The sequence below is a fragment of the Variovorax sp. LG9.2 genome (assembly GCF_035018885.1).
In the GTDB taxonomy this organism is placed as follows: Bacteria; Pseudomonadota; Gammaproteobacteria; order Burkholderiales; family Burkholderiaceae_C; genus Variovorax.
The window spans coordinates 115,165-229,363 of record NZ_JASJXB010000003.1 but is presented as its reverse complement, the minus strand read 5'-3'; the positions used below and the strand labels follow the sequence as shown (position 1 = coordinate 229,363).

107 protein-coding genes and 2 tRNA genes (1 of these 109 cut by a window edge) are annotated in these 114,199 nt (G+C 64.4%); 47 read left to right on the top strand and 62 right to left on the bottom strand.

Features of this window, described 5'->3' with window-relative positions; translation table 11 throughout:
- The 16 genes from QN413_RS04615 to QN413_RS04540 all read right to left on the bottom strand — a co-directional run.
- A protein-coding gene (locus QN413_RS04615; RefSeq protein WP_323495463.1) for a DUF3857 domain-containing transglutaminase family protein crosses the window boundary here: on the bottom strand, positions 1-245 show its 5' end (the start). 1,630 nt of this gene lie to the left of the window's left edge; 245 of the gene's 1,875 nt are visible here — the first part of the coding sequence; its start codon is at positions 243-245; the stop codon falls past the left edge of the window.
- A gap of 296 nt (positions 246-541) precedes the next feature.
- Positions 542-2,734 (bottom strand): aldehyde oxidoreductase molybdenum-binding subunit PaoC, encoded by a 2,193-nt coding sequence (paoC, locus tag QN413_RS04610; protein ID WP_323495462.1) that lies wholly within the window; start codon positions 2,732-2,734, stop codon positions 542-544.
- Between the two features lie 4 nt (positions 2,735-2,738).
- Complete coding sequence (locus tag QN413_RS04605) at positions 2,739-3,683, bottom strand: xanthine dehydrogenase family protein subunit M (protein ID WP_323495461.1); 945 nt, start codon at positions 3,681-3,683, stop codon at positions 2,739-2,741.
- Entirely contained in the window at positions 3,680-4,339 is a 660-nt protein-coding gene (paoA, locus tag QN413_RS04600; protein WP_323495460.1) for an aldehyde dehydrogenase iron-sulfur subunit PaoA, read from the bottom strand. The genes QN413_RS04605 and paoA overlap by 4 nt, the downstream gene beginning before the upstream one ends.
- A gap of 32 nt (positions 4,340-4,371) precedes the next feature.
- Positions 4,372-4,560, bottom strand: coding sequence for a hypothetical protein (locus QN413_RS04595; RefSeq protein ID WP_323495459.1), 189 nt, complete (start codon positions 4,558-4,560; stop codon positions 4,372-4,374).
- A gap of 184 nt (positions 4,561-4,744) precedes the next feature.
- Positions 4,745-4,837, bottom strand: a tRNA-Sec gene (locus tag QN413_RS04590).
- Positions 4,838-4,861: 24 nt separating this feature from the next.
- Positions 4,862-6,871, bottom strand: a complete 2,010-nt coding sequence (gene selB / locus QN413_RS04585) for a selenocysteine-specific translation elongation factor (protein WP_323495458.1) — start codon at positions 6,869-6,871, stop codon at positions 4,862-4,864.
- A gap of 16 nt (positions 6,872-6,887) precedes the next feature.
- A complete protein-coding gene (locus QN413_RS04580) occupies positions 6,888-8,084 on the bottom strand; it encodes a ferritin-like domain-containing protein (protein ID WP_323495457.1) in 1,197 nt (398 codons plus the stop codon).
- The gene (locus QN413_RS04575; protein ID WP_323495456.1) at positions 8,050-8,913 is read right to left on the bottom strand and encodes a phosphate/phosphite/phosphonate ABC transporter substrate-binding protein; all 864 of its coding nucleotides are present in this window, start codon (positions 8,911-8,913) and stop codon (positions 8,050-8,052) included. The genes QN413_RS04580 and QN413_RS04575 overlap by 35 nt, the downstream gene beginning before the upstream one ends.
- 29 nt (positions 8,914-8,942) lie before the next feature.
- A complete protein-coding gene (locus tag QN413_RS04570) occupies positions 8,943-10,070 on the bottom strand; it encodes an acyl-CoA dehydrogenase family protein (RefSeq protein ID WP_323495455.1) in 1,128 nt (375 codons plus the stop codon).
- A 25-nt stretch (positions 10,071-10,095) separates the two neighbouring features.
- Positions 10,096-11,556 carry an L-seryl-tRNA(Sec) selenium transferase gene (gene selA, locus QN413_RS04565; RefSeq protein WP_323495454.1) on the bottom strand — a complete coding sequence of 487 codons (1,461 nt, stop codon included), beginning with the start codon at positions 11,554-11,556 and terminating at the stop codon, positions 10,096-10,098.
- The gene (fdhE, locus tag QN413_RS04560) at positions 11,556-12,605 is read right to left on the bottom strand and encodes a formate dehydrogenase accessory protein FdhE (RefSeq protein WP_323495453.1); all 1,050 of its coding nucleotides are present in this window, start codon (positions 12,603-12,605) and stop codon (positions 11,556-11,558) included. Before fdhE ends, selA begins: the two co-directional genes overlap by 1 nt.
- 13 nt (positions 12,606-12,618) lie before the next feature.
- Complete coding sequence (locus QN413_RS04555; protein WP_323495452.1) at positions 12,619-13,248, bottom strand: formate dehydrogenase subunit gamma; 630 nt, start codon at positions 13,246-13,248, stop codon at positions 12,619-12,621.
- Positions 13,249-13,258: 10 nt separating this feature from the next.
- Complete coding sequence (fdxH, locus tag QN413_RS04550; RefSeq protein ID WP_323495451.1) at positions 13,259-14,260, bottom strand: formate dehydrogenase subunit beta; 1,002 nt, start codon at positions 14,258-14,260, stop codon at positions 13,259-13,261.
- A gap of 3 nt (positions 14,261-14,263) precedes the next feature.
- Positions 14,264-17,338, bottom strand: a complete 3,075-nt coding sequence (gene fdnG / locus QN413_RS04545; RefSeq protein ID WP_323495450.1) for a formate dehydrogenase-N subunit alpha — start codon at positions 17,336-17,338, stop codon at positions 14,264-14,266.
- A 93-nt stretch (positions 17,339-17,431) separates the two neighbouring features.
- The gene (locus QN413_RS04540; protein ID WP_323495449.1) at positions 17,432-17,743 is read right to left on the bottom strand and encodes a hypothetical protein; all 312 of its coding nucleotides are present in this window, start codon (positions 17,741-17,743) and stop codon (positions 17,432-17,434) included.
- Positions 17,744-17,846: 103 nt separating this feature from the next.
- Between QN413_RS04540 and QN413_RS04535 the strand changes: the two genes are divergently transcribed.
- Genes QN413_RS04535 through QN413_RS04525 form a run of 3 tightly spaced genes read left to right on the top strand, consistent with a single transcriptional unit; the run spans position 17,847 to position 22,097 of the window.
- Positions 17,847-20,363, top strand: coding sequence for an ABC transporter permease (locus QN413_RS04535; RefSeq protein WP_323495448.1), 2,517 nt, complete (start codon positions 17,847-17,849; stop codon positions 20,361-20,363).
- Between the two features lie 43 nt (positions 20,364-20,406).
- Entirely contained in the window at positions 20,407-20,832 is a 426-nt protein-coding gene (locus QN413_RS04530) for a group II truncated hemoglobin (protein WP_323495447.1), read from the top strand.
- A 32-nt stretch (positions 20,833-20,864) separates the two neighbouring features.
- Positions 20,865-22,097 carry an NAD(P)/FAD-dependent oxidoreductase gene (locus QN413_RS04525; protein WP_323495562.1) on the top strand — a complete coding sequence of 411 codons (1,233 nt, stop codon included), beginning with the start codon at positions 20,865-20,867 and terminating at the stop codon, positions 22,095-22,097.
- Positions 22,098-22,117: 20 nt separating this feature from the next.
- Here QN413_RS04525 and QN413_RS04520 read toward each other — a convergent pair whose 3' ends face one another.
- A complete protein-coding gene (locus QN413_RS04520; protein ID WP_323495446.1) occupies positions 22,118-22,798 on the bottom strand; it encodes a Smr/MutS family protein in 681 nt (226 codons plus the stop codon).
- Positions 22,798-23,475 (bottom strand): RadC family protein, encoded by a 678-nt coding sequence (gene radC, locus QN413_RS04515; protein ID WP_323495445.1) that lies wholly within the window; start codon positions 23,473-23,475, stop codon positions 22,798-22,800. The genes QN413_RS04520 and radC overlap by 1 nt, the downstream gene beginning before the upstream one ends.
- Positions 23,476-23,570: 95 nt before the next feature.
- On the opposite strand from radC, the gene QN413_RS04510 reads away from it, so the two are divergent.
- From QN413_RS04510 to shkS, 6 genes are all read left to right on the top strand, one after another.
- Positions 23,571-24,053 (top strand): FKBP-type peptidyl-prolyl cis-trans isomerase, encoded by a 483-nt coding sequence (locus tag QN413_RS04510; RefSeq protein ID WP_323495561.1) that lies wholly within the window; start codon positions 23,571-23,573, stop codon positions 24,051-24,053.
- A gap of 5 nt (positions 24,054-24,058) precedes the next feature.
- On the top strand, positions 24,059-25,024 hold the full coding sequence (gene ispH, locus QN413_RS04505) for a 4-hydroxy-3-methylbut-2-enyl diphosphate reductase (RefSeq protein WP_323495560.1): 966 nt from the start codon (positions 24,059-24,061) through the stop codon (positions 25,022-25,024).
- A gap of 11 nt (positions 25,025-25,035) precedes the next feature.
- Entirely contained in the window at positions 25,036-25,983 is a 948-nt protein-coding gene (locus tag QN413_RS04500; RefSeq protein ID WP_323495559.1) for a threonine/serine dehydratase, read from the top strand.
- Positions 25,984-26,035: 52 nt separating this feature from the next.
- Positions 26,036-27,379: a serine--tRNA ligase gene (serS, locus tag QN413_RS04495; RefSeq protein ID WP_323495444.1), complete on the top strand. Its 1,344-nt coding sequence runs from the start codon at positions 26,036-26,038 to the stop codon at positions 27,377-27,379.
- Positions 27,380-27,394: 15 nt separating this feature from the next.
- Positions 27,395-27,482, top strand: a tRNA-Ser gene (locus QN413_RS04490).
- Between the two features lie 273 nt (positions 27,483-27,755).
- On the top strand, positions 27,756-29,192 hold the full coding sequence (gene shkS, locus QN413_RS04485) for a surface-behavior sensor histidine kinase ShkS (protein WP_323495443.1): 1,437 nt from the start codon (positions 27,756-27,758) through the stop codon (positions 29,190-29,192).
- Positions 29,193-29,243: 51 nt separating this feature from the next.
- Here the strand turns inward: shkS and QN413_RS04480 are convergent, their stop codons facing one another.
- From QN413_RS04480 to QN413_RS04445, 8 genes are all read right to left on the bottom strand, one after another.
- Positions 29,244-29,840, bottom strand: coding sequence for a LuxR C-terminal-related transcriptional regulator (locus QN413_RS04480; RefSeq protein ID WP_187054667.1), 597 nt, complete (start codon positions 29,838-29,840; stop codon positions 29,244-29,246).
- Between the two features lie 68 nt (positions 29,841-29,908).
- Entirely contained in the window at positions 29,909-31,252 is a 1,344-nt protein-coding gene (locus tag QN413_RS04475; protein ID WP_323495442.1) for a tryptophan--tRNA ligase, read from the bottom strand.
- Between the two features lie 17 nt (positions 31,253-31,269).
- The gene (locus QN413_RS04470; protein ID WP_323495441.1) at positions 31,270-31,941 is read right to left on the bottom strand and encodes a site-2 protease family protein; all 672 of its coding nucleotides are present in this window, start codon (positions 31,939-31,941) and stop codon (positions 31,270-31,272) included.
- Between the two features lie 57 nt (positions 31,942-31,998).
- On the bottom strand, positions 31,999-32,634 hold the full coding sequence (locus tag QN413_RS04465; protein ID WP_187054670.1) for an L-threonylcarbamoyladenylate synthase: 636 nt from the start codon (positions 32,632-32,634) through the stop codon (positions 31,999-32,001).
- 59 nt (positions 32,635-32,693) lie between these two features.
- Complete coding sequence (locus QN413_RS04460) at positions 32,694-33,551, bottom strand: DMT family transporter (RefSeq protein WP_323495558.1); 858 nt, start codon at positions 33,549-33,551, stop codon at positions 32,694-32,696.
- Between the two features lie 68 nt (positions 33,552-33,619).
- Entirely contained in the window at positions 33,620-34,474 is an 855-nt protein-coding gene (locus tag QN413_RS04455) for a 3',5'-nucleoside bisphosphate phosphatase (RefSeq protein ID WP_323495440.1), read from the bottom strand.
- A 55-nt stretch (positions 34,475-34,529) separates the two neighbouring features.
- The gene (locus QN413_RS04450; protein ID WP_323495439.1) at positions 34,530-35,591 is read right to left on the bottom strand and encodes a transporter; all 1,062 of its coding nucleotides are present in this window, start codon (positions 35,589-35,591) and stop codon (positions 34,530-34,532) included.
- Entirely contained in the window at positions 35,588-37,228 is a 1,641-nt protein-coding gene (locus QN413_RS04445) for an inorganic phosphate transporter (RefSeq protein WP_323495438.1), read from the bottom strand. The genes QN413_RS04450 and QN413_RS04445 overlap by 4 nt, the downstream gene beginning before the upstream one ends.
- Positions 37,229-37,337: 109 nt before the next feature.
- Here QN413_RS04445 and QN413_RS04440 point away from each other — a divergent pair, with 109 nt between their 5' ends.
- The 19 genes from QN413_RS04440 to QN413_RS04350 all read left to right on the top strand — a co-directional run bounded on the left by QN413_RS04440 (position 37,338) and on the right by QN413_RS04350 (position 56,760).
- Complete coding sequence (locus QN413_RS04440; RefSeq protein WP_323495437.1) at positions 37,338-38,336, top strand: tripartite tricarboxylate transporter substrate binding protein; 999 nt, start codon at positions 37,338-37,340, stop codon at positions 38,334-38,336.
- Between the two features lie 7 nt (positions 38,337-38,343).
- Entirely contained in the window at positions 38,344-38,745 is a 402-nt protein-coding gene (locus tag QN413_RS04435; RefSeq protein ID WP_323495436.1) for a hypothetical protein, read from the top strand.
- A 15-nt stretch (positions 38,746-38,760) separates the two neighbouring features.
- Positions 38,761-39,747, top strand: coding sequence for a D-2-hydroxyacid dehydrogenase family protein (locus QN413_RS04430; RefSeq protein ID WP_323495435.1), 987 nt, complete (start codon positions 38,761-38,763; stop codon positions 39,745-39,747).
- Positions 39,748-39,777: 30 nt separating this feature from the next.
- On the top strand, positions 39,778-40,860 hold the full coding sequence (locus tag QN413_RS04425; protein ID WP_323495434.1) for a PHB depolymerase family esterase: 1,083 nt from the start codon (positions 39,778-39,780) through the stop codon (positions 40,858-40,860).
- Between the two features lie 109 nt (positions 40,861-40,969).
- Entirely contained in the window at positions 40,970-42,238 is a 1,269-nt protein-coding gene (urtA, locus tag QN413_RS04420) for an urea ABC transporter substrate-binding protein (RefSeq protein ID WP_323495433.1), read from the top strand.
- A gap of 127 nt (positions 42,239-42,365) precedes the next feature.
- Positions 42,366-43,928, top strand: a complete 1,563-nt coding sequence (gene urtB, locus QN413_RS04415; RefSeq protein ID WP_323495557.1) for an urea ABC transporter permease subunit UrtB — start codon at positions 42,366-42,368, stop codon at positions 43,926-43,928.
- The gene (gene urtC, locus QN413_RS04410; protein ID WP_323495432.1) at positions 43,925-45,103 is read left to right on the top strand and encodes an urea ABC transporter permease subunit UrtC; all 1,179 of its coding nucleotides are present in this window, start codon (positions 43,925-43,927) and stop codon (positions 45,101-45,103) included. Before urtB ends, urtC begins: the two co-directional genes overlap by 4 nt.
- A complete protein-coding gene (gene urtD / locus QN413_RS04405; RefSeq protein WP_323495431.1) occupies positions 45,100-45,975 on the top strand; it encodes an urea ABC transporter ATP-binding protein UrtD in 876 nt (291 codons plus the stop codon). The genes urtC and urtD overlap by 4 nt, the downstream gene beginning before the upstream one ends.
- 13 nt (positions 45,976-45,988) lie before the next feature.
- The gene (urtE, locus tag QN413_RS04400; RefSeq protein WP_323495430.1) at positions 45,989-46,681 is read left to right on the top strand and encodes an urea ABC transporter ATP-binding subunit UrtE; all 693 of its coding nucleotides are present in this window, start codon (positions 45,989-45,991) and stop codon (positions 46,679-46,681) included.
- A 122-nt stretch (positions 46,682-46,803) separates the two neighbouring features.
- Positions 46,804-48,018, top strand: coding sequence for an MFS transporter (locus QN413_RS04395; protein ID WP_323495556.1), 1,215 nt, complete (start codon positions 46,804-46,806; stop codon positions 48,016-48,018).
- Positions 48,019-48,180: 162 nt separating this feature from the next.
- Positions 48,181-49,083, top strand: a complete 903-nt coding sequence (locus tag QN413_RS04390) for a prohibitin family protein (protein WP_323495429.1) — start codon at positions 48,181-48,183, stop codon at positions 49,081-49,083.
- Between the two features lie 55 nt (positions 49,084-49,138).
- Positions 49,139-50,149: an aldo/keto reductase gene (locus tag QN413_RS04385; protein ID WP_323495428.1), complete on the top strand. Its 1,011-nt coding sequence runs from the start codon at positions 49,139-49,141 to the stop codon at positions 50,147-50,149.
- Positions 50,150-50,231: 82 nt separating this feature from the next.
- Positions 50,232-50,840, top strand: a complete 609-nt coding sequence (locus QN413_RS04380) for a chemotaxis protein CheB (RefSeq protein WP_323495427.1) — start codon at positions 50,232-50,234, stop codon at positions 50,838-50,840.
- Positions 50,841-51,189: 349 nt separating this feature from the next.
- Positions 51,190-51,873, top strand: a complete 684-nt coding sequence (locus tag QN413_RS04375; protein ID WP_323495426.1) for an SDR family oxidoreductase — start codon at positions 51,190-51,192, stop codon at positions 51,871-51,873.
- Positions 51,874-52,056: 183 nt separating this feature from the next.
- The gene (locus tag QN413_RS04370; protein WP_323495425.1) at positions 52,057-53,097 is read left to right on the top strand and encodes a VTT domain-containing protein; all 1,041 of its coding nucleotides are present in this window, start codon (positions 52,057-52,059) and stop codon (positions 53,095-53,097) included.
- A gap of 21 nt (positions 53,098-53,118) precedes the next feature.
- Positions 53,119-54,363 (top strand): MFS transporter, encoded by a 1,245-nt coding sequence (locus QN413_RS04365; protein WP_323495424.1) that lies wholly within the window; start codon positions 53,119-53,121, stop codon positions 54,361-54,363.
- Positions 54,364-54,390: 27 nt separating this feature from the next.
- Entirely contained in the window at positions 54,391-54,714 is a 324-nt protein-coding gene (locus QN413_RS04360; RefSeq protein WP_323495423.1) for a hypothetical protein, read from the top strand.
- A 67-nt stretch (positions 54,715-54,781) separates the two neighbouring features.
- Positions 54,782-56,038, top strand: coding sequence for a helix-turn-helix domain-containing protein (locus tag QN413_RS04355; protein WP_323495422.1), 1,257 nt, complete (start codon positions 54,782-54,784; stop codon positions 56,036-56,038).
- A 47-nt stretch (positions 56,039-56,085) separates the two neighbouring features.
- On the top strand, positions 56,086-56,760 hold the full coding sequence (locus tag QN413_RS04350) for a hypothetical protein (RefSeq protein ID WP_323495421.1): 675 nt from the start codon (positions 56,086-56,088) through the stop codon (positions 56,758-56,760).
- Positions 56,761-56,791: 31 nt separating this feature from the next.
- Here QN413_RS04350 and QN413_RS04345 read toward each other — a convergent pair whose 3' ends face one another.
- Positions 56,792-58,354: a long-chain fatty acid--CoA ligase gene (locus QN413_RS04345; RefSeq protein ID WP_323495420.1), complete on the bottom strand. Its 1,563-nt coding sequence runs from the start codon at positions 58,352-58,354 to the stop codon at positions 56,792-56,794.
- 98 nt (positions 58,355-58,452) lie between these two features.
- On the opposite strand from QN413_RS04345, the gene QN413_RS04340 reads away from it, so the two are divergent.
- The gene (locus QN413_RS04340) at positions 58,453-59,067 is read left to right on the top strand and encodes a DUF938 domain-containing protein (RefSeq protein ID WP_323495419.1); all 615 of its coding nucleotides are present in this window, start codon (positions 58,453-58,455) and stop codon (positions 59,065-59,067) included.
- 28 nt (positions 59,068-59,095) lie between these two features.
- Positions 59,096-59,317, top strand: coding sequence for a hypothetical protein (locus tag QN413_RS04335; RefSeq protein WP_323495418.1), 222 nt, complete (start codon positions 59,096-59,098; stop codon positions 59,315-59,317).
- A gap of 19 nt (positions 59,318-59,336) precedes the next feature.
- Here the strand turns inward: QN413_RS04335 and katG are convergent, their stop codons facing one another.
- From katG to QN413_RS04315, 4 genes are all read right to left on the bottom strand, one after another.
- On the bottom strand, positions 59,337-61,583 hold the full coding sequence (gene katG, locus QN413_RS04330; protein WP_323495417.1) for a catalase/peroxidase HPI: 2,247 nt from the start codon (positions 61,581-61,583) through the stop codon (positions 59,337-59,339).
- A 74-nt stretch (positions 61,584-61,657) separates the two neighbouring features.
- Positions 61,658-62,665 carry a succinylglutamate desuccinylase/aspartoacylase domain-containing protein gene (locus QN413_RS04325; RefSeq protein ID WP_323495416.1) on the bottom strand — a complete coding sequence of 336 codons (1,008 nt, stop codon included), beginning with the start codon at positions 62,663-62,665 and terminating at the stop codon, positions 61,658-61,660.
- Between the two features lie 69 nt (positions 62,666-62,734).
- Positions 62,735-63,292 (bottom strand): hypothetical protein, encoded by a 558-nt coding sequence (locus tag QN413_RS04320; RefSeq protein WP_323495415.1) that lies wholly within the window; start codon positions 63,290-63,292, stop codon positions 62,735-62,737.
- Positions 63,289-64,257: a DUF3829 domain-containing protein gene (locus QN413_RS04315; protein WP_323495414.1), complete on the bottom strand. Its 969-nt coding sequence runs from the start codon at positions 64,255-64,257 to the stop codon at positions 63,289-63,291. Before QN413_RS04315 ends, QN413_RS04320 begins: the two co-directional genes overlap by 4 nt.
- A gap of 155 nt (positions 64,258-64,412) precedes the next feature.
- Between QN413_RS04315 and QN413_RS04310 the strand changes: the two genes are divergently transcribed.
- On the top strand, positions 64,413-65,177 hold the full coding sequence (locus tag QN413_RS04310) for a hypothetical protein (protein ID WP_323495413.1): 765 nt from the start codon (positions 64,413-64,415) through the stop codon (positions 65,175-65,177).
- Between the two features lie 77 nt (positions 65,178-65,254).
- Here QN413_RS04310 and QN413_RS04305 read toward each other — a convergent pair whose 3' ends face one another.
- Positions 65,255-66,085, bottom strand: coding sequence for an urease accessory protein UreD (locus QN413_RS04305; RefSeq protein ID WP_323495412.1), 831 nt, complete (start codon positions 66,083-66,085; stop codon positions 65,255-65,257).
- 28 nt (positions 66,086-66,113) lie between these two features.
- Complete coding sequence (locus tag QN413_RS04300) at positions 66,114-66,629, bottom strand: nucleoside deaminase (protein WP_323495411.1); 516 nt, start codon at positions 66,627-66,629, stop codon at positions 66,114-66,116.
- A 153-nt stretch (positions 66,630-66,782) separates the two neighbouring features.
- On the opposite strand from QN413_RS04300, the gene QN413_RS04295 reads away from it, so the two are divergent.
- Together QN413_RS04295 and QN413_RS04290 are read left to right on the top strand one after the other, a co-directional pair.
- Complete coding sequence (locus QN413_RS04295) at positions 66,783-67,391, top strand: sulfite oxidase-like oxidoreductase (protein ID WP_323495410.1); 609 nt, start codon at positions 66,783-66,785, stop codon at positions 67,389-67,391.
- Positions 67,391-68,146 (top strand): ferredoxin reductase, encoded by a 756-nt coding sequence (locus QN413_RS04290; protein ID WP_323495409.1) that lies wholly within the window; start codon positions 67,391-67,393, stop codon positions 68,144-68,146. The genes QN413_RS04295 and QN413_RS04290 overlap by 1 nt, the downstream gene beginning before the upstream one ends.
- Before the next feature lie 18 nt (positions 68,147-68,164).
- Here QN413_RS04290 and QN413_RS04285 read toward each other — a convergent pair whose 3' ends face one another.
- From QN413_RS04285 to gcl, 8 genes are all read right to left on the bottom strand, one after another.
- On the bottom strand, positions 68,165-68,659 hold the full coding sequence (locus QN413_RS04285; RefSeq protein ID WP_323495408.1) for a nucleoside deaminase: 495 nt from the start codon (positions 68,657-68,659) through the stop codon (positions 68,165-68,167).
- A gap of 18 nt (positions 68,660-68,677) precedes the next feature.
- Positions 68,678-69,448, bottom strand: a complete 771-nt coding sequence (locus QN413_RS04280; protein WP_323495555.1) for an ABC transporter permease — start codon at positions 69,446-69,448, stop codon at positions 68,678-68,680.
- Positions 69,448-70,332, bottom strand: a complete 885-nt coding sequence (locus tag QN413_RS04275; protein WP_416352133.1) for an ABC transporter ATP-binding protein — start codon at positions 70,330-70,332, stop codon at positions 69,448-69,450. The genes QN413_RS04280 and QN413_RS04275 overlap by 1 nt, the downstream gene beginning before the upstream one ends.
- Complete coding sequence (locus QN413_RS04270) at positions 70,329-71,357, bottom strand: ABC transporter substrate-binding protein (RefSeq protein WP_323495407.1); 1,029 nt, start codon at positions 71,355-71,357, stop codon at positions 70,329-70,331. Before QN413_RS04270 ends, QN413_RS04275 begins: the two co-directional genes overlap by 4 nt.
- A 93-nt stretch (positions 71,358-71,450) precedes the next feature.
- Complete coding sequence (locus tag QN413_RS04265) at positions 71,451-73,751, bottom strand: NADP-dependent malic enzyme (RefSeq protein WP_323495406.1); 2,301 nt, start codon at positions 73,749-73,751, stop codon at positions 71,451-71,453.
- 99 nt (positions 73,752-73,850) lie between these two features.
- Entirely contained in the window at positions 73,851-75,185 is a 1,335-nt protein-coding gene (locus QN413_RS04260) for a cytosine deaminase (protein ID WP_323495405.1), read from the bottom strand.
- An 83-nt stretch (positions 75,186-75,268) separates the two neighbouring features.
- Entirely contained in the window at positions 75,269-76,105 is an 837-nt protein-coding gene (locus QN413_RS04255) for a 2-hydroxy-3-oxopropionate reductase (RefSeq protein ID WP_323495404.1), read from the bottom strand.
- 11 nt (positions 76,106-76,116) lie between these two features.
- The gene (gcl, locus tag QN413_RS04250) at positions 76,117-77,910 is read right to left on the bottom strand and encodes a glyoxylate carboligase (protein WP_323495403.1); all 1,794 of its coding nucleotides are present in this window, start codon (positions 77,908-77,910) and stop codon (positions 76,117-76,119) included.
- A gap of 119 nt (positions 77,911-78,029) precedes the next feature.
- On the opposite strand from gcl, the gene QN413_RS04245 reads away from it, so the two are divergent.
- Complete coding sequence (locus tag QN413_RS04245) at positions 78,030-78,941, top strand: LysR family transcriptional regulator (RefSeq protein WP_323495402.1); 912 nt, start codon at positions 78,030-78,032, stop codon at positions 78,939-78,941.
- Positions 78,942-79,266: 325 nt separating this feature from the next.
- Here QN413_RS04245 and QN413_RS04240 read toward each other — a convergent pair whose 3' ends face one another.
- Together QN413_RS04240 and QN413_RS04235 are read right to left on the bottom strand one after the other, a co-directional pair.
- Complete coding sequence (locus QN413_RS04240) at positions 79,267-79,491, bottom strand: hypothetical protein (RefSeq protein WP_323495401.1); 225 nt, start codon at positions 79,489-79,491, stop codon at positions 79,267-79,269.
- Between the two features lie 113 nt (positions 79,492-79,604).
- The gene (locus QN413_RS04235) at positions 79,605-80,678 is read right to left on the bottom strand and encodes an AI-2E family transporter (protein ID WP_323495400.1); all 1,074 of its coding nucleotides are present in this window, start codon (positions 80,676-80,678) and stop codon (positions 79,605-79,607) included.
- Between the two features lie 179 nt (positions 80,679-80,857).
- Between QN413_RS04235 and QN413_RS04230 the strand changes: the two genes are divergently transcribed.
- Positions 80,858-81,670: a fumarylacetoacetate hydrolase family protein gene (locus tag QN413_RS04230; RefSeq protein ID WP_323495399.1), complete on the top strand. Its 813-nt coding sequence runs from the start codon at positions 80,858-80,860 to the stop codon at positions 81,668-81,670.
- Positions 81,671-81,681: 11 nt separating this feature from the next.
- Here the strand turns inward: QN413_RS04230 and QN413_RS04225 are convergent, their stop codons facing one another.
- The gene (locus QN413_RS04225) at positions 81,682-83,181 is read right to left on the bottom strand and encodes a nucleobase:cation symporter-2 family protein (protein ID WP_323495398.1); all 1,500 of its coding nucleotides are present in this window, start codon (positions 83,179-83,181) and stop codon (positions 81,682-81,684) included.
- 248 nt (positions 83,182-83,429) lie between these two features.
- Between QN413_RS04225 and QN413_RS04220 the strand changes: the two genes are divergently transcribed.
- Positions 83,430-83,747 carry a DUF3606 domain-containing protein gene (locus QN413_RS04220; protein ID WP_323495397.1) on the top strand — a complete coding sequence of 106 codons (318 nt, stop codon included), beginning with the start codon at positions 83,430-83,432 and terminating at the stop codon, positions 83,745-83,747.
- A 43-nt stretch (positions 83,748-83,790) separates the two neighbouring features.
- Here the strand turns inward: QN413_RS04220 and QN413_RS04215 are convergent, their stop codons facing one another.
- From QN413_RS04215 to QN413_RS04195, 5 genes are all read right to left on the bottom strand, one after another.
- Positions 83,791-85,389, bottom strand: a complete 1,599-nt coding sequence (locus QN413_RS04215; protein WP_323495396.1) for a phospholipase D family protein — start codon at positions 85,387-85,389, stop codon at positions 83,791-83,793.
- A gap of 75 nt (positions 85,390-85,464) precedes the next feature.
- Positions 85,465-86,697 carry a M20 family metallopeptidase gene (locus QN413_RS04210; protein ID WP_323495395.1) on the bottom strand — a complete coding sequence of 411 codons (1,233 nt, stop codon included), beginning with the start codon at positions 86,695-86,697 and terminating at the stop codon, positions 85,465-85,467.
- A 14-nt stretch (positions 86,698-86,711) separates the two neighbouring features.
- The gene (uraD, locus tag QN413_RS04205) at positions 86,712-88,490 is read right to left on the bottom strand and encodes a 2-oxo-4-hydroxy-4-carboxy-5-ureidoimidazoline decarboxylase (protein WP_323495394.1); all 1,779 of its coding nucleotides are present in this window, start codon (positions 88,488-88,490) and stop codon (positions 86,712-86,714) included.
- Between the two features lies 1 nt (position 88,491).
- Complete coding sequence (gene puuE, locus QN413_RS04200; protein WP_323495553.1) at positions 88,492-89,409, bottom strand: allantoinase PuuE; 918 nt, start codon at positions 89,407-89,409, stop codon at positions 88,492-88,494.
- Positions 89,410-89,524: 115 nt separating this feature from the next.
- On the bottom strand, positions 89,525-90,205 hold the full coding sequence (locus QN413_RS04195; RefSeq protein WP_416352132.1) for a GntR family transcriptional regulator: 681 nt from the start codon (positions 90,203-90,205) through the stop codon (positions 89,525-89,527).
- Positions 90,206-90,285: 80 nt separating this feature from the next.
- Here QN413_RS04195 and uraH point away from each other — a divergent pair, with 80 nt between their 5' ends.
- Positions 90,286-90,636 carry a hydroxyisourate hydrolase gene (gene uraH / locus QN413_RS04190; protein WP_323495393.1) on the top strand — a complete coding sequence of 117 codons (351 nt, stop codon included), beginning with the start codon at positions 90,286-90,288 and terminating at the stop codon, positions 90,634-90,636.
- Positions 90,637-90,663: 27 nt separating this feature from the next.
- Here uraH and QN413_RS04185 read toward each other — a convergent pair whose 3' ends face one another.
- Positions 90,664-91,158 (bottom strand): hypothetical protein, encoded by a 495-nt coding sequence (locus QN413_RS04185; RefSeq protein ID WP_323495551.1) that lies wholly within the window; start codon positions 91,156-91,158, stop codon positions 90,664-90,666.
- 140 nt (positions 91,159-91,298) lie between these two features.
- On the opposite strand from QN413_RS04185, the gene xdhC reads away from it, so the two are divergent.
- Together xdhC and QN413_RS04175 are read left to right on the top strand one after the other, a co-directional pair.
- Positions 91,299-92,105 (top strand): xanthine dehydrogenase accessory protein XdhC, encoded by an 807-nt coding sequence (gene xdhC, locus QN413_RS04180; protein ID WP_323495392.1) that lies wholly within the window; start codon positions 91,299-91,301, stop codon positions 92,103-92,105.
- A gap of 185 nt (positions 92,106-92,290) precedes the next feature.
- Positions 92,291-93,496: a urate hydroxylase PuuD gene (locus QN413_RS04175; protein ID WP_323495391.1), complete on the top strand. Its 1,206-nt coding sequence runs from the start codon at positions 92,291-92,293 to the stop codon at positions 93,494-93,496.
- 111 nt (positions 93,497-93,607) lie between these two features.
- Here the strand turns inward: QN413_RS04175 and QN413_RS04170 are convergent, their stop codons facing one another.
- From QN413_RS04170 to QN413_RS04135, 8 genes are all read right to left on the bottom strand, one after another.
- Entirely contained in the window at positions 93,608-95,137 is a 1,530-nt protein-coding gene (locus tag QN413_RS04170) for a malonyl-CoA synthase (protein WP_323495389.1), read from the bottom strand.
- A gap of 23 nt (positions 95,138-95,160) precedes the next feature.
- The gene (locus tag QN413_RS04165) at positions 95,161-96,522 is read right to left on the bottom strand and encodes a TRAP transporter large permease (protein WP_323495388.1); all 1,362 of its coding nucleotides are present in this window, start codon (positions 96,520-96,522) and stop codon (positions 95,161-95,163) included.
- Positions 96,519-97,115 (bottom strand): TRAP transporter small permease, encoded by a 597-nt coding sequence (locus QN413_RS04160; protein ID WP_416352131.1) that lies wholly within the window; start codon positions 97,113-97,115, stop codon positions 96,519-96,521. The genes QN413_RS04165 and QN413_RS04160 overlap by 4 nt, the downstream gene beginning before the upstream one ends.
- Positions 97,112-98,137, bottom strand: a complete 1,026-nt coding sequence (gene dctP, locus QN413_RS04155; RefSeq protein WP_416352130.1) for a TRAP transporter substrate-binding protein DctP — start codon at positions 98,135-98,137, stop codon at positions 97,112-97,114. The genes QN413_RS04160 and dctP overlap by 4 nt, the downstream gene beginning before the upstream one ends.
- 40 nt (positions 98,138-98,177) lie before the next feature.
- A complete protein-coding gene (locus QN413_RS04150) occupies positions 98,178-99,629 on the bottom strand; it encodes a malonyl-CoA decarboxylase (RefSeq protein WP_323495387.1) in 1,452 nt (483 codons plus the stop codon).
- Positions 99,626-100,294 (bottom strand): GntR family transcriptional regulator, encoded by a 669-nt coding sequence (locus tag QN413_RS04145; RefSeq protein WP_323495386.1) that lies wholly within the window; start codon positions 100,292-100,294, stop codon positions 99,626-99,628. The genes QN413_RS04150 and QN413_RS04145 overlap by 4 nt, the downstream gene beginning before the upstream one ends.
- 204 nt (positions 100,295-100,498) lie before the next feature.
- The gene (locus QN413_RS04140) at positions 100,499-100,747 is read right to left on the bottom strand and encodes a hypothetical protein (RefSeq protein ID WP_323495385.1); all 249 of its coding nucleotides are present in this window, start codon (positions 100,745-100,747) and stop codon (positions 100,499-100,501) included.
- Between the two features lie 225 nt (positions 100,748-100,972).
- The gene (locus tag QN413_RS04135; protein WP_323495384.1) at positions 100,973-101,689 is read right to left on the bottom strand and encodes a GntR family transcriptional regulator; all 717 of its coding nucleotides are present in this window, start codon (positions 101,687-101,689) and stop codon (positions 100,973-100,975) included.
- A gap of 21 nt (positions 101,690-101,710) precedes the next feature.
- Between QN413_RS04135 and QN413_RS04130 the strand changes: the two genes are divergently transcribed.
- From QN413_RS04130 to QN413_RS04115, 4 genes are all read left to right on the top strand, one after another.
- Entirely contained in the window at positions 101,711-102,517 is an 807-nt protein-coding gene (locus QN413_RS04130) for an enoyl-CoA hydratase/isomerase family protein (RefSeq protein WP_416352129.1), read from the top strand.
- Between the two features lie 75 nt (positions 102,518-102,592).
- Positions 102,593-103,978: an MFS transporter gene (locus tag QN413_RS04125; RefSeq protein ID WP_323495383.1), complete on the top strand. Its 1,386-nt coding sequence runs from the start codon at positions 102,593-102,595 to the stop codon at positions 103,976-103,978.
- 36 nt (positions 103,979-104,014) lie between these two features.
- Complete coding sequence (locus tag QN413_RS04120; RefSeq protein ID WP_323495382.1) at positions 104,015-105,520, top strand: aldehyde dehydrogenase; 1,506 nt, start codon at positions 104,015-104,017, stop codon at positions 105,518-105,520.
- 34 nt (positions 105,521-105,554) lie between these two features.
- Positions 105,555-105,749 (top strand): hypothetical protein, encoded by a 195-nt coding sequence (locus QN413_RS04115; RefSeq protein ID WP_323495381.1) that lies wholly within the window; start codon positions 105,555-105,557, stop codon positions 105,747-105,749.
- Positions 105,750-105,986: 237 nt separating this feature from the next.
- Here the strand turns inward: QN413_RS04115 and QN413_RS04110 are convergent, their stop codons facing one another.
- The gene (locus QN413_RS04110; RefSeq protein WP_323495380.1) at positions 105,987-107,384 is read right to left on the bottom strand and encodes an 8-oxoguanine deaminase; all 1,398 of its coding nucleotides are present in this window, start codon (positions 107,382-107,384) and stop codon (positions 105,987-105,989) included.
- Between the two features lie 33 nt (positions 107,385-107,417).
- Between QN413_RS04110 and QN413_RS04105 the strand changes: the two genes are divergently transcribed.
- From QN413_RS04105 to QN413_RS04090, 4 genes are all read left to right on the top strand, one after another.
- A complete protein-coding gene (locus QN413_RS04105; RefSeq protein ID WP_323495379.1) occupies positions 107,418-108,764 on the top strand; it encodes a glycerate kinase in 1,347 nt (448 codons plus the stop codon).
- Positions 108,761-109,252, top strand: a complete 492-nt coding sequence (locus QN413_RS04100) for a low molecular weight protein-tyrosine-phosphatase (RefSeq protein ID WP_187050900.1) — start codon at positions 108,761-108,763, stop codon at positions 109,250-109,252. Before QN413_RS04105 ends, QN413_RS04100 begins: the two co-directional genes overlap by 4 nt.
- A 98-nt stretch (positions 109,253-109,350) precedes the next feature.
- On the top strand, positions 109,351-110,172 hold the full coding sequence (locus QN413_RS04095) for a class I SAM-dependent methyltransferase (RefSeq protein WP_323495378.1): 822 nt from the start codon (positions 109,351-109,353) through the stop codon (positions 110,170-110,172).
- Between the two features lie 126 nt (positions 110,173-110,298).
- Positions 110,299-111,336, top strand: a complete 1,038-nt coding sequence (locus tag QN413_RS04090) for a VWA domain-containing protein (RefSeq protein WP_323495377.1) — start codon at positions 110,299-110,301, stop codon at positions 111,334-111,336.
- A gap of 31 nt (positions 111,337-111,367) precedes the next feature.
- Here QN413_RS04090 and QN413_RS04085 read toward each other — a convergent pair whose 3' ends face one another.
- From QN413_RS04085 to QN413_RS04075, 3 genes are read right to left on the bottom strand one after another with little or no spacing between them, the layout of a single operon-like run.
- Positions 111,368-112,039 (bottom strand): DUF1345 domain-containing protein, encoded by a 672-nt coding sequence (locus tag QN413_RS04085; RefSeq protein ID WP_323495376.1) that lies wholly within the window; start codon positions 112,037-112,039, stop codon positions 111,368-111,370.
- On the bottom strand, positions 112,036-113,454 hold the full coding sequence (locus tag QN413_RS04080) for a sensor histidine kinase (RefSeq protein ID WP_323495375.1): 1,419 nt from the start codon (positions 113,452-113,454) through the stop codon (positions 112,036-112,038). Before QN413_RS04080 ends, QN413_RS04085 begins: the two co-directional genes overlap by 4 nt.
- Entirely contained in the window at positions 113,451-114,134 is a 684-nt protein-coding gene (locus QN413_RS04075; protein WP_323495374.1) for a response regulator transcription factor, read from the bottom strand. Before QN413_RS04075 ends, QN413_RS04080 begins: the two co-directional genes overlap by 4 nt.
- Between the last annotated feature and the right edge of the window lie 65 nt (positions 114,135-114,199).

Here is a 114,199-nt window from a genome sequence, read left to right as displayed (position 1 = left end):
GCGCTGTACGACTGCGAGATTTGCGCGACTTCGCGCACGCCGGCATCGTTGAGCACCACTCGGATCGAGTCGATTTCCTTGACGAAGCGGCCGTCGCGTTCGACGATGTAGTCGACATGGCGCCGCTCGTAGGCAATGCCGGGCGTGAAGCCGGTCTCCGCACTTGATGCAGCCGGCAACGCTGACTGCGCGACGGCGTGGTGAGAATCCACCAGCAAAGCAAGAACCATCCAGTAGCGGATCATTTTTTTCTCCCTGTGCGTTTTCTGCTGGCTTGGGCGGTGAGGCCTTGGCTGTGCGGCGCAGTTTAGTTTGCGCGGCGAAAGATGCAACAGGAGGTGTGCTGCGCGCAGTTCCAGTCAAACGACTCCAACCGCACGCGAAAGATACCTGTGATTGCCGCGGTAGTCGGCAAAGGCCGGCGTCTTGTCGTCGACCATTTCGAGAAAGCCGCGCGGCCCGCCGCGGTGCTGAACGTAGGATCAGCCGGTTGTTGACACCGTGGCTATGTAGAAACTGTTTTGCGACCGGCGTTTAGACGTTACGCCAACGACCGGATGATCTTGTCCAGCGTCAGCGGATAGTCCCGCACCCGCACGCCACAGGCGTTGTAGACCGCGTTGGCGATGGCCGCCGCGCTGCCGCACAAGCCCAGCTCACCGACGCCCTTGGCCTTCATCGGCGACGATTTGTCGTCCACCTCGTCGAGGAAGAACACGTCCTGCTTCGGCACGTCGGCGTGCACCGGCACGTGGTACTCGGCCAGGTCGTGATTGACGAAGTAGCCATAACGCGTGTCGACGACCAGCTCCTCCATCAGCGCTGCGCCGAGTCCCATAGTCATCGCGCCGATCACCTGGCTGCGGGCCGTCTTCGGGTTGAGGATGCGGCCGGCCGCGAAGGCGCCGCTCATGCGCCGCACGCGCACTTCGCCAGTGGCCGCATCGACGCCGACTTCGGCAAAGTGAGCGCCGAAGGTGGCCTGCGCGTAGGTCTTGGTCAGGTCGCCAAACTCGATGCCGTCTTCCACGGTGATGCCTTGCCGGCCCGCCAATTCGGCCAGTGTGAAGCTGCGGCTGCCCGAGATGATCTGGCCTTCGTCGAAGCGCGCGTCGCCGGCCATCAGGCCGGCTTTGCGGGCGATGGCTTCGCGCAGTTTCATGCACGCCGCGTAGACGCCCGCCGTCGAGCTGTTGCCGCCCCATTGCCCGCCCGACCCGGACGACACCGGAAAGTCCGAGTCGCCCAGCCGCACCACCACCTGTTCGAGCGGGACGCCGAGCAGCTCCGCCGCAGTCTGCGCAATGACCGTGTAGCTGCCGGTGCCGATGTCCGTCATGTCGGTCGAGATCGTGACCACTCCCTTGCCGTCCAGCGACGCGCGCGCCGCCGAGTTCATGGTCATGTTGCCGCGGAACGCGCTGGCCATGCCCATGCCGACCAGCCATCGGCCGTCGCGCACCTGGCCCGGCGTGGCACGCCGTTGCTCCCAGCCGAAGCGCTGCGACCCGATGCGCAGGCAGCCAATGAGGTCGCGGTGCGAGAACGCACGGCCGGGCTTCTCGGGATCGACCTGGGTGTCGTTCGCGATGCGCAGCGCCACCGGGTCCATCTTCAGGCGCTCCGCCAGCTCGTCCATGGCGATTTCGAGCGCCATCAATCCAGGCGCCTCGCCAGGTGCGCGCATTGCGTTGCCTTCGGGCAAATCGAGCGTGGCGAGACGGTGGGATGTGATGCGGTTGTCAGCCGCGTAGAGTTGGCGCGTCTGCATCGCGGCGGTTTCGGGCTGACCGCCGGGCAGGTCACCGGACCAGCTCTCGTGCGAGATCGCGACCAGCTTGCCGTCGTTACCGGCGCCCAGCTGGATGCGCTGGATCGTCGCGGGGCGATGGGTCGTGTTGTTGGGAATTTGCGGACGCGCGAGCGCCACCTTGACCGGTCGGCCGGCCACGCGTGCCGCCAGCGCCGCCATGACGACGTCGCTGCGAATCCACAGCTTGGAGCCGAAGCCGCCACCGACATAGCTCGACACGACACGGACGTCCGCCGGCTGCAGGCCGAGCACTTCCGCCAAGTCGCGCCTCGCCCAGGCGATCATCTGATTCGAGGTCCACACCGTGAGCTTGCCCTCCTGCCAAGACGCGATGCTGGCGAACGGCTCCATCGCCGAGTGGCTCTGGTTGGGCGTGGTGTAAGTCTGGTCGACCTTCACGGGGGCGTTCGCGAAGGCCTCGGCGAAATTGCCGACGGCAGTGTCCGGCGGGTCGTCCATCTTCGGCTTCACGGCCGAGGCACGTTCTTTGGCCAGGTCGAAGCGGCCTTCGAGACGGTCGTACTCGACCACGATGAGCTGCGTGGCCGCTCTGGCCTGCTCGAACGTCGAGGCCACCACGATGGCCACCGCCTGATCGAAGTGATCGATCTCGGGCCCCGCCATCAGTTTGGCGGTGATGGCCTTGGCCTTGTTGACCTTGCCGGCGTTCTCATGGGTGACCACGGCGATCACGCCGGGTGCCGCGCGCGCGGCGCTGGTGTCGAGGCGCCGAATGCGCCCCTTGGCGATGGCAGCACCGAGGATGACGCCGTAAGCCTGGTTGGGCACCACGTCGTGCCGCTCATAGGCGTAGGGCGCGGTGCCGGTGGTTTTCAGTGGGCCGTCGATACGGTCGTACGGTTTACCGACCACCTTGAGACGGTCGATCGGATTGCGGGTCGCGGGTTGATCGAACTTCATGATTTCAACTCCTCGCTTCCGCCAGCACCGAAGCCAGCGTGCGTTCCACCAGCAGCGGCTTGAACGCGTTGTGTTCACTGGTGCGTGCGCCTGCGAGCGTGACGCGCGCAATCGACGCAGCATCGGCCTGCGACTCCGCTGCCTCGACGCGCCACGGCTTGGGTGCCAGACCGCCATAGGCGAAGCGCCCCCGCCCATCGGGCTGGACCACCGCCGCCACCGAGATCAGCGCAAACGCATACGACGCGCGATCGCGCACCTTGCGGTAAATGTGCTTGCCGCCCAACGGCGCCGGCAGCGTTACTGAGGTGATCATTTCGTCGCGCGCGAGGGTGTTTTCGACCTGTGGCGTGGTGCCGGGCAGGCGATAGAAATCGGCGATCGAAATCGCGCGTCGCGTGCCGTCGGCCAGCACCGTTTCCACCGAGGCGTCGAGCAGGCGCATGGCGACTGCCATGTCGCTCGGATGCGTTGCGATGCACTGGTCGCTGGTCGACAAGATCGCCAGGTTGCGATCGAAGCCGCCTATCGCAGAGCAGCCAGAGCCCGGCTGGCGCTTGTTGCAAGGCTTGGTCGTGTCGTAGAAATAGGGGCAGCGCGTGCGTTGCAGCAGGTTGCCTGCGGTCGTCGCCTTGTTGCGCAACTGGCCCGAGGCGCCTGACATCAAAGCGCGACTGAGCACGGCGTAGTCGGCACGCACGCGCGGGTGTGCAGCAAGGTCGGTGTTGCGTACGAGCGCGCCGATACGCAACCCGCCGCCTTGCATGTCTTCGACCTGGCCCAGGTTCAGGCGGTTGATGTCGATGAGGTGCGTCGGAGTTTCGATCTGCAGCTTCATCAGGTCGAGCAGGTTGGTGCCGCCTGCAATGAGCCTGGCGCCGGGCGTATTGGCCAGCGACGCGGCCGCACCGGCGGGCGTCGAGGCCCGCTCGAAAGTGAACTGCTTCATGCGGCGTCTCCGGCGACTTCCTGGATGGCGTCGAGGATGTTGGCGTAGGCGCCACAGCGGCAGATGTTGCCGCTCATGCGCTCGCGTATTTCTTCCGGCGTGGCCCGTTGAATGGCGCTGATGTCGACGCTCACGTGGCTCGGTATGCCGGCCTTGATTTCCTGCAGCGTGCCGACTGCAGAGCAGATCTGGCCCGGCGTGCAGTAGCCGCACTGGAAGCCGTCGTGCTTGATGAAAGCAGCCTGCATCGGGTGCAGCTTGCCGGGCGTTCCCAACCCTTCAATCGTTGTGATCTCGTCGCCGTCGTGCAGCGCGGCCAGCGTGAGGCAACTGTTGATGCGCCGACCATTGACCAGCACAGTGCAGGCACCGCATTGACCGTGGTCGCATCCTTTTTTGGAGCCGGTGAGATGGAGGTGTTCTCGCAGCGTGTCCAGCAAGGTGGTGCGGGTGTCGAGGTCGAGGGCGTGGCTCTGGCCGTTGACTTTGAGTTCGATGGGCATCATGGGCAGGGGTCCCGCGCCTTTGGGTGCAGATGTTTCGACCGTTTGCGCACGGCTTGCCGCAATGGGCAGCACTGCGCCAGCGGCAGTGGCCATGCCGCTCGCGAGTACGTCACGCCTGCGGACTTCGTAAGAGTCTGGTTGTATCGACATCGTGGGTTTGACGGATGGTTACCGGTCTGGTCTCAAGGCGCCTCTTCGGGCGCCTGGTGGGGAATGACGTCTTCGGGGCTGGGCGAGTTCTGTCCGCCTTCGGACTTCACGGTGCCCTCTTCGAGGTGCAGCTCAGCAATCTTTTCCTGGGCCTCGTGTCTCGCTTGCTCAAGCAGCGATTCGTTATCGAGCGCGTCGGGGGACGGTGATGTTGCAGTCATGGGGATTCCTTGCGTGGGGCAGGCAACTAGGTGCCCGAGGTATGGAAGTTGGAAGCGTTGCCGACCTTTTCGTCAGAACGATCCAAAACACCTTGCCTCGGCACCGCGCCGTGCCGCGTCGGACTTGACGCCGAGCACTGGTGCTCCGGCAACAGGAGACGCTACCGTCTCGCTGGACCGAGGGCGGAAGGGAGAGGGAGTCGAACCCTCCCGGCGACGCGTGGCGCCACCCACCGGGTTTGAAGCCCGGCCGCCCCACCAGGGACGATTCCCTTCCATGTCTTGTTGCTCATGGAACGATTCATGTCGACGACGACGACGACGCAGCAGGCTTGCTGCTGCCCGACGCACCGAACATCACGGTATCGGGCCGCAGCAAATGCACATCCTTGACGCGTCGCGTATAGCCGACGCGGTCGAAAAATTCGAGCAGCTGTATCGCGCGCTTGCGACCGAGGCCGGTCGCGTCTCTGAAGCTTGCGGCTTGCAGCCCCTCCGGTAACGCGAGGCAGTCGCGTGCCAGTGCGGCCAGCCGCTCGATGGTCGCCGCTGGATAGTACAAGTCCTTGACCACCTGGAATGTCAGACCGCGCCGCGCCAGGCTGGCGAGGGTTTGGCGCACGACCGCATCCGATGCGCCGCAGCCTTTGGCGAGGTCGCGCACCCAGGCGGGATCGAAGCCGCCGTCTGCAAGCACGGGCAACAGCTTTTGGCCCAGCCGCTCTTCGGTGGCGCTGAGCACGGCCGCATGCGCGGGCAGATGCAGCCAGTGGCCGCTGCGTGCCAATGCGCCGTGGTCGAGCAGCGCTTCGATGGCGTGCAGCCACAACGCATCGCCGGTGCGTGGTGCGGCAAGTCGCTTGAGGCGGCGCGGGTCGGGGCCGACCTCTTCGGGCGATGTGGCGTGGAATTCTGCGAGGCGGTCGGTGATGCGCTGTTGCAGCGCAGCGAAGTGCGTGCCGGCGATGAGTGAGCCGGTGTTCAGAGCGCTTGCAGTCGATGCGCCGGCCAGCCGCACGGCATCGGCTGGCAACGGCAACGCCACATCTGGCTGCAGCGCGAGCGCACGCGTCACGCGGTCTGCATCGATGCCGAGTGGGGCGCTGGCGAGGAGCGCCGCCACGAGCGCGGCGCGCTCGTCCAGCGCCCACGCTGCCAGCGCGTGCAGGCGCTCCGGCGTTCGTCGATAGCGCACGGGCGCAAAGGGATCGAGCACGCGCACGCCTGCGATGGTTCGCACTGCGGATGCGTCGCGCAGCACGCCGCGGTCGCCGTGCCATGCGGTCATCGGTTCGCGCAGCACGAGTTGCGCGAGCGCGGTGTCGCCGGGTGCCAGCACATCGCGGTCGAGCAATGCGACCGAAGCCATCACGTCGCTGGTGCCGAGGTGCGTGTGCACGGTCGTGCCGGAGCGCAGTGCGTGCGCCTCGCCGGGCCACAACGTGAGCTGCACGTCGATGCGATCGGTGCTCAGCGCGATGCCGGGCGCGCACACCCACTGGCCGCGATGGACCTCTTCTTTGGCAACGCCGGCCAGCGCGAGGGCGCAACGCTGACCGACATGCGCGGACTCGGCTTGCTCGTTCTGCGCGTGGATGCCGCGCACGCGCACCTTGCGCTCGCCGGGGACGAGGATGAGTTCGTCGCCTATGTTTACCCGGCCTGCCATGACGGAGCCGGTGACGACGGTGCCAACGCCGGGGAGGGTGAAGGAGCGGTCTACTGCGAGGCGGAAGGCTTGGGCATCGTTGGATGCTTGCCCCCATTCCTGCCTTCGCCCGGGAAGGGAAGGAGCAAGACGGACTGCCTCCGCGACCAGGTGGTTGCGCAGGGCATCTATGCCTTCGCCGGTCGTTGCCGACAGCGCGAAGCCCGGCGCGCCTGCGAGCGAGGTGTCGGCGAGCAGGGCATCGATGTCGGCGCGCACCTGTGCCACGCGCACGTCGCGTTCGGCGGCATCGATGCGATCGATCTTCGTGATGACGACAGTCCCTCGTTGCAGGCCGAGCAACGCGACCACGGCCAGGTGCTCGCGCGTTTGCGGCATCACGCCGTCGTCGGCCGCCACCACCAGCAAGGCGTGGTCGACGCCGGTGGCGCCGGCCAGCATGGTGTGCAGCAGGCGCTCGTGGCCAGGCACGTCGACGAAGCCCAGGGACACGTCATCGGCAGTGCGCAGGTACGCGTAGCCCAGCTCGATAGAGATGCCGCGCCGCTTCTCTTCCGGCAGCCGGTCGGTGTCGACACCGGTGAGCGCGCGGACCAGCGTCGTCTTGCCGTGGTCGATGTGACCTGCGGTGCCGATGATCATGACGCGCGCCTGGCCATCACATGAAGTTGCGCGTGTGCATGTCAGCCAGGCGATCTGCTTCTGCACGCTCGAAGCCCAACCGCCCGAGCCGCGCACGCCGGCCGGCAGACATCTCGCGCTTGAGTTGCTGCACCGCCTCGTGCCCGCGCGCGATGGCCGGCACCGTGAGCTCGCCGGCGGCCAGCAGCACCAGCGCATCGAACACTTCTTCGTTCAGGCCTGCGGTATTGGCAAGCGCGTCGTAGCGCTGCTCGATCGCATTGCGCAAACGGAGCTGGTAGTCGGGCTCCTCGGCCAGCCGGTACTCCAAGTGCGCCATGCCGAAGGCCACGTGCCGCGCCTCGTCGCGCGCCGCCAGCCGGGCGATCTGCCGCGTCACCGGATCGGGCGCGTGCACATGCAGGAAGTTCAGCAGGTTGATGAAGCTGCCTTCACCGAGCACCGACAGCAGGAAGGTCGCGATCGAGAAATCCGGCGCCTCGAAGAGCGACTGCAAGCTGGCCTGGCCGCCCGCGGTCGACAACCCAGGCTTGCCGCCGCGCAAGGCCACGCGGCGCGTGAACACTTCGATGTGGCGCGCCTCGTCGGCGCACTGCAGCGCCAGCAGTTGCAGCACTTCGCGGTAGTGCGGATGGATCTGGCCGAGGTGCCGCGCCGGCACCAGCAGCGCGGCGTTCTCGTTTTCGATCAGGTACGTCATGACCTGCACCACGGCTGCTTCGACGGGGGGCGGCAGGTCGAACGGTGCGTCCCAATCGACGGCAGTGGCCGGATCCCATTGCGCTGCGGCGGCTTGCGCGTAGAGCGCGCCGGCGGTCTCTGCCCACAGCTCGTTGCGGCGATGCAGCGTGAAGGCGAAGGGCGGGCTACCGGCCTCGACCGTGGCTCCGCGTGCGGCCAGACCCCAGCCAGCGAGGGCGTCTTCGGCCGGCGCGTCGCTCGCAGACTGCGCGCCATGCCAGCGCCCTTCGGCGTGCGATGCGCGTGTCAACAGCGCCTGCGTTGCGCCGGACTCGCCCTTGTCGAAGCGCACGCCGTGCCCTTGCTGCCGGCACCATGCTTCCAGGTGAATGTCCCACGCCGGCGCCGTGCCTTGCACACGCAGTTCGCCGCTCGCAGGCACCTCGGCCAGCGCACGGCGGATGAGCAGCAGGGCGCCTTGTTCGAGCCCGAGCGACTCAATATCGATAGTCGGTGTTGAGGATGCGGCCATCTTGGCTGTAGAACTTTTCGTTGTCGACGGCGCGTTCGAGTTGTGCGTAGCCAGTGGTGCGGCCGGTGCGCCATTCGCGCAGGCCTTCGAGTTCGAGCAGCGGGCGCACCAGCGGATCGTCCCAGCGCATCGACAGCAGCAGCGTCACGAAGTGTTCGATCTGGCGTTCCGGCGCGCCGGGGCTGGTCGTGAAGTTGCAATGGTCGAAGGGCGCGGTGCTCGCGATGATGCGTGTGCTGCCGGCGGGCAGCGTGCCGTCGAGGCCGAAGGCCAGGTGGTTACCCGCGATGAGGCAGCACGCATCGACCTCGTGGGCCATCAACGCGCGTGCCGCATCCCGTTCGCCGCCGATGTGGTCGCCATGCTTGCCCCCGAGCACGTCGAAGATCCTGAGCGTGAAATCGTCGCGCTGGATCAGGCCTTCTTCGGTCCGCAGATGGTCCAGTGGAATGAGCGTGGCCTGGGGTGAATCGAGCGCGCCTGCGCCGATCGTCTTGTCGCGCAGGTCGGATGCTTTCTCGATGTCGCTGTCGGCGCGCACGACGATCACCGAGCGCAGGTCGATGTCGGTGTCGCGCATCGCGACCGACTTCACCTGCAGCCCCCTGCTGCGCGCGATGCGGTCGGCCCGCACCCACGCGAGCGGCGAGTTCCACGCGAGGTGGATCGAGCCATCGAACTGCGCCTCGACCTGTCGTTCGTAGTTCGAATACAGCACGTAGTCGAAGGGCAGGCCGTGCGCGATGAAGAAGGCCTTGAAGCCTTCCCAGATGGTGACGACCTTGGGCGCATAGGCGACTGCGCCCATCACCAGAGTTTGTTCTGACATGCGGTGTTCTTTCAGTAATTGGTCGATGTTCAGAACAGCGGCAGGCCGGTGATGGCCTTGCCGATGAAGTCGTACAGCACGTCGGATGTCGGCGCCATCACGCTCGATGCGCGTGCATCGCGGAACAGGCGTTCGATGCCGGCTTCCTTGCGAAAGGCGGCGCCACCGCACACGCGCATCGCGATGTCGGTCACTTCGAGCGCGGTCTCGGCGGCAGCGGCCTTGACTTCGAGCACGCGCAGCATGGTGTCGGCGCGGCCGGCACCGATGGCGGCCACCGTGTCGTCCAGCAGCGCCTGCGCCATGTCGGTCTTGATGCGGCCGCGTGCCAGGTAGGCGCGGATGGTCGGCAGGTCGGCCAGCGAGCTGTCGAGATGCAGGTGGCGCGTCTGGCTCACATGGCCGATGGCGCGCGACATGGCGCCTTCCATCAGGCCGACGGAGCACGCCGCGGCGAGCGAGGTGAACCACGGCAGCACGACGCCCATCATGGTGTCGAAACCCTTGCCGTCTTCGCCCAACTGATCGGTCGCCGCGACGCGGACGCCCTCGGCGGTGACAGGCGTCGAGGCGTTGCCGCGCAAGCCGAGTCCGTCGAACTTGAAGGGCTGGCTCAAGCCCTTTGCTTTGGCCTCGACGTACCAGAGCGTGCTGGCGCCTTCGGCCGCGAGCGGCTTGCTCGACCACACATAGCTGTCGGCTTCGAAGGCCGATGTGACCCAACTCTTGCGCGCGTCGAGCACCACAGCGTCGCCCTGGTCGCCACTGTCGAGCCGTGCGGTGCCGGTGGGCGCCCAGAAGTGGCTGCGCGAATCGGCTTCGGAGAAAGCCAGCGTGCTGAGATGCTTGCCCGCGGCGATGGCCTTGCGCACCGACTCGTTGCCCTGTTGCTCGATGACCGCCGTCGCGCAGTAGTGCATGCAGACGACCATCGCCGTCGAAGGGCAGGTCTGCGCGATGCGCGACACCATCTGCACTGCTTCTGCAAGGCCCTTGCCCATGCCACCCACGCTGGTCGCGGAGACGAGTCCGAGCAGGCCCGCACTGCCCAAAGCCCGGATCACCTCGCGCGGAAAGCGGCCCTCGGTGTCGGTGCGCTGGGCCAGTGGCGCCAGGGTGTCGGCGAGGATGGGGGTAAGCAGGTCGAGATGGGACATGGGATGAGTCAGGCGGAAGTGGGGTCTATTGCAGCCGCTCGCGCAGGGCGGGCAACTGGTCGACGAAGGGCGCGCTGTTTTCGAGGCACCGCAGGTCGAGCAACAGCCGATCATCTGCGATGCGGCCGATCACCGGCAGCGGCAGGCTGCGCAGCGCGGTCGCCAGCGCATCGAGCGCGGTGCCGATGCCTTTCTTCGACGTGCCCGCAGGTGCCAGCGCAAGACCGGCGGAAGGCAGGCGTTCGACCGGCAATGAGCCGGAACCGATCTGGCCGAGCAGTTCGACCACCTCGACGGTGAAGCGCGGGCTGACCGCGTCCGCCACCGCCCCTCGAACCGCATGCGCCAGTGCACGGATGGTGTCGGCCGGCCGCGTCAGCAGGCGCAGCGTCGGCAGGTCTTGTGCCAGCCGCTCTGGCCGCAGGTAGAGCATGAGAGTCGCTTCGAGCGCAGCCATCGGCAGCTTGCTCATGCGGAGCGCGCGCTTCATTGGGTACTTGCGGATGCGGCCGACAGCCTCTTTGCTGCCGACGATCAAGCCCGCCTGCGGACCACCGAGCAGCTTGTCGCCGGAGAAGGTGACGACATCGCAGCCGGCCGCCAGCATCTCTTGCGGCAACGGCTCGCGCGGCAAGCCGTAGTGCGCAAGATCGATGAGCGAGCCGCTGCCCAGATCGGTGGCGAGCGGCACGCCGCGCGCATGGGCGATGGGCGCCAGCACGGCTTCGTCGACTGTCGCGGTGAAGCCTTGCACCATGTAATTGCTGGTGTGCACCTTCATCACGAGTGCGGTGCGGTCGTTGATGGCGTGCTCGTAGTCGGCGGGATGGGTGCGGTTGGTGGTGCCGACCTCGACCATGCGCGCGCCGGCGCTCGCCATCACGTCCGGCATGCGAAAGGCGCCGCCGATCTCGACCAGCTCACCGCGCGAGACGATGACTTCGCTCCTGTCGGGCGTTGCGCCTGCCAGCGCCGCGATGGTCAGCAGCACGGCCGCCGCGTTGTTGTTGACGACCGTCGCAGCCTCTGCGCCGGTGATCGTGCAGAGCAGTTCCTCGACGATCGAATCGCGATCGCCACGGCCACCGGACGCCAGGTCGTATTCGAGGTTGTTGGGAGACGTCATGAGCTTCAGCATGTGCTGCAGCGCTGCGTCGGCCAGCAGAGCACGACCGAAGTTGGTATGGATGACGATGCCGGTGAGATTGAGCACGGCCTGCATGCGCGGTGCGAGGCGTTTTCGCACGCGAGCGGTCAACGCATCGGCGACGGCTTCGGGCTTTACTGCATCTGCTTGCAACGTACCGGCAACTGCTTGCGCACGCAAACCATCCAGCAGCGCACGCGCTTCCTTCACCACCAGCGTGTGACCGTGTTCGCGGAGCAAAGCGCTTGCCGTGGCACCGCGCAACAGCAAGTCGACCGAGGGCAGATCCTGGGGCCTTGCCTTCGAGCCGTGGACCACGGACTCTTCGGGCGCGGCCATCAGCCGCCTCCGCCGTCGTGGTCTGGCGGACTCGGCTCAGGGTCGCCGAAGAGCAGCATCAGGTTGTGGCCGCTGCGCTCGAAACCGGCTTCGGACACAAGCAAGTCCAGCGCGACGCTGGCGAGGTCGTCGGCGACGGGTTCGACCTCGGGGTCTTTCTCCATCGAGACCTGCTTCAGGTAATGGCCGCAGGTGTCGCAGCACTCGGCCTTGACGGCGCCCGCTTTTGCGCCCGGCAACCCAGCGGTGGCCCGCGGCGCAGCGCCTTGTTCGACCGCCAGCTCCTGGTAATGGATGCCTTCGGTACTCTCGCAATGCGTGCACTTGATGCGAACGAAATGCCACTGCGTGCTGCACAACGAACAGTGCAGATAGCGAAAGCCGGAGTCTTCAGCGCCGATGCGCGTGATGCTCGTGGTCGGCACGCTGCCGCAGCACGGGCATTCGGTCGCGGGCTCGGTTTGGCCGAAGACGCGTTCGCCGTGCGTGTCGGCAGTCAGCATTGCCAGCTGTGCCCAGTACGTCTGCAGGCCGGCAGCGATCAACGGTGCCGTCGCCAGATCGAGCCCTAAGGTGATGCGACGCGACAAGTGATCGGCCTGGTGCTCGATCCAAGGGTCGGGGCTGGCGAGCAACCGGTCGACGGTGTCGCGCGCCGGCCCCGCGGTCAGTCGCTCTCTGAACACGCCGAGCAGCCGCCGCAGGCCATCTCGCCAAACCGGATCGCGCGGCCAGCCGAAGGCCGGCATCGGCGGCTTCAAGGCTTTGGCGGCGGCCTGGCAGGCTTCGGTATCCGGCAGTGCGACCGCCGGGTAGTTTTGCAGCACCTCGTGCTGTGCCGTTGCCAGGTCTGCGATGAAGATCAGGTACTCGCGCATCGGGTGCGACGCGGCGAGCTGACGCAGCCGAAGCTGCCGGTCAGAGAACAGATTGAGGCGCTCGGGCAGGCGCACGAACGGCATTTGCCGCCCGGCCTGCAAGGCGATTTCTTCAGCACTCAGAACCCGAATATTGCGAACAGGGGGAGCGTTGCCGGTATTGCTTGTCATCGGAGCCGATTATTCACGGCTTGTCATTCCCGGTCATTTCGCGGTGCCACAGCGGGTGATTGAGCTTGGCCCACGCTTCGGTCACCGTGCCGCGCGTCATCGCCCGCATCGTGCCCTTGACCCAGATCGCTGCGTAGATGTGAGTGATGACCGACAGGATCAGCACGATGGCCGAGAACGCGTGCACCAGCACCGCGATGCGCCGCAGGGTGATCGGAAAGAAGCCGACGAACCAGGGGCTCCAGAAAATGAAGCCGGTGAGAAACAGCAGCACCAGGCTGACCCCGAAGGCCCAGAACACCAGCTTTTGCCCGGCGTTGTATTTCCCGACCGGCGGCATCTTGGACTTGTCGCCCTTCAACATGCTCGGCGCGTTCTTCATCCACTCGCCATCGACGCGATTCAGCACGTTGTCGCGCCACACCGTGAAGAACAGGAAGGCGAAGCCCAGGACCATCGCGACGCCCATGAACGGGTGCAGCACACGCGTCCACGGACCGCCGCCGAACAGTCCGCTCAGGAAGAACAGGCTGGGGTGAAAGAAGGCCAGCCCCGAGAGGGCTGCGGCGACGAACATCATCGCGACGAACCAATGGTTCAGCCGGGTCGAGTCCGGGTAGCGGCGCAGGTAGCGAATCGTCATGGCGTGCTCCTTATTCCACAGGCGGCACATCGGCGCGCGAAGACGGACCAGACCTTGCCAGCGCAATGCGTGCCGCATCGTTAGGCGGTGGCGGCGGCCCTTCGATGATCTCCACGTCACCGCTGGCGTCGCCGTCGATGCCGGCTTTTTCTTTCGGCTCGATCGGCCCGACCTTCATGTAGTGGAAGAAGCTGCCGACCACCGCGCCGGCCATCGCCAGCACCGCCAGTGGCTTGGCCACACCCTTCCACAACGAGACGAACGGGCTGATGTGCGGGTCTTTCGGCAGGCCGCTGTAAAGGCCCGGCCGGTCGGCATGCTGCAGCACATACATGACGTGCGTGCCACCCACGCCGGCCGGGTCGTATACGCCCGCGTTGGCAAAGCCGCGCTCCTTGAGGTCGACGATGCGCTCGTCCGCGTACTCGTGCATCGCTTCCTTGGTGCCGAAGTGAATCGCACCGGTCGGGCAGGCCTTGACGCACGCCGGCTCCAGGCCCACGCCCACGCGGTCGGAACACAACGAACACTTGTAGGCTTTGTTATCGCCCTTGCTTATGCGTGGCACGTCGAAAGGGCAGCCCGTGACGCAGTTGCCGCAGCCGACGCAATGCTCGCTGATGAAGTCGACGATGCCGTTGCTGTATTTGACGATCGCGCCCGGTGAAGGGCAGGACTTCAGGCAACCGGGGTCTTCGCAATGCATGCAGCCGTCCTTGCGGATCAGCCATTCGAGCTTGCCGGGTTCGGGCTCGACTTCGGCAAAGCGCATCACGGTCCACGAGGCGGGCGTCAGGTCGTTCGGGTTGTTATAGCTGCCGACGTTTTCACCGATCTCGTCGCGCAGATCGTTCCATTCCATGCACGCGACCTGACAGGCCTTGCAGCCGATGCAGGTCGATACGTCGATGAGCTTGGCAACCTCCATCACGGCCGGACGATGCCGCACGTCGGGCGAAGGTTGTGTAGTGGCCGAACGGGCCGCGATGTCCAGAGTTTGAAGTGAGGACATGGATTAAGCCTTCTCGATGTTCACGGTAAACGACTTGTACTCAGGCGTCTGCGTGTTGGCATCCCCCACGAACGGAGTCAGCGTATTGACCAGATAGCCCGGCTTGGCCAGACCCACGAAGCCCCAGTGGTTCGGCATACCGACCGTGTGCACGGTGCGTCCGTCGACTTGCAAGCCGGGAATGCGCTTGGTCACGAGTGCCACCGCCTTGATGAAGCCACGCTTGCTGCTGACCTTGACGACATCGCCGTTGGCAATACCCTTGTCCTTCGCCAGCTCCTCACCAATCTCGACGAACTGCTGCGGCTGGATGATGGCCGAGGTGCGGACGTGCTTGGTCCATTGCTGAAAGTGCTCTGTCAGGCGGTAGCTGGTTGCCACATACGGGAAGTCCTTCGGCACGCCGAGGCGTTCCAGGTCGCCCTTGAAGATGCGTGCCGCAGGGTTGGCGCGTGCCACCTTGCTGTTCGGATGCATCAGGTTGTTGACCAGCGGCGACTCGAAAGGTTCGTAGTGCTCGGGCAATGGACCCTCGGCCAGGCCGGTCGGGGCAAAGAGTCGAGCCACGCCTTCGGCATTCATGATGAACGGACGCACTGCGTCGACTGCAAGCGGATCGGCATCCGGACGAATGTCAGGAATGTCGGAGCCCGACCATTTCTTGCCGTCCCAGCTGATCAATCCGCGCTTGGCAATCCACGGCTTGCCGGTGGCTGGATCGGCCCCGGCCGCGTTGTACAAAATGCGCCGGTTGGCAGGCCATGCCCACGCCCAGTTCAGCGCCTGGCCGATGCCGTACGGGTCGGCGTTGTCGCGCCGCGCCATCTGGTTGCCGGCCTGCGTCCATGCACCGGAATAAATCCAGCAGCCGCTGGCGGTGCTGCCGTCGTCCCGCAGCAGTCCGAAGCCTGGAAGCTGCTCGCCAGCTTTGGCCAGCACCTTGGTGGAATCGGCCGGGTCCACGAGGTCGGTTAATGCCTTGCCGTTGTATTCCATCGCAACCTCTTGCGCGGAGGGGGCGGACGGAATCTTGTAGTTCCAGGTCAGGTTGACGATCGGGTCAGGGAAGGCACCGCCATCCTTGACATAGGCCTGCCGCAACTTGTTGTAGATGCCGGCCACGATGTCGAGGTCACCCTTCGCCTCGCCAGGTCCTTCGGCGCCTTTCAGGTGCCATTGAAGCCAGCGACTCGAATTCGTGAGCGACCCTTCTTCTTCGGCGAAGCAGTTCGCCGGCAGACGGAACACGGTGGTCTGGATCTCGGCCGTCTTGACATCGTTGAACTCGCCGTAGTTCTTCCAGAATTCGCTGGTTTCGGTAATCAGCGGATCGATCGTCACGAGGAACTTGAGCTTGGACAACCCCGCGATGATTTTTGTTTTGTCAGGCAAGGCGCCAACAGGGTTGAAGCCCTGACAGATGTACCCGTTGATCTTGCCCTGGCTCATCAATTCGAAAGCCTGCAACACGTCGTACAACTTATCGATCTTGGGCAGGTAGTGAAAAGCCCAGTCGTTCTGCGCTGTCGCGGCATTGCCCCACCACGCCTTTTGCATGCTGACGAAGAACTTGGGATAGTTCTGCCAGTAGCTCATCTGGTTCGGGCGCAAGGGCTTGAGTGAGCGGCTCTTGTAGTAGACGTCGAGTGTCTGCTCGGAGTCGCGTGCCAGCGACATGTAGCCCGGAAGCGAGTTCGACAGCAGGCCCAGATCGGTCAGGCCCTGGATGTTGCTGTGGCCACGCAGCGCATTCATGCCACCACCCGAGGCGCCGATGTTGCCCAGCAGCAGTTGCATGATGGCCGCGGTGCGGATCATCTGCGTGCCCTGGCTGTGCTGTGTCCAACCTAGCGCGTACAGCACCGTCATGGTCCTGTCGGTGGTGCTGGTGCTGGCGATGTACTCGCACACCTTCAGGAATTTGTCTTGCGGTGTACCGGTGATGCGGCTCACCAGTTCTGGCGTGTAGCGCGAGAAATGACGCTTCATGACCTGCAGCACGCACTGCGGGTCCTGCATGGTCATATCGACTTTCGCCATGCCGGTGTCGTCGAGTGCATAGCCCCACGACTTCGCATCGTAGGTGCGCTTTTCTGCGTTGTAGCCGCTGAAGATACCTTCCTCGAACTTGTAGTCCGGCCCAACGATGAACGGCGCGTTGGTGTAGTTGCGAACGTACTCGGTTTGAATCTTGTTGTTGCTCAACAGGAAGTTCAGCACACCGGCCAGAAACGCGATGTCCGAGCCGGCACGTACGGGTGCGTAGTAGTCGGCTACGGCGGCCGAGCGCGTGAAGCGCGGGTCGACCACCACCAGCTTTGCCTTGTTCTGTTTCTTGGCTTCAATGACCCACTTGAAACCGCAGGGATGCGCCTCCGCAGCGTTGCCACCCATGATCAGCACCACATCCGCATTCTGGATGTCTTGCCAATGGTTGGTCATTGCACCTCGTCCGAACGTCGGGGCCAGACTGGCCACCGTAGGTCCGTGTCAAACGCGTGCCTGGTTATCGAAGACGAGCATCCCCGTGGAGCGGAATGCTTTGTGCGTCAGGTACCCGGTTTCGTTGGACGAGGCCGATGCACACAGCATGCCGGTGGTGGTCCAGCGGTTGACGGTCTTGCCTTCGGCGTTGGTCGGCTGGAAGTTGGCGTCGCGATCGGCCTTCAGCAAAGTTGCAATTTGCTCGAAAGCGCTGTCCCAGCTGATGCGCTTCCATTCATTGCTGCCGGGTTCGCGCATCTCCGGATACTTAAGCCGACTGGGGCTGTGCACGAAGTCGAGCAGGCCCGCGCCCTTGGGGCACAGCGTGCCGCGGTTGACCGGGTGGTCCGGGTCGCCCTCGATATGCAGGATCGCCGGGATCACGTTCTTGGCCTTGTCGCCCAGGCTGTACATGATGATGCCGCAACCCACCGAGCAATACGGGCAGGTATTGCGCGTTTCGGTGGTGCGGGCCAGCTTGAAGTTGCGTGCCTCGGCCAGTGCGGCCGTCGGCGAAAAACCAAGGGCGACCAAGCTGGAACCGACCAGCCCGGCACTGCTGACACGGAAGAAGTGGCGGCGATTCATGTCCATGAGGCTGCCTTTTTGAACGGTGCGTTTTTCATCGGGGTTCTACTTATTCGAAAAGAGTTGGAAACGTAATCAGGGTCTGCGCAGTGGAGGATGTCACTTGGCCTTGCCATCTCCCCCGGTCGGCGCAGCAGCGCCGCCGTTACCCGAAGTGGCAGCCTGGCCAGATGTCATCCCGCCAATGGCGGTGCCGCCTTCGGACGGTCCTTTGTGTGGCGAGGTGGAATCGACTTTATCGCCCGATCCAGCAGGAACGATGCCGGCAGGGTATTCGCCGGAACGCGTGCTCCCCGAGGCGCTGGTCGGCAGCGGCGGCGTCGAAGGTTTCCTGTCGCAGGCGACCAAAGCCAGAAGCGCCACCAGACCCAGGGTCGTGGCGAATGCTTTGCAGAGATGACGTGGGCTCAAGCTTGACTCCTTTTCAAATTAGTCTAGCAATGGAACAAAGTCCTTGCACCGTGGCATCACCCTACAGACAAATTCCGCCGGCCACGTCGGCTATCGTCGCCAGATGAACGCTTCTTTTCGCCTTGGCTGGCGCACCCTCTGGCGCGATTTGCGCGCGGGCGAACTGCGCCTTTTGATCGTCGCCGTGCTGCTCGCGGTCGCGGCGCTCACCGCCGTCGGGTTCTTTGCCGATCGGCTCAAGGGTGGTTTGCAGCGCGATGCGCGGCAGTTGCTCGGCGGCGATGCGGTGCTGGCCAGCGACAACCCGACGCCACCCGCCTTCGTCGAGCGTGCAAAAGCGTTGGGCCTGCAAGCGGCCGGCACTTATGGCTTTCCGACCATGGCGCGCGCCAGCGATGGCCAAGGCGGCGCCAGCAAGCTGGTCGCGTTGAAAGCTGTCGAGGCCGGCTATCCGTTACGAGGCCGCCTGCAAACCTCGGTCACGGCCGAAGGCGCCGGCGAGCCGACACGTGACATCCCCGCACCCGGCGACGTGTGGGTCGATGCGTCGCTGCTTGAATCGCTCGGCTTGACGGTCGGCGACATGATGTTGCTGGGCGACACGCAATTGAAGATCGCGCGCATCGTCGTGCTCGAGCCCGACCGGGGCGCCGGCTTCATGAGCTTCGCGCCGCGCGTGATGCTGAACCAGGCCGACGTCGCCCGCACCGGGCTCGTGCAGCCGGCCAGCCGCATCAACTACCGATTTGCCGTGGCGGGCGATGCGGCGGCGGTCAAGTCGTTCAGCGACTTCACCGACGCGACGTTGAAGAAGGGCGAGCTGCGTGGCGCACGGCTCGACTCGTTCGAAACTGGCCGGCCCGAAATGCGGCAGACACTCGACCGCGCCGAAAAGTTCCTGAACCTCGTGGCACTGCTTGCCGCGTTGCTGTCGGCCGTGGCCGTGGCGCTCGCGGCGCGCGGCTTCGCAGCCAGCCATCTCGACGACTGCGCCATGCTGCGGGTGCTCGGGCAGAGCCAGCGCACCATCGCCATGGCGTACGCATTCGAGTTTCTGATCATCGGTCTGGTGGCGAGCGGGCTCGGCGTTGCGATCGGCTTCGGCGTGCACTACGTCTTCGTCGCGCTGCTCGCCGGACTGGTCGATGCGTCGCTGCCGGCGGCCACGTTATGGCCCGTCGCTTTCGGCTTCGGCATGGGCTTGACTCTGCTGTTCGCCTTCGGCCTGCCCCCTGTGTTGCAGCTTGCCAAGGTGCCCCCGCTGCGGGTGATCCGGCGCGATGTCGGCGGCCTCAAGCCGGCGTCGATCGCAGTGCTCACCGTCGGCGTGCTGGGCTTCGCTGCGCTGCTGCTCGCCGCCAGCAGCGACATCAAGCTCGGGCTCATCGCAGTCGGCGGTTTTGCTGCAGCGGTCGCGTTGTTCGCGGCGTTTAGCTGGCTTGCGGTCAAGGTCTTGCGACGCAGTGTCAACGAGACCACGGCCCCACGCTGGCTGGTGCTGGCGACGCGGCAGATCTCGGCGCGCCCCGTGTACGCCGTGGTGCAGGTCAGTGCGCTGGCCGTCGGACTGCTCGCGCTCATCTTGCTGGTGCTGCTGCGCACCGACCTCGTCTCGAGCTGGCGCAAGGCAACGCCGCCCGATGCGCCCAACCGCTTCGTCATCAACGTGATGCCCGAGCAGAGCGACCCGTTCCAGAAGTCGCTGCGCGATGCGGGCGTGTCCAAGTTCGACTGGTACCCGATGATTCGCGGGCGCCTGATCGCGATCAACGACAAGCCGATCGCGCCCGACGACTATGCCGACGACCGCGCCAAGCGACTGGTCGATCGCGAGTTCAACCTCAGCAACAGCGCCGACGCACCGGCGCACAACACCATCACCTCCGGCAAGTGGACGCCCGATGCCAAGGGTGAGATCAGCGTCGAAGAAGGCCTGGCTGAAACGCTCGGGCTGAAGCTCGGCGACACCCTGCGCTTCGATGTCGGCGGCATCCCGAGCGATGCGCGCATCACCTCGCTGCGCAAGGTCGACTGGGGCTCGCTGCACGCCAACTTCTTCGTCATGTACACGGTCGCGACGCTGCCCGATGTGCCGGCGACTTACCTCGCCGCGTTCCGTGCGCCGCCGGTCAAGGGCTTCGACAACGCGTTGGTGCGCAGCTACCCCAACATCACCAACGTCGACATGAGCGCGACCATCGCGCAGGTGCAGCGCGTGCTCGACCAGGTCATCAGCGCGGTCGAGTTCTTGTTCGGCTTCACGTTGGCAGCCGGGCTCGTCGTGCTGTTCGCTGCGGTGACTGCGACGCGCGAAGAGCGGGCGCGCGAGTTCGCGGTGATGCGCGCGGTCGGTGCACGCGCCAGCTTGCTGCGGCAAGTGCAGCGGGCCGAGCTGATCGGCGTCGGCTTGCTGGCCGGACTGCTCGCCAGCATCGTGGCGTCGGCCATCGGGTGGGCGCTGGCGCGCTACGTCTTCGAGTTCACCTGGACCGCGTCGCCGCTGGTGCCGCTGGGCGGCGCGTTGACAGGTGCGGTGCTGGCGCTGGCGGCCGGTTGGTGGGGACTGCGCGAAGTGCTGCGTCGGCCGGTAGTGGAGACATTGCGCCGCGCGGCTGAATGACACCGTCGAACACCGTTAAACGGTGACGACGACAATCGGCCCCATGCAGATTGAAGAAAAACCCAAGTTCGACTCACCCTTCGAGTGGATCGGCGGTGAAGAAAAAGTTAAGGCGCTGGTCGACCGTTTCTACGACCTGATGGAGATCGAGCCCGCCTATGCAGTGCTGCGCGCGGTCCACGGCAACACGCTCGACAACGCGCGCCAGCGGCTCTTCTGGTTCCTGTGCGGATGGCTCGGCGGACCGCAGCATTACACCGACCGGTTCGGTAACCCGATGCTGCGTGCGCGGCACCTGCCGCAGAGCATCGGGGGCCACAGCATCGGCATCAAGGAGCGCGACCAGTGGCTCGCGTGCATGGACCAGGCGATGGGTGAGACGGGTGTCGACGAAGCGCTGCGGGAGCGGCTGCGCGACTCCTTTTTCAAGACCGCGGACTGGATGCGTAACAGGGGAGAGGCGGTGTGAGTGGCATGAACGAAATGAACAACGTGAACAAAATGAACGACATCGTGATCATCGGCGGCGGTCACGCGGCGGCGCAGCTGTGCGCTTCGCTGGTCGAGGCCGGGCAGGGCGCCCGTGTGCATCTGGTGTGCGAGGAGCCTTGCGAGCCGTATCACCGGCCGCCGTTGTCCAAGGCATTCCTGAAAAGCGCTGAAGAAACGACGCAGCCGCACAAGGCCGCTGACTGGTATCGCGAGGCGGGCATCACGTTGCATCTCGGCAATGAGGCCACGGCGATCGACCGCGCTGCGCACACCGTCACGCTGCGCTCAGGCGCCGTACTGCCGTGGGAACGACTGGTGCTCGCGACGGGCACGCGTGCGCGTCGTCTATCCGGCTTGCCCGATGGCCTTGCCAATGTCGCGACGCTGCGGGCGGCCGACGAGGCGCATCGCCTGCGCACGCAGCTCGCGTCGGCGCAGCACGTCATCGTGCTCGGCGGCGGCTTCATCGGACTCGAAGTGGCGGCCACTGCCAAGGCGATGGGCAAGACGGTCCGCGTTGTCGAAGCCGCGCCTCGGCTGATGGGCCGCGCCGTCTCGCCCGAGTTGTCGGCGCATGTGCTGGCGGTGCATCGCGCGGCCGACATCGACATCGTTTTGAACGCCAAGGTTGGCGGTTTCGAAATCTCTGGAGACCGCCTGCAGTCGATCGAGATCGATGGCGTCAAGGTGGCGGTCGACCTGCTGCTGCTCGGCATCGGTGCGGTGCCCGAAACCACCTTGGCCGAGGCGGCCGGACTGGAATGCGCCGACGGCATCGTGGTCGACGCGCACATGCAGACCAGCGACGCGGCGGTGCTGGCGATCGGCGACTGCACGCGCTTTCCGGACCGGCGCGCCGGCCGTGCGCTGCGGCTCGAATCGGTCGCCAACGCGAACGAGCAGGCACGCACCGCGGCCGCCACGCTCACTGGCGCGCCGCGGCCGCACGATGCGTTGCCGTGGTTCTGGTCGGAGCAGGGCGGAATGCGATTGCAGATGGTCGGGCTGGTGCCGGACGAGAGCACACCGGGTCAGGTTACGGTGCGGAGGCCAGGTCCAGGCGCTAACCCCAACGCCTTCTCGCTGTTCCATTACGTCGATGGCCAACTGGTGTGCGTCGAGTCGGCCAACGCGCCGGTCGATCACATGATGAGCCGCAAGCTGATGGAGGCGCAGCGCAACCCCGAGCCGGCGGCGGTGGCCGATGTGGCGGTGCCGTTGAAATCGCTTCTGGGTAGCTGACCGGCATTGCGCCGACAGCGCTACTGGCGTCCCACCGGCGCCAGCAGCACCACCAGCGCGCCGGCGCCGCCTTCGGCCGGCTTGGCCTGCACGAAGGCCAGCACCTCGATCTTCTGGATCAGCCAGCGCTGCGTCTTGGTCTTGAGAACCGGCATCTTGCCGGGCGAGCCAAGCCCTTTGCCATGCACGACGCGCACGCAACGGATCCCTTGACGGTGCGAGGTGCGGATGAAGGCGCCGAGCGCCTCACGCGCTTCGTCGCTTCGCAGTCCATGCAGGTCGCACTGTCGCTGGATCGCCCACTCGCCTGCACGCAGCTTGCGCGTGACGTCGGTACCGATGCCGGGGCGGCGAAAGCTCATCGCGTCGTCGACATCGAGCAGCGTGGTGACGTCGAATTCGTCGCTGATCGACTCGCGCATCACGCGTTGTTCGTCGAGCTGATGTTGGTATGGAATGGGCGCCGGTGGCTCGGGCGTTAGCACCACAGACGCTTTGCGCCGCAGCGGTTCGGTGGCGCCTATAGCGCGGCTGAACAGGTCTTTTTCCGCGGCGCGTTTTTTCTCGACAGCGAGTCGCAGCGCGTCGGCGGCGGCCTCGCGTTCACGCTCCGTCGCCAGCGTTTGCTGAATCTGCTTCAGATCGGCGAGTGAGCGCAGGCCCGCAGGTGATTTGCCGGAATCCGGTTTGACGCGTGCCATCAGATCAATCCTTTTTCTGCCATCGACAGGGTCTGGCCCGCCGCGACGATCACATGATCGAGCACGCGGACATCGACCAGCGCCAGCGCCGCTTTCAATGTCTGTGTTAGCGACTCGTCCGCGCGCGATGGCTCGACGCTGCCGCTCGGATGGTTGTGCGCCAGCACCACGGCCGCGGCGTGATGGTGCAGTGCGCGGATGACGACCTCGCGCGGGTAGACGCTGGTTTGCGTCAGCGTGCCGCGGAACAGTTCTTCGAGCGCGATCAACCGGTGTTGCGCGTCGAGGAACAACGCTGCGAAAACTTCATGTGGCCGCGATGCGATGTGCAGTTGCAGGTAGTGCTTGACGGCGTCCGGCGAGTCGAACACCGCCCGCTCTTTCAGCCGCTCGGCCATGGCGCGGCGCGCGAGTTCGAGCACGGCGGTGAGCTCGGCGCGCTTCGCCGGTCCACCGAGACCCTTGATCTTTTTCAGGTCGTCCAGGCTGGTGTTGAGCAGGCCGGCGAGGCCGCCGAAGGTGTCGAGCAGTTCCTGCGACAACTGGAGCACGTTCTTGCCGACCATGCCGGTGCGCAGCAGCAGCGCCAGCAATTCAACGTCGCCTAGCGCACCGGCGCCGCGAGCAAGCAGCTTCTCGCGCGGGCGGGCGTCGGCGGGGAGGTCCTTGAAGGCCATGCAGGCAGTCGGTGAGGGAATTGGGCGCGGAACTGGAGCCTGCGAGCCCGGCTCCCTAAAATGAGGGCCAGTTTATCGGGACACCCATTTTGTCTTTGCCTCCCACCGCCGTTTCTGCCGCCGCCCCCCACGTTACCGCGCCTGTCGTGAATGCGGGCTCGTTCCTCACCCTGCATTACCGGCTCGCCGGTCCGGCGGGCGACGTCATCAACACCTTCGCGGACAAACCAGCGACGCTGTCGCTCGGCAACGGCGAGCTGTCACCCGCGATGGAAGCACGGCTGATCGGACTTGAAGAAGGCGCGCATGACACCTTCCAGCTACCCGCCGGTGAAGCTTTCGGCGACCGCAATCTCGAGATGCAGCAGTGGGTCGCCAAGACGTTGCTCGCCAAAATGGGCGACCCCGACGAGCGCTATGCGGTCGGCGATGTGGTCCAGTTTCCGACGCCCGATGGCACCGGAAGCTACGCCGGTGCGGTGATCGAGTCGAACGCGACGGCGGTGCGCTTCGACTTCAACCATCCGCTGGCCGGACAGCCCGTGACCTTCGAAGTGCAGCTGATCGGCGTGCTGTGACCGAAGTGAAAACGCTCGACGAAATCGTGTTGGCCGAGCCACGCGGCTTTTGCGCAGGGGTCGACCGCGCCATCGAAATCGTGGAGCGCGCCCTGGCCAAGTTCGGTGCGCCGATCTATGTGCGCCACGAGATCGTGCACAACACCTACGTGGTGAACGAGCTCAAGTCGAAGGGCGCGATCTTCATCGAAGACCTGGCCGATGTGCCGCCGGGCTCGACGCTGGTGTTCAGCGCGCACGGTGTCAGCAAGGCGGTGCAGCAAGAGGCCCGCGCGCGGGGCTTCGACATCTTCGACGCGACCTGCCCGCTCGTCACCAAGGTGCACGTCGAGGTCGCCAAGCTCGCCAAGGAGGGCTACGAATTCATCATGATCGGCCACAAGGGGCATCCTGAAGTCGAGGGCACGATGGGCCAGCTCACGGGCGGCATCCATCTTGTCGAAGACGTCGCCGATGTGGCGACCGTGCGGCCGGCACAGAGCGAAAAACTGGCCGTCGTCACGCAGACGACCCTGAGCGTGGACGACGCGGCCGAGATCGCCGCCGCCGTACGCGCGCGCTTTCCGAAGGTGCGCGAGCCCAAGCAGCAGGACATCTGCTACGCGACGCAAAACCGGCAGGACGCGATCAAGATCATGAGCCCGCAAGTCGACTTGGTGATCGTCGTCGGCAGCCCGACCAGCTCGAACAGCAATCGGTTGCGCGAACTGGCGCAGCGCCTGGGCACCGAGAGCTACATGGTCGATTCGGCGGACGAACTTCAGCCCGCATGGTTCGAAGGCAAGAGTCGCATCGGGATCACGGCCGGCGCTTCTGCGCCGGAGATTCTGGTGACGGAAGTGATCGATCGCGTGAAGGCGCTCGGAGCGGTGTCGGTGCGCAAGATGGACGGGATCGTGGAGACGGTCAAGTTCCCGCTGCCGAAGGGGCTTCGGCTCGCTGGCCAATCTTCACCAGGGCATATCTCGTGAGCACGACAGCGATCGACTGGCGCCGCGAGATCGAAGACGCGGCGCAACGGCTGCACGCGCGTGCCGGGCACTTCCTGCTTCAGACCCCGCTGTGGAAACTGCCGGCTTCGGCCGTTGGCTTGGTAGCACCTGGTGCCGAGGTCTGGTTGAAGCTTGAACACCTGCAGGTCAGCGGCAGCTTCAAGGCGCGCGGCATGATGAACCGGCTGCTGGCCAACGACATTCCGGCCAGCGGCGTGGTGGTCGCATCGGGGGGTAACGCAGGCATCGCGACGGCGGCAGCAGCGCGTGCGTTGGGCGTGCGCTGTGAGGTGTTTTTGCCCGGTGTTTCGCCCGAAGCCAAGCGCGCCCGGTTGCGTGACTTGGGTGCGGAAGTGGTCGTGGTCGGCGAGATTTACCCGGATGCGCTGGCCGCCTGCATCGCGCGCCAAAAGGAAACCGGTGCGCTGTTGACCCACGCCTACGACCAACCCGAAGTGGTGGCCGGTGCCGGCACGCTGGGCCGCGAAATCGAAGCGCAGGGCGGCTTGCCCGATTCGGTTCTGGTGAGCGTCGGTGGCGGTGGGCTGATCGGCGGGCTGGCGGCCTGGTTCGAGCAGCGCAGCCGCGTGGTCGCGATCGAACCCGAACACGCGCCGACGCTGTTCCGTGCCCGTGAAGCCGGCGAGCCGGTCGATGTGGAAGTTGGCGGTATCGCTGCCGATTCGCTCGGTGCCAAGCGCATCGGCGCGCTGTCGTGGGACATCACGCAGCGCCAGGTACGCGATGCGCTGCTGCTGCCGGACGATGCGATTCGCGCGGCGCAGCGATGGATGTGGAAAGAGATGAAGCTGGCGGTCGAGCCGGCGGCGGCGTTGCCGCTGGCGGCGCTGCAAACCGGCGCATACCGTGTGCGCGACGGCGAACGCGTCTGCCTGATCGTCTGCGGCGCCAATGTCGATCCGGCCACGCTGGCGTGACCGCGTGCGTCGGCTGACTTGAGCTGTGGTCGTCGCCACCTAAAATCGGTGGATGCTCGACATCACCCTGCTCCGCAAGGACCTCCCCTCGGTCGTTGCCCGACTCGAAACCCGCAAAGCCAATCAGACCTTTCTCGACGTTCATGCCTTCACAGCGCTGGAGGCTGAACGCAAGATCCTTCAGGTCCGAACCGAAGAGTTGCAGGCACGGCGCAATACGCTCAACAAGCAGATCGGCCCACTGAAAGCCAAGGGCGAATCTGTCGACGCATTGATGACCGAGGTCAATGCGCTCAAGGCCGAGCAAGAGGCGCAAGGCGGTCGCCTCGAAGCCATCCAGCCGGAACTGCAGGCGCTGTTGCTGGCAGTGCCCAACTTGCCGCATGCCAGCGTGCCGGTCGGCACCGACGAGCACGGCAATGTCGAAGTGCGTCGCTGGGCGCCGCAAGGCGGTGCCGGCGCCGCGGCCACGCGGCTCGGCTTCGAAGCGAAAGACCATGTCGACCTGGGTGAACCGCTCGGGCTCGACTTCGAGATGGGCACCAAGCTCGCTGGTTCGCGCTTCAGCGTGTTGAAAGGGCCGATCGCCCGGCTGCATCGCGCGCTCGCACAGTTCATGCTCGACATGCAGACAGAGAAACACGGCTACACGGAATGCTATGTGCCGTACATCGTCAACGCGGCATCGCTCAGCGGCACCGGCCAGTTGCCCAAGTTCGAAGGCGACCTCTTCGCCGCTAAAAAGGGCGGGCAAGACGGCGAGCCGGTGCCGGACAACCAGGCGCTCTACCTCATTCCTACCAGCGAAGTTCCGCTGACCAACTTCGTGCGCGACGAGGTCGTGGCCGAGTCGACGTTGCCGATCAAGCTGACCGCGCACTCGCCGTGCTTTCGCTCCGAAGCCGGCAGCGCCGGGCGCGACACGCGCGGCATGATCCGGCAGCACCAGTTCGACAAGGTCGAGATGGTGCAGATCACGCACCCCGATCGCAGCTACGAAGCGCTCGAAGCCATGACCGGCCATGCCGAGGCGGTGCTGCAGGCGCTGGAGTTGCCGTACCGCGTGGTGCTGTTGTGCACCGGCGACATGGGCTTTGGTTCCAGCAAGACCTACGACCTGGAAGTCTGGTTGCCGGCGCAGGACACGTACCGCGAGATCAGTTCGGTCTCCAACTGCGAAGCTTTTCAGGCGCGCCGATTGCAAGCGCGGTTCAAGAACGCGCAAGGCAAGAACGAACTCGTGCACACGCTCAACGGCTCTGGGCTTGCGGTCGGACGCACGCTGGTCGCGGTGCTCGAAAATCATCAGAACGCCGATGGGTCCATCACCGTGCCGCGAGCGTTGCATCCTTACCTCGGAGGGCTCGAAATGCTCCGAGCCTCTGCTAGAATCTGAGGCTCGACAGCGACCGGAGAGGTGGCAGAGTGGTCGAATGTACCTGACTCGAAATCAGGCGTACGGAAACGTACCGAGGGTTCGAATCCCTCCCTCTCCTCCAGCGATGGATTGCTAAAGCCCCGCCAGCCGGGGCTTTTTTGCGTCTGTTCTGCGGTTAAGAGTTGCGCCGGTGCGACGCTGTCGGGGAAACTTTCGGTGACAATGTAGGACCCCTCGACCGCCAACGGCAGGCAAGTCGCGAGGCGCACAGGTCGGGGAAACCTACAAGGCATGCGGGGTTCAGCTTGATTCGTGACTGCTTCGCTCTCTTTCAGGGGCCCCTTTGTCGAAGGGGCTTTTTTGTAGACCCCGCGGCGGGGTGCCATTCGGAAACATGAAGGGCAATTCTTCCTTCGCCGGCCTGGGCAATTCGTCCTTCGCCAGCCTCACGCCGGCGCCAGCCTCGGCCGATGAAGCAGAACCGTGGGTCCGCGGTGAGCTGATCCGAAGTTTGATGCGGGCATCCCGCGGCTCGCATTTTCTGGCTGCCGCACTGCTGCCTGCCATGATCGGGTTGAGCTGGGGCTACGTGCCGCTGTGGCAACTGATGGTGTGGCTGGCCATCGGGGTCGCCGCCACCTGCTGCCGCGTCTGGGGCGAACAGGTCTACACGCGCCGCTATGCCGATCGCGACTCCGACGGGCAGCAGCGGTTTGTCGAGAAATATCACTTTCTCTGGAGCATCAGCGCCTTTGCCTGGGGCCTGTCGATCCTGATCTTTTTCGAGCGCACGCCGCTCATCAACCAGTTCATGAGCTGGCTGATCGTGGCCGGGGTGGCGACGTTTCCGCTCAACGGGCTGGCACTGCACCCGCCATTGCTCAAGCGCTACGTCAACACGCTCTTCATCACGATGCTTGCAGCGGTGCTGTTCCGCGTCGTCGAGATGAATTTCGAGAAACCGCATTTCAACTACGGCTTTCTGTTGCTGCCGATGCTGCATTGGTGGCTGCTGCTGCGCGCCGGCCGGCGCATCCACGAGACGGCCCGCAACAGCTTCGAACTGCTCTTTCATAACCACATACTGATTGCCTCGCTGACCCAGCAACGGCAGGCCGCCGTGTCGGCCGTGGCCATGAAAAACCGTTTCCTGGCGAGCGCGGCGCACGACATGCGGCAGCCCGTGCTGGCGCTGTCTCTCTACGCCGACTGGCTCCGCAACGAGCCGGAGCTGGTGCAGGAGATCGCGCCGAAGATCGTCCGTGCCACGCATGCGGTCAACGCGCTGTTCGATTCGCTGTTCGACCTGGCGCGCATCGATTCCGGCCAGGTGCGGCTGCACATCGAGCGGGTCGATGTCGGCCAACTGCTGCACGACCTGGAGCTGCAGTACCGGCCGGTGGCAGAGGCCAAAGGCTTGAAGTTCCAAGTGCACATTGCCAAGGGCACGGTACTGACCGACCCCATTCGCGTGCGCCGGATGATCGGCAATCTGATTGCCAACGCCATCAAGTACACCGTCGAGGGGGGCGTGCTGCTGGCGTCGCGGCAAACACGCGACGGCCTCCGGGTCGAGGTGTGGGATACCGGCATCGGCATCGCGCGCGAACATCTGCGCGACGTGTTCCTGGAGTTCTACAAGGTGGCCGACCATGCCGGCACGTCCGATGGTTTCGGCCTCGGACTCGCCATCGTGGCTCGCCTGTCGCACGCGCTAGGCCATCCGGTGAGCGTGCGATCGCGGCTCGGACGCGGCAGCGTGTTTCGGGTTGCATTGCACGACGCCGATGAATCGCAGGCGCAATCCCGGGTCAGTTCTGCGGTCGGCTGATAAACCCCTGGTTGGGGGGTCCTGGAGTTAGCCGGAAGGCTAACCAGTCAATCAGCCGGACAGCAAACCGTTGGTCCGTGCGTAATGCAGCGCCTGCGTACGGCTCTTCACGCCGAGTCGCCGGAACAGACGCCACAGATGCACCTTGACGGTGTGTTCGCTGATTTCGAGCTCAGACGCGATGTCGCGATTGCTCATGCCCTTGTCGAGCATGGCGATGAGCTGCGTCTGGCGCTTCGACAACTTGCTGTTGGCGGCTGCCGCAGGCTCTTCGACATCCGAGTCGGCCATCAAGAGACCGCGCAGGGCGGCCGTCAATTCGGCGGAACTGGCTGACTTTTCGATGTACTGGTCGGCACCCGCTTCGATGCAGGCTTCTTCCATGTCTGCAGCAGGCGAGGCCGAGTACACGGCGATCGGCACATCCGGATAGGTCTGCTTGACCGCGATCACGCCGGAAACACCGGTCGTGTCGGGCAATTTGAGGTCGAGGCAAAACAGGCCGGGCGTACCGTGCTGCTTGACTGCGTTGGCGAGCTTGTCGAGGCGCTCGAGTTCCACGATGTTCTCGGCTGGCCGCAGGCGCCGCAGCACCATGACGATGGCGTCGCGCATCAAGGGGTGATCATCGATGACGTAAATGCTCATGTTTTGCTTTCGTTTGTGCGCAACTTATATATTGACTGTTGCTAGGCGCGCGAATCTCTCCCTTTACTTCAGCTCGCCTGACCGGCGAGTTCCTCCAGCGCAGCCATCACGGCGCGCCGCCCGTCATTGTCGACCGGTTCCAGCTGTTCTGCGAGCGCAGCGAGTGCTTCATTCGGTTGGTATTGCAGTGCCCCGATGGCGCGTCCGGCTTCTTGCGGCGACTGAAAGCCACGGCTTTGCAGCAGCGTGTCGTTGTGGGTATCGAGCAGCTTGAAATAAAAGAGTCCGTCGCGCTCGCGGTATTGCTTGAAGGTCGGCTTGCCCGTCTTGCCCGTCTTGCCACCCTTGCCGGCTTTCTTGCCGACACCCGCATCCTGACCGCCCAGGCTGGCAAGGCTGCGCAGCCCGACAGCGTGGCGCAGCGTCGCCATGAAAGGACGAGAAAGTTCGCGGGCCTTGTCGGCACCGATCAGCAAGGTGCGCTCGATTTGCGCGGGGTCATTCATCAACGCTTCGTAGCGCTCGCGAAGCGGCGTCAGTTCTCGGTCGATCCGCTCGAAGACCATTTGCTTGGCGTCGCCCCAGCCGATACCTTCGACGTAGGCCTTGCGCATTGCGGCTGTCTCGTCGGCAGTCGCGAACGCCTGAAAAATCTGGAACAGGGCCGAGCCCTCGGTCTCCTTCGGCTCGCCCGGCGCGCGCGAGTCGGTCACGATACCGCCGATGAGTTTTTGCAGCTGAGCTCGCGGCGAGAACAGCGGAATGGTGTTGTCGTAGCTCTTGCTCATCTTGCGGCCGTCGAGGCCGGGCAAGGTGGCAACCGCGTCGTCGACCTCGGCTTCGGGCAACACGAAATGCTCGCCGTACGAGTGATTGAAGCGCTGCGCGATGTCGCGCGCCATTTCGATGTGCTGGATCTGGTCGCGCCCAACCGGCACCTTGTGCGCATTGAACATCAATATGTCCGCGCCCATCAGCACCGGGTACATGAAGAGGCCCGCGGTGACGTCCGCATCCGGGTCTTCACCCTTGGCGATGTTTTTGTCGACGGACGCTTTGTACGCGTGCGCACGGTTCAGGATGCCTTTGCCGGTGACGCAGGTCAGCAGCCAGGTGAGTTCCGGAATCTCGGGGATGTCGGATTGGCGGTAGAAGACAACGCGCTCGGGGTCGAGCCCGCAGGCCAACCAGCTGGCAGCAATTTCAAGCGTCGAACGCTGGATGCGCGCCGGGTCATCGATCTTGATGAGGGCGTGGTAGTCCGCCATGAAATAAAAGCTCTGCACATCGGCGCGCTGGCTGAAGCGCACCGACGGCCGCACCAGGCCGGCGTAGTTGCCGAGATGCGGCGTGCCCGATGTGGTGATGCCGGTCAGAAACCGGGTTGCTTTGGGAGGTGTGGATGAAGCCATGTCGAATAGGGCTTGAGTCAACGCAGCAGTGCCGTCAGTGGCGAAATCAGCAGGTCGATGACGTGGTAGCCGACCGCCATGAGCGGGCTGAGCCAGTATTTGCTGACGACGCCTGCAAGCACGAGCGCCATCACGATGAAAAAGCCATAGGGTTCGATGCGCGCCAAAAACGCCTGGGCTTGTCCGCGCGGCAGCAGGCCGGCGAGCACGCGGCCACCATCGAGCGGCGGTAGCGGAAAAAGGTTGAAAGCACACATCACCAGATTGACGAGCACGCCGCCCTTCGCCATCTTGATGAAGAACGGCTCGCTGACACCGGTCGCGATGAGGCCGACGAAGACCAGCGCCCAGAGGATCGCCTGGATGAAGTTCGAGCCCGGCCCGGCGAGTGCGACCCAGATCATGTCGCGCTTGGGGTTGCGCAGATTGCCGAAGTTGACCGGCACCGGCTTGGCGTAGCCGAACAGGAACGCGCCCGAGGTCGCGAAGTACAGCATCAACGGCATCAGGATCGTGCCGATCGGGTCGATGTGCTTGAACGGGTTGAGGGTCACCCGGCCCATCACGTAGGCCGTGTTGTCGCCGAAGTGCCGGGCCACGTAGCCGTGGGCCGCCTCATGCACTGTGATCGCGAAGAGCACGGGCAACGCGTAGATGAGGATGCTTTGAATCAGGTTGGGAATGTCCACCGGTTCGATTGTCTCAGACGAAAGTGGGGAGGCTCTTCGTGACCGCCGGCAATCAGGTCACAACCCCAGCAGCGCGAGCGAGCCGCGGCCCATGCGGATCACGACCGGGTCGTCGCCGGTACCCATCGGCGTCAGGTCGACCACGGTGGTCGGCTCGGACGGGCAGGCGCCAGCGTCGATGACGGCGCCGAGCTGCTTTTCGAAGCGCTCGCGAATCGTCTGCGCGTCATTCAGCGCCTCGGTCTCGCCGGGGGGGATCAGCGTGGTCGCGAGCAGCGGCGCGCCGTGCAGCGTGAGCAGCTCGCTCAGCACCTTGTGATCCGGTACGCGCAGGCCGATGGTCTTGCGCTGCGGATGGCTGACGCGCCGCGGTACTTCCTTTGTCGCTTCGAGCAGAAAGGTATACGGGCCGGGTGTCGCCGCTTTCAACAGCCGGTACTGCTTGTTGTCGACGCGGGCGTAATGCGACACCTCGCTCAGGTCGCGACATAGCAGGGTGAGGTGGTGCTTCTCGTCGACCTGCCGGATGCGGCGCAACTGGTCGACCGCGTCCTTGTCGTCGAGGTGGCAGGCCAGCGCGTAGCTGGAGTCGGTCGGCACGGCGACGATTTCGCCGCGCGCGAGCAAAGCAACCGCCTGCTTCAGCAGTCGTTGTTGCGGGTTTTCAGGATGCACTTCAAAAAACTGGGCCATGGCAATCGATCAGGTTCGCGGGCTCGAGGTGAGCAGATTCAAAAACAGGTTGAGCAGGTTCAGCCCTCGGCAGGCTCGATGGGCAAGCGCCGCTCTTTGACGGTCAGCCAGGCGCCGGCCGCGCCGCATACAGCGATCAGCCCGATGCCCGCCAGCGACGCAATGTCCGGCACGTGCGAGAACATCAGCCAGCCGCCGAGCATCGCAAAGCCGATCTGTGCGTAGAGGTACGGGGTGAGCGTCGATGCGGCTGCGCGCTGGTACGCCAGGATGAGCAAAAAATGGCCGACCGTGCCCATGAACCCCATCAGGCACAGCAGCGCCCACCAGTGCCACGAGGGCAGCGCCGTCCAGACGAAGGGCAGGGCGCACGACGCGATCAGCGTGCCGACCCAGCCGGTATAGAAATGCATGGTGAGCGGATTCTCGGTCTGCGCCAGCTTGCTCGTCAGCAACTGGAACCATGCGTTGGTCAGCACCAGCCCCATCGGCAACAAGATCGCCCAGCTGAAGCTGCTGCCACCCGGGCGCAGGATGACCAGCGTGCCAAGGAAGCCGCCACATACCAGCGTCCAGCGCAGCGGAGACACACGCTCTTTGAAGATCGTGGCGGCCAGCAGTGTGATGACCAGCGGCGCGATCAACACGATGGAGGTGAACTCCGGCAGCGGCATGTAGCGCAGGCTGAAAAAAGCGAAAAGGCTGGTCGTCAGCAGCAAAGCGCCGCGCAGCACGTGGTACCTGGGGTGTGCCGTGGCCAGCAAGGATGTCCCATAGACCGGCAGCAACACAGCTGTCGTCGCGACCGCCTGGAAGGCATAGCGAAACCACACGCCCATGATGATCGGCACCGCGCCGACCGAAATCTTGGTGGCGGTGTCGAGCGTCGAAAAGCAGGCCACTGCCAAAACCACCATGCCAATACCGGCCAGGATGCGTTCGGATTCGAGATCGCGCGCGCCCCGCTCCGCTGGCTGCACCGCGCTCACTGAATGCGGTTTTCGAGCAGTTCCCAGACCGGCGTGAGTTTGCCGGGCAGCCAGGGGAGCTTGCCGAGGTCCATGTGACTTTCGTCGGGGCTATGGAAGTCGCTGCCGCGCGATGCCGCAAAGCCGAATTCAAGTGCCTTGTCGGCGTACTCGACGTACTCGGCCGGCGTGTGGCTCCCGGTAACGACCTCGATCGCCTTGCCGCCGTGCGCCTGGAATTCGAGGAATAGCGCGTACTCCTCGTTGGCGGTGAACTTGTAGCGACCCGGATGCGCGATCACAGCGATGCCCTTGGCGTCGGTGATCCAGCGGATCGCGTCCTTGAGCGTGGCCCAGCGGTGCGGCACGTAGCCCGGCTTGCCCTCGGTCAGGTATTTGCGAAAGACCTCGTAGGTGTCTTTGCAAACGCCGCTTTCGACCAGGAACCGCGCGAAGTGCGTGCGCGAAATCAATTCAGGGTTGCCGACGAAAGTGAGTGCGCCTTCGTAGGCACCCTTGATGCCGACCTTGGCCAGCCCCTCGGACATTTCCATGGCCCGCTTGCCGCGACCGCCGCGCGTGTCGTAAAGGCCCTGACTGATGGCGGCGTCGTCCGGGTCGAAGCCGAGCCCGACGATGTGCACCGTTTCATTCGCGAAGGTGACGGAGATCTCGGTGCCCGTCAGATAGCGCATGCCATTTTCGCGGGCCGCAGCAGCGGCGCGGTGCTGGCCGCCGACTTCGTCATGGTCGGTGAGCGCCCACAGCTCGACGCCGTTCGCCGCTGCGCGGGCAGCAAGGGCCTCCGGCGTCAATGTGCCGTCGGAAACCACGGAATGGCAATGCAGATCGGCGTTCAGGATGTTTTGCACGCTCTAATTTTATGCCTTGCATCCCGCACGCGCAGGACCTGCCGCAAACGCCCCGCTAGCGTCCCTTCTTCTTGCGGAAAGCCAGCCGCGCCGCCACCGCGGTGAAGCTCATGATGAGCGCCACCACGATCCAGAAGCCGTGCTTGTGTTCGGCCAGCGGAATGCCGCCGACGTTCATGCCGAAGAGGCCCGCCATGATGTTGATCGGCAGCGCCAGCACCGTGACCACCGTCAGCACGAAGAGGCTGCGGTTGTTGTCTTCATTGACGTTGGCGGCGATCTCCTCCTGCAGCAGCTTGATGCGCTCCTGCAGCGCCTGCATGTCGCGCAGTACGACCGAGAACTCTTCAGTCGAACCGCGCAGCTCCTGCGCATCGGCTTCGGCCATCCAGCTGGGCGGGTTCTGCAGCAAGCGGAAAAGCGCTGCCGGCTCGGGTGCGAGCAGGCGTTGCAGGCGCACCAGCATCCGGCGCAGCCCGCCGAGCCGCGCGCGCTTGTTGTCGAGACGCGCGGCCAGCAGGTCGTCCTCTATCGCGTCGATGCGCGATGTCGCGTCGCGCACGATGTGCACCAGCACGTCGGCCTGGGCACGCAGCAGGTGTTCGAGCATTTCGGTGCTCGACCGCGGCGCGTCGCCAGCGTTCACAGCCGTGCGCAGGGCATCGACCGAGCGCAGCGGCTGGGTGCGCGCCGTCACCACGAGCCGCGGGCCGACGCTGATCCACAGCGTGGAGATGTCCGACGGCTCGAAGCTGAACTCGAAGTGCACGTCGTTGATGACGGCGATGAGCGCATCGTCGGCGCGCTCGATGCGGGTCGACGGCAGGCCTTCGTGCAACGTCTCGAAGAAGGTGTCGGAGAGCTGCGCGTGCCGACGGAGCCAGCGCTCGGCCTGGGCATGGCTCAGGTTGAAGTGCAGCCAGAGATAACTTTTGTCGTGGCCTGCAATTCCGGCTGCATCCGTCTGGGCCAGGTAGGCGGCAGCCGCTGCAGAGTCGAGCGGGCGCACCGGCTGCGGTGCCTCGGCATCGAACAGATAGCCGCAGATCAGCCCGGCTTCGTCACCGCCATAGGACGCTGCTACCCCGCCATTCACCGCACCGCTCGCCGCGCTCAAAAGATGTGCGTGAAGAGCCAGTACAACGAGCCTGACAGCAGCATCGCCACCGGCAAGGTCAGCACCCACGCCATCGCCAAGTTACGCAGTGTCGACATCTGCAGGCCGGAGCCGTTGGCCACCATCGAACCCGCCACGCCGGAAGACAGCACGTGCGTGGTCGACACCGGCAGCCCGTACATGTCGGCGGCGCCGATGGTCACCATCGCGACCAGTTCGGCCGAAGCACCTTGCGCATAGCTCAGGTGCGTCTTGCCGATCTTCTCTCCGACGGTGACCACGATGCGCTTCCAGCCGATCATGGTGCCGAGGCCCAGAGCGATCGCGACGGCGACCTTGACCCACAGCGGAATGAACTTGGTGGCGTCGTCGATTTCCTTGCGAAACTCGCCAACCTTGGCCGTGGTGTCGGTATCGAAATGCGCCGCGTCGCTCTTGCCTAGATGGCGCAGCGCTTCCGACGCGAGGTACATGTCGTTTCGCACGTTGGCCACGGCCTCTGCCGGCACGCCAGCGAGCGAGCCGTGTTCCTTCACCTGCTGTGCGATGCTGCCGGCTGTCGCGCCGAGTGCAGGCACGACCGATGCATTGAACTCGCGTGTGCGCACGTAGGTCGACAGCACTTCGCGTGCCGCCGCAGGCCGCAGCGCAGGCAGCGATGCAACCGCCGATGCATTGCGGTTCAGCGCGCTTTGCGCGCTTTCTGCGACCGCGACGAAGCGTACCGTTTGATCTGTCGGCATCGAGCGATTGAGCGCGTACGCCATCGGCACCGTGCCGACGAGGATCAGCATGATCAGCCCCATGCCTTTTTGCCCATCATTGGAGCCGTGCGCGAACGACACGCCGGTGCAGGTAAGGATCAACAGACCGCGAATCCACCAGGGCGGAGGAGCCTCGCCGCGTGGCTCCTCGTAGAGTGCGCGGTTCTTGACGAAGGCGCGCAGCGCGAGCAACAGCAAGGCCGCGCAGCCGAAGCCGACGAGCGGCGACAGCAGCAGCGAATAGCCGATCTTCACGGCTTGCGGCCAGTCCACGCCACTGGTTCCGTCGCGCCCGTGCATCAGCGCATTGGCAACGCCGACACCGATGATCGAGCCGATCAACGTGTGCGAAGAAGACGCCGGCAAACCGAGCCACCAAGTGCCGAGGTTCCACATGATGGCGGCGATCAGCAGTGCGAACACCATCGCGAAGCCGGCGCCCGAGCCCACCTGCAGGATGAGCTCGACCGGCAGCAGCGAGATGATGCCGAAAGCCACCGCACCGCTCGATACCAGCACGCCCAGAAAATTGAAGAAGCCCGACCAGACGACTGCGAAATTCGGCGGTAACGAGTGCGTGTAGATCACCGTGGCTACTGCGTTGGCCGTGTCGTGAAAACCGTTGACGAACTCGAAGCCCAGCGCCACCAGCAGGGCGACACCAAGCAGGATGTACGGCACCCAGGTCGTGGTCTGTGCGCTGGCCGCGCGTACGTCGGTCGTCAGGCTCCACGCGGTGTACAAGAGCCCGGCGGCGAGCAAGCCCGCGAAGACGATCAGGGTGACCGGGCCGGGCTTGGCGTCGAGCTTTGGCCGTTGCGCCGGCTTCGGATGTACCGGAAGATTCGCGTCGGAAGCCGCAAGGGTGTTCATGGCGTTTTTTTTTGATGTTGGAGTAACCCCGCGCATCGTGGGCGCTGCCGATGACAGGCATGTGTCAGTTGTGGCAAGGTGGCGGTCGATCAAACAAGGGACTTTCCAAATGATTCAGCGCCGCGTATTCGCCACCGCCTTGCCGACATTCGCCGCCGCCGTTGCCGCCGCTGCGCTACTGCCCAGCCTTGCGCTGGCACAGGCGCCGCCCTGGCCCACCAAACAATCGATCAGGATCATTTCGCCCTATGCGCCGGGCGGCACCACCGACGTGCTGGCGCGTCTGCTCGCGCAGCCGCTGCAGCAAAAGCTGGGGCAGACCGTCATCGTCGAAAACAAGGGTGGTGCGGGCGGCAACGTCGGCACCGACTACGTCGCGAAGGCCGCGCCCGATGGCTACACGCTGCTGCTGGCCGCCAGCGGGCCGATCGTGATTTCGCCTTCGCTCTACGCGAAGATCCCGTACGACTCGATCAAGGACTTCACCTTCGTCGCGCCGATCGCCAACGCATCGTTCGTGGTGCTGGCCAATCCGGCGTCGGGTATCACGTCCATCAAGGACCTGATCGCGCGCGCCAAGAAGGGTGAAAAGATCAACTTCGCCTCGGCCGGCTCGGGCACGCCGCAGCACATCATCGGAGAGATGTTCAACCAGGCGGCCGGCATCAAGATGCAGCACATTCCCTACAAGGGCTCGGGCCCGGCGATGAACGATCTGCTGGCCGGCCAGGTGCCGATCTCGTTCGAGAACCCGGTGCCCGCCATGCCTCACGTCAAGGCTGGCAAGGTCAAGGTGCTGGCCAGCACCGGTGCGGTTCGGTCCGCGGCTTTCCCCGACATCCCGACCGTGGCCGAACTCGGCCTGCCGGGCTTCGATGCCAAGCCGTGGTACGGCCTCATGGCGCCGGCTGGCCTGGATCCGGCCATCGCGAAGAAGCTCAACGATGCGGTCCGTGAAGCGCTCTCCAGCACCGAGATGAAGGCCCGCCTTTTCACGCTCGGTGCCGAGCCGATGGCCATGACGACGCCGGAGTTCCAGGCCTTCGCGGAAAAGGATCGCGACAAGTGGACCAAGGTCGTGAAGACCTCAGGCGCCACGCCTGACTGACGCCTTGATGCCGGCGCTCACTGCCGTACAGATCGTTGCGATCGCTCTGCAGTACACGCCGCCCCATGCGGTGTGTGCTTGCGGTGCGCTGCACTGCCCCGGTTGGGAAAGCCTGCCCGCCACCTTCGACGCGTCTTTGCTGCGGCTCGTGGGACGGACCAACGATCGCGATCCGTACGACGAGCCGACGCTCGAAGAACACCATCCGCAAGGCACCCGCTACGACGCGGCCGATGCACCGATCGCGCTCGGCCACTTTCCCTACAACCGCTGCGAGGTCTGGCAGTGCGTTTGTTGCGGGCGACCATTGCTTCGCTACACCGAATACGGCGGCTACTACGTCGACCAGCGCATACGCGAGCTGATTGGCGCGCTCGTGGTCGACACCGCCGCCACCCAAGACCGATAGAGAACCAGAGACTTGATGCCGAACCGCCCCCTCATCGTGCTGCTCGACGATTGCGAACACGCCGCCCGACGGCTGGCCGACTGGAGCGCGATCGAGGCGTTGGCCGAACTGCGCATTTGCCATGCGCCGTTGCGCGGCGATGCGCTGCGCGAAGCCGTGCAAGACGCTGATTGCCTGCTGCTGATGCGCGACCGCACGCCCGTCGATGCGGCGCTGCTCGACGCCATGCCCAAGCTCAAGTACCTGGCCTTCACCGGCACGCGCAACAACGCGATCGACCTGGCTGCGCTGCAGCGACGCGGCGTGCCGGTGGGCTTTACCGAATGGGGTCCGTCCAAGGAGAGCACCTGCGAACTGACGTGGGCGCTCATCTTGGCGGCCATCAAGCGGCTGCCGCAAGCCGTGCAGGCCTTGCAAGGCGGGCAATGGCGCGATGGCGGCGTATTGGGCCAGGTGCTGCACGGCGAACGACTGGGCCTGGTCGGCCTCGGCGAGATCGGCGGTCGCGTCGCGCGCGTTGCCAAGGCTTTCGGCATGGACGTGGTGACCTGGAGCCCGCGCATGACGCCCGAACGCGCGGCCGAACAGGGCGTGCGTGCCGTGCCGCTCGACGAGCTCGTGCAAACGTCGAAGGTCGTGAGCCTGCATCTGGTGATGACCGACGCGACGCGACAGTTGTTCGATGCGGTGCGCTTCGCGCAGATGCGGCCCGATGCGATCTTCGTCAACACCTCGCGCGCGGGGCTGGCCGACGAATCCGCGCTGGTCGCCGCCTTGCAGGCCGGGCGACCGGGCGTTGCCGCACTCGACGTGTACGCGCGTGAGCCGCTGGATGCCGACCATCCGTTGCGCGCGTTGCCCAACGCGCTGTTGTCGCCGCACCTCGGCTTCGTTTCGCAGCCGGTTTTCGAACGGTTTTATGCGGACTTGGCCGAAGGCGTCCTGGCCTGGCTGCGCGGCGATGCGATCCCGCGTTGCATGCCGGGAACGTCTGGCGGCTGACAGCGTCATCTGAGCCGTGCACACTGCGCCATGGCCCGCCGCAGCTCCATCAGCTCCCTGACGTCTTCGCTTACGTCTTCATTCACGCGCGCCTATCAGCGCAACCTGCGCGCGCTCACCAAAGCCGCGCTCAAAGCAGGGACGAAGGCCACGATCAAGACCGGCAAGCGTGCGGTCAGCGAAGTGCAGCGCGCGGCAGTCAAGCAACTGAAGCCGCCACCCGGCAAGGGCGACTGGCTCGCCGGCATGGCGCTCGGCCCCGGCGGCGCGCGGCGCTATCACCTGTTTCGCCCATCGGACCTCGACCTCGCACCGGGCGAGAAGCTCCCACTGATGGTCATGCTGCATGGCTGCGGCCAGACCGGACGCGACTTCGCTGCCATTACTCGCATGAATGCGCTGGCCACCCGCCATCGCTTTCTCGTGCTCTACCCCGAGCAAGACAGGCTCCATCATCCGCAAGGCTGCTGGAACTGGTACGAGACCCGCTCGGGCAAGTCGGCCGCCGAAGCCGCAACGCTGATGGCGGCGGTCGATCAGGTCTGCGTGCTGTATGCGGCCGACCGCGCGCGCGTCGCGGTCGCTGGGCTCTCTGCCGGTGCCGGCATGGCGGCGCTGCTGGCCACGCACTATCCCGCGCGCTTTCAGGCGGTGGTCATGCACTCCGGCGTGGCGCCCGGTGCGGCGCGGTCGTCCGCAACGGCACTGGGCGCGATGCGCGGGCGGCACGTACCTCCCATGCCGGTCACGGCGGTCGGCAAGGCAATGGGCGCCGCCGCCGCGATGACGACGCTCCCGCCCTTGCTCATCCTGCACGGCGACCGCGATGTCGTCGTGTCTTCGAGCAATGCCGGCAGCGCCGCTGCGGTGTGGGCCGCAGCCACCGGTGCAGTGCCTGCCGCGTCACGCCGACTGCAGCGCGGGCGGCGGCATCCGATGCGCGTGACCGACTTCAAGCTGCGCGGCAAGACCAGCGTCACGTTGTGCGAGATCGCCGGCCTGGGTCACGCGTGGAGCGGTGGCGCTGCGCGCCTGGCCTTCAGCGACCCGGCGGGTCCGGATGCGACGCGGATGGCGTGGGCCTTTGCGGCGCGGCAGTTCGCCCGCGCCTGATCTCGTACGCCACCCGGCGTATTTGTAGGAGACGACCTCGTCAGCACACTCCGTCCATCGACAGCGAAGGTGCTGGCGACAAGTTCAATACAACCGGAGAAGGATGCACATGCAACGTCGTTTCACACTCAAGGCACTTACCGCCAGCGTCGCTTTCGCGGCACTGGGCGTGGCCCCTGCTTTCGCAGCCGACACCATCAAGGTCGGCATCCTGCACTCCCTTTCGGGCACGATGGCGATCTCCGAAACGGCGCTGAAGGACATGGCGCTGATGACGATCGAAGAGATCAACAAAAAGGGCGGCGTGATGGGCAAGCAGCTCGAGCCCGTGATCGTCGACCCGGCTTCCAACTGGCCGCTGTTCGCTGAAAAGACCAAGCAGCTGCTGGGTCAGGACAAGGTCGCCGTGATCTTCGGCTGCTGGACCTCGGTGTCGCGCAAGTCAGTGTTGCCGGTGATCGAAGAGCAGAACGGCCTCTTGTTCTACCCCGTGCAATACGAGGGCGAAGAGCTCTCCAAGAACGTGTTCTACACGGGTGCAGCGCCTAACCAGCAAGCCATTCCCGCTGTCGAGTATTTGATGAGCAAGGCCGGCGGCGGCGCCAAGCGCTTCGTGCTGCTGGGCACCGACTACGTCTACCCGCGCACCACCAACAAGATCCTGCGCGCCTTCCTGAAGAGCAAGGGTGTGAAGGACTCGGACATCGACGAGAAGTACACGCCGTTCGGCCACAGCGACTATCAAACCATCGTTGCCGACATCAAGAAGTTCTCTCAAGGCGGCAAGACGGCCGTGATCTCGACGATCAACGGTGACTCCAACGTGCCGTTCTATAAGGAACTCGGCAACGCCGGCCTGAAGGCCAAGGACGTGCCGGTCGTCGCCTTCTCGGTAGGCGAAGAAGAGCTGCGCGGCGTGGACACCAAGCCACTCGTCGGCCACCTTGCTGCATGGAACTACTTTATGTCGGTCAAGAACCCGACCAACACCGCCTGGATCAAGACGTGGAGCGACTACGCCAAGGCGAAGAAGCTGCCGGGTCAGATGGACAAGCCTTTGACCAACGATCCGATGGAAGCCACCTACGTCGGCATCAACATGTGGAAGCAGGCCGTCGAGAAGGCCAAGTCGACCGACACCGACAAGGTCATTGCCGCCATGGCCGGCCAGACCTTCAAGGCACCGGACGGCTTCACCGTCGAAATGGACCCGAAGAACCATCACCTGCACAAGCCGGTGTTCATCGGTGAAATCAAGGCCGACGGCCAGTTCGGTGTGGTGTGGAAAACGCCGGCGCCAGTCAAGGCGCAGCCCTGGAGCCCGTTCATCGAAGGCAACGACAAAAAGCCTGACCAACCAGCAGGGAAATCCTCTTAACTTTCGCTCGCCTCGTTCAAGTGACCTGTTTTGGGCTCGATCTTTTCTTGGGGGATCGGGCCCTGTTTTATTTGAGGATGATGTGAATACAGCCCCGCGCCGAATCTTGCATGCCGCTTTCGCCGCGCTGCTTCTGGTGTCCGCACATGCGCATGCATTGACCGCAGACGAAGCCAAGGCCATCGCCACCGGCGAGACCGAAGACCGCGTTGCCGCGCTCAACAAGGCCGTCGCCACTGCCGACGACAAGACGATTGCCTTCATCCAGGCGCTGACCGACGATGCCGTCAGGGTCACCGAAGACAAGGTCTTCGTGATGAAGGACCAGAACGGAGACGTAAAGGGCTACGACCCGGTCACCGGTGCCGAGCTCAAGGTGCCCGACACGGCCGAAGACGTGGTCAACAACAACCTGATGCGCGGCGCCCTCGACGCTGCGAAATCGATGCTCACCCTGATGAGCAGCAAGGACGAGGCGGTGCGCCTCGAAGCCGCCAACGCGCTGCTCAAAGATCCGGACGAGTCGCGTATTCCGATGGTCGAGAAGGTGCTGGCCGGCGAGACCAACACCGCCATCAAGGCCAAGCTCGAACTGGTGCGCGCGGCCTCGCTGCTCAACAGCGCCGATGCCGCCAAGCGCATCGCCGCTGCGGCCGCGTTGTCCGAAAGCAAGAACCCCGACACCAAGCTGCTGCTGAACGAACGCCTGACCGACGAGAGCGACCCGACCGTCAAGGCGGCGCTGCAAAAAGCCATTGCCAGCATCGACGGCGCGCTGGTGTGGGGCGACCGCATCAACGCAGTGTTCAGCGGCATCAGCCTCGGCTCGGTGCTGTTGCTGGCCGCACTCGGCCTTGCCATCACCTACGGCCTGATGGGCGTCATCAACATGGCCCACGGCGAGCTGATGATGATCGGCGCCTACGCCACCTACATGATGCAGGGGCTGTTTCAGCGCTACCTGCCGGAGTCGTGGTTCGGCGGCTATCTGGTCGCTGCGATCCCGGTTTCGTTTCTGGCGTCGGCGCTGGTCGGCGCCATCCTCGAACGCGGCGTCATTCGCTTCCTCTACGGCCGACCGCTCGAAACATTGCTCGCCACCTGGGGCATCAGCCTGATGCTGCAGCAGCTGGTGCGCACGCTGTTCGGCGCACAGAACGTCGGCGTCGAAAACCCCTCATGGATGAGCGGTGGCTTCACCATGCTCGGCAACGTCGCGCTGCCCTGGAACCGCATCTGCATCATCGTCTTCGCGGTACTGGTGTTGCTGGCGATGGGCTGGCTCATCGGCAAGACACGACTCGGTTTGTTCGTGCGCGGCGTTACGCAGAACCGACCGATCGCCTCGTGCATGGGCGTCAACACGGCGCGGATCGACACCTACGCGTTCGCGCTCGGTTCGGGCATCGCAGGACTGGCGGGCTGTGCGCTCAGTCAGATCGGCAACGTCGGTCCTGACCTCGGCCAAAGCTACATCGTCGACTCCTTCATGGTGGTCGTGATGGGTGGCGTCGGGCAACTGGCCGGCACGGTGTACGCGGCGCTCGGCCTCGGCATCCTGAACAAGTTCATCGAAGGCTGGGCCGGCGCGGTGCTCGCAAAGATATGCGTGCTCGTCTTCCTCATCATCTTCATCCAGAAGCGGCCCCAGGGCATCTTCGCGATCAAGGGCCGGAGTGCAGAAGCATGACCAATATCAGCAAAGTCAAACTCCCCGCCAAGGGCCCGCTGATGAGCGGCAAAGGCTGGACGATTTTCTTCATCGCGCTGATCGTTATTTGCGCGGTGGCACCGGTGCTCAACATCGTCGTGCCGGACGGCAGCCCGCTGCACATGAGCGATTACGCGGTGGCACTGGTCGGCAAGATCATGTGCTACGCGATCTGCGCGCTGGCGATGGATTTGGTCTGGGGATACACCGGCATCCTGTCGCTCGGGCACGGGCTGTTCTTTGCGCTCGGCGGCTACATGATGGGCATGTACCTGATGCGCCAGATCGGCCGCGACGGCAACTACAAGAGCGACCTGCCGGACTTCATGGTGTTCCTCGACTGGAAGGAACTGCCGTGGCACTGGACCTTCAGCGGCAGCTTTATCGCGACGCTGATCCTCATCGTGCTGGTGCCTGGTCTGATCGCGCTGGTGTTCGGCTTCTTCGCCTTCCGTTCGCGCATCAAGGGCGTGTACTTTTCGATCATTACGCAGGCGCTGACCTTCGCGGCACTGCTGCTCTTCTTTCGCAACGAGACGGGCTTCGGCGGCAACAACGGCTTCACCGACTTCAAGCGCATCCTGGGTATTCCGCTTGCCACGCAAGAGATGCGCATGACGATCTTCGCGCTCACCGGCATCACGTTGCTGCTGTTCTTTTTGTTCTCGAAGTGGCTCATCGGAAGCAAGTTCGGCCGTGTGCTGCAGGCCATTCGCGATGCCGAAACGCGCGTGATGTTCTCGGGCTACAACCCACTGCCCTACAAGCTCACCATCTGGGTCATCTCGGCCATCATGTGCGGCGTGGCGGGCGCGTTGTACGTGCCGCAGGTCGGCATCATCAACCCCGGTGAAATGAGCACGGCCAACTCGATCGAGATCGCCATCTGGGCCGCAGTGGGCGGCCGCGCGACGCTCATCGGGCCGATCATCGGCGCCTTCATCGTCAACGGCGCAAAGAGCTGGCTGACGGTCGCGTACCCGGAGTACTGGCTGTACTTCCTCGGCGCTATCTTCATTGCAGTGACGCTCTTCTTGCCGGACGGCATCGTCGGGTTGGTCAAGAAATTGTGGAAGCGCGACAACGCGCCGCCCGCTGCAAGGCTCGAAGCGCAACGCTCGCTCGCGGCTGAAACCGGAGGAGCAGGCGCATGACACCCGACTTGATGGAAGAAGGCGCGCAACGCGTCGCCAAGCTGCACGGCATCGACCACGGCTCGACGACCGAGTCAGGTGGCCGCGAGGCGGGCTACGGCCGCATCGGTACGCCGGGCGAAGTCGACGTCACCCACGGCCGCATCCTGTACCTCGAAGACGTCAGCGTGAGCTTCGACGGCTTCAAGGCGATCAACAAGCTGAGCCTGGACATCGCGCCCGGCGAGCTGCGCTGCATCATCGGCCCCAACGGCGCCGGCAAGACCACGATGATGGACATCATCACCGGCAAGACGCGCCCCGATTCGGGCACGGTGTTCTTTGGCAGCACCATCGACCTCCTGCGTCACAAGGAAGCCGACATCGCACAGCTCGGCATCGGTCGCAAGTTCCAGAAGCCGACGGTATTCGAGCATCTCACCGTGTTCGAGAACCTCGAGCTTGCGTTGAAGACCGACAAGGGCGTACGGCGCTCGATGTTCTTCAAACTCGACTCGACGCAGAGCGATCGGCTTGCTGAAATCCTGGAGACGATTCACTTGTCGGACAGCGTGTCGCGCATGGCGGGCAACCTGAGCCACGGACAAAAGCAGTGGCTCGAGATCGGCATGCTGTTGATGCAGGACCCGAAGCTGCTGCTGCTCGACGAGCCTGTCGCTGGCATGACGGATGAAGAAACGGCGCGCACCGCAGAGCTTTTTCTGACGCTTAAGGGCAAGCACTCCTTGATGGTGGTGGAGCACGACATGAGCTTCATCCGTACGATCTCCGAGATCGTCACTGTGCTGTGCGATGGCTCTGTACTGGCGCAGGGAACGCTGGACGAGGTGCAGGCGGATGAGCGGGTCATCGAGGTTTATCTTGGCCGCTGAAGAAAGAACAACCATGCTCACGGTCAAGAACATTCACCAGTACTACGGCGGTTCGCACATCCTGCGCGACGTGAGCTTCACGGCCACGCTCGGCAAGGTCACCGTACTGCTCGGCCGCAACGGCGTCGGCAAGACGACCTTGCTCAAGTCGTTGATTGGCCTGGTGCCGATCAAGAGCGGCAGCATCCAGTTCGACGGACAGGCGATCCAGAAGAAGACACCTTACGAGCGCGCGCGTTCGGGCATGGGCTTCGTGCCGCAAGGCCGCGAGATTTTTGCGCGGCTGACCGTCGAAGAAAACCTGCGCATGGGGCTGGCCTACAGGAGCGGCAGCACGCCGATTCCGCCTGAGCTGTACGAGCTTTTCCCCGTCCTCAAGCAGATGCTGCATCGGCGTGGCGGCGATCTTTCCGGTGGTCAGCAGCAGCAACTCGCCATCGCGCGGGCACTCGCACCGGGACCGAAGCTGCTCATCCTCGACGAGCCGACCGAGGGCATCCAGCCATCGATCATCAAGGACATCGGTCGTGTCATTCGCATGCTCGCCGACCGCGGCGACATGGCGATCGTGCTGTGCGAGCAGTACTACGACTTCGCGCAGGAGCTGGCCGACGACTACCTCGTGATGGAGCGCGGCGAAGTCATCGCGCGCGGTCTGGGCAAGGACATGGAAGCGCAGGGCGTTCGCCAGCTGGTTGCGATCTAGGGGGTGTCTCGGGCTTGGAAAGCGATTTAGGGGTTTACCCTAAAATCTGTTTTTGCCCGCGGGTCGCCGGGCCTTTCAAGGATCCGGTTTTGAACCCTCCCATCGCACCCTCTTCTGCTGCACTGGCCGAAGCGGCAACCACTGCACCGTCCAACGTCAACTTCGGCCGCGCCATGCTTGCGCTCGGCGTGGGCGGCTTCGCCATCGGCACGGGTGAATTCGTCATCATGGGTTTGTTGCCTGAAGTGGCAGCCGACATCGGGGTCAGCATTCCGCAAGCCGGACACGTCATCAGCGCCTATGCGTTGGGCGTCGTCATCGGTGCGCCGGTATTGGCAGTGATGGCTGCGGGCTGGCATCGCCGGGCGCTTCTCATCGCGCTGATGGCGGTGTTCGCAGCCGGCAACTTCGCCAGCGCGCTCGCGCCGGGTTATCTCTCGCTCAACCTGTTGCGCTTCGCTACAGGCCTGCCGCACGGAACCTACTTCGGCGTCGCGGCGCTGGTGGCCGCCGCACTTGCACCGCCCGATCGACGCGCGCGTGCAGTCGGTCTCGTGATGCTCGGGCTGACAGGTGCCACGCTGATCGGCGTGCCGATTGCGGCGTGGCTCGGGCAGGTCTTCGGCTGGCGCGCTGCCTTCGTCTTCGTCGGCGTGATCGCTTTGATCGCCATCGTGCTGCTGAACCGCGACATCCCCGACATCGCACCTAAAGCCGGTGCGAGCCCGTGGCGCGAACTCGGCGCACTCAAGCGCAAGCAAGTGTGGTTCACGCTCGGCATCGGTGCCATCGGCTTCGGCGGCATGTTCTCGGTGTTCAGCTACATCAAGCCGACGTTGATCGAAGTGGCGGGGTTGCCGCTGGCCGGCGTGCCCTTCGTGCTGGCGTTGTTCGGCCTGGGCATGGTGGCCGGCAACCTGGTGGGCGCGCGGCTTGCTGACAAGTCGTTGCTGCGCACCATCGGCGGTCTCTTGGTGTGGTCGGCGCTGGTGCTGGCGCTGTTCTCTTTTGCGGCGCACCACGTCGTCACCGCGGCCATCAACGTTTTCCTGCTGGGCACCATCGTCGCCATCGCACCGGCCTTGCAGATCCGGTTGATGGACGTGGCGGGTGACGCGCAGACGCTGGCGGCTGCGCTCAACCACTCGGCTTTCAACATGGCCAACGCCCTCGGCGCGTGGCTTGGCGGCGCGGCCATCAGCGCCGGCCTGGGCTGGACCTCGACCGGCTGGGTCGGCGTCTTGCTCGCATTCGCGGGCATGGGGGTGTTCGCGTGGTCGATCACCAGTGCGCGGGCCGATACGCGGATGGCGCTGGCCCGCCAGATGACACGCTGATTCCGCTGCTTCGATGGTGGCCCGCGGTGACTGGCCGCTTTTGGTTCCGTAGCGAAATGCGGCACAAATTCGCGGAACCTCGGCTTCGGCAGCGACTGAAGTGAAAAGTCTTGGGTACCTTCGCTGGTCACTCAAACAAAAGACTCAGGAGGAATTTCAGCCATGAATATCGACACCACGGGCATCCAGCGGAGCCATATCCGCAACTCGGTCTTCGCAGTCATCGCATTGGTCATGCTGGTCGCCTTCTGGCCACTTACGAGCGTGCCAACCGGTTACCGTGGCGTCATCACGGTCGGCGGCGCCATCAAGAGCCTGAAGGAAGAAGGGTACGTGCTGCTCTGGCCATGGGAAAAGAAGGTGGACTTCAACATTCGAGCCGAGCAGGCCGACGTCGAAAAGGCCGAAGGCAGCACGCTGGATACGCAACCGGTCAATGTCAGCCTGACCGTGCGCTATTCGATCAGCCTGGACCGCGTCACAGAGGTGTACGAAAAGTACAGCCATGACGGTAACTTGGCGAGCTATGTGCAGACTGCGACGGCCGAAGTGTTCAAGGCCGTCACCGCGCGCTACACGGCAACCGATCTGATCGCGAAGCGTTCCAGCGTCAGCAACGACATCAGCGCCCTGCTGCGCGACAAAATGAAAGTGTTCGGCGCGCAGATCATCAGCATCGACATGCGCAACTTCAGTTTCAGCCCGTCGTACATGGCGGCGATCAACGAGAAGGTCACGCAGGAACAATTGCGGCAGGCGGCGGACAACAAGCTCAAGACGGTGGAGTCCGAACAAAAGCAGAAGGTCGCGGTGGCCGAGGCCGAGGCTGACGCCGCGAGGAAAACAGCAGACGGCGAAGCCTATGCACAGCTCAAGATCGCGACGGCACAGGCGGACTCGCTGAAGATCCAGAACGCGGCACTGGCGCAAAACAAGGACGTGCTCGAACTTCGTCGAATCGAGGTCGAGTTGGAAAAGGCGCGCAAGTGGAACGGGGCGTTGCCCACGAGCATCTACGCCGGAGCGCCGATCCCGTTCTTGAATCTCGAAAAGTCTTCGAGGTAGTTCACTCACCTCGCTGCCGTCAGCGCGTTTCACCCGCCGTGTCTATCATGACCACATGAGCATCCCCACCACCCGACTCGGCCGCACCGGCCTCACCGTGTCGCGACTCGCGCTCGGCACCATGACCTTCGGCCTGCAGACCGACGAAGCGACGTCGTTTCGCATCCTCGACAAGGCGACCGAAGGTGGCATCAACTTTCTCGATACGGCCGACGTGTACCCGCTCGGCGGCACGGTCGAGACGGCAGGCCGCACCGAAGAGATCATCGGCCGCTGGCTGAACGCCAAGGGCAAAAGCCGGCGCAGCGAGTTCATCCTTGCGACCAAGGCGGCGAACAAGGTCGGACCCAATCCGTGGGACCAGGGCAACTCGCGCAAGCACCTGCTGGACGCGATCGACCTGTCGCTCAAGCGCCTGCAGACCGACCACGTCGACCTGTACCAGCTCCATCACAACGACCCGCACACGCCGCTCGACGAAAGCCTCGAAGCGCTCGACACCATCGTGCGGTCCGGCCGTGCGCGCTACATCGGCGTGTCGAACTTCCTTGCTTATCGGCTGGCGCGTGCCATCGGCCGGACCGAGCTGCACAAGCTCACCAAGCTGGTGTCGGTGCAGCCGCGCTACAGCCTGCTGTTTCGCGAGATCGAGCGCGAGTTGCTGCCGCTGGCGGACGAAGACGGCATCGGCGTCATTCCGTACAACCCACTGGCTGGCGGCATGCTGACGGGCAAGTACAAACCGGACTCGAAGCCCGAAGACCAAACGCGCTTCACGCTCGGCACGGCTGGCGCGATGTACCAGGACCGCTACTGGAACGACCGCAGCTTTGCGACGATCGCGCAGTTGCATGCGCTGGCCGACGAAGCCGGCGTGCCGTTGGCGACACTGGCGGTGGCATGGGTGATGGCCAATCCGCTCATCACCGCGCCGTTGCTCGGCGCCAGTCGGCCCGAGCAGCTCGACGCCACGCTGGCTGCGGCCGAGTACAAGCTCGACCCCGCACTCAAACTGAAACTGGACGAGCTGACAGCCGACTACCGCAAGGGCGATGCGCCAAGGTGACTGCGCTCCAGTGACAGGCTCCCGTTGACACGCCGGCGCGAGGCCGCAAAGAATAGTGAAGTTCTCCTTGGCGGGAGCCAGCATGCCTGTCGGTCGTGATCTCATCGTCATCGGCGGTTCAGTGGGCGGCTTGAGCGCACTGTGCCGCTTCGTGGTGCCATTGGCCGCCAACTTTCCTGCGGCCATCGTCGTGGCGATCTTCAACGGTCCGGGCGGCGGCGCTTCATCTGGCGCCGACAGCATGCAGCTTCCTGCAATCGTCGCCCAGCACACCCGCCTTTCGGTGCGCGACGCGGCCGATGGCGAGGAGTTTCATCCCGGCAATATCTATCTGGCGCCGCAGGGAAATCATCTGGTCGTTCTGCCCACCGGCCGCTTCGGCTTCGACGACGCGGCCGCCGTCGATTACCCGGCGCCCTCGGCCGACCCGCTGTTTCGCTCGGCGGCCGCGGCGTACGGGCGACGTGTGATCGGCATCGTGCTGAGCGGCACCGGAGACGATGGCTCGGATGGCCTGAAGGCGATTCATCGGGAAGGCGGCATCTGCATCGTCCAAAGCCCGTCGGATGCCACCGCGCGCGGCATGCCGACAAATGCCTTGTTGTCCAACCACACTGACTTTTGCGTGCTGCTTGACGAGATGCCCAAACTGCTGATGTCACTGGTGAGCCCGACGGGCCGCGCCGGCTGAAACTGTCAGAGCGGTCGGTTAACCGACAACTTCTGGCCGACGGTTGGACTTAACGAAACCGGCACGCAGGTCGAGATCGATGGCGACGTGCTGGTCCATGCGCCGCTCGAAACATCGTTGTTTCGCCGCGCCATGCCGAACCTGCTGCAGAACGCGATCGAGCATTCGCCGGCAGGCGCGTTGTTGGCCGTGACGCTGCGGGAAGCAGTAGATGGCGTCTGGATCCTGGTGTGGAATCCGGGTCAACGCATTGCCCGGAGAGGCCGTCGGTCTGCACTGCCTGTTCCGGGATCGCGCCGCGCTTTGGCGCTCACAATCACGCTTATCAACCTGTTTCGAAAAGACAAAAATGCCCGACACCCTGCTTGGCGGTTTGCGGATCCTGATAACGCAGGCGGACGACTTCATGGGGCCGACGTTGTGCGAAGTCCTGGCTGAGCACGGCGCGGACGTCATCGCGAGTCGGGAATCTTTGACCGACCCGACCGCGCCCGCCGCGGTCGTCACGGCCGCCGGACGCGTCGATGTGTTGATCGCGAATCTGGCCGTTCCGGCACCGTCCACCGAAGCGGTTTCCATCACCGACGACGAATGGCGCTCCACCTTTGCAGCGCTGGTCGATCCGCTGCCGCGGCTGGTGCGGGCCGTGCTGCCTTCGATGATCGAGCGCAAGTCGGGACGCATTCTCGTCATGGGCAGCGCGACGGCCTTGCGCGGAATGCGCCGCACGGCAACGTACGGCGCGGCCCGCGCGGCCCAGATCGGGTACGTCCTGAGTGCGGCCCTCGAGGCTGCTCAGCACAACGTGCAGATCAACGCGATTGCCCAGAATTTCGTGGAGAACCCGACGTACTACCCGGTCGATGTCCAGGCCAGGCCACGCTTTCAGGAGTTCATGAAGCGGGAGGTGCCGCTGGGCAGACTCGTCAGCGCGAGGGAGGACGCCGAGTTCGCCGCTTACCTGTGCAGCAAAGCGGCAGCGTGCTTCGTGGGACAGGTCTTTCCCGTTGCCGGAGGTTGGGCGATTCGCTGAAGCGCTGTCCCGATGCCATCTGGTCGCCCAGCTCGGGACCGAAGCCGAGGCCGCGGTGGCTGCCGCAGCAGCAAGCAATTTCCTTCGCGCTGAACGTTCTTCGCTTCTGCCGCAAAATCTTGGTGACATGCAGCGCTTTGTCCTCCTCCTCGATCACATCAGCGCGCGTGCGCGGGAGTTGCCATGGCGCAACTGATGACGCTCATGATCGAGAACGCGCTCGCCCTGATCTTCGGGGTCAGCCTGGCCGCACGTCTCGGCTTGCCGGTGCCGGCCGCGCCGGTGCTGGTGGTGGCCGGCGCACTGGTGTCCATCGGCCAGGTGTCGCTGCCCGGCGCGTTGCTGGTCGCCGTGCTCGGCAACCTGATCGGCGACGGGGCCTGGTTCTATGCGGGCCGTCGCTACGGTCATCGTTTCATGCGGCTGCTGTGCCGCATCTCGTTGTCGCCGGATTCATGCGTACGCCGCAGCAAATCGCTCATCACGCGCTGGGGCGGCTTGTCGCTGCTCGCGGCCAAGTTCGTGCCCGGCGTGTCGGTCGTGGCACCGCCGATGGCGGGTGCGCTCGGCATGTCGTCCTTGCGCTTCGTGCTGTTCGAAGTCGGTGCGGCATTGGTTTGGGCTGGCGTGTTTCTTGGTTTGGGCTACGCCTTTCGCGACAGTGTGCAAAGCGTGTTGAATGGCCTGGCCGATGCCGGCGGCGTGGCGACTCTCTTGGTGGTGGGCGCGGTGCTCGCGACACTGGCGGTTCGATACGGGCGACGGCGCCGTTTCATTCAACTGACCCGCATGCCGCGCATCTCGGTGAACGAGTTGTATGACTTGATGGGCACCGAAACGCCACCGCTGGTCATCGACGTGCGCGGCAACGCGAGCATTCAGATCGACCCGCGCCGCATTCCCGGCGCACTGCCCTTGAGCCTCAAGGACATCCAGCATCGCCGCACCGCGAATGCCTTCGACGGTGCGCGCGATGTAGTTCTCTATTGCGATTGCCCGAATGACGTGTCGGCTGCCCTGGCGGCGGGCGCGCTGGCCGCGCAAGGCGTGCCGCGCGCCCGGCCACTGGCGGGAGGACTCGATGCGTGGGTGGCGGGGGGCCGGCCGACGTCGTTGCACGCGACAGCGACGGTGGAGCGCAGGGCCGGTGCGCCGGACGCCACCGCAGGCGCCATTGCAGACGCTATCGCAGACGCCACGGCCTTGCCCGGCGTCAATCCCTGAAGCGCTCCAAGAAGCTCGCAAGTGCCCTTACCCGCGGCCCCGCTCGCCAAACCGTCGCAACCGTCGTTCGCCAGCTCTGCCGCACCCCAAGGACTCACCACCGGCCTGACCTTCGTCTTTGCCGTCGCCTGCGGTTTGTCCGTGGCCAACATCTACTACGCCCAGCCGCTGCTCGGTCCGATCTCCGCCAGCCTCGGCCTGCACGCGGGCCTGGCCGGGCTGATCATGACGTTGCTCCAGCTCGGCTACGGGAGCGGCCTGTTGTTGCTGGTGCCGTTGGCCGACGTCGTCGAAAACCGGCGCCTCATCGTCGGCATGCTGTCGGTGGCGGTGCTCGGCTTGCTCGGCATCGCGCTGTCCAATTCGGCTGTTACTTTTCTGGCGGCGTCGTTCGTGGTCGGCCTGTGCGCCGTGGCGGCGCAGGTGCTCGTTCCGTTTGCTTCGCACCTGGCGCCCGAGGCCACGCGTGGCAAGGTGGTCGGCAACATCATGGCGGGGCTGCTGGCCGGCATCATGCTGGCGCGGCCGTTTTCCAGCCTCGTTGCAGCGGGCTTCGGATGGCGCGCCGTGTTCTGGATTTCGGCCGTCGTCATGGCCGCGCTCATCGTCGTGTTGCGGCGCGCGCTGCCTGAGCGGCATCCGCACGGCTCCGTCGGCTACACGCGCACGATGGCATCGTTGCCGGGCATCGTGCGGCGCACGCCGCTGCTGCGCCGGCGTGCGTTCTATCAAGGGATGATGTTCGCGGCGTTCCAGACCTTCTGGACTGCCGTGCCGCTGGCCCTGGTGCACGAGTTCGGCATGGGGCAGGGCGGCATCGCCGCCTTCGCACTGGCCGGTGCCGCAGGTGCATTGGCCGCCCCATGGTCGGGCCGTCTGGCCGACCGCGGCTTGACGCGTCCGGCCACTGGCTGGGCCATCGCGGTGGGGCTGCTGTCGTTCGCAGTGGGCGCCGTGTCGGTGCACTACCACTCGCTCGCCGGCCTGGTGGCGGCCGGCGTGTTGCTCGACGTTGCCGTACAGCTGTGCCAGGTGTTGAGCATCCGCAGCATCTTCATGCTGGCGCCCGAATTGCGCGGCCGCCTGAACGGCCTCTTCATGACGTTCGTTTTCCTGTGTGCGGCCGTGGCGTCGGGCCTCGCAGCAGCGGTCTATGCCTTTCACGGCTGGACGGCGCTGTGCCTTCTGGGTGGCGGCTTCATCTTTGCGGCGGCGCTGTTGTACGCGACCGAATTTCGCAGTCGTCGGATGCTGGCGGCGGCTTGATCTGAGCGTCATACTGACGCCGTCCTGATGCGTGGCTGGAAGCCCGATCTTTGCCTGGTGAACCCGGACGACACCGCCGGCCCAGCGCTCGAGCGTCAACTCGCGGCCGCCAGCTACGACTGCGTAGTGATCGGCGGTGGCCTTCGCATTCCGCCTGAGAGCTTGCTGCTGTTCGAAGTGCTCGTCAACGCCGTCCACAGGGCGGCGCCGGGCGTGCCCATCGCGTTCAACACGCAGCCTCGGGATACTTGGCGATGCAGCGGCGCGCTGGTTGAAAGGCTGAGCCAGCGTTCCTCCGAGACGCATGACTGCAACCGCGACGCAGATCGGCACCGCGCATCGACGCCATGATGCGCAACATGCCGCTGATCGTCGAGGCCTTGGCAGCCAGCAGACCGGCGCGGCGTAATCTGTCGCCATGGATTCCCTGATCGCCGCCTCTGCGCGCTCACTCGCTGCCGGCGATGCGCTCGGCGCGCTCAAGCGGGTGGCCCTGCGCGACGACCCGCCTGCGCTGGCATTGCGCGGCATCGCGATGGCACAACTCGGCGAGCACCCCCGCGCCCGCGAACTGTTGCGACGCGCGGCGCGTGGCTTCGGCGCGCATGAAGAAGCGGCACGCGCTCGTTGCATCGTCGCCGAGGCGGAGGTGGCGCTGGCGATGCGCGACCTTGGCAGCTCTTTCCCGTCTCTGCGCTCGCTGGCCGCGGCGGCGACAACCCTGGAGGCGAGAGCCGATCGCGCCGATACGACCGATCTTGGCAACGCCCTGCAGGCACGCCTGATCGTGGCGCGCAGATTGCTGTTGCTCGGTCGTCTCGACGAGGCTGCGGATGCATTGTCACAGCTCGACGTGCGCGCTTTGCCGTCGCCTTTTGCGGCTGTCGCAGCGGTGGCAGAACTGACGGCGGCCGAGCTGGCGCTGCGTTCGCTGCGGGTGGCGCAGGCGCATGCGGCGCTCGGGCGCGCGCAAGAGGCGGCCGAGCGTGCCCGCGTGCCTGCGCTGATGGCCGAGGTCGCGGAGGCGCAAGCTGCGTTCGACCGTCCGGCCGCGCGGCGCGTTGTCGCCGGCATCGAACTGACACTGCGGCTCGACGAGGTCGCAGCGCTGTTCACCTCGAACGCCCTGGTGGTCGACGCCTGCCGTCGCGGACTGCAGGCGGGCGATGCGTGGCTGCCGCTGGCCAGCCGGCCGGTGCTGTTCGTGCTGCTGCGTGCGCTGGCTGAAGCATGGCCCGGAGAGGTGAACCGCGAAGCTCTGATCGCCGGCGCGTTTCGCATTCGGCGCCCCGACGAGACGCACCGCGCGCGGTTGCGGGTCGAGATCGGCCGTCTGCGTGCGCTGGTGAGCGCATCGGCGCAGATCGAGGCCACGGCGCGCGGCTTCGCGCTTCGACCACACGGAGCGCGCGACGTTGCCGTGCTGGCACCGCCCATCGATGGCGACCAGGCGTCGCTGGTGGCGTTGCTGTCCGATGGCGCGGCATGGTCGACGTCGGCACTTGCGCTGGCTTTGGGTGCCAGCCAACGCACCGTGCAGCGTGCGCTGGCCGAGCTCGAAGCCGAGGGCAGGGTGCGCGCCATCGGGCAGGCGCGGGCGCGCCGCTGGCTTGCGCCGCCGCTGACCGGATTCACGACGATCTTGTTACTCCCCGCTGCGCTGCGGATTCAATAGAGTTGTCTTCACGGCGCCGATTTCAGCGCGCTGAAAAGGAGTCGGACATGAATAGCAATGTGAGCAAAGAGAGACCGGCGGCCAAGGTTCGCCCGGCAGAAATCGTCCGTGAGTACGGGCCGTTCGCCGGGTCCGACAAGGTGCACGGCGTGACCCACGACGGCCACAACGTGTGGGCCGCCACCGGCGCCGTGCTGGTCGCCTTCGACCCATCGAACGGTGCCACCGCATGCACGCTCGACCGCCCCTGCGATGCCGGCACCGCGTTCGACGGCACGCATCTCTATCAAATCGCCGAGACGCGCATCGACAAGATCGACCCGAAGACGGGCGCGGTCGTGGCGTCGATCCCGGCGCCCGGCAGCGGCAGTGATTCAGGGCTCACCTGGGCCGAAGGCAGCCTGTGGGTCGGCCAGTACCGCGACCGCAAGATCCATCAGATCAATCCGGAAACGGGCGCGGTGATCCGATCGATCGAATCGAACCGCTTCGTCACCGGCGTGACTTGGGTGGATGGCGAACTCTGGCACGGTACCTGGGAAGCCGAGGAGAGCGAATTGCGCCGCATCGACCCGCAGAGCGGCACCGTGCTCGACCGTCTCGCGATGCCGAGCGGCACCGGTGTCAGCGGACTCGAGTCCGATGGCGCCGACCTCTTCTATTGCGGCGGCGGCGACAGCGGAAAGGTCCGCGCCGTGCGCCGCCCCAAAAGCTCGAGCTGACGCCGAGTACGGCGCCGTCGACGTCGCGCCGTCAATTCACTTCGCGAGTCCGGCCTTCCCAATAGGGCTTCCGTAGCTCTGTCTTCAAAATCTTCCCAGCGCCCGTCATCGGCAGCGCATCGCGAAACTCCGTGCTGCGCGGGCACTTGTAGCCGGCGATCAGTTGGCGGCAATGGTCCGCCAGTTGCTTTGTCGTCGCGCTGGCGCCCGGTTTGCACACCACCACCGCGTGCACCGACTCGCCCCACTCGTCGCTGGGAATGCCGATCACGGCGCATGCGGCCACAGCAGGGTGCTGGCTCAGGGCGTTCTCGACCTCGGCCGAGTACACGTTCTCGCCGCCGCTCACGATCATGTCCTTCATGCGGTCGACGATGTAGAGATAGCCGTCGTCGTCCATGCGGCCACCGTCGCCGGTATGCATCCAGCCATCGCGCAACGCGGCGGCGGTTTGCTCCGGTTTGTTCCAGTAGCCGAGCATCACGTTGGCACCACGCACCGCCACCTCGCCGACAGTGCCGCGCGGCACCTCGACGCCCAGCGGGTCGACGACGCGCACCTCGGTCGTGAGTGACGCGCGGCCGGCCGATCGCAGCAGGCCGGTCTTTGCCGCTTCGCTCTTGTGATCCGCAAAGCTGAGATACGTCGCGCAGGGTGACAGCTCGGTCATGCCATAGGCCTGGACGAAGTCGGCGCCGGGAAAGCGCTTCATTGCCCGCTGCAGCACGCCTTCGCTGATGACCGACCCGCCATAGCTCATCACCTTCACACTGCTCAGGTCGTACTGCGCCGCGTCCGGATGGTCGGTGGCCAGCTGGATCATGGTGGGCACGAGCATCAGGTGCGTCACGCGCTGCGCCTGGATGACCTGCAGCGTGCCCAGCGGCGTGAACATCGGGGCGATGATGAAGGTGCCGCCGGCGGCCGCATGGGCGAGCATCAGCGCCGCACAGGCGATGTGGAACATCGGCGCGATCAGCAAAGCGCGGCCGCTCGCTTCGGTGAGACCTTCGCCGAGTGCCGACAACGCGTTGGCACACAGGCTGTCGTGCGTGAGCATCACGCCTTTGGGAAATCCGGTGGTGCCCCCGGTGTACATCACGCCGGCGAGATCCTGGCCACTGCGAGCGGCGTCGGCCACAGGGGCGGCGGCCGCCACGATGGCTTCGTAGTCGAGCATGCCTTCGGGCGTCTCGCCATCGCCGACGTAGACCAGCGTCTGCAGCACCTTGCTTCTGCTGCGCAGATCGAGCCCCACCGCTTTGAACTGCTCATCGACCAGCAGGATGCGGGTTTCGCAATCGTCCAGCGAATAGGCGATCTCGGCTGCGCTCCATCGGATGTTGACCGGATTGACCGCACCGCCACCCCACCAGGTGCCGAAGTAGAACTCCAGATAACGGTCGGAGTTGAGACTCAGCATGCCGATTCGATCGCCGCGCGCCATGCCCAGTGCCTGCAGTGCACCCGCCAGTTTGGCGACGCGATCGGCGTACTGCGCGTAACTGTGTTGGCGTGGTCCGCAGATCGTTGCTGTCCGCCGGGGATGCTGCTGCACAGCGCGGTGCAGTCCTTGAGTGAGATACAGCGGCATGGGCTTCTCCGCGACAGTTTTTTGGTTTACCGGCGCGACGATATCGGCAAACGGCAGCGGCAATGCCTAGGCAGAACCCGTGCTGCAAGATGCCGCCCATGATCGAACTTCCCCACAGCCCCGCCGCCGACCGCAACAAGCAACCCATCCTCGATGCGCTGAGTCGGCTCCTGGGAGCGGGCGGCAATGCATTGGAGATTGCTTCCGGAACGGGCCAGCATGTCGCCGCATTCGCGTCGGCTCTGCGCCAATGGGTCTGGCAGCCCACTGACGTCGACGCCAACATGTTGCCCGCGCTGGCGAGCCGCATCGAGGACGCGGGGCTGCCCAATCTGCGACCGCCGCTTCTGCTCGACGTGACGGCGCCTCAGTGGCCGTCGCACGGCGCGGCCTTGACCAAAAGCTTCGACGCGATCTATTGCGCCAACATGTTGCACATCGCGCCGCCCGCCGCATGCGCCGGCCTCATGCGAGGGGCAGCGCGGCATCTGCTTTCCGGCGGAATGCTCATCACGTACGGTCCGTACTTCGACGAAAGCCCGCCGGCGCCGAGTAACCGAGCGTTCGATGAAAGCTTGCGTGCCCGCAATCCGCTCTGGGGAATCCGACGCTTGAAGGATGTCGCGGCAGAGGCCCAGCGCCACGGCCTCGTGTTGCGTGAGCGGCACGAGATGCCCGCGAACAATCTGCTGCTGGTCTTCGTGCTCGCGTGAGACCGAGGAGGTGCTTCAGAATGCGTACATGGACCAGCGATCGAACGATGTTGCAACCCTGACCGACTCGGCACTGGCAGAGGCCGCGTTCATGGAGCGACGCAAGGCCGCGCAAGGGAATTTCTACGCGCTGGAGCGCGCGCAGGAGTTGGAGAGCGAACTGCGCCGTCGCGCGGGCATCGTCAGCACTCTGGGCGCGCCGCTCGCGTTCGCGCGACCACGGCGGGCTCCGTGGTGGCGCTTCTGGTAACGCGATTGCGCGGCTGAGCTCAGACGATGTCGAAGCGATCCAGGTTCATCACCTTGGTCCATGCCGCCACGAAATCAGCGACGAACTTCTGCTTCCCGTCCGAGCTTCCGTAGACTTCGGCGACAGCGCGCAGCTGCGCGTTCGAGCCGAACACCAGATCCGCGCGCGTTCCAGTCCACTTGACTTCGCTCGTCTTGCGGTCGCGCCCTTCGAACTGCTCACCAGCACCGGCGACAGACTTCCACTCCGTACCCATGTCGAGCAGGTTGACAAAGAAGTCATTGCTCAACGTGCCCGGCTTGCTGGTGAGAACACCATGCTTTGAGTTTCCGGTATTGGCGCCGAGCACCCGCAGGCCACCGACGAGCACCGTCATTTCGGGCGCCGTAAGCATCAGCAACTGCGACCGGTCGATCAACATGGCTTCAGCGCTTACGCCCCAGCCTGCCTTCATGAAATTGCGGAAGCCATCGGCTACCGGTTCCAACTGAGCGAACGAATCCACATCGGTTTGCTCTTGCGTGGTGTCCATGCGCCCCGGCGTGAAGGGCACGACGACGCCGCCGCCTGCCGCTTGTTCCACGCCGACACCGCCGGCCAGCACGATCAGGTCGGCCACAGAGACCTTCTTGCCGCCGTTTTGGGCGCCGTTGAATTCGCTCTGGATGCCTTCGAGTGTTTTCAGAACCTTCGACAGCTGGTCTGGCTGGTTGACAGCCCAATCCTTCTGCGGGGCCAGTCGAATCCGTGCACCGTTCGCACCGCCGCGTTTGTCGGAGCCGCGGAAAGTCGAAGCCGACGCCCAGGCGGTAGAGACCAGCTGCGCGTTGGTCAAGCCCGATGCCGCGATCTTCTTCTTCAGGGTTTCGATGTCTTGTGCATCGACTACGGCGTGGTCGAGCGCAGGAATCGGGTCCTGCCAGATCAAGACTTCAGCCGGCACGTCGGAACCGAGGTAGCGAACGCGTGGTCCCATGTCGCGGTGCGTCAGCTTGAACCAGGCGCGGGCGAAGGCGTCGGCAAACTGGTCGGGGTTCGCGAGGAAACGACGCGAAATCTTTTCGTAGGCTGGGTCCGCGCGCATCGCGATGTCTGTGGTCAACATCATCGGAGACAGGCGCTTCGCAGGGTCGAATGCATGCGGGATCGTGCCGGCGCCGGCGCCGTTCTTAGGCGTCCACTGGTGCGCACCTGCTGGGCTCTTCGTCAGTTCCCATTCATATGCGAACAAGTTTTCGAAGTAGCTGTTGCTCCACTTCGTCGGTGTGGTCGACCAGGTGACTTCAAGGCCGCTGCTGATCGCATCGATGCCCTTGCCGGTGCGAAAGCTGCTCTTCCAGCCGAGTCCTTGTTCGTCGACGTGGGAGCCCTCGGGCTCGAATCCGACGTGCTCCGTGGGGCCTGCACCATGGGTCTTGCCGAAAGTGTGGCCGCCGGCGTTCAATGCCACGGTTTCCTCGTCGTTCATTGCCATGCGGCTGAACGTTTCGCGGATGTCATGGGCAGAGGCGGCCGGGTCGGGATTGCCGTCCGGGCCTTCGGGGTTGACGTAGATCAAGCCCATCTGCACCGCGCCGAGCGGCTGCTCGAGCACACGCGAGTGCGGTACTTCGCTGTTGTCGTCTGCGGGCAGGACACCGTGCGTCTTTTCGACGCCCGGCGAGCCCTGTGCATAGCGGATGTCGCCACCCAGCCACTTGGTTTCACGGCCCCAATACACGTCCTGATCGGGTTCCCACACGTCCACGCGGCCACCGGCGAAACCGAAGGTCTTGAACCCCATGCTCTCCAGCGCGACGTTGCCCGTGAGGATCATCAGATCGGCCCAGGAGATCTGGTTGCCGTATTTCTGCTTTATAGGCCAGAGCAGGCGACGCGCCTTGTCCAGATTGGCGTTGTCCGGCCAGCTGTTGATGGGCGAGAAACGTTGCTGACCGCGGGCTGCACCGCCACGACCATCGCCGATGCGGTAAGTGCCGGCGCTGTGCCATGCCATGCGGATGAAGAGGCCGCCGTAATGACCAAAATCGGCTGGCCACCAGTCCTGCGAATCGGTCATCAGAGCAGTGAGATCCGACTTCAGTGCGGTCAGGTCCAGCTTCTTGAATTCTTCGGCGTAGTTGAAGTCGGGTCCCAGCGGGTCTGACTTTGACGAGTGCTGATGCAGCAGATCCACGCGCAATTGATTCGGCCACCATTCACGGGTCGTCGTGCCGGCGCCGGTGGCCTGGTTGAAGGGACACTTCGCTTCGCTCTTTTCACTCATGGGGATGCTCCTGTGGTTTTCAGTACGGGTGGGGAGCAAATTCTGTCGCAGAAACTGGGCAGAAGCGAATAGGACTACCTAATGCCAGTGATAGCGGGCGGGTCCTGCGCCACGATGCGTCGCCGATGCGCAAAGCGAACTACCGTGACGCCGGCCCGTGCGTGCCGCAGCGAAGGCATGACCAACACGCAATCGTCATACGGCGTCAAGATTGGCTCGCCACCGTTGATGCCGATCACGGTGCCCGCTGCGGGGATCACCTCCAGCCCCTTCAAAGGCCTGACGAACTCGACCCCCCCGGCGCGTGCGACGACGCCACCGGTAACCTCCAAAATCCACGGCTTGGCCACGTCGGGCAGCCGCCATGTCGGCAGCATATTTTGAGCATCGGCTTCGTCGACGATGCCCGATGCCAGCAGAAAGCGCAGGCACTGATCCTGCGCCAGGTCGCGGCTTCGCAGGTCACCATGAAAACCGCATTCCACCAACAGCGAGCGGGCACCGGCGGCCACGCCGTCAGCACTGCCGAAGCGGCCATAGTCGCGCATGCGAACACCGTCTTTGTGCCCTGCGTCGACCACGATGTGCTCGGCGGCTTTCATCTGCACCGCAAGTTCGATGTTCGCGGGCTGAAGGCCGCTCAGCGTCAATGGCGGTCCAGGTTCATGCATCGAATGGAGGTCGAGCAACCAGTCGGCTTCGCGCACGAAAGGCTCGAGCGCTGCGGCCCGACGTCGCTCAATGGTCACAGGCTCCGCCAGGCGCTCGAGCGACCATTGGCGGTTCAGGTCTTCGTCCACGAAGCGCGATGCGTCGTGGTTTGCTGCGTCGAAGCGATCGAAGGCTGCGAGGTTGCACAACGCCAGTGTCAGCTGGCCGCGGCGCGGACGCACGCCGGCTTCAAGCAGCCCTTTCAGCGCCCAGGCGCCGCAAAGTTCGTTGCCATGCACCAGCGCCGAGATCATCACGTGCCGCCCCGGCGCACCACTGTCGAAGCGAAAGACGCCTTCGACGCCAGTGTTGCCGACGCGCCAAGGCGTGATGTCCGGAGCCGTTAGCGCGAAAGCGGTGATGTCTTGCATGCTGACTTGTCCTAGATATTGCGAACGGCACGATCTTGCAGCAAGTGGCCGACGCTCGGCCTCGGAGGCTTATGTCGCCATGTTTCTTTGAGCGCCCGACTGTGCCTTGCGAGCTTGGTAAACGGCCATCCCGATTCCGGCAACGCTCCCGGTGAGCGCCTGGACCGACAGCCCTTTGGTCGGTAAGAAAAGGTCGAGTGCGATCAAGCCGCTGCCCAGAACGCACGCCACCGCGACACGCCAGCGCGGTGCCGCAGCCCAGCCACCCAGCACGAAGCCGAGGTGGCTCAGGAGTGAGCCCAATGGCTGGAGCAAGTACACGAACGCCATATCCTCATCCCCGATGTGGAAGACGCCGATGAAGGCCCGCAAAAGCCAGGTTAGAGCGAGCAAGCCAAGCAACGCGAACGGAAGCACCGCGGCCCATCGCCCGATATCCGGCCAGGTTCGCATTCCCTTGAAGCCGCCGCTGTCGTCGATGCTGAGAAAGCTTGGCTTCTTTGTTGGCTTCGGGCTGGGCGACTCCGCGTTGCCCAGTTTCTTTTTGACTCGGACGAACAAGGCGACAACGACGGCGATCATCGCCAGGGAGACGAGAAGGGAGAGCGTATTTGGCATGTTGGTCAATGCCCGCATTGGTTGGACGCTTCAACCGTCTTGTTGCGCGCGTTGGACCATGCAGTGGCGGCTGGGGCGATTGCCTGACCGTCGCCGGCCTCGACGAGTCCCGCTAACGTGCGGGTCGCACCCATGAGCGAATCGACCGACGACTTGTACATCTCGCACACCGGGTCCCACGCAGGCTTGGCCTTGGCGTCGCGCTTCATCGTGCCGAGTTCTGCGTTGGCGAGGCTCAGTGCCTGCAGCGGCGCTGCGATGGCTGCGACTTGCGTCTTGTCGGACAGACCGGCTTTCACCGCGGTCGTGAGCTTGCGCACTTCGAGCGACACCTTGAGCTTGTGGAAGCGCACCGTGCCGGGCGTGAGCGAGGCCAACTCGGCCTCGTCGCGTTTGAGCGTTTGCTTTGAGAGGGCGATGCCGAACACGCTGGTCGCCTTGCCGGCAGCGATGAGCGCTGCCACGAACGGACCGTCCATCGCCCGCGCTTTGACACCCTTGTCGCTCAGGTATTCCTTGGTCTTCTCGTAGGTGTCGGCTTCTTTCAGCAGCGGGTTCAGTCTTTCGAGCGCGGCCTTGAGCGCCGTGGCTGGTTCGTCGAGTTCCGGCAGTGACTCGCTGATCGCCGTCGCCCGGTCGAAGGCCTGCAATGGCGCGTCGACATCGTTGCCAATTACCCGGTAACTGTCGAGCGGCGGATTTCCCTTGGCATTCATCTTCGGGTTGGACTGGCGATAGTCTTTGAGGATGTTGCCGAAGTCGTGCCATTGAAGCAGCTTGTTGTAGGCGACCACATAGGCGTTGAGTTTCTCGGCCTCTTGCTTTTCCGGCACCACGAGGCCGGCGAGTTTGGGTACAACGTCGGGCTTGCAGGCAGCGAGTGAAAGGGTGAGGGCAAGAGTCGCCGCGCCACAGGCGAGGCAGACACAAAGGCGCGCGGCGGAGGCGCGCGGTGATACCGACATGACCGTCATGAAATTCCTCCTGAATCTTTTTGTATGAGCCGGGGACTCTACACAGCGCACACCTGCTTTTGCCCATAGTCACGTGCCTTTGTCGACGGTTTCACAGAGAGCCTGTGCATCTGGTGTGCCTTTTGACTTTTGCTGCGCTCACTACACTGAACCCCATGCGCCAAGCCACCCACTTGCATCGCGATCCAACTCGCCTCACTTCCTATTTCCAGGGCGGCTCTGTGATGCGCAGCCGAAGCGTGAGCGACATCGTGTTGTCGGCCGTCCTCGATGTGCCTGCGCCTTCAGGGAGGTTGATGGCCGACTGGGAAAGAGAGGTCTCTGCGCGCCTGGGCCTCGAACCCGGTGATGTCGAGCCTTTGCCCTTGACGCGCGCACGTGCGCGCTGGCCGGACTACAAGTACTGCGTTCAGGCGGCATCGGACTGGACGCGTGCGATCGGACTCGAAGAGGTCATCGCCACCAGTGACATCGCGCTGATGGCGTGCCGCGGCGCGAGGTACCACCATGACGGCGCGCAATACGGTGGTGCCGCTTTCTGCAATCTCTTCCTGAGCGAGGACAAGGGGCTCGACGTGCACTTCCCGGTGAGCGGACATCGCATTCCGCTGGTCAGGGGCACGGTGCTGGTATTCGATACGGGCCAGCCGCACGCGGTGATCAGGCGCGACCGCGGCGGCTTCAATGCAGCCGATTTCGCATCCGATCTGGATTGCACTCAAGTCTTCCTGACATGGGAACTTCCGATCGAAAACATCGATGTCGCGCGCGCACTGGGAGTCGACTTCGACATCGAGCCTTCGATCGCGTCACGACTGGAGGAAGAGCAAGTCTGGTGGAACGACGCGCCAATGAGCGTATGCCCGGAATCCGGGACTTGTCAGTTGCCGATGGGCGTTGGCGGTGCGCATGGCAAGTGAAAGACATTGAACTGTTCCCACCGGCCGGCACCTGCACGACAAAAGCGGATGTGGCCACGGCGCAATATCGCAGCTATCTACATCGCCCAGATCCGGGGCGCCGCCGCGCGCAGTGCCCACACTTCCGCGCGCCACGCCAGCCACACCTGACGCAGCAACTGCATAGCCGGCTCCACAACCGGCGCCAGCACGCGCAGCACGATCACCTGCGGCTGCGGACTGGTCGTGCCGACCGATTCGCAGAGGCTGTGCGCATCGCTCAACGCGCGCGCAATGTCGAGCAAGGTATCGCGCCGTGCCTTCGGCATGGGGGACCCACTGATGAAAAAGAGCGACGCCATGCAGCGGTTGCCAGCCAATCCGATGGGGCTCTGGAGCAACCGCCGGTCGGCCGCGTCGATGCGCCCGCGCTCCAGCCATTTGCCGGGCACTTCGATGTGCTGCAGCAGCGTGCCGCGGTCGAAGGGCCGGTTGGCGTGCGGCAGGCCGAGGGCGGTCACGTCCCAGCCGATGAGTTCGGCGCCGGGTGCGGCATCGATGGTGATGTGGTTCTCGGCGCGGCAGCCGCTGTAGCAGATCGCCTCCAGCGGCAGCCATTCGAGGCGTGCCTCCGGTGCCAGCGTGAGGTGCGTTCGTTGCAAAGCCAACTCACCGTCGGAGCGATAGAAGCGCGATGCGCCGGGCGTCGTGATCAGGCCGTGACTGCCGCCTGCGACCTTGACGTCGATGTCGAGCGTGTCGCCGCCGACCAGTCCGCCGGGTGGGTGGACCAGCACGTTATGGCACACCGCATCGCCTTCGGGATACAGGCTCTGCAGGATGCGCAGTGGACCGTCGTGCCTGAAACGGGCGACGCTGCGGTTTTGTTCGTTCTGGTAGTCGAGATGAAGTCGGGCGTGCCAGGGCATGAGGTGAGTCTACGGGGCCGGCTTGCGGCTACGCCCCGTCCGCGCCCTCGTGCGCCGCAGCGGCATCGTGGATCAACGCGGGCCCGATGCATTCGATGGCATGCGGCGACGCGCTGAACACCGCGCGGCACGACATCGCGTTCATGCGCCGCTGGGCGCTGTCGCCGTGATACTTCTGCATGCGTGTCGCGTCGAGCCCGTACACCACGCGGCCGATGCCCGCCCAGAAGATAGCGCCCGCGCACATCACGCAGGGCTCGCCCGATGCGTAGAGGGTCGCGGCTGCCAGGTCGTCCCGCGTCACGCCGCGATCGGCCAGGGCGCGGATGGCGTTGAGTTCCGCGTGGCCTGTGAGGTCGCCGGTTTCAGCAATGTTGTTGAAGGCCTCGGCCAGCACCTCGTTGCCCGCCGAAACGATGACCGAACCATACGGCTGGTTGCCGCGGCGCCGGGCCGCATGCGACCATACGATCGCCTTGCGCAGATAGCGGCCATCGCGCTCGTCGAGCTCGTTTTCTTCAGGAAAAGCGGCGTTGGAATTCATGGTGTGTCTTTGTGCTTCCGGGCTCGGACACGCAGGACGCATGCCAATAGCCGGGCGTGCGTGTTGCATATCGGTGCACGGGAGCGCGAAGAGCGTTAGCCTTCCAAAAGAGAACGCCCATTTCAATTCAACCCAACACCGGACGTCATCGACATGGTTACACGCGGATTCACCGGGCGACGGCCCACGGCGGCCTTTGCCAACCGCTTGCCGCCGGGCCAGTTCGAGACGGATGACTTCCCGGTGTTGTCGAAGGGGCCGGCGCCTCGCATCGACATGGCTGCCTGGCGGTTCACTCTGAGCGACGGCCCGCGGCCTTTGAAGCGCTGGACCTGGGACGAGTTCATGGCGCTGCCTCGCACTGTGTGGCAAGGCGACATCCACTGCGTCACCACCTGGTCGAAATTCGACACCCGTTGGGAAGGCGTGACGATCGACGATTTGCTGACCGACGCCGGCATCGCGGCGCCCACGCCGTGGCTGCTTGCGCTGTCGCTCGACGACTACGACACCAACGTGCCGGCCGCCGATCTGCTCGGCGGGCGTGCCATGGTCGCAACGCATTTCGATGGCCAGCCGCTCGCGCCAGAGCATGGCGGCCCGGCGCGCTTGCTGGTGCCGCACCTGTACTTCTGGAAGAGCGCGAAGTGGATCAAGGGACTCAAGTTCACCGCGCGCGACGAAGCTGGATTCTGGGAACTGCGCGGCTATCACATATACGGCGATCCCTGGCGTCAGCAACGCTATTCGGACGATCCTTGATGGAAGCCAGCGAGCCGAAGGGCCCGTGGCGTGAGGCAAAAATACAGCGCATCGCGCCGCTCACGCCGCGCATCAAAAGCTTCTTTCTCGATGCGCCTTCGCTGGCGTCGCAACTGGCTTCGCACGGGGCGGGCCAACACCTCGATGTGCGACTGACTGCGCCCGGCGGCTACGCTGCACAACGCAGTTATTCGATCGCTTCGGCCCCCCGCGTGGGGCCCGTCGAACTCATCATCGAGAAGCTCGATAACGGTGAAGTCTCGCCTTTCTTCCACGATATCGCCGAGGTCGGCGACAGCATCGAAGTGCGCGGGCCGCTCGGCGGGCACTTCGTCTGGCGACCGGCCGATGGCGGGCCGCTGTTGTTGATCGCAGGCGGCTCAGGCATCGCGCCGTTGATGGCGATGGTGCGTGCGTGGGCTGCCGAGCCCACCACAACGCCGGTGCTGCTGCTCTGTTCCGCACGCACTGCGGCGGACCTTCCATTCCACGCCGAGTTGCTCGCACTCGAAGCGACGCGGCCCGGCTTCACTTTCGTCGCCGTGACCACGCGCGAGCGACCGCCGCGGCTGGTCGATCGGGGTCGACGGCTCGATGCCGGTGCAATAGCCGATGTGCTTGGCGACTGGAACAACGCACCGCGTCATGTGTTCGTCTGCGGCGCCAACCGGTTCGTCGAAGCGGTGGCCAACGGACTGGTCGATGCCGGCGTGCCGGCGACGCGAATCAAGACCGAGCGCTACGGCGGCGCTTGACGCCAATGCAGACGTGTCTCAGGTGCCGCGTTTGTCTTCATTGCGATCCCAGAAGCCGCGGTGCGTGGCGATCATTTCATCGGCCAGCACCGGCACCGGACCGATCACCTCGACCGCCTTCTGCCCGCTTGCGAACACCTCGCGGCACGGCAGGCTCAAGGTCGGGTTCTCGGGGTGGTCGCCGGTGAGCGCGAGCAGGTCGGCTTCTTCGGCGCCGTAGACGATGCGGCCGATGTTCGCCCAGTACGCGGTGCCCGCACACATCGCGCACGGCTCGAAGGTCGTGACCAGCGTGCACTGCCACAGGTAGTCAGCAGGCCAGTTCTGCGACGCGTGGCGCGCGAGCGTGGCCTCTGCATGATGGACAGTGTCGATGTTGCCCTGCTCGGCCAGTACCGTCTCGCCGTCGGGTGCGATGAGCACTGCCCCGAACGGGTGTCGGCCCATCGCCATGGCGCGTCGCGCGACTGCATCTGCCCGGCGCAACGCTTGCGCTATCTGTTCATCGGTCATTCGTTGATCACGTGTGGATCACTCATTCTGCGAGCCTCTGTGCGCCCAGCCGGTCGTGTGCTTTTCAATCACGCTGAAGAGCTCGTACATCGCCATCGCCATCGCGCCGACCACCATGAGGCCGGCAAAGGCCAGGCCCATCTGCATGGCCGAGCCGGCGGAGATCAGCAGGTAGCCTATGCCTTCGTTGGCGGCCGTCATCTCTGACACGGTGGTGCCGACGAAGGCCAGGGTGATTGCGACCTTGAGGGAAGCGAAGAAGTACGGCATGGAGCGCGGCAAGCCGATCTTGATCAGCACGTCCCAGCGCTTGGCGCCGAGCACGCGCAGCACGTCTTCCAGCTCTGGCTCCAGCGTCGCGAGGCCTGTCGCGATGTTGACCATGATCGGGAAGAAGCTGATCAAGAACGCGGTGAGGATGGCCGGCCCGGCACCGATGCCGAACCAAACGACAAGGATCGGCACGAAGGCCGCCTTGGGCAGCGCGTTGAAAGCCGTCATGAGCGGGTACATCGCCGCATACGCCAGTCGCGAGCTGCCGACCACGAAGCCGAGCAGCACGCCCACCACGATCGCCAGCCCGAAGCCCGCCATCGTGACCCAGTAAGTGCGCCACGCATGGCCAGCGATGATGAGCTTGAACTCCCAGAACTGCGTCCAGATGCGCCACGGGCTCGGAAAGATGAACTCCGACACGCCGAAGCCGTCGCAGATGATTTGCCACAGCACCAGAACCGCGACCAGAAGTAGCCACGGCGACCAGCGCTCGATCTCCTTGCTGTTCTTCATCATGGTGTCACCACCGTCGATGACTTGGCCGCGGCGCTGATGCCGGTATTGCCTGTACTTCCCCGTATAGCGCCGATGTGGCTGCGCAACTCGAGCACGATATCGGTGAACTCCTTGGTGTAGGTGAGTTCGAGTTCGCGTGGACGCGGCAATTCGATCTCGCGCTTGACGACGAAGCGGCCGGGGCTCTTGCTCATCACGTACACCGTGTCGGCCAGAAAAGCGGATTCGCGCAGGTCGTGCGTGACCAGGATCACGTTGAACTGCTGCTCGGTCCAGAGGTCGCGCAGGATGCACCAGAGCTCCTCACGCGTGAAGGCATCGAGCGCGCCGAAGGGCTCGTCGAGCAACAGCATCTTGGGTTCGTGAATGAGCGCTCGGCAGATGCTGGCGCGCTGCTGCATGCCGCCCGACAGCTGCCACGGAAACTTGTCTTCATAGCCCGCCAGCCCCACCTTCTGCAGCAGCTTGCGGGCGCGCTCGACGTACTCTTTTCGATTGCGCTTGAACGACGAGCGATAGGGCTCGACGATCTCCAGCGGCAGCAGCACGTTGTCGACCGTGGTGCGCCAGGGCAGCAGCGACGGCGCCTGAAACGCCATGCCCGAAATCTTGAGGGGCCCGGTGACCGGCGAACCGTCGATGCGGATGCGGCCCATCGACGGCATGCGCAGCCCAGTCGCGAGCTTCATGAAGGTCGATTTGCCGCAGCCCGAAGGCCCGACGATGGCGATGAACTCGCCACGCTTCACCTTGAGGTCGATGGCTTCGACCGCGAAGTGATTGGCGCGCAGCAGCTCTTCGTTGTAGGCGAGCCAGACGTCCTGGAAGTCGACGAAAGGGGCGTCCGGTCGGCCAATCGGACCCGCAGTGCCGGCCGTCACTTCTTCAGGACGTTGAGCTCGGCCGCGGTCGGCAGCAGCGTGCCGTTCCATACGGCATCGGGGCTCACGCGGGTCTTGGTATTGAAGGCGTCCGACACCTGCGATGCCATCAGTGCCATGCGGCCGGCGTTCACGTTGCCGAAGCCTTCGGCACGCGCGTCGGGCGTGTTGATGACAGTGTCGATGGCGAGTTGCAGGCGTCGCGTTTCGAGCTTGCTGTCGATGATGCCGTCCCGCGCCTTCACCGATTCGATCGCGACGGTCGGGCTCGCGATCACTTCCTTCATGCCCTTGGCAAAGGCCGCGAGAAACGCCTTCACCGCCGCCGGGTTTTCTTTCAGCAGCTTGGGGGATACGACGATGGCATTGCCATAGAGCTTCACCCCGTAGTCGGGATAGGGCAGCACCACCACGTCGGCCGCCTTGGCGCCGCGCGCTTCGAGGTTGAGCAGCGAGGTGAAGGTGAAGCCAGTGATCGCATCGATGTCGCCGCGCATGAGCATGGTCTCGCGCAGCGCCGGGTCCATGGTGGTCCATTGCACCGCGCCGATGTTGTTGGCCTTGGCGAAGATCGGAAAGGCGCGACGACCGGCGTCGAACACCGGCGCGCCGAGCTTCTTGCCCGTCAGGTCGGCGGGCTTGGTGATGCCGCTCTTCTTCAGCGCCATGACCGACGCCGGCGTGTTGTTGTAGACCATCATCACGGCGATCGGCTTGTTGGGCGCGTCGGGGTTGTTGGCATGGAATTCCATCAGCGCCGCCATGTCGGCAAAGCCCATGTCGTAAGCGCCTGAGGCCACACGCGTCACGGTGCCGCCGGAGCCATTGCCCGCATCGACCGCCACATCCAGCCCCGCCGCCTTGAAGTAGCCCTTGGCCGCCGGATGAAGAAAGAGCGCCGCCGGGCCTTCGAACCGCCAGTCGAGTTGAAACTTGATCGGCGTCATCGTCTGTGCGTCGGCGGCAAGGCCAAAGCTGAGCGCCGAGGCGGAGAGGAAGGTCTGGAGCAGTTGGCGTTTGTTCATTCTGGAATCCGATGAGTGATGCACCGGATTCAAGCAAAAACGGTGCCCGCACGCACTTGGTGCGAACCCGCTCGCGTCTTTTGCGTGGCGCGGCTACTTCTGGATATTGGCGTTTGCGACGGCGAGTGCCGTCATGTTCACCACACGCCGCACCGTGGCTGACGGCGTCAGCACATGCGCCGAGCGCGTTGCACCGAGCAGGATCGGGCCGACCGTGATGCCGTTGCCGCCGGTCATCTTCAACACGTTGAACAGGATGTTCGCGGCGTCGAGGTTCGGGCAGATCAGCAGGTTGGCCGAGCCGGTGAGGGTGCTATCGGGCATCGACTGGAAGCGCACTTCTTCAGACAGGGCGGCGTCGCCGTGCATCTCGCCGTCGCACTCGATGTCGGGTGCCATCTTGGCGAACAGGTCGCGGGCGATGCGCATCTTGCGGGCCGAGCCGCGCTCGGACGTGCCGAAGTTCGAATGCGACAAGAAGGCCACCTTGGGCGGGAGGCCGAAGCGGCGCACTTCTTCGGCGGCCATCATGGCGATCTGCGCCAGTGTCTCGGCGCTCGGGTCTTCATGCACATTGGTGTCGGCGATGAAGAGGGTGTGCTTTTCCAGGGTCAGCGCGTTCAGCGTAGCGAAGCCGGGTCCGCCGCGCTGCGTGCCGAGCAGCTGGCCGAGGATCTTCAAGTGGCTGTCGAAACGGCCGACCAGGCCGCACAACATCGCGTCGGCATCGCCCAGATGGACCATCAACGCGGCGATGGTCGTGTTGGAGCGGCGCACCATCGCCTTCGAGGCTTCCGGAGAGATGCCGCGGCGGCCCATGAGCTTGTGATACGCCTCCCAGTAGGTGCGAAAGCGCGGGTCGTTCTCGGGGTCGACGATGTCGACGTCCTTCTCCAGGTTCAGATGCAGCCCGGCCTTCTTGACACGCGCTTCGATGACCGCCGGCCGGCCGATCAGCACCGGCCGCGCCAGGCCTTCGTCGACTGCCAATTGCGCCGCGCGGAGCACGCGGTCGTCTTCGCCTTCTGCATAGGCCACGCGCTTGGCCTTCGCCAGCTTGGCTGCAGTGAACACCGGCCGCATGAACATGCCAGTCTGGTAGACGAACTGCGTGAGGTGCTGGCGATAGGCTTCCAGGTCTTCGATGGGGCGCAGTGCCACGCCCGACGCCTGCGCGGCCTTGGCGACGGCCGGTGCGATGCGCAGGATCAACCGCGAATCGAAGGGCTTCGGAATGATGTAGTCGGGCCCGAACACCAGCTCCTGCCCCGCATAGGCGGTCGCGACTTCTTCGCTGATGTCGGCCTTGGTCAGCTCGGCGATTTCGCGCACGCAGGCGAGCTTCATTTCTTCGGTGATCTTGCTGGCGCCGCAGTCCAGTGCGCCGCGAAAGATGTACGGAAAGCACAGCACGTTGTTGACCTGGTTCGGATAGTCCGAGCGGCCCGTTGCGATGATGCAGTCGGGCCGCACCGCCTTTGCCAGCTCGGGCCGGATCTCAGGCTCCGGGTTGGCCAGCGCCAGGATGATGGGCTGGCTGCCCATGCTCTTCACCATGTCCTGCGTGACCACGCCGGGCGCCGAGCAGCCGAGGAACACGTCGGCATTTTTCATGACGTCGGCCAGCGTGCGGGCTCCAGTGTCCTTTTGTGCGTAGCGCGACTTCGAATCGTCGAAACCACCGGCACGGCCCATGAAGATCAGGCCCTTCGAATCGACCGCGTAGATGTTGCTGTGCTTGGCACCCAGGCCGACCATCACGTCGAGGCAGGCGATGGCTGCCGCACCCGCACCGGACACCGCGATCTTCACGTCTTCGATCTTCTTGCCGACGAGTTCGAGCCCGTTGATGAGCGCCGCAGCGGAGATGATGGCGGTGCCATGCTGGTCGTCGTGGAACACCGGAATGTTCATGCGCTCGCGCAGCTTGCGCTCGATGTAGAAGCACTCGGGCGCCTTGATGTCCTCGAGGTTGATGCCGCCCAGCGTCGGCTCCAGTGCCGCGATGATGTCGACCAGCTTGTCGGGGTCGTTCTCGGCCAGCTCGATGTCGAACACGTCGATGCCCGCGAACTTCTTGAACAGGCAGGCCTTGCCTTCCATCACCGGCTTGCTGGCGAGTGGCCCGATGTTGCCCAGTCCCAGCACCGCGGTGCCGTTGGTCACCACGCCGACCAGGTTGCCGCGCGACGTATAGACGGCCGCCAGCGACGGGTCGGCCTGGATGTCGAGGCATGGGTATGCCACGCCGGGCGAGTAGGCCAGCGACAGGTCGCGCTGGTTCAGCAGCGGCTTGGTCGGCGTGATCGAGATCTTGCCGCGCACAGGGCTGCGGTGGTACTCGCGTGCGGCGTCGCGCAGTGCTTGTTCGGCGGGGGAAAGGTCGGCTGCCATGAAGTGTCTCCTGGTTCTTTGGGCGAAAGAAACAGGCTACTGCAAAGCATGGTTTCCATGTGTAGTGGAAATACCGTCAAGCCGGCGTCGACCCTGGCTTCAGAGGTGCACGATGTCGTCGAGAAGCCGGTAGTCGGGCAGCGAGGTGTCGATCGCCTTGCCGTCGCGGATCACGGTGCGGTCAAATTGCGTACGCGCCAGCATCTCGCAATAGTTGCGCGCCTTGAGCACGATCAGGTCGGCCGGCATGCCCACCTCGAGCGTGCCGCGGTCGATGCCCATGATGGCGGCCGGGGTGGCGGTCGCGGCCTTGATCCAGTCGTCCAGCGGATGGTCCAGATGCAGGATCTTCACGGCCTGCGTGAAGGTGTCGAGCATGTCGTGATCGCCGTAGGCATAGTACGGGTCGCGGCAGTTGTCGCCGGCCACCGCCACGCGCAAGCCGGCCGCCTTCATTTCGTGCAGCGTGGTCACGCCGCGCCAACGCGGCGTGCGCGCCGTCGGGCTGCGGTCTTGCAGGTACATGTTGACCGTCGGCAGGCTGACGATGTCGATGCCGGCATCGCGGCAGGCCGCGATCGTCTCTTCGATGAACTCGTCGGTCTGCAAGGCCAGCGCGGTGCAATGCCCGCACAGGATGCGGCCCGCAAAGTCCTTTTGCAACGCGGTGCGTGCCACGCGAATGAGCGTTCGCGAGCGCGGGTCGGTCGACTCGTCGACGTGCAGGTCCATGTCGAGTCCGCGTTCCATCGCCAGGGTGAACACGTTGGCCAGCGCCTCGTCGAGTTCTGCCGGCATCGGATCGTCGGGGTACTTGCCGAAGCGCGTGACGCAACCCAGGTTGCCCCCACTCTCGGCCACGATGTCGGCCAGCTGGCGGCCTTCGTCGGTCAGGAAAATGTCCATCGGCGCGATCGACGACACCTGCAGATCGATGCGGCCGGCCCAGCGCTCGCGCATTTCGCGCAGCACTGGAAACGAGATCGAAGACTGCGGTGCCAGCGAGTCGAGGTGCGTGCGGATCGCGACCACGCCCTTGGCATAGGCGGTCGACAAGCCGAACTCCATGCGACGCCGCACGTCTTCGGCGCTCCAGTGCGCCGAGCGGTCGGCCATCGTGGCCTTTGCAGCGCCGGCACCATCGCCGGTGGTGTTGGGCTGACGCGGCCAGATGTGTCCCTTGTCGAGGTGGGTGTGGCAGTCGACCATGCCCGGCAACACCATCGACGCATCGAGATCGGGGCCCAGTTCTGCGGGCAGCGTGCCGGCCGGCTCGATGGCGGCGATGCGACCGTTCTCGATCAACAGGTCAACGGCGACGAGGCCTTCAGAACGACGTGCCGGGAAGTCACCGTCGACCAGGCAACTCGGTGCGCTGAGCTGGCGCAGGGCATGGCGCGAATTCGCGGGCGGCTGGAAAAAAGAGTGGGTCATAGAAAATTCGTGATGTTTCCGAATTGGAAGCTCGAACCGTGCCAGCCCGCACGATGCGTCGACATCCACAGGTGAAAGCGTGGCTACAACGCGGCTTCCGGCGCGACCGCGTGTTGTGCCAACGCCTCCAAAGCCAGCACCAGCGCCGAGTGATCCGCTTGCGCGTGGCCGAGCGCGGCACACGCGTTCATGAGCTGTGCCGCACCTGCGGTCTGCGGCAAAGCCATGCCGAGGGAGCGTGCGCTCTGCATCGCGAGGTTCAGGTCCTTCTGGTGCAGCGCGATGCGAAAGCCCGGCGCGAAGGTGCGCTTGATCATCCGCTCGCCATGCACTTCCAGGATGCGCGACGCCGCGAAGCCGCCCATTAGCGCCTGTCGCACCTTGACCGGGTCGGCGCCGGCTTTCGATGCGAACACCAGCGCTTCGCCGACGGCGGCGATGTTCAGAGCCACGATGATCTGGTTGGCGACCTTGCAGACCTGGCCGTCGCCCGCGCCGCCGACCAGCGTCACATTCTTTCCCAAACGGTCGAGCAGCGGCCGGGCGCGCGCGAAGGCGGCCTCGTTGCCGCCGCACATGATCGTCAGGCTGGCCGCCCTGGCACCGACCTCGCCGCCGGAAACCGGCGCGTCGACATAGCCGCAACCGAGTGCCTCGATCTTCTTGGCAAAGCCCTTGGTGGCAATCGGGTCGATCGAGCTGCAGTCGATGACCAGCTTGCCCTTCGACAAGCCCGTCGCCACGCCGCCTTTGCCGAACAGCACCGTCTCGACATCGGGCGTGTCGGGCAGCATCAGGATGACGATGTTGGCCTGTCGCGCCACCTCGCTGGCCGCGCGGCACACCGTTGCTCTGGATGCGAAGGGCTCGGGTGCCTTGCTGCGTATGTGGACGAACAGGGTGTGGCCGGCCTCGAGCACGGTCTTTCTCCTCAATCCAGCATCGTCATGGCGAGCGATGTGGGTGCGTCTTCCATGCTCTCGACCAGCGGCTCGAACTCGTTAATGGCGTCGATTTCGGTGCCCATCGCGATGTTGGTCACGCGCTCCAGCATCACCTCGATCACCACCGGCACGCCAAACTCGGCCATCAGTTTTTCGGCCCGTTGAATGGCGGGCGCCATCTCTTCCTGCTTGCGCACGCGAATCCCCTTGCAGCCCAGGCCTTCGACCACTTTCATGTGGTCGACCCCATAGCTGGCCTCGATGCCCGCATCGGGCTCGGCGTTGATGTTGTCGAATGCCAGCTGCACGCAGTAGTCCATCTCGAAGCCGCGCTGGCTCTGCCGGATCAAGCCGAGGTAGCTGTTGTTGACGACGATGTGGATGTACGGCAGCTTGAACTGCGCGCCCACGGCGAGCTCTTCGATCATGAACTGGAAGTCGTAGTCACCGGAGAGCGCGACGATCTTTCGTGTCGGGTCGGCGGCCCGCACGCCTAACGCGGCCGGGATGGTCCAGCCCAGCGGGCCGGCCTGTCCGCAGTTGATCCAGTGGCGCGCGTTGTACACGTGCAGAAACTGCGCGGCGGCGATCTGCGAGAGTCCGATGGTGCTGACGTAGCAGGTGTCGTTGCCAAAGCTGTTGTTCATGCACTGGTACACGCGCTGAGGCTTCATCGGAACGTCGGCAAAGTTGGTCTTTCGCAGCATCGTCTTCTTGCGGTTGCGGCACTCGCCGGCCCATTTCGCACGGTCGGGCAACTGGCCGCTGGCCTTCATCTGCTCCGCCACTTCGACGAATTGCTGCAACGCCAGCTTGGCGTCCGACACGATCCCGAAGTCGGGCGTGAAGACGCGGCCGATCTGCGTCGGCTCGATGTCGACGTGCACGAAGGTGCGGCCCTTGGTATAGACGTCGACCGAGCCCGTGTGCCGGTTGGCCCAGCGGTTGCCTATGCCCAGCACGAAGTCGCTCGCCAGCATCGTGGCATTGCCGTAGCGGTGGCTGGTCTGCAGGCCGCACATGCCGGCCATCAGCGAATGGTCGTCGGGGATCGCGCCCCAGCCCATGAGCGTTGGGATCACCGGCACCCCGGTCGCTTCTGCGAAGCGCACCAACAGCTCCGATGCGTCGGCGTTGATGATGCCGCCGCCGGCCACGATCAACGGCCGCTCGGCGGCGTTCAGCATCGCGATCGCCTTTCTGATCTGCGCTTGCGTTGCAGCCGGCTTGTATGGCACCAGCGGCTGGTAGGTGTCGATGTCGAACTCGATGGTGGCCATCTGCACGTCGAACGGCAGGTCGATCAGCACCGGACCGGGTCGACCCGAGCGCATCAGATGGAAAGCCTGTTGAAAGACCTGCGGCATCTGGCCGGGCTCGCGCACCGTGACCGACCACTTGGTCACCGGTTTGCTGATCGACTCGATATCGACCGCCTGGAAGTCTTCCTTGTAGAGCCGTGCGCGCGGCGCCTGGCCGGTGATGCAGAGGATGGGGATCGAATCGGCCCAGGCCGAGTAGAGGCCGGTGATCATGTCGGTGCCGGCCGGGCCCGAAGTGCCGATGCACACGCCGATGTTGCCGGCGACGGCCCGCGTGTAGCCCTCCGCCATGTGCGATGCGCCTTCGACATGGCGCGCGAGAATGTGCGCGATGGTGCCTCGCCTTCGCAACGCCGAATACAGTGGGTTGATGGCGGCGCCGGGCACGCCGAAAGCCTGCGTCACGCCTTCTTTTTCCATCACCAGGACAGCGGCCTGGGCTGCGGTCATCTTTGTCATGTCGTTGTCTCCTCGGGTTCTGTCAGTGCCTCGACTTTAGGAAGACGCGACGTTTCGCAGAAGACGGCGTGGCACCATAAAACCTATTCCGTCACGGAATAAATGGCTAGCATCACTGGATGGACAGACTGTTGGCAATGGAGATGTTCGTGCGCGTGGTCGAGACCGGTAGCTTCTCGAAGGCAGCGCGCGAATTCAACACCACGCAACCCACCGTGACCAAGCAGATCGCAGCGACCGAGGCGCGACTGAAGGTGCGTTTGCTGAACCGAAACACGCGGGGTGTCGGCCTCACCGAACCTGGTGCGCTGTACTACGAAAAGTGCAAGAGCATCGTGCGCGATGCCGAAGAGGCCGACAGCCTCGTGCAGCTGCGACAAGGGCAGGCGCAGGGCTTGTTGCGCATCGGTACCTCGGTCGCTTTCGGCCGTCGCGTCGTCGTGCCGATGGCGCTCGACTACATGCGGCGCAACCCGCAGGTGCAACTCGACCTCAGTTTCGAAGACCGCTATGTCGATCTCATCGCCCAGGGAGTCGACGTCGCGATCCGCATGGGCCGCCTGGCCGACTCGTCGCTGGGCGCGCGCTTTCTCGGCACCAATCCGTGGGTCATGGTGGCGTCACCGGCGTACCTTAAGAAGCACGGCATGCCCAAGCGTGCGCAAGACCTGAGCGGCCATGCGGCGTTGATCTACAGCAGCGTGGTGGGCGACGACGTCTGGCGCATGAACACGCCCAAAGGCGATGCCATCACCGTGCCAGTGTCGGGTCGCTTCAGGTCCAACAACGTGTCGGCCGTGCTGGCCGCGGCGCGCGACGGCATGGGCATCGCGCTGATGCCGCGCTATGTCGCGGGCGAATCGTTGCAGTCGGCCAAGGTGCGAGAAGTGCTCGCCGACCACGCGCTGCCCGAGCAGGAGATGCACGCAGTGTTTCCGTCGCCCAAACTGGTGCCGGGCAAGGTGTCGAGCTTTATTGCCTTCTTACAGGGGCGGTTTGGCGCGGGGTGGTGGACGGCGCGTATTGCATAGAGACCTGCTTCCGCCCGACAGGGCCTTCGCGAGAAGATCGATGACCGACTGTGCATTCAATGTTCGGTACCGAACCGACTGCCGGATGCGGCTTTTGTACCTTGAAAGTGCTCGGGGTAATGTGCTTCACAACACCGGTTACAAAGGCGCTCCACGAAAGGGGTCAGATGATTCAACCTGGATTTGCAACACATGCTCCTGGCTGGGATCGCTTCTTTCGCTTTGTCGGGAGTGACCGTGACGCAGGGGTCTATGTCTGCCCTCACTGCGGCCTGAAGATCTATTCGGAGCGCGCGGCGACGCTGCCGGTTGCAACCGAGCGCACTCACCGCGCCTGGTGCGGCGGCGTGCAACCGAAGCGGCGGCCGAACTTCTCGTCGTGTTCTATCTGCGCGGCCGGGCAATGGATGACGGCCCGTTCCAGGCCACCGTCCACGCGGCGCGGCAACGGCTGGTCAACGGGGAGTCGCCAGTGCTGGACGCTGCGTTGCGACGCGACATCGCCGCGCAGGCTGATCGCACGGATGTCCAGGCGAATGTTCTGAGGCAAGTCGCCACCGTTGCCTCATGGCGGAACTTCGGATAGTTCTGGCGTTCTGGCGCTTCAACCTCGACGCAGGCGCTGCACGGGAGGCCTGAAGTGCCTCGTGCGCGCACTCGTGCCTAGTGCGACCCCGTGGTCTTCTCGTCGTTCTCGTTGGAGAGCGCGAAAAGATCCCACGCCGCCATGAACAGTGCCGCGATCACGGGCCCGATCACGAAGCCATTGATGCCGAAGAGCGCGATGCCGCCGATGGTCGACATCAGGACGACGTAGTCGGGCATCTGCGTGTCCTTGCCGACCAGCAACGGCCGAAGGATGTTGTCGACCAGTCCGATGACGAACACGCCGACGAAGATCAGCACACCGCCTTGCAGCAAATGTCCTGTGGCCAAAAAGTAGAGGGCAACCGGTCCCCAGATCAGTGCTGCGCCCACGGCCGGCAGCAGCGACAAGAACGCCATCAGTACGGCCCAAAGCAGTGCGCCCTGAACGCCCAGAAAGAAGAAGGTGAGGCCGCCGATGGTGCCCTGCGCAATCGCCACTGCCACGTTGCCCTTGATGGTGGCGCGGATGACGGTGGTGAACTTGTTGAGCAGGTAGTGCGTGTGCGGCTTGGCGAGCGGCAATGCGTCGCGAACCGTCTTCGACAATGGCGCGCCATCGCGCAGCAGGAAGAAAAGCAGGTACAGCATCACGAAGAAGCTCACCAGGAAGTCGAAGGTGTTTTGCCCGATGGTTAACGCCTTGCCCGCGACCAGCTGACTGCCTTCTGCCGCACCGGCCGTGATCCGCGCCTCCCATGCGGCCATGTCGCCGAGGTTGAAGCGCTCGAGCAGGTTCAGCAGCCACTGCGGCAACGCGGACAGGATCTGCTGAAAGTAGTTGGCGAAATTGATCTGGCCCGAACGGATATTCTGCGAAACCAGCGCCACCTCTTGGACCAGCGAGACGCCGACCAATGCCAACGGCAGGATCACGATGAAGAGGCAAATGGTGAGCGTCGCCAGCGCCGCCAGCGTGCGCCGCCTGGGCATCTTTCGGAGCAGCAGCTTGTAGAGCGGCGTGAACAAGATGGCGAGGGCCACGCCCCACATCACCGCGCCGAAGAAAGGCATCAACACCCAGATGAAGGCGGCTGTGACGGCGAGCAGAAGCGCCAGGAACACGCCGCGCTGGAGTTGAGGGGAATTCATATGGCTCGGACTTTAGCCGAGCAGCAGCCGTAACGTGTCGGCTGAGGCGCCTTGCAGACACTCAGGGCGATTACCGATTTCAGTGGGGGCGCCCCGTCGTAGGCTGAGATCGAATCACCCCCCAAAAGGGAAGATCTGCAAGGACATCGATCTTGACGACCCGAAAGACAACCAACGACATGACACACGAAAAAGCCCAACCCTCCCGCCGCAGAGCCTTGCTGCAACTCGGAACCGCAGTCGGCGCCAGTGCCCTTGCAGGCTGTGCGACTTCCACCACATCAGGCGCGGCTAGCGGCAAGCCGAAGTTCCAGGTGATCGGCAGCACGGTCCCGCTCATGGGCAGCGACGAGGTGTTTCCGGTGCGGCGCGTCTACTGCATCGGCCGCAACTATGCTGCGCACGCGGTCGAGCGCGGTTCCGACCCGACACGCGAGCCGCCGTTCTTCTTTCAAAAACCGAACGACGCGGTGCAATTGGTGCCGCGTGGCGTGACTGTCGATCACCCGTATCCGCCAGTCACGAAGAACTACCACTACGAAGTCGAACTCGTGGCGGCGCTGCACAAAGGCGGCCGCAACATCCGGCCGGAGCAGGCGCTCGACTGCGTCTATGCCTATGCCGTCGGGCTCGACATGACGCGGCGCGATCTGCAGAACGCGATGGCGGCAGAAAAGAAGCCGTGGGAGATCGGCAAGTCGTTCGACCACTCGGCCGTGGTCAGCCACCTGCATCCGGTGAGCCAGACCGGGCACTTCACCAAGGGCGCGATTTCGCTGAAGGTGAATGGGCAGGTCAAGCAGTCGAGTGACCTGTCGAAAATGATCTGGAGCGTGGCCGAACAGATCGCCAACCTGTCGATCTACAACGAGCTGTTTCCCGGCGACATCATCTATTCGGGCACGCCGGAGAACGTCGGCCCGGTCGTCGTCGGCGATGTGATGACGGGGCACATCGACGGGCTCTACGACATCAACGTGAAGGTGGTCTGAGCGCTGGTGCGCTAGTGCGCCTCGGCCTGCCGCGCCGCGTTGACGATCGCCTCTTCGTCGTGCGTGGTCCCGTTCAGAAACAGGTTCAACAGCACCGCTGCGATCGACGTCAGCAGGATGCCCGACTCGATCAGCGAGTGGATGCTGTGCGGCATCCACTGCTTGAAGTTGGGCGCAATGAGCGGGATCATGCCGACGCCGATCGACACCGCGACGATCATCGCGTTGTGTCGGTTGGTCTTGAAGTCGACGCCCGACAAAATGCGGATGCCGGTGGCAGCGACCATGCCGAACATCACCAGGCCGGCCCCGCCCAGCACCACGGTGGGCAGTGATTCCACCAGCGCCGCCATCTTGGGCAACAGCCCCAGCACGATGAGGATTACGCCGCCCGCCACGCAGACGAAGCGGCTCTTTACGCCCGTGACGGCGACCAGCCCGACGTTTTGCGAGAAGCTGGTGTACGGAAAGGTATTGAAAATGCCGCCGATCAGCGTGCCCAAACCGTCGGTGCGCAGGCCGCGCGCCAGGTCTTGCTGGCTGATCTTGCGGTCGGTCATTTCACCCAGCGCCAGGAACATGCCGGTCGATTCGATCATCACCACGATCATCACGAGCGTCATGGTGAAGATCAAAAACGGATCGAACTGCGGCATGCCGAAGTGGAACGGCAGCACCACGTCGACCCACGCCGCCTTGCCCACCTTTTCAAAGGTCATGATGCCCATGGCCGTCGCGACGACGGCACCGATCACGATGCCCAGCAGCACCGAGATGTTGGCGATGAAGCCCTTGGCGAACTTGACGATGAGCAGAATCGAGACCAACACCAGCGCCGCGATGCCGACCCCCGTGAGGTCGGCGTACCTGGGGTTGGGCACCGTCGGCAGCAGGGCCAGGCCCTTGGGTATCGGCGGGATCGCGGAGCCGGGCGAGGTGACGTCGGCCAGCCACTTGGCGTAGGCCGGGTCGACGACCGTCGGCGCGGTCGGGCCGAACGGGTTGCCGAAGATCCAGTTGATGCCGACGCGCATCAGGCTGATGCCGATGACCGCGATGATGGTGCCGGTGACCACCGGCGGAAAGAACCTCAGCATTCGGCTCACCAGCGGGGCGATTAGTATGGAGATGATGCCGGCGCCGATGATCGAGCCGAACAGCAATTGCGCTCCGGACTGGCCCGGGTTGGTACTGGCGATGGCGACCATCGGTGCCACCGACGCAAAGGTCACGCCCATCATCACCGGCAGCTTGACGCCGAACCACTGCGTCGCACCGAGCGACTGAATCAAGGTGGCGATGCCGCAGCAGAACAAGTCGGCCGAGATCAGCAGCGCGACCTCTTCAGGGCTGAGCTTGAGCGCGCGGCCGACGATGAGCGGCACCGCGACGGCGCCCGCATACATGACCAGCACGTGCTGCAGGCCCAGGGCAGCTAGCTTGCCCGCTGGGAGGTGTTGGTCCACGGGATGAACGGCCGGGTGAGCCGCTTGCAAAAGTGAATCCGTCATGCCATGTTTCCTGTTCACCAAGTTGTACGCGAAACTGTATACAAAGTATCGGACTGGCTGAATAGCGAGAAACCCGCACGCTCTGCGGCGCCGGGTTCGTTTTGCAGCGTCGCCGAGGCGGGGTTGCAAGCTTCACGCCAGCCGGTGGCCGCGGGGCCGCCGTAGGACTTGGCGCTAGGCCACGATGTCATCGTGATCCGAAGACTCCCCGGGTCCGTAGACCAGGGACACACAGTCTCAAGGCCCTCATGGACATCCCGAACAAAGCTTGCCTGTTGAAACAATTTCAGTCGCTGTCCGCCTCTGTGCAGGCGCCACACCCGTGCTCACCCGAACTCGGGCTTCTCTCCTTCGAGCTTGCCGATGTAGACCGCAAGTGGGTGGCGCTGGACGATCCGGTGACTGCCCAGTCCTGGATTGCACAACTGGGATGCACGCATTTGGAACTCGAGGCGGCGGTCCATGCTGTCGGCCACTCCTCAAGGCAGGTCAGCAGTTACCTTGCCCAGATGAGCGGCGACAGGCAGCCGCACCACCCAGCGGACGCGTATCAGGCGGTCCCGTGACGCTTCAGCTGGCGCACGCCCAGCACGCGCGCGTCCGGCCTGATCACAGCTCCTTCTCCGGGATGAACGGCCCGATCAGGCGCAGCCAGAGGCGCTGCCACGTCGTTGTTTCAGGCGGTACCTCGTAGACGACCTGCGTGCCGTCTTCGTTTTTTTCGAGCCACTCGACTTTCTGGCCATCGGTGCTCAAGCGCAATTCGTAAGAACTGCCGGCGTCGCCGAAATCGTCGAGTTGTCGGGCCATCTCCGCGCTGTCGATGATCATTCCGAGTTCGGTGTTGAGCTCAGCCGACCGCGGATCGAGGTTCATCGAACCCAGGAACACCTCCTTTTGGTCGACGATGGCGTTCTTCATGTGCAATGCGCCCGTGCGGCTGCCGAAAATGCCGAGCTTGTGGCGCTTGACGCTGAGCGAGGGGCTCAGCTCCCACACCTTCACGCCTGCCTGCAGGAGCGTTTTAACGTGTGCCTCGTAGCCCACGTAAACCCACGCCTCGTCGGTCGAAGCGAGTGAGTTGGTGATGAGCTCGACACCCAGTCCGGCCCTGCGTGCGCCGACCAGGCTGGCCACCGCGCTGTCGCTCGGGACGAAGTAGGGCGACACCATCTTGATGTTGTTGTGAGCGGTCATGAACCAGCCGATGACCGCTTCGATCACCGTTCCCTTGATCGAGTGGTGCGTCTCGTTGAAGCCTTCGGTCTTAGTGACCGGATCGAACACGACTCGCGCTTTTGCCAGCAGCAGCGGGCTCAACGTCCCGCGCGCCAGTTCGAACGGAAGGTTCAGCATGGGAACGAGTTCGAGCGGCAACAGGCTCGGCTCGCCATCCGTCGGATCGCGCGGCCTGCCGTCGACGGGAATCTCGCTCGCCCGCGGCGGCGCGGCACTGCCTGTGTCGCGCTCGAAGGCCTGCTGGAGCTGGACGCGAGTCGCATCGCTGCGGGCAATGCTCTGCACTGGAAATACCACTTCGCTGTTCCAGTACACGTCGAACGCATGCGACAGGTCGCGCACCATCGGACCGGCGACGAAGGTGTCCATGTCGATGAAGTTGCTGCCGGCGGCGTTGGTCACGTATTCGTCGGCCATGTTCCGGCCGCCCGCCACGGCCGCGACGTTGTCGGCGATGAAGAGCTTGTTGTGCATGCGCCGGTTGACGCGGGCGAAGTCGAAGCCGGAACGTATGTAGCGCGTGACGTCGCTGCCGCGTCCGGCCGGGAACGGATTGAACAGGCGGACCTCGACGTTCGGATAACTGGCCAGGCCCAGCAGGAGTTCGTCTTCCCCCGCGGTGTACAGGTCGTCGATCAGCAACCGAACGCGGACGCCTCGTGCGGCTGCATCGCGCAATGCTCGCATCAGTGCGCGGCCGGTGTTGTCGCCTTGCAGCAGGTAGTACTGGACGTCGACGCTGCGGGTCGCAAGCCGGGTCAGCTCGATGCGTGTCGCGAAGGAATTGGGACCGTACGGTTGCAACCGGAAGCCGGAGCGGTCGTCACCAGGCGCTGCCGGCAGCACCTTCTGCGTGATGGCGGCGAGCGGTGTCTGCGCGTAGTCGACGATGGCGGCCGTTGCAGCCGGGCGAGGCAGCGATGGCAGACCGGCACACGCGCCCAATGCGGCGGTTATGCACAACGGCAACGCAATGCGCATGAGGTGAGCGAACCGTGCAAGCCACCGGGAGAACGTTCCGCGGTGTGCACGCACGTCTGCCCTTCAGGCCAGCAAATCTGCCAGCGTCCGCGCGATCACCTTGGTGGCCCGACGCAGGTCTTCGAGCAGCACCCGCTCGTCGTTGCGTTTGGCGTGCGACTCGAGCACGGTACGCGGGCCGGCGCCGTAGATCACGCCCGGGATGCCGGCCTCGGCGTAGAGCCGTACGTCGGTGTAGAGAGGCGTTCCCATCGCCTTGATCGGTTCGCCGAAGATGGCTACGCCGTGCTTCTGGATCGCGTCGACCAGCGGCTTGTTGCCGGGCAGCGGGCGCATCGAATTCGCGAGCAGCAGGCGTTTGATGCCAACGGTGATTCCAGTGGATTCTGCTGCCGCATCGGCAATTACTTTGCGGATGGTGGCCTCGACGTCGACCGGGTTCTCTTCCGGGATCATGCGGCGGTCGAGCTTGAAGACGACCTTGCCGGGCACCACGTTGGTGTTGGTGCCGCCTTCGATGCGGCCGACGTTGAGGTAAGGGTGCGTGATGCCCTCGACCTTGGACGTCACCTTTTTATAGAGCGCGTTCTGCGCATAGAGAGCATTCAGGATTTTGGTCGCGCCCTGCAATGCGTCGATGCCGGTGTCAGGAATCGCGGCGTGTGCCATCTTGCCGTGCACCGTTACTTCCATCTGCAGGCAGCCGTTGTGCGCGGTGACCACTTCGTAGCTGAAGCCAGCAGCGATCATCAGGTCGGGCTTTGTCAGGCCGTTCTTCAGCAGCCAGCCCGGGCCGAGAAGGCCACCGAATTCCTCGTCGTAGGTGAAGTGCAATTCGACGGTGCCCTTGCTCGGCCTGGCGACGGCTTCGAGCGCGCGCGTTGCGAAGGTGAAGCTGGCGAAGTCGCTCTTGCTCACCGCCGTCGCGCGGCCGTAGATGCTGCCGTCGTCTACCTCGCCACCGTAGGGGTCGTGCGTCCAGCCTTCGCCGGGCGGCACCACGTCGCCGTGCGCATTGAGTGCGACCGTGAGGCCTTCGCCTGCGGCGCCGTACTGTCGCCGCACGATCAGGTTGGTGATCGATTCAAGTCCGTAGTCCGCGACCTCCTGCGCCGGCACCGGATGCTTCTCCGCCTCGAAGCCGAAGTCCTTCAGCAATTCAGCAGTGCGCTCCGCATGCGGCGCGTTGTTGCCCGGTGGCGTGTCGGTCGGCACGCGCACCAGCTGCTGCAGAAATTTCACTTCGTCGTCGAAGTGCGCATCGATCCAGGCGTCGAGCCTTGCGTAGTCGGTCATGAGGTTGTCGGGGTTCAGTGCGTCTGTTCCAGCGCCAGGTTGTCGAGCAGAAGCGAGAAGGCTTCGACCGCCAGCTGGATGTCGTCGTTGGTGCTCGATTCGAGCGGGTTGTGGCTGATGCCCGAGTTGATCCCGCGCACGAAGAGCATCGCTTGCGGCATGACTTCGTGCAGCTTCATCGCATCGTGGCCGGCACCGCTGGGCATGCGGAACAGTGGAATGCCAAGCGCGTCGACCGCCTTCTCCCAACGCTGCTGCCATTGCGCATCGCTCGGCGCGGCGGCGGCGCGCATCGTTTCTTCGAGCGTGTAGCGCACCGCGCGGCGCGCGCAGATGTCCTTCAAGGCAGCCAGCACATCATCGACCACCGCATCGCGCTGCGTGTTGTTCGGCGCGCGAATGTCGAGGCTGAACTTGCAGCTGCCGGGTACGACATTGATGGAGCCGTTGGGCACCTGCAGCATGCCGACCGTGGCAACAGAATCGCCATCTTTGCCGGCGCGTTGTTCCGCGAACAGGATGAGTTCCGACACCGCTGCGCCTGCATCGCGGCGCCGGCCCATCGGCGTGGTGCCGGCGTGGCTCGCCATGCCGATCACTTCGCCGACGTAGCGCACGCTGCCGTTGATCGATGTCACGATGCCGAGCGGCAAGTCGAGCTCGTTCAGCACCGGGCCTTGCTCGATGTGGACCTCGACGAAGCCCAGGTATTTCTTCGGGTCGCGCTGGATCTTCGGGATGTCTTCGGGGTTCAGCCCGGCGTGCGCCATCGCATTGCGCATGGTCACGCCATCGGCATCCTGCTGATCGAGCCAGGCTGGATTGAAGTGCCCGATGAGCGCGCCCGATCCCAGAAAGGTCGCCTTGTAGCGCTGGCCTTCTTCTTCGGCAAAGCCGACGACTTCGAAGGCGAAGGGCAGGCGGCGGTTCAGCTTCTTGAGTTCGCGCACGCAGGCCATCGGCACGAAGATGCCAAGCCGTCCGTCGTACTTTCCGCCATTGCGCACGGTGTCGTAATGCGAACCTGTGATCAGCGCTTTCGCATCGGTTGTCGTCGCCTCGTAGCGGCCGACCACGTTGCCGACCGCGTCGATCCCGACGGTGTCGAAGCCGCAATCGCGCATGCCCTGCGCGAGCTGCGCGGCGCAGGCGCGGTGCGCGTCGGTGAGGTAGGTGACGGTGAGCTGGTCGAGTTCGGCATAGCCCGGATCGGAGTGCACCGACAGCGCCTCCTGCCAGTCCCACACATCGTTGCCGAGCGTCGGTACGTGGGCGAACTTGTCGCCGAGCCGAATCTCGGCGATGCGATGGATGTTGCGCAGCGCCTCGCCCTGTTCGAACGACGGATGGTGATGCACGCGCCGCTCGAAGGTGTCGATGATCTCGCGCTTGGAGAGGCCCGTGCCGCGCGGTCCTCGCACGGCCAGGATGAACGGAAAGCCGAACTTCTGGCCGTAGCTGGCATTGAGTCGGCGGATGTGCGCCAGTTCTTCGCCCGTGCAGTTCGTGAGTCCGGCCTTGCCTTGCTCGTGGGTCGATTCGGCGGTGAGCGTGTTGCTCTCCATCTGCTTGCCGGCGAGCTCCGGATGCAGGCGGATCAGCGCAAGCTGCTGCTCTGCGGTGGCACCGGTCACGGCCTGCGCCATCGCGTGCTTCAGGTGCTGCAGCGAGCGGAAGGGCCGCGCTTGCAATGCCTTCTCTGCCACCCAGGGCGAGTGCTCGTAGATGCCGTCGAGCAATGCAACGGCTTGTGCCGGCGGGGCGGCGTTCAACTGGTCGATGGTGAGGGCCATGTCAGGCTTCGATGGCCGTGGGAACGAAGGGATGCACCTGCTTCCAGTGCCGCGCAATATCGATGCGTCGGCAAATCCATACGCGCTCGTGACCTTGCACGTAGTCCAGAAAACGCTTGAGCGAGCCGATGCGGCCGGGCTTGCCGAGCACGCGGCAATGCATGCCGATGCTCATCATCTTCGGTGCTTCCTCGCCTTCGGCATAGAGCGCATCGAAGCTGTCTTTCAGGTAGTTGAAGAAGTGGTCGCCGGTGTTGAAGCCTTGCGCTTGCACGAAGCGCATGTCGTTGCAATCGAGCGAGTAAGGCACGACGAGATGCGGCACCACGCTGCCATCGGTTTTGGTCACCTGCGCATAGAACGGCAGATCGTCTCCGTAGTAGTCGCTGTCGTACTCGTAGCTGCCCTGGTCGACGACAAGACGGCGCGTGTTGGGGCTGTCGCGGCCGGTGTACCAGCCGACCGGCCATTGCCCGCCCGTCATGTCGCGGATCACCTGGGTTCCGATGTCGATGTGACGCTTCTCTGTGGCGATCGGCAGGTTCTGGTAATGAATCCAGCGCAGTCCGTGGTTGGCGATTTCGTAGCCGTTCTTCATGAAGGTGTCGAGCAACTCGGGGTAGCGCTGCAGCGCCATGCCGACGCCGAATACCGTCAGCGGCAGGCCACGCGATTCGAACTCGCGCAGGATGCGCCAGACACCGGCGCGCGAGCCGTACTCGTACATCGACTCCATCGTCATGTGGCGGTTTTCGTAGGCTTGCGCGGTGACGAGTTCCGACAGAAATGTTTCCGAGGTCGGGTCGCCGTGCAGCGGATTGTTCTCGCCGCCTTCTTCGTAGTTCAAAACGAATTGCAGCGCGATCTTCGCCTGGCCGGGCCATTGCGCGTGCGGCGGGTTGCGGCCATAGCCGACCATGTCGCGCGGATAGATCTCGGGCGGGCGGTCTGGTTCGTTGTCCTGGCGTTTGTCTTGCCGTTTGTCTTGCCGTTTGTCTTGGGTGGGGGTCATGCGTGGCTCCGGTGGCGGGGTCTCAGGACAGCGCCAGGGTGATGTCGTGGGTCGGAACTTTCCGGTCGAAAACGAGATGGGCCTCGACGTGTTCCAGGTGCTCTGCCATGAGGCGTACGGCACGCTCTTCGTCCTTGGCGGCGAGCGCTTTCACGATGTCGGCATGCTCGTCGTTGGAATGCTCGGCAGCGCTGGTGGTCTGGTACATCAGCGTAATGAGGGCGCAGCGCGAGATCAGTTCGCCCAGCATTTGCGCCAGCACCTTGTTGCCCATGAGCTCGGCCATGCGCACATGAAAGTCGCCGAGCAGCTCGGTGCGACCGGAGACGTCTTCACCCGCCACCGCGGCTTTTTCAAGTGCGACATGCTCGCGCAGGGCCTTGATCTTGGCAGGCGTCACGGTCTGCACGAACTCGCGCGTCATCGCGGTTTCCAGCATGCGACGCACCGCGAACACCTGGCGAGCCTCGTCGACGGCCGGCGCCGCGACGAACGCGCCGCGTGCCGGCTCCAGGCGGATCAGCCGATTTTGCGAAAGCTGGAACAAAGCCTGCCTCACCAGGGTGCGAGAGACGCCGAAGTGGTCGGCCAGTTTTTGTTCGGCGAGCTTGCTGCCGGGCTGCAGACGGTGCTCCACTATGGCTTTGGTAAGCGCATCGACAATGGCGCGAGTGCTCGACAGGGTGGCGGGGGCAGCGTCCATGTTTTTGATGATAGACCCAAAGTCAGTAACTGTATACACTTTTGTCCACCGAATGAAGCGACACAAATGAAGGGGCACTTATGGGCTTGAGCACACACGTACTGGACACGATGCATGGCGGCCCTGCTGCCGGCATGTCCGTCGCGCTGTACACCACCGAGGGCGACACCGCCACGCTGGTGCGGCGCTTCACCCTCAATGCCGATGGCCGCAGCGATGGCCCGCTTTACGACAACGACACCATCAAGGTCGGCACCTACCGGCTGGTGTTTGACGTGGCGGGCTACTTCAAGACGCTCGGGGTGAAGTTGCCCGAGCCCAACTTCCTGAACCGCGTGTCGCTCGACTTCGGCGTGGCGCACACCGACCAGCACTACCACGTGCCGTTGCTGGTCAGCCCCTGGGCCTACTCGACCTACCGCGGTTCCTGATCGATGACGCCGATGCGCCTGTGGCGTCTAGAGCTGTCCTTCGGTGAGCGTGTCGAGCTGGAAATGGCCGCCGCGATCCCACAGCCAGGTGTCGGTCCAGGTGACCTTGCCGATGCGCGTGGCCGCCGGAAAAGGCGAAGCCTCCAGCACCGTGCGTTCGATCTCGGCGATCACCTCGGGCGCATGGTTCGGCGCGCGCATCCAGTGCATCGAGAGCACCTTGCCGTTGGTGTCGAGGTTGACCTGCAGCGTGCCGACCGCATAGAGCATCGGCGGCATCTTGCCGTCGTAGATGCGGTCCTTGTTGCCGTCGTAGATGTGGCGTGCGGCGTCCTTGCGATAGTCGCGCGGTGTCGCAGCGACGGAAGGGCGGGGGATCTTTCCTGCCGTGTTGTCCGCGGCGGCGCGACTCAGCTGGCCCGGCACCGGCGAAGTGATGGGCGCGGTCGGGCTGGTGCTGCCGCAGCCGGCAAGCCAGATGGCTCCGACGAGGGCAGTTGCGAACCCAAGATTGCGGGACATCGCCCGACGCAAAAGAGTGGGCAGGCCGGATGGCAAGAAGGACGGCAAGAGAGACTGAAAGTTCATCGGCAGATTTATACCGTGAGCGGGATGACAGGCGCTGACGACGGTTCGACCATTGGCAACCGGAGGTTTCCGTTTTGATCGGCGCCGTCGACGAACTGCTGGCGCGCCTCGCGCACGAAAACGCGGTGTTGGTGCGCGTGACATCGACGCAAGGTTCGGCCCCTCGCGAGGCCGGCACCTGGATGGCGGTGTGGGCGAATGGCCTCACCGGCACCATCGGCGGTGGGCAACTCGAGTTCCAGGCGACCGAAGAAGCGCGCGCCGTGCTGGCCGGCGCGCCGCCCATCGACGGCGTGCGCCGCTACCCGCTCGGTCCGAGCCTGGGCCAATGCTGTGGCGGCGTCATGTTCCTGTCGTACCAGGCGATCGGCGCACGCGATGCGCCAGCGCTCAAGCGGGAATTGGTCGCGCACCTGCCGCCGGTCGCGCTGTTCGGCGGCGGCCATGTCGGCGCCGCGCTCGGGCGGCTGCTCGCGACGCTGCCGTTTTCAGTGCGCTGGATCGACAGCCGCGATGGCGTGTTCCCCGCGGCGCTGCCGGCGCAGATCGACGCCGAGCATTCGGAGCCGGTGCAGGACGCCGTGGCCCAACTCGCGCCCCAGTCGCGCGTGCTCATCATGAGCTTCAGCCATGCCGAAGACCTCGACATCCTCATCGCCTGCCTCAAGCGCCTGAGGGCGCGCGACGACCTGCCGTACATCGGCCTGATCGGCAGCAAGACGAAGTGGGCGACCTTCCGGCACCGACTTGAAGCACGTGGTTTCACCGAAGCCGAGATGAGCCGCGTCACCTGCCCGATCGGTACGCCCGGCATTCACGGCAAGGAGCCGGAGGTCATTGCGGTCGCGGTGGCGGCACAGTTGTTGCAATTCATGGGCTGACCCTCTCGGACGCTCGAAGACGGTTCAAAAAACAGCCCAAAGGCACCTTAAAAGTGTATACACTTCGGTTTACAACAAGCCGCAGCGGAGCGAGTTCCCCTCAAGGAACGGCGTTCGCGGCACTTTCTCTGCTTACAGTGCCCGCGGTGGTGAGCAGGCCAGAACCATTCCGGGGTTGAGCGCAAATGGAAAGTTATTACCTCGACTGGGCCAACCTGCTGCTGCGTTGGGCCCACGTCATCACCGCCATTGCATGGATCGGTGCTTCGTTCTACTTCGTGATGCTGGACAACAGCCTCGAAAAGCCGCAAGACAAGGAATCGCTCGACAAGGGCGTCGGCGGCGAGCAATGGGCGGTGCACGGCGGCGGCTTCTACAACATGCAGAAGTACGGCCTGGCGCCCAAGGTGCTACCGGACCATCTGCACTGGTCGTATTGGGAGAGCTATTCGACGTGGCTTACCGGCTTTGCGCTCTTCACCATGTCGTACCTCTGGAATGCCAGCACGTACCTCATCGACAAGAGCAAGATGGACTGGCAACCCGGTGCCGCCATCGGTGTCGCGCTGGCGTTCTTCGTCGTGTTCTGGATGGTCTACGACAGCATCTGCCAGTTGTTCGGCAAGGGCAAGCACGGCGACACGGTCGTCGGCTTGCTGATCGCGCTTTTCATCGCTTTTGCTACCTGGCTGGCATGCCATTGGTTCGCGGGCCGAGCGGCCTTTTTGCTGGTCGGCGCCATGATGGCCACGACCATGAGCGGCAACGTGTTCTTCTGGATCATTCCCGGCCAGCGCAAGAACGTGCAGGCGCTGCGCGAGGGTCGGCCGGTCGACCCCACGCACGGCGTGCGCGGCAAACAGCGCAGCGTGCACAACACCTACTTCACGCTGCCGGTGCTGTTCGCGATGCTGAGCAACCACTACAGCTTCACCTACACCCACAAATACAACTGGATCGTGCTGCTGCTCATCATGCTGGGCGGCGCGGCCATTCGACAGTTCTTCGTGGTGCGACACCGTTTCAAGTTGGGCAATGCCCGCAACCCGATCGCGTATGCGATGGTCGGCATCTTGGTGCTCGGGCTGACGATCGTCTGGATGAAGCCCGAACCCACTCCTGCGCCGCCGCCCGGCGCGGTGGTGCAGGCTGTCAGCTTCGGTGACGTGCAGAAGGTGCTCGAACAGCGCTGCTACATGTGCCACGGCGCCGCGATGCAGATGAAGAACGTCCGGCTCGACTCACCCGATCAGGTGGCCCTGCACGCGCAGGCGGTGTACCAGCAGGCAGTGGTGACCAAGATCATGCCGATGAACAACGCGACCGGCATCACCGATGCGGAGCGGGCGCTGATCGGGCGCTGGTTCGAGGCGGGGGCCAAAACCCAGTAAGGCCTGGCCCGGCGAGTCCCGGTCGGATCGAGCAGCGCAGCAGCGCGGTAATGCGGTAGCGCGGTAATGCGGTAGCGCAGCCGCCAGAGACGGTCCGCGCCCCTCGTGGCTTCAGGCAAACAGTGCTGCGTACTGTTCCCGCAGCAGCTTCTTCTGCACCTTGCCCATGGCATTGCGTGGCAATTCGCCGACGACGAAGCACTGCTTCGGTATCTTGAAGTTGGCCAGCTTCGACTTCAACTCGGCCAGGATCTTTTGCGGATCGGGCGCCGTGCCCGGCTTGGCAATCACCAGTGCCACACCCACTTCGCCGAAGTCCTTGTGGGGCACGCCGACCACGGCGCTTTCGGCCACGCCGGGCATCTCGTTGATGCTGCCCTCGATCTCGGCCGGATACACGTTGTAGCCGCCGCTGATGATCAAATCCTTGCTGCGGCCGACGATGGTGACGTAGCCACGCGCATCCACCACGCCGACGTCGCCGGTCTTGAAGAATCCGTCGTCGGTGAATTCCTCTTGGGTCTTCTCGGGCATGCGCCAGTAGCCGGCGAAGACGTTCGGGCCCTGGACCTCGATGCCGCCGATCTCTCCCGCCGGCAGCGACTCGTGACCCTCGCCGCGTACCCGCAGCGACACACCGGGCAAGGGGAAGCCGACCGTGCCGCCGCGCCGCTCATCGCCGTGCGGTTCTTCATACGGGTTGGACGTCAGCATGGCGGTCTCGCTCATGCCGTAGCGCTCCAGGATCGTTTGGCCGGTGCGTTCTTTCCACTCGTTGAAGGTCTCGATCAGCAGCGGCGCCGAACCGGCGACGAAGAGCCGCATGTTTCTGCAGGCCTCGCGCGTCAGGCCGGGCTCGGCCAACAGGCGCACATACAACGTCGGAACGCCCATGAAGACCGTCGCTTCGGGCAGCTTGCTGACCACCCGCTTGGGGTCGAACTTCGCCAGCCAGATCATCTTGCTGCCGTTGATCAGCGCGCCATGCAATGCCACGAAAAGCCCATGGACGTGAAAGATCGGCAGCGCGTGAATCAGCACGTCGCCGGGCTTCCAGCCCCAGTATTTTTTCAGCACCCGCGCATTGCTCAGCAGGTTGCCGTGCGACAGCATCGCGCCCTTGCTGCGGCCGGTGGTGCCGCTGGTGTAGAGGATCGCGGCCAGGTCATCGGTCTTCTTGACTGCGACCTGGTGCCGGTCGCTGCAGTGCGCGGCGCGCTCCAGCCAGGTGCCGCTGCGGTCGTCACCCAGCGTGAAGACGTGCGGCACACCGGCCTCGGCGGCGAGCTCGCCGACCCAGCCGACATTCTGCGGGCTGCACACCACGACACTCGGCTCGGCATTGCCGATGAAATACGCCATTTCTCCGCGCTGGTAGGCCGTGTTCAGCGGCAGGAAGACATAGCCGGCGCGCAGCGTCGCCAGGTAGAGCAATGCCGCTTCAACGGATTTTTCGACCTGTACTGCAACGCGTGCGCCCTTCGGCAGCTTGAGCGACGCCAGCAGGTTGGCCATCATCGCGGTGGCCCGTTCGATGTCCTGCCACGTGTAGTTCAGCGGGTGCTCGGTCTCGATGGCAACGCCGGCAAGGTCAGCTGGAAATGCCGCGCGCAAGGCTGAAAAAATATTGTCGTTTTGCATGGCTCGAATCATTGGGAAGGCAATCAGGACTTGGCTGCGATGGCACCCATCACGGCATCCGGTAGCGCGGTGGCGATGCCGGGGAACACGCAGATCAGCACCACCGCCAGCAGCATCAACAGCACGAACGGCAGCACGCCCCAGATGATTTCGTTAAGGGGAATATCGGGCGCGATGTTCTTGATGACAAAGATGTTTAAGCCCACCGGCGGATGAATCAGCCCGGTCTCCATCACGATGGTCATCAGCACGCCGAACCAGATCAGGTCGAAGCCGGCAGCTTTCAGCGGCGGCAGAATGATCGGCGCCGTCATCAGGATGATGCTGACAGGCGGCAAAAAGAAACCCAGCAAGATCACCATCACCAGGACGGTGGCCAGCAGCACCCAGCGCGACAGGTGCATGCCGACCACCCACTCGGCCGTCGACTGGCTGATGTGCAGGTAGCTCATCACGTAAGAGAACAGCAGCGACATGCCGATGATCAGCATCAGCATCGACGACTCCTTGAGCGTGGCGGTGAGGATCGGTGCCACGTCGCGCGGCCGCCAGACGCCGTAGATCACGGCGATCAGCAGCAGCGCCAGCACAGCCCCCAGCCCGGCTGTCTCGCTCGGCGTGGCGAAGCCGCCGTACAGGGCGACCATCACGCCGATCAGCAGCAGCACGAAAGGGACGACACGCGGCAGCATCTCGAACTTCTGCCGCGTGCTGAAGGTCTCGTGCTCCAGCAGCGCCGACGCCGTGCCCGAGCGCGTGTACTCGGCCTCGGCCAGACGGTATTCCTTGCGATAACGCAGCACCGCATAGATCGCGAACAACGACACCAGCAACACCCCTGGAAAGATGCCCGCCAGGAACAGTCGGCCCAGCGATTGTTCGGCCGCCACGGCGTAGAGAATCATCGTCACCGAAGGCGGCAAGAGGATGCCCAGCGTGCCGCCCGCAGCGATGATGCCGGCGGCAAAGCCGGGCGAATAACCGCGCCGGCGCATTTCCGGAATGCCCGCGCTGCCGATGGCCGAGCAGGTCGCCGGGCTGGAGCCGGCCATCGCTGCGAACAGCGCACAGGCGAACACGTTGGCAATGCCCAGACCGCCGGGGATGCGGCCCATCCAGACATGCATCGCGGCATACAGGTCCTGGCCCGCGCGCGATCTGCCGATGGCGGCGCCTTTCAGAATGAACAGCGGAATCGACAGCAGCGTGACGCTGGCCATTTCTTCATAGACGTTTTGCGTGACCGTGTTGAGGGCCGACGCAGGCATGAACAGGTACATGAACAGCACGGCGACGCTGCCCAGCGCGAAAGAAATCGGCGCGCCCGAGAACATGAACAGCAGCGTCATGCCGCCGAAAAACAGCCCTATGGCGAGCATGCTCATGACACCGCTCCGCCCGCCGGCTGGGTCAGTGCGTTGAGGCGGGCACTGAACTGCACCAGCAGTTGCAGGCCGAGCAGGGTCATGCCCACGGCCATGATGCCGTAGGGAATCGTCAACGGCGGCGCCCACGACGAGGACGTGGTCTGTTGCTCGACCCACGCCTCATGAAACAGCGCCCATGACTTCCAGGCGAAAAACGTACAGAACAGCAGGCTCATCAAATCGACCAGCATCAGGCGCCACTTGTCGAGGGATTGGGGCAGCCAGCCGGCCACGGCTTCGATGCCGATATGGCCACGCAGCGACTGCACGTAGGCCGCGCACAGAAAGGTGGCCGCGACGAGGCAGAACACCGCCGCCTCGTCCTGCCAGTCGGTCGAGGCCTGCATGACATAGCGCGAGACCACGCTGTAGGTCAGCACCAGCGCGGCCAGCAACAGGGTCACCATGCCCAGCATGACCATCGCCCGATTGACCCACAGCAGCGCGCGAGCCAACGGTTGCAACGCACGCGGCGTGAACGGATCGATCTGAACAGCGACACGTGGCAATGCCGTGCCGTCGACGGCAGGCGGAATGAACTCGTGGCTCATGCCAGTTTCTGGGCTGCCTTGAGCAGCGCCGCGCAGGACTCGTTTCTGTCGCTGAAATCCTTCCAGGCGGTGGCGCGAGCGATGGTCTGCCATTTCTTCAGCGTGGCTTCGTCCATGTCGACCACCGCCGCGCCGGCCTTGGCGTAGACATCGGCCGCGATCTTGTCGTCGGCACGGGCCGCGTCGCGTCCGAAGATTTCCATTTCGGCGCCGACCGCCATCACCACATCCTGCTGCGCCTTGGGCAGCTTGCCGAACACCTCTTTCGAAATCATCAGTGGCTCCAGCATGAACCAGTAGGTTTTGTCGCGGCCCGAGGTCAGGTGCTTGGCGATCTCTTCGAGCTTGAACGAGATGAAGCTGGTGCTCGACGTCATGGCCGCGTCCATCGCGCCGGTCTGCATCGACGCGTAGATTTCATTGGAGGGCAAGGTAATGACCGCGGCGCCGGCTTGCTTCAGCATCATGTCCATCTCGCGGCTGCCGCCGCGCACCTTCAGGCCCTTGGCGTCGTCGGGCGTGAGCAGTGCGCGGGTGCGACTGGCGACGCCGCCGGCTTGCCAGACCCAACTGACGATGAGGATGCCCTTGTCGTCCAGCACCTTTGCCAGCAGCTTGCCGACCTCGGCGGTCTTCCACGCGGCCGCCTGCTCGTAGCTCGGCACAAGCGCCGGCATCAGACCGATGTTGGTCTCGGCCACCTCGCCACCGGCGTACGACAGCGGAACCAGGCTCATGTCGAGTGCGCCCTTGCGCATGGAAGAGAACTGGGCGTTGGTCTTCATCAGCGACGAGCCGGCATAGACCGATGACTTCAATGCACCGTTGGTCCGCTTCTCGACTTCAGCCGCAAAGCGGCGACAGAGCCGGTCGCGAAAGTCGCCCTCCGTCAAGGTGCCACCCGGAAACTGGTGCGAGATTTTCAGGCTGCTGCCGCCCGCCTGTGCAAACGAGTTGCCAGCCATTGAACCCAGTGCCGTAGCACCAGCGGTATTCAGAAAGTCGCGTCGTGTGAAAGTCATGTTTGTCTCCTGTCTTACTGTGAAATAAACCAAGCGCGCGTCACATATACAAACCTTCGACCTCGCTGGAAGCCGGGATTTGACCCTGAGCGAGCATGGCGCGGTGCTTGTCCAGGCGTTTCAGGTCGTAGAGGTAATTCACCATCAGTCCGTACGACTGCTTCATGCCTTTGACCGACGGATCGCCGGCCCAGTTCAGGCGTTCGACGCGTGCGCCGTTGCCCAGGTGGAACCGGGCCACTGCGTCCAGCGGCTTGCCATCGAGCATCGCGCGACCGAGGTATTCGGCGGCACACCGCAGCAGCATCTGGCGCACCGGAGAACGAGCGTCCAGTGCCGGCGCAGCGTCAGCGGCGGCCAGGAAGTGATTCGCCAGCGGCGGCTCGAAACCCACAGCGCGGCCGAGTGTCGCCCGTGTTTTTACATCCAGCTTGTCGATCATGGCGCCGGCATTTTTGGCCAGCCAGCTGCGAAAACCGGGAATTGGCGACAGCGTGGCGAACGCCTTCAGCTTGGGGAATTCTTCCTTCAGCGTCTCCGCCACCCGCTTGATCAGCGAGTCGCCAAAACTCACGCCGCGCAAGCCTGCCTGCGTGTTGCTGATCGAATAAAAAATAGCGGTGGTGGCCTTGCTCAGATCGGTGGTGTCGGCCGACTCGTCCAGCAGCGGCGTGATGCTGTCGGTCATGCGGTCGACCAATGCTACTTCGACAAAAATCAGCGGATCGTCCGGCAGGCGCGGATGAAAAAAGCCGTAGCAGCGGCGGTCCGAGTCGAGCCGGTTCTTGACGTCGGCCCAGCTCTTGATGTCGTGCACCGCCTCGTAGCGGATCAGCTTTTCGATCAGCGATGCCGGCGAGTCCCAGCTGATACGGCGCAGCTCCAGAAAGCCCACGTCGAACCAGGTCGAGAACATGTATTCCATCTCGACATCCAGCGCCTGCAGCCGCTTGTCGGACTTGAGGTGCGGCAACAGGTCGGCGCGCAGGTCGACCAGAAAACGGATGCCTTCCGGAAACACGCTGAAGCGCTGCAGCAGACGCCGGCGCGGTGACACGGTGGCACGGCGATAGCGCACTTCTGCGACAGCCTCGTCGGGCGTGCCGACTGCACGGGCGAACTGCGCCTGGGCCAGCTGCGTTTTCTGCGAGTCGGCGACGAACTGCTCGCTCATCAGCAGCCACATGTCGCGTCGCTCGTCCTGCGTGGCGCCGGCGTACCAGCCGGCCACGCCGTGAGCGCGGCGTCCGCCTTCGACTTCGCTGACTTGCGGATCGACGATGGCCTTCAACTCCTGCAGCGTGCGGCGCAACACGCGCGGCGACAGCGCCTCTTCTTTCTGTCGCAAGGTAGCCGCCAGGCGTTCACGCGTACTGCGGGCCGGAGCCGGTGCCGGCATCGCCGCATCTGCAGCGGCCGTCGGCGTTTTCGCTGTCTTCTTGTCACCGCCAAGGCGCGACACGTTGCGGTTGAGCCAGTCCGCTGCGGTCACGATGCAAACCTCGATCGTTGGCTGCGGGCCAGCTCACGCAGCGCGTCGCGTTGCCGCGTCAGGTGGGTTCGCATGGCGGCATCCGCACCTTCGCTGTCGCGGCTTTTAAGCGCTGCGAACACCGTCATGTGCTCCGACAAACTCTGCGCCATCCGGCCCGGTGCGCCCAATGATTGAAGCCGCGACAGCTTGAGGATCTTGCGCAGATCGGCGATGGCTTGCGCCAGCCAGCGGTTGTCTGCCAAAGCGATGATCGCCTCGTGGATGGCGAAGTTGGTCGCGTAGTAGTCCTGTATGCGGCCGGCCTGCGCATGCTCGCTCAGCCGCTCGTGCAGCACAGCGAGGTCGACCAGATCGGCATCGCTGGCATTGCGGGCCGCCTCGTAAGCGCAGCGCCCTTCCAGCAGCGCGATGACCGGGAATATCTCGTCGAGGTCCTGCTCGGTGACTTCACTGACGAAGCAGCCGCGACGCGGTTCATGGCGCAGCAGGCCTTCCGAGGTCAGCACCTTCAAGGCCTCGCGCAGGGGCGTACGCGAAATGTTCAGCCGTTCACAGAGTGCGACTTCATCGAGAAAGCTGCCGGGCGCTAGCGCGCCGGCAAAGATCTGCTCGCGCAAGGTGCTGGCAACTTCTTCGTGAAGGGAGCTCTGGACGAGACGCATGGCGGGTGGGACTCCGGTGTAGTGCGGCCGAGACATTGAGGCTGCACACGGAGGAACGGTAGCAGGTTGGTTGGCACGCCGGTCTCGGTAATTACCCATAATTACGAGTAATTATTAGAGCGGACTTGCGCTCGCTTTGTGGGTGTCACGTTGTTTTGGCGGCGGCAGGTCTCTCGGGGCACACCCTCGTTTGAAGCTGATTGCTTATTCGGGTAGGTCTCTGCCCGCGCGGCCATAGGCGCGCAGCAATGCAGGCCACAGCGATTTTCTTTTTGGCTTGTCGGGGCTCATCGCCTCATCCATCAGTTTCTCAAGATGACCTATGGCTGCTTTCCCTCCAAGGTCACCCAATGCCTCGATAGCACCACTTGCGATGAGCAGGTCTGGGCCATCCGCATGGGCTCTGAGGTGCACCGCCAACTCCGTTTTGGTCGTCGCGTTCAACATCTTCATTCGTACTCCGTAATTTATCTACCCGACTCCACATTTGCATCATTCTTCATTGCTGTGTGGATCAGTCCGGCCAAGCTGACGTCGCGTTTGCGAGCCCCTGCCCGCCGAGCGGCACGGGTTGCCTTTGAGCAGTCTGAAACCAACAACCCATGAAGGCTTCGACAGATTGCCAGACCGAGAAGCGGTTCAGATGCGCGGATCCGGGGAGATGGTCCGGTACACCTGTTAGCCGAGCACGTCCTTTGCGGCCTTGCATGCATTGGCCAACTGCTCACGCATCAGATCGACACAGGCCAAGTCGCCGCGAACCAATGCATTGCGGATCTTCACCGTCTGTGCGAACGATGCTGCCATTCGTCCCTCGCGCGACATTGCAATGCGGCGAAGCCGGCGCACCGGGCCTAGCAAACTGTCGTGAGTGCGATGCAGCACGCTGTTGTCGGCAAGTGACATGACCGTTGCGTAGAAGTCGTCCAGTTCGCGCACGTAGGCGATCGGGTCGGCCGCATCGACCTTCAATCGCATCGTGTCGACCGCCTGGTTCAAGCGCGCACGACCAATGTCATTGATGTTTTGCGCAGCGAGCGCGACTGCAACTCCCTCGAGCGCTGCGCGCACCGTGTAGATCTCGTCGACGTCGCGCACCGTCACCTCGCGAACGAAGACGCCAACGCGGGGGACGATCGTCACCAACCCTTCCCTTTCAAGCTGTGCAAAAGCTTCTCGCACAGGGGTACGGCTGACGCCAAGTTGCTTGGCAAGCTGAATTTCCAGCAACCGGCTTCCCGGGGCGAGCAGATTGCCGACGATGGCCTCTCGCAATGTTGGAACGACAACTGCATCGCTGAGCGCATCCGGTGCTGAAACCTCACGACGAGGCGTCGCGTGATACCGCGTCGCGATTGCCACCAGCTGTTCGTCGGTAGTCAGTCGACTGGTCATGAAGGGCAAGGGAATGTCCACATGGACATCGGTTCAACGTGTGTATACAGTGTATTCACTGAATTCTCTTGGCCGTTAAAGCCGTCAATTATGCAGAACACCTCCTCCTCCGCCCCCGTTTCCATCCAGGAGGCGGACGGCGTCCTGACCTTCACTCTCGACAACCCGTCCGCTGGCAATGAGGTCACCGGGGCAATGTTTGAGGCGATGCTCGGCGCACTTGCACAGCAAGCAGCGCAACCTACGGCGCGGGTGCTCAGACTCCGGGCAAATGGCACAACCTTCTGCACCGGCCGGGAACGTTCCGGCCGGGATGCCGCATCGATTCACGCCGAAGTGTCTCGGCTGATTGCACTCAAAAAGGCGCTGCGCGGCACCTCGCTCATCACCATCGCAGAAGTCCAGGGAGATGCGCACGGATTTGGCCTCGGTATCGCCATCCTCTGCGATTTCACGCTCGTGTCCAGCTCGGCAACCCTCGCGTTCCCGGAAATGCGCAAGGGCCTGCCGCCAGCCGCGATCATGGCCTACCTCGGGCGCTACAGCCTGCCTAAGGCATGCTTTCCACTGGTCCTTTTCGGCGATGCGTTCACGCCTGCGCAAGCACTTGAAGCCGGTTTCGTTACCCGCGTCTGTGCACCTGATGCATTGACCTCCGATGCAGAGACCATCGTCAATCGAATCCTGTCCTTGGATGCAGATGGCGCGCGTCAATGCAAGGGGTTCTTTCAACAAGCTGAGGAGGGCACGCTTGAGCAGAACTTCAACTTGGCCACCGAGACGCTGGTTGTCCGCAGCCTTCGTCTGATGGACCAAGCCCGCAAGTGATTTAGACCGCGCAGACCGCGCAATTGCGGTCCTAGATCGTCTGTCCCGATTCCCACTACAAAAGCTGGAGACACCATGTCCGTCAACGCAGGCGCCCGACTCGATCGACTACCGCTGTCCCAATTTCACCGCAGGATCATGCGGCTGATCGGCATTGGCATGTTCTTCGACGGCTTCGACATCTACATCGCGTCGACGGTGCTCGGCACGACGCTCAAAAGTGGCTTCTCGACCATGGGGCAGAACGCCTTGTTCGTGTCGATAACCTTTCTCGGAATGATGCTCGGCTCGTTTGGCACCGGCTTTTTGGGGGACCGATTCGGACGGCGCTTTACCTATCAGGCCAATCTCGCGTTGTTCGGGATCGCCTCGCTGGCGTCCGCGTTTGCACCGACCATGGCTTTCCTCATCGTCTGCCGATTTTTCATGGGCTTGGGGCTGGGGGCCGAGAACGTTGTTGGCTACTCGACGCTTGCCGAATTCGTGCCACCGGCGGCGCGCGGTCGACTGCAAGGGTGGATGGCCACTTTCGTCGTGACCGGCCTTCCGGTGAGTGCGTTGCTTGGTCTGTTGCTGGTGCCGAGTTTCGGTTGGCGAGTGATGTTCGTGGTGGGTGGACTGGGTGCGTTGGTGGTTTGGTACTTGCGCAAGTCGCTCCCCGAATCGCCGCGGTGGCTCGAGTCGGTTGGCCGCAGCGCAGAGGCCGAAGCGCTGATGACATCGATCGAAAAGGAAGTATCGGCGGAGAAAGGCGCGCTGAGCGCACCGTCCGCCGCTCTGACAGTCGCCGTGTCGCGTTCGTTTTCCACCCTCATGACCCGCCAGATGCTCGTGCGACTGTTCGTCGGATCGGTGGTTCTGGTCGTTATCAACACGTTGCTCTACGGGTTCGTGACCTGGCTGCCCACTTTCTTCGTGAGCGAAGGCATGACCATCGCGAAGTCGCTCGGTTTTGCGCTCTTGATGTCGTTTGGTGCACCGGTCGGCGCGAGCATCGGAGCGCTCACTGCAGACCGCTGGGGACGCAAGCCCATGATCATCGGTGCGTCTGCGATCGCTGCCATTTTCGGCGCGATCTATCCCTTCGTGCGTGACCCGGTCCTCTTGCCGATCGTCGGTCTTTTGCTGGTCATTCCGATCTATGTGCTGGTCGCGCTGCTATTTGGCATGTACGTGCCCGAACTCTTTCCGACCGAGGTCCGCCTCCGCGCATCGGGCATCTGCAACACCTTCGGTCGAGGAGCGACCATCGGCACCCCGTTTCTCGTGGTCTCGCTCTACTCTCAATACGGAGTCCTCGGCGTTCTCACGATGATGATTGCACTGCTCGCGATCCAGATTCTCGTTGTCGCGTTTCTCGGCATCGAATCAAGCCGCCGCGCGCTCGAAGAGGTCAGCGCAGTCTCCACCGACCCGGCTTCGGCGCAACGCCCAGGCGGTTTGCCCAAAGCGTCCCTTTGAACTTACGAACACTGACATCTCACGAAGGACTCGCTTGTGACCGACACCACCCTGCACCACGCCAAACTTTTTATCAACGGCGAGTTCGTCGATGCTGCTTCGGCTGCAACGATGCCGATCGTCGACCCCTCGACGGGCAGGTCAATTGGCGCACTCGCCGCTGCCGGTGAGGTCGATGTCGACCGCGCCGTGCTCGCCGCGCAACGGACCTTTGACGAAGGTGTGTGGCGAGACAAGTCGGTCCATCACCGCGCCAAAGTGCTCAACAAGTTTGCCGACCTCTTCGAAGCCGACATCGAAGCGTTCTTCCGTTTGGAGACGCTCGGCAACGGACGGCCCATCAGCGAGACGCGTGCGCAGATCGCGCGGCTGCCGCAGTTCTACCGCTACTTTGCCGCACTGGCGTTGACGCGTCGCACCGATGTCATTCCGGTCGAAGGTGACTATCTTTGCTACACGCAGCGCGTGCCGCTGGGCGTCGTCGCGCTGATGACCTCGTTCAACCATCCATTGATGATCTTGTCCAAGAGCCTGGCTCCGGCGCTGGCGACTGGTAACAGCGTGGTCATCAAGCCGTCGGAGCAGACACCGCTGACGACCGTTCGGCTCGTTGCCTTGCTCAAGGAAGCAGGCGTACCGGACGGTGTGGTGAACGTCGTGAACGGCGAAGGCCGGGTGGCGGGTGCAGCGTTGGCCAGCCATCCCAAGGTGAAGAAGATCGTCTTCACCGGCGGTACCGACGTGGGCCGCGGAATTGGCGAAGCGGCAGCTCGCAACTTCGCGTTGACAACGCTGGAACTCGGCGGCAAGGGCGCCGTCATCATGTTCGACGACCTCGACATTGACCGTGCAGTAAACGGAGCGGCATTTGCTGCGTTCATCGGAGCGGGGCAAACCTGCGTTTGTGGCGCACGCATTCTCGTGCAACGCAGCATGTACCCCAAGTTCCTTGAAAAGTTCAAGACAAAGGTCGAGTCGATCCGCGTGGGGGATCCCGCCGATCCGCGAACACAACTCGGCCCCGTCATCTCCGAACGATCGCGAGCACGTGTGCTCGCCATGCTGGACCGAGCGGTCAATGCGGGCGCCAAGGTGCTCGCAGGCGGTCAAGTGGCGACCGGTGCGGGGGCCGGCTTCTATATCCAAGCAACCGCACTGTATGACGTCGACCCCGATTCGGAAATTGGTCAGGAAGAAGTGTTTGGTCCTGTCACGGTGGTCATGCCGTTCGACGACGAGGCCGATGCATTGCGCATCGCGAACGGCACGCGGTTCGGGCTGGCTGCTTCCATCTGGACGAACGACGTGGCACGTGCGCACCGCGTTGCGAACAAGCTGACGTTCGGCATCCTGTGGATCAACGATCACCACCGGCTGGACCCGGCCTCGCCGTGGGGTGGTTTCAAGCAAAGCGGCGTGGGCCGCGAGACGGGTATCGAGTCCTATGACCAGTTCACCGAGCCGAAGGCAATTACCGTCAACACCAGCGGGGTGACGGTCGATTGGTACAAGGATGACGGCCAGGCCAAGCGCTTGAACTGATTGCAAGCGACGGGCGTCTCACGCCTGGCGTCTCATGCCGATGCGGCTGGCTCGAGAATTCCTCGACACTGCACGACAGTCGCTGCGGGAGGCCAACTTCGCGGGTACGCGCCTTTGTCTGGTGCTGTGCCTGGTCGGCGCGGGTGATCTGGTGCGCGCTGCCGCCGAGCTGCACGAGCTGAGGCGGTTGGAGCCCGATATGGTGGCTGCGCGCCTGGGAGGCAGGTGACTGGCTGGTGACGCTGAAGTGCGTCAGCGCGAGATCGCTTTCCTTGATGCGGCCAATTGTCAAGCGACCCCGTGAGGGGAGTGTTCGCGCGAGGCACCATGCCGAGCCGGGGGCCATCCGCGGACGGCCGTCGTCCCCTGAGCGCGCGCGGATTTCTCGGCATCAGCATCACGATGCCTCAAAGACTTCGAAGCGAGCACTAGATCCAGGGTCGTCTTCCAGACCCGCGACGCTCTGTCATCCGCCCGCCAGCGCAAGCACCATCGCCAGCCTGTTGTGCCGCTCGACCAGCGGTCCTGCGTCCACTGTCACCAACTGCCCCTCGCGTACCACCACACGTCCGTTCACCACCGTGTATGCGGCTTGCGGACTCGCGCACAACAGCAGGCTGGCGACCGGGTCGTGCACCGCGCCACCGGCGAAGGCGACGGTGTTCAGGTCGAACAGCGCCAGGTCCGCACTCATGCCCGGAGCGAGATGACCGATGTCCGGGCGCCCCAGCACTTCGGCGCCGCCGCGGGTGGCAATCGCCAGCGCATCGCGCGCCGTCATTTCGGCCGGACCGTGATCGCAACCGAAGGGTTCCAGCGAGCGCCCGACGCGTGCCAGCAGCAGCGCCTGACGCGCCTCGTTGACCATGTGCGCGCCATCGTTGCTGGCACTGCCGTCGACACCCAGTCCGACCGGCACACCTGCATCCAGCATCCGGCGGACAGGTGCGATGCCCGATGCCAACCGCATGTTGCTGCACGGGCAATGCGCCACGCCGGTCTTCGTCTTTGCGAACAGCGCAATGCCTTCTGCATCGAGCTTCACGCAGTGCGCGTGCCATACGTCGTGGCCGAGCCAGCCCAGGTCTTGTGCGTACTCGGTCGGCGTGCAGTTGAACTTCTCGCGGCTGTAGGCGATGTCATGGTCGTTTTCGGCGAGGTGCGTGTGCAGCCGAACGCCCTGGCCCTTGAAGGAGCGCGCGAGCAGTGCCGATTCGCGCATCAGGTCGCGGCTCACGCTGAAGGGCGAGCAAGGCGCCACGGCCACGTTGGTCATCGCGCCGTGCGACGCATCGTGAAAGGTTTCGATCAGCCGCTGCGTGTCTTTCAGGATATCGGCTTCGCGCTCGACCACGCTGTCGGGCGGCAGGCCGCCTTGCGATGCGCCGACGCTCATGCTGCCGCGCGTCGCGACGAAGCGCATGCCGATGTCACGCGCCGCCTCGATGCTGTCGTCGAGCCGCACGCCATTGGGATAGATGTACAGATGGTCGCTGCTGGTGGTGCAGCCTGAAAGCAGAAGTTCGGCCATCGCGATCTGCGTCGACACCCGCACCATCTCCGGCGTGAGACCGGCCCAGATCGGATACAGACCGCGCAGCCACGAGAACAGTTCGGCATCCTGCACGGCGGGAATGGCGCGCGTCAGCGACTGGACCATGTGGTGGTGCGTGTTGATCAGTCCCGGCACCACCAGATGGCCGCGCGCATCGATGACTTCGTCCGCCGTTTGCGGCAGCTGGTCGGCCGGGCCGATGGCCTCGACGACGTGGTCGCGCAGCAGCACCGAGGCGTTGCGCAGCTCTTTTCTCGCGTCGTCGAAGGTGGCCACGCAGTCGGCATTGCGGATCAGCAGAGTGGTCATGGCGGGCGAGAATAGAGGGTGGAGACAACACAAATGATCGCATCGAAACCTCTCGCTGAACTGGCCGATCCGCAGATGGAACCGCGTCGCTTTCTCGAACAGCTTTATCGCATTGCCGTGCAGCGCGCCTTGCCGCTGGCCAGCATGGGCGCCTACCTGCCCAAGCCGCCCGATCCCGCCAAGGGCCGCACGCTGGTCATCGGTGCCGGCAAGGCCGGTGGCTCGATGGCGCAGGCGCTCGAAGCGCTGTGGCCGGCCGACGCGCCCATGTCGGGCCTGGTCGTCACGCGCTACGGCCACGTTCCACCGCGGCCTGAAGGATTGAAGCAGCGCGTCGAACTGGTCGAGGCGTCGCATCCGGTGCCGGACGAGGCCGGCATGAAGGCCGCCGAACGCATCCTCGCGCTGACCGAAGGCTTGACTGCCGACGACCTCGTGCTTTGCCTGATCTCCGGCGGCGGCTCGTCGGTGCTGACACTGCCGGCCGAAGGCATGACGCTGGCGGACAAGCAGCGCGTGAACCAGCAACTTCTCGACAGTGGCGCTCACATCGGCGAGATGAACTGCGTGCGCAAGCACCTGTCTCGCGTGAAAGGCGGGCGGCTCGCCGCAGCTTGCGCGCCGGCACGGGTCGTCACGCTGACGATCAGCGATGTGCCCGGCGACGACATGGGCATCATCGCCAGCGGACCGACCGTCCCCGACGACACGACCTGCGCGCAGGCCTTGGCGATCCTCGACCGCTACAAGATCGACATTCCGCCGGCCGTGCGCGCCGGCCTCGAAAGCGGTGCGCTGGAAACGCCGAAGCCGGGCGATGCCGTGTTCAAGGGTCACACCGCACACCTGATCGCGACGCCGCAGCAATCGCTCGAAGCCGCCGCGGTTGCGGCGCGTGCGGCCGGCATCGAGGCATACATCCTGAGCGACGAGATGGAAGGCGAATCGCGCGAAGTCGGCAAGGTGCATGGCGCGCTGGCGCGTGCGGTGGCGCAGCGCGGCCAGCCGTTCGCCAAGCCGTGCGTGATCTTGTCGGGCGGTGAAACCACCGTCACCATCCGGCCGCGCCAGCCCGGTCAACCCAAAGGCCGTGGCGGCCGCGCCGGAGAGTTCTGCATGGGCCTGGCCGGTGCGTTGATGGGCCAGGCCAACGTGTGGGCACTGGCCGCCGACACCGACGGCATCGACGGCGTCGAAGACAACGCCGGTGCCTTCGTCACGCCCGACACGCTGGCGCGTGCGGAGGCAAGGGGTCTCAAGCTGGCACCGCATCTCGACCGCAACGATGCCTACGGTTACTTCGACGCCATCGGCGATCTGCTCGTCACCGGGCCGACACACACCAACGTCAACGACTTCAGGGCGCTGCTGATCCTGTGACAACCGAAACGTCGCCATCGGTGCTGTTCGTGTGCACCGGCAACATCTGCCGCTCGCCGACCGCGCATGCGCTGCTCGTGCACAAGGCGCAGGAAGCCGGTTTTGCGGTGCGCGTCGACAGCGCCGCCGTCTCAGACGAAGAGCGGGGCAATCCGGCCGACCGACGCTCCGTTGCCGAAGCCAAACGCCGCGGCATCGCGATGCCCGATCACCGTGCGCGGCAGATCACTGCAAAAGACTTCGACAGTTTCGATCACGTTGTCGGCATGACGCGCGCGCACGCTGCGGCGCTGCGCCGCATTGCGCCGGTGCACGCCAGCAAGGTGGCTTTGATGATGGACTTTGCAGGGGCGCAAGATCGCGACGTGCCCGACCCCTGGTACGGCGACCAGGCCGCTTTCATTGAAGCCTTCGACATGATCGAGGAGGGCGTCGACGGGTTGTTGGCGCGGCTGCGCCATTTGGCCGACGGGGGTGCTGCCGGTTAGGGCTGTACGCGTTGCGTCGCCTGCTTGCGGCGCGGTCCTTGCGCCCGTCCGCCCACTGCGGAGAATCATCCAACGTCACCACAAACCGAGGAACCGATATGGCGATCACGACAGTCAAGTCCGGTGAGACATGGGCTGCAGGCGACCTCTACGAAAGCTACGTCGGCCGATGGAGCCGCGCTGTAGCGCAGGCGTTCCTGCCCTGGCTCGACGTGCCCGCAAGCTCGCGCTGGCTCGACGTCGGATGCGGCACCGGCGCACTCACCGAATCCATCCTCGCGCATTCGCACCCGGCTGCGGTGGTGGGCGTCGATCTGTCACCGGACTTCATCGCGTATGCACGCGCCCACGTCGCCAGCCCGCTCGCCACATTCGAAGTCGGCAATGCACAGATCCTGGCGCTTCAAGGGCCGCGGTTCGATGCGGCGGTGTCTGCGCTGGTTCTCAATTTCTTGCCGGAGCCCGGCCTTGCGGTGCGGGCGATGGCGGGCAGGGTCCATCCCGGCGGGCGGGTCGCGGCCTACGTGTGGGACTACCGGGGGCAAATGGAGCTCATGCGGTACTTCTGGGATGCCGCCATCGCCCTCGACCCAGCCGCCGGCGCACTCGACGAGGGATTGCGCTTCCCGCTGTGCCAACCGGATCCGTTGCAGGCGCTGTTCGCCGATGCGGGGCTGGTTGACGTCGACGTGCGCGCGCTCGACGTACCAACCGTGTTCCGCGACTTCGACGACTACTGGAGTCCGTTCCTGGCCGGAAACTTTCCAGCGCCAGCCTATGCGATGTCGCTGGGCGGAGAGGCCCGCTTGGCGTTGGGTGAGCGGCTTCGTTCGACGCTGCCCGCAGCGGCGGACGGATCCATTGCGCTGGTCGCGCGCGCCTGGGCGGTGCGAGGCACAGTGCACAGCACGGCGACCTGAGGCGAATGTGTTCGGGAACGAATATTGCACCGCTCGCTGATTGCGAAATGAGTCACTCGCAGGCAGGATATTGATGCACTGCGGGGAAGTTTTGCTGTCCCGCTTTTCTGGTGTCACGCGCCGCCCATGTTCTTCCTCTGGCCTCAGTACCTCTGGTTTTTGCCGGCGCTTGCACTGCTGCCGGTGGCTTATGTATGGCTGCAGCGGCGTCGGGGCAGCGCGGCTTTGCGCTACAGCAGCCTGGGTGTCGTCCGCGCGGCTGCATCGGGCCGCGCTTGGCGGCGGCACCTGCCGCCTGCACTGCTTTTGCTGGCCTGCGTCGGGTTGCTTTTCGCTGCGGCGCGCCCGGTGGCGCGCGTGCCGCTGCCATGGGCCCGGTCGTCGATCCTGCTGGCCATCGACGTGTCGCTCAGCATGCGTGTCACCGACGTCAAACCGAGCCGCATCGTGGCGGCGCAAGAGGCCGCCAAGTTGTTCCTGCGGGAACTGCCGAAAAATATCGAAGTCGGGCTCATCACCTTCGCCGGCAGCAGCACGGTCACCCAGCGTGCGACGCTCGACCGCGAGTCCGTTGCCGCCAGCATCGATGCCTTCCAGATGCAGCTCGGCACGGCCATTGGCGATGCCATCGTGGTGAGTCTGGCGGAGCTGTTCCCCGATGACGGCATCGATCTCGCAGAGATGACATTCGGCAGCAGACCGCAGGGCCGCGGTCTCGACGACAAGGCCAAAACGCCGCCCAAGCAGGTCACGCCCGTGGCGCCGGGCTCGTACGGTTCCGCAGCGATCATCCTGCTGAGCGATGGCCGTCGAACCTCGGGCATCGACACGCTGGCGGCCGCCAAGATGGCCGCCGATCGTGGCGTTCGCATCTACGTGGTGGGTCTGGGAACGGTGGACGGCGACATATCGACACCCGACGGGATGGCGATCTACATGAAGCTGGACGAACCGACGTTGCGCGAAGTGGCGCGCATGACCGGTGGCGAATACTTTCACGCCGGCACCGCAGAGACGCTGCGCACCGTCTACCAGAACCTGGGCTCGCGCGTGGTGGTGCTGAAGCGCGAGACAGAACTCACCGGCTTGGTGACACTGTTCTCTGCGGTAATTGCGATCGCAGCCGCCGCGCTGTCCATGCTCTGGTTCGGGCGATTCACCTGAAAGCTGCCGAGGCGCCCGGTGCCGCGAAAGTTCAGAACAGACTCGCGCCGATGTTGATCAAGAGGGCGAGCACGGTCGTATTGAACAGGTAGGCCAAGATGCAATGCACCGAGCCGATGCGACGCATCATCTTGGAGACGAATGACACGTCGGCCGTCTGGCCCGAGGTGCCGATGACGGCGGCAAAGTAGAAGAAGTCCCCATAGTCCGGCTCGTCGTCCTCTGGAAAGCTCAAGCCTGGTTTGCGTCCGTCGGATTGCGCCGCGTAATAGTCGTGCGCATAGTGCAGCGCGAACATGATCTGGGTGAATGTCCAGGAAGACACGACCGTCAGTGCCGCGAGTCCGATATGCGCGACCTTCGCTGTACCGTGCATGTCCTTGACCACCGTGAGTTCGCCGCCGATGGCAGCAAGACTCGCAATGGCAGAGATCACGACCAGGGTCAGAATCACGAACTGCCCTTCGTCCTGTGCCCTTGCCCGGTAGCGCATGTGTTCGCGGGACGACCGGGTCATCATGCTGACCGCAAGAAAGACATAGAGCATCGCACCCGTGTTCCATGCGATCAGCAATCGGGTGACCAGATGCGCTTCGAGCCGTGCGGGGAACAGCACACCCACCAGGATTGCGGTGAGCGTGGCGACGAGCAGGCGGGGCCGGGCCCGCAATTGCCGGTAAATGCGGTTGTGTCGAAGTTTCATCGCGCTGAAGAAAAGCCATGGAGGGAATGGGTCGGAAAGTGCAACTCGAACCGGGCACCGCCCAGCGCCGAGCTCTGCACCACCAGGCGCCCGGCATGAGCTTTCGCGATCTCGCGAACGATCGCCAGGCCAAGGCCGCTGCCTTCGGCCTCGACGCTGTTACCACGTTGGAATCGCTGGGTGATGCGTTCGCGGTCGGCAGGCTCGATGCCCGGCCCACTGTCGTCCACCGCGATGAACGCGTGGCCTGTGCCAACGGACACGCTGACGTTCACGCGGGCGCCAGACACGCAGTACTTCAGCGCGTTGTCCAGAAGGTTGTTGACGGCCTCGCGGACAAGCGCTGCATCGACCATCACCCAGGCGTGGTCCGAAGCGTCGTCGAAGCCGAAGTCGAGTCCCGCCGACAACGCGCGGAAGACCCACTCGCGCGACGCCTCGAAAGCCAGCACTCTCAAGTCGACGCGGTCCCGGCTCGCGTCGCTTTGCGCTTCCGGCTCTGCGCGGGAAAGCAGCAGCAATTGATTGGCCAGTCGCACCGCGCGCTGCGCTGATTGCTGCAGTTCGACGACCGATATCCGCATCACCGGAAGACTCTCGCTGCGCAAGGCCTGCTCGGCCTGCAATTTCAGCGCGGTCAGAGGGGTTCGAAGCTGGTGCGCGGCGTTGGCGATGAACGCGCGCTGTGCCTGGCCTGCCAGTTCGAGGCGACCGATCACCGCATTCAATGCTTCGATCAAAGGGCGCAATTCGGCCGGGAGGCCGTTCTCAGGCACCGGTTGCAAGCTTCGGTGGCTCATGTCGCGCAATGCGTTGCCGAGCGACAGGATGTTGCGGGTCTGAAAAAAGATCACGCGGTGCAGTACCCAGCCTGCGAGCAACAGCAACACCAACTGCGGAATCCATACGGCCAGCAGAATCTCGCCCGCAAGGTGGCGACGTTTGCGCGTGGTCTCTCCGACCATCACCGAGACCTGTTCGCCCGCACTGGCGAGCGGCACGTCGACGATGGCCCAGCGCATGGCGTGGCCGCCCAGGTCCGCATCGAACAGGCGCGCATTGCGAAACACTTCCGGCGCCTCAGGCTCTCGCGGCGCTTCTGACACTCCGGCGATGTAGCCGCTGCGCGAACCGACCACGCGATACACGGTCTGGTCTTCGTCGTCCCACTGGAACATGGCCTCGGCAGAGCGCGGCAGGTCGAGTCCGGCGCGCGGGCCGATCTGTCGCACCGCCTGTGCCAGGCTGTTGGCCGAGTCGTAGAGCCAGCGGTCGAACACCTCGTGCACGTAGTAGCGCGTGATGCCGTAAGAGAGCGCGCCGCTGAGCAGGAAGAGCGCTGCCATGCGCCAAAGCAAACGTGTTTCCAGGCGCCGCTGCAGGCTGTCGTCGGGGCTCCGGGTGGGCGCTCTCACGCCACGCTCGCCAAACGGCGCAGCAGGTAGCCGAAGCCACGCACCGTCACGATCTCGACATCGTGGCCGGCGATCTTCTGGCGGATGCGGTGCAGGTAGACCTCGATGGTCTTGCCGGCCACGTCGCCATGAAAAGCCATCAGCGTTTCAGTCAGCTGGGCTTTGGTGACCACGCGGTCGACGTTGCCCATCAGGCGCTGCAGCAGCTGGAACTCGCGCGGCGTGAGGCTCAGTGGTACGCCGTCCAGGCTGATGCGTGCGGCATCGGACATCAGGCATAGCGCGCCGGCGGACAACCGCTGCGCCTGTGGATGGCCGCCGCGCCGCAGCACGGCCTGGATGCGTGCGTCGAGTTCGGCCATGTCGAAAGGCTTGACCACATAGTCGTCTGCGCCGGCACGCAGCCCACCGACGCGCTGGTGCTGCTCGTCGCGTGCGGTCAGCACGATGACAGGCAGCGAGTTGCCGGCTTCGCGGATCTGCCGCAGCACGTCGCTGCCGTCCATGTCCGGCAACCCCATGTCGAGCAGTACCAAGGCCGGCAGGTCGCGCCGCATGCTCACGAGCGCCTGCGCGCCGTTGTGCGCCTTCAGCACTCGGTAGCCTCGATGCTGCAGCTCGCGGCCCAGCAGCTCCGCAATTTGAAGGTCGTCTTCGACGATAAGAATCAGGGCGTCCACTGCGCGACTCTAGGCGATGCGGCCGTTATCTATTTTTAAACCACGACCCTTAGGCTGCGCCCCTC

Bases quoted from the DNA above. Each gene is read 5' to 3' on its own strand.
- QN413_RS04230 (WP_323495399.1), top strand. From the start codon at position 80,858: ATGACACACGAAAAAGCCCAACCCTCCCGCCGCAGAGCCTTGCTGCAA.
- uraD (WP_323495394.1), bottom strand. From the start codon at position 88,490: ATGGCCCTCACCATCGACCAGTTGAACGCCGCCCCGCCGGCACAAGCC.
- QN413_RS04380 (WP_323495427.1), top strand. From the start codon at position 50,232: ATGCCTGTCGGTCGTGATCTCATCGTCATCGGCGGTTCAGTGGGCGGC.
- QN413_RS04480 (WP_187054667.1), bottom strand. From the start codon at position 29,840: ATGAGCATTTACGTCATCGATGATCACCCCTTGATGCGCGACGCCATC.
- urtE (WP_323495430.1), top strand. From the start codon at position 45,989: ATGCTCACGGTCAAGAACATTCACCAGTACTACGGCGGTTCGCACATC.
- QN413_RS04370 (WP_323495425.1), top strand. From the start codon at position 52,057: ATGGCGCAACTGATGACGCTCATGATCGAGAACGCGCTCGCCCTGATC.
- QN413_RS04445 (WP_323495438.1), bottom strand. From the start codon at position 37,228: ATGAACACCCTTGCGGCTTCCGACGCGAATCTTCCGGTACATCCGAAG.
- QN413_RS04135 (WP_323495384.1), bottom strand. From the start codon at position 101,689: ATGACCAGTCGACTGACTACCGACGAACAGCTGGTGGCAATCGCGACG.
- QN413_RS04235 (WP_323495400.1), bottom strand. From the start codon at position 80,678: ATGAATTCCCCTCAACTCCAGCGCGGCGTGTTCCTGGCGCTTCTGCTC.
- QN413_RS04340 (WP_323495419.1), top strand. From the start codon at position 58,453: ATGATCGAACTTCCCCACAGCCCCGCCGCCGACCGCAACAAGCAACCC.
- selA (WP_323495454.1), bottom strand. From the start codon at position 11,556: ATGGCCGCGCCCGAAGAGTCCGTGGTCCACGGCTCGAAGGCAAGGCCC.
- QN413_RS04315 (WP_323495414.1), bottom strand. From the start codon at position 64,257: ATGACGGTCATGTCGGTATCACCGCGCGCCTCCGCCGCGCGCCTTTGT.
- QN413_RS04170 (WP_323495389.1), bottom strand. From the start codon at position 95,137: ATGCAAAACGACAATATTTTTTCAGCCTTGCGCGCGGCATTTCCAGCT.
- QN413_RS04335 (WP_323495418.1), top strand. From the start codon at position 59,096: ATGGACCAGCGATCGAACGATGTTGCAACCCTGACCGACTCGGCACTG.
- QN413_RS04435 (WP_323495436.1), top strand. From the start codon at position 38,344: ATGCCGGCGCTCACTGCCGTACAGATCGTTGCGATCGCTCTGCAGTAC.
- QN413_RS04460 (WP_323495558.1), bottom strand. From the start codon at position 33,551: ATGGTGGTTTTGGCAGTGGCCTGCTTTTCGACGCTCGACACCGCCACC.
- QN413_RS04095 (WP_323495378.1), top strand. From the start codon at position 109,351: ATGGCGATCACGACAGTCAAGTCCGGTGAGACATGGGCTGCAGGCGAC.
- gcl (WP_323495403.1), bottom strand. From the start codon at position 77,910: ATGACAAAGATGACCGCAGCCCAGGCCGCTGTCCTGGTGATGGAAAAA.
- QN413_RS04430 (WP_323495435.1), top strand. From the start codon at position 38,761: ATGCCGAACCGCCCCCTCATCGTGCTGCTCGACGATTGCGAACACGCC.
- paoC (WP_323495462.1), bottom strand. From the start codon at position 2,734: ATGAAGTTCGATCAACCCGCGACCCGCAATCCGATCGACCGTCTCAAG.
- QN413_RS04325 (WP_323495416.1), bottom strand. From the start codon at position 62,665: ATGCAAGACATCACCGCTTTCGCGCTAACGGCTCCGGACATCACGCCT.
- QN413_RS04175 (WP_323495391.1), top strand. From the start codon at position 92,291: ATGGAAAGTTATTACCTCGACTGGGCCAACCTGCTGCTGCGTTGGGCC.
- QN413_RS04270 (WP_323495407.1), bottom strand. From the start codon at position 71,357: ATGAACAAACGCCAACTGCTCCAGACCTTCCTCTCCGCCTCGGCGCTC.
- dctP (WP_416352130.1), bottom strand. From the start codon at position 98,137: ATGACTTTCACACGACGCGACTTTCTGAATACCGCTGGTGCTACGGCA.
- QN413_RS04285 (WP_323495408.1), bottom strand. From the start codon at position 68,659: ATGACCGATGAACAGATAGCGCAAGCGTTGCGCCGGGCAGATGCAGTC.
- QN413_RS04265 (WP_323495406.1), bottom strand. From the start codon at position 73,751: ATGGCAGCCGACCTTTCCCCCGCCGAACAAGCACTGCGCGACGCCGCA.
- QN413_RS04125 (WP_323495383.1), top strand. From the start codon at position 102,593: ATGTCCGTCAACGCAGGCGCCCGACTCGATCGACTACCGCTGTCCCAA.
- QN413_RS04525 (WP_323495562.1), top strand. From the start codon at position 20,865: ATGAACGACATCGTGATCATCGGCGGCGGTCACGCGGCGGCGCAGCTG.
- shkS (WP_323495443.1), top strand. From the start codon at position 27,756: ATGAAGGGCAATTCTTCCTTCGCCGGCCTGGGCAATTCGTCCTTCGCC.
- QN413_RS04390 (WP_323495429.1), top strand. From the start codon at position 48,181: ATGAATATCGACACCACGGGCATCCAGCGGAGCCATATCCGCAACTCG.
- QN413_RS04110 (WP_323495380.1), bottom strand. From the start codon at position 107,384: ATGACCACTCTGCTGATCCGCAATGCCGACTGCGTGGCCACCTTCGAC.
- QN413_RS04360 (WP_323495423.1), top strand. From the start codon at position 54,391: ATGCGTGGCTGGAAGCCCGATCTTTGCCTGGTGAACCCGGACGACACC.
- QN413_RS04350 (WP_323495421.1), top strand. From the start codon at position 56,086: ATGAATAGCAATGTGAGCAAAGAGAGACCGGCGGCCAAGGTTCGCCCG.
- QN413_RS04260 (WP_323495405.1), bottom strand. From the start codon at position 75,185: ATGACCCACTCTTTTTTCCAGCCGCCCGCGAATTCGCGCCATGCCCTG.
- QN413_RS04145 (WP_323495386.1), bottom strand. From the start codon at position 100,294: ATGCGTCTCGTCCAGAGCTCCCTTCACGAAGAAGTTGCCAGCACCTTG.
- QN413_RS04375 (WP_323495426.1), top strand. From the start codon at position 51,190: ATGCCCGACACCCTGCTTGGCGGTTTGCGGATCCTGATAACGCAGGCG.
- paoA (WP_323495460.1), bottom strand. From the start codon at position 4,339: ATGTCGATACAACCAGACTCTTACGAAGTCCGCAGGCGTGACGTACTC.
- urtD (WP_323495431.1), top strand. From the start codon at position 45,100: ATGACACCCGACTTGATGGAAGAAGGCGCGCAACGCGTCGCCAAGCTG.
- QN413_RS04195 (WP_416352132.1), bottom strand. From the start codon at position 90,205: ATGGACGCTGCCCCCGCCACCCTGTCGAGCACTCGCGCCATTGTCGAT.
- QN413_RS04225 (WP_323495398.1), bottom strand. From the start codon at position 83,181: ATGACGGATTCACTTTTGCAAGCGGCTCACCCGGCCGTTCATCCCGTG.
- QN413_RS04345 (WP_323495420.1), bottom strand. From the start codon at position 58,354: ATGCCGCTGTATCTCACTCAAGGACTGCACCGCGCTGTGCAGCAGCAT.
- katG (WP_323495417.1), bottom strand. From the start codon at position 61,583: ATGAGTGAAAAGAGCGAAGCGAAGTGTCCCTTCAACCAGGCCACCGGC.
- fdhE (WP_323495453.1), bottom strand. From the start codon at position 12,605: ATGACAAGCAATACCGGCAACGCTCCCCCTGTTCGCAATATTCGGGTT.
- serS (WP_323495444.1), top strand. From the start codon at position 26,036: ATGCTCGACATCACCCTGCTCCGCAAGGACCTCCCCTCGGTCGTTGCC.
- QN413_RS04535 (WP_323495448.1), top strand. From the start codon at position 17,847: ATGAACGCTTCTTTTCGCCTTGGCTGGCGCACCCTCTGGCGCGATTTG.
- QN413_RS04595 (WP_323495459.1), bottom strand. From the start codon at position 4,560: ATGACTGCAACATCACCGTCCCCCGACGCGCTCGATAACGAATCGCTG.
- QN413_RS04290 (WP_323495409.1), top strand. From the start codon at position 67,391: ATGGAAGCCAGCGAGCCGAAGGGCCCGTGGCGTGAGGCAAAAATACAG.
- QN413_RS04530 (WP_323495447.1), top strand. From the start codon at position 20,407: ATGCAGATTGAAGAAAAACCCAAGTTCGACTCACCCTTCGAGTGGATC.
- QN413_RS04085 (WP_323495376.1), bottom strand. From the start codon at position 112,039: ATGAAACTTCGACACAACCGCATTTACCGGCAATTGCGGGCCCGGCCC.
- QN413_RS04570 (WP_323495455.1), bottom strand. From the start codon at position 10,070: ATGTCCCATCTCGACCTGCTTACCCCCATCCTCGCCGACACCCTGGCG.
- QN413_RS04130 (WP_416352129.1), top strand. From the start codon at position 101,711: ATGGACATCGGTTCAACGTGTGTATACAGTGTATTCACTGAATTCTCT.
- puuE (WP_323495553.1), bottom strand. From the start codon at position 89,409: ATGGTCGGCTATGGCCGCAACCCGCCGCACGCGCAATGGCCCGGCCAG.
- QN413_RS04160 (WP_416352131.1), bottom strand. From the start codon at position 97,115: ATGAGCCACGAGTTCATTCCGCCTGCCGTCGACGGCACGGCATTGCCA.
- QN413_RS04580 (WP_323495457.1), bottom strand. From the start codon at position 8,084: ATGGCCGCATCCTCAACACCGACTATCGATATTGAGTCGCTCGGGCTC.
- QN413_RS04555 (WP_323495452.1), bottom strand. From the start codon at position 13,248: ATGACGATTCGCTACCTGCGCCGCTACCCGGACTCGACCCGGCTGAAC.
- QN413_RS04475 (WP_323495442.1), bottom strand. From the start codon at position 31,252: ATGGCTTCATCCACACCTCCCAAAGCAACCCGGTTTCTGACCGGCATC.
- QN413_RS04310 (WP_323495413.1), top strand. From the start codon at position 64,413: ATGCGCCAAGCCACCCACTTGCATCGCGATCCAACTCGCCTCACTTCC.
- urtC (WP_323495432.1), top strand. From the start codon at position 43,925: ATGACCAATATCAGCAAAGTCAAACTCCCCGCCAAGGGCCCGCTGATG.
- fdxH (WP_323495451.1), bottom strand. From the start codon at position 14,260: ATGTCCTCACTTCAAACTCTGGACATCGCGGCCCGTTCGGCCACTACA.
- QN413_RS04520 (WP_323495446.1), bottom strand. From the start codon at position 22,798: ATGGCACGCGTCAAACCGGATTCCGGCAAATCACCTGCGGGCCTGCGC.
- QN413_RS04245 (WP_323495402.1), top strand. From the start codon at position 78,030: ATGGACAGACTGTTGGCAATGGAGATGTTCGTGCGCGTGGTCGAGACC.
- QN413_RS04355 (WP_323495422.1), top strand. From the start codon at position 54,782: ATGGATTCCCTGATCGCCGCCTCTGCGCGCTCACTCGCTGCCGGCGAT.
- QN413_RS04140 (WP_323495385.1), bottom strand. From the start codon at position 100,747: ATGAAGATGTTGAACGCGACGACCAAAACGGAGTTGGCGGTGCACCTC.
- QN413_RS04465 (WP_187054670.1), bottom strand. From the start codon at position 32,634: ATGGCCCAGTTTTTTGAAGTGCATCCTGAAAACCCGCAACAACGACTG.
- QN413_RS04115 (WP_323495381.1), top strand. From the start codon at position 105,555: ATGCCGATGCGGCTGGCTCGAGAATTCCTCGACACTGCACGACAGTCG.
- QN413_RS04385 (WP_323495428.1), top strand. From the start codon at position 49,139: ATGAGCATCCCCACCACCCGACTCGGCCGCACCGGCCTCACCGTGTCG.
- QN413_RS04300 (WP_323495411.1), bottom strand. From the start codon at position 66,629: ATGAATTCCAACGCCGCTTTTCCTGAAGAAAACGAGCTCGACGAGCGC.
- QN413_RS04440 (WP_323495437.1), top strand. From the start codon at position 37,338: ATGATTCAGCGCCGCGTATTCGCCACCGCCTTGCCGACATTCGCCGCC.
- QN413_RS04090 (WP_323495377.1), top strand. From the start codon at position 110,299: ATGTTCTTCCTCTGGCCTCAGTACCTCTGGTTTTTGCCGGCGCTTGCA.
- QN413_RS04575 (WP_323495456.1), bottom strand. From the start codon at position 8,913: ATGTCAGAACAAACTCTGGTGATGGGCGCAGTCGCCTATGCGCCCAAG.
- QN413_RS04305 (WP_323495412.1), bottom strand. From the start codon at position 66,085: ATGCCCTGGCACGCCCGACTTCATCTCGACTACCAGAACGAACAAAAC.
- QN413_RS04295 (WP_323495410.1), top strand. From the start codon at position 66,783: ATGGTTACACGCGGATTCACCGGGCGACGGCCCACGGCGGCCTTTGCC.
- QN413_RS04105 (WP_323495379.1), top strand. From the start codon at position 107,418: ATGATCGCATCGAAACCTCTCGCTGAACTGGCCGATCCGCAGATGGAA.
- QN413_RS04165 (WP_323495388.1), bottom strand. From the start codon at position 96,522: ATGAGCATGCTCGCCATAGGGCTGTTTTTCGGCGGCATGACGCTGCTG.
- radC (WP_323495445.1), bottom strand. From the start codon at position 23,475: ATGGCCTTCAAGGACCTCCCCGCCGACGCCCGCCCGCGCGAGAAGCTG.
- QN413_RS04280 (WP_323495555.1), bottom strand. From the start codon at position 69,448: ATGAAGAACAGCAAGGAGATCGAGCGCTGGTCGCCGTGGCTACTTCTG.
- QN413_RS04425 (WP_323495434.1), top strand. From the start codon at position 39,778: ATGGCCCGCCGCAGCTCCATCAGCTCCCTGACGTCTTCGCTTACGTCT.
- urtA (WP_323495433.1), top strand. From the start codon at position 40,970: ATGCAACGTCGTTTCACACTCAAGGCACTTACCGCCAGCGTCGCTTTC.
- uraH (WP_323495393.1), top strand. From the start codon at position 90,286: ATGGGCTTGAGCACACACGTACTGGACACGATGCATGGCGGCCCTGCT.
- selB (WP_323495458.1), bottom strand. From the start codon at position 6,871: ATGATCATCGGCACCGCAGGTCACATCGACCACGGCAAGACGACGCTG.
- QN413_RS04210 (WP_323495395.1), bottom strand. From the start codon at position 86,697: ATGACCGACTACGCAAGGCTCGACGCCTGGATCGATGCGCACTTCGAC.
- QN413_RS04220 (WP_323495397.1), top strand. From the start codon at position 83,430: ATGGACATCCCGAACAAAGCTTGCCTGTTGAAACAATTTCAGTCGCTG.
- QN413_RS04605 (WP_323495461.1), bottom strand. From the start codon at position 3,683: ATGAAGCAGTTCACTTTCGAGCGGGCCTCGACGCCCGCCGGTGCGGCC.
- QN413_RS04185 (WP_323495551.1), bottom strand. From the start codon at position 91,158: ATGTCCCGCAATCTTGGGTTCGCAACTGCCCTCGTCGGAGCCATCTGG.